We start from the raw sequence: 97,528 nt of genomic DNA on the forward strand, positions 1-97,528 counted from the left end.
CGCACGCCCTGCCGTTGGGCGAGGCGCTCGGCCAGTACGCCGAATTCGGCTTCACGCCCGAGATCGAGCGGCATGTAGTCGATGGTGGCGAGAAACCGCGACCATGCGCCCTCGTCCCAGACATCGGACTTGATGTGCCCGCGCACGTGTTCCTCGCACCACTTGTGATACGCGGCGGCCTCCATCGGCTTGCGGGCAATCGCCAAAATGCGGCCGGTACTCGCACCGGCGCCAGCGTCGGCATCGGCGCCCAATTGCCCCGTGCGGAACGCCCGGAACAGCGCGGGCAGCACCTTGCGCAGTGACAAATCGCCGGTGGCGCCGAACAAGACAAAGGTATAGGGTGAAGGCGTGGTCATAGACAGCGTGGACTCCCGTGCGGCCGAACGCTTCTCCCGGGCTCCGCTCGGCGCGCCAACGGGCGAGCCAGCAAGCGGCGAATGGGCCGCCGGACACGGCAAATGTCCGAATGTCACCGAAGAAGCGCAACTTTGACACTGCATTGTAGTTTAACTACACTTTAAATCAACAAAGTTTCGTTCTTTGACTACATCACCCACGTCGAGCGACCTACAACGTTCCGGACACCCCATGACCCAGTCTTCGCAAAATGTACCGCTGCATCCGGTGGTTGAGCGTGTGACCCAGCGACTGATCGAGCGCAGCCGTTCAAGCCGTCAGGCCTATCTGGAGGGCGTGGCCCGCGCCACGCAGGGGCAGCCCGGTCGCGAGTCGATCGGCTGCGCCAATCTCGCGCACGCGCTGGCCGCCGCCCCCGCCGACGACCGCATCAAGATCCGCACCGAGCGCACGCCGAATATCGGCATCGTCACGGCCTACAACGACATGTTGTCGGCGCACGCCCCGTTCGTTGAGTTCCCCGACGTCATCAAGTCCGCAGCACGGGCGCATGGTGCCAGCGCACAGGTGGCCGGTGGCGTGCCCGCAATGTGCGATGGCGTCACGCAGGGTTATGCGGGCATGGAACTCTCGCTGTTCTCGCGCGATGTGATCGCGATGGCCTCGGTCGTGGCGCTCTCGCACCAGATGTTCGACGCCGCCATGTTCCTCGGCGTGTGTGACAAGATCGTGCCGGGGCTGGTCATCGCCGCCCAGGCGTTCGGCCATCTGCCCGCCGTTTTCACCCCGGCGGGCCCGATGCCCTCCGGGCTGCCCAACGACGAGAAGTCGCGCATCCGGCAGGAGTATGCTGCGGGCCGCGTCACGCGCGCGGCGCTGCTCGACTCCGAACTCGCCGCGTATCACACCGAAGGCACCTGCACGTTCTACGGTACCGCCAACAGCAATCAGATGCTCATGGAATTCATGGGGCTGCACTTGCCCGGCGCGTCATTCGTCAATCCGCATACGCCGCTGCGTCATGCGCTCACGCAGGCGGCCACGGCGCGCGCCGTGGCGCTGGCGAAGACCGGTATCAACACGTCGCATATCCTCGATGAGCGAGCGTTCATCAACGGCGTCGTCGGCCTGCTGTCCACGGGCGGCTCGACCAACCACACGCTGCATCTGGTGGCGATGGCGCATGCGGGCGGCATTCTGCTGGACTGGCAGGACTTCGCCGAGCTGTCGGACGTCACACCGCTGCTCGCTCACGTCTATCCGAACGGCAAGGCGGATGTGAACCAGTTCCATGCGGCGGGTGGCCTGAACTTCCTGATTCGCGAGTTGCTCGACGCCGGATTCCTGCACGATGACGTGACCACCGTCATGGGGCACGGTCTACGCCCATACACGCAGGAAGCCGTGCTGCACGACGACGTGCTCTCCTGGCAGGACGCCCCCAACAACAGTCTCGACGAGGGCATCGTGCGCCCGGCATCGCGCCCGTTTGCGCGCGAAGGCGGCTTGCGCATGCTCGCGGGCAACCTGGGGCGCGCGGTCATCAAGTCATCCGCCGTCAAGCCGGAACATCAGACGGTTCGCGCTCCGGCACGCGTGTTCTCTGATCAGGAGAGCGCGCAAGCGGCGTTCAAGGCGGGAGAACTGACGCGCGATGTCGTCGTCGTGGTGCGTTTCCAGGGCCCGCAGGCCAACGGCATGCCGGAGTTGCACAAGCTCATGCCGATGCTCGGCCTCCTGCAGGACGAAGGCCATCATGTGGCGCTCGTGACTGACGGGCGAATGTCCGGTGCGTCGGGCAAGGTGCCCGCCGCCATTCACCTGTCGCCGGAGGCGGAGCAAGGCGGCCTGCTCGCGCGCGTGCAGGATGGCGACATCATCACGATCGATTGCGAGAAGAACCTGCTGCACTGCGAAGTCGACGACGCCACGCTCGCCGCGCGCGCCCCGGTCCCGGTACCGCAACGGCCGTTCGACCCGTGGCGTAACGTATTCCGCCTATTCCGGCGCAACGTCGGCGCCGCACCGCATGGCGCGTGCGTGCTGTTCGACGACTCGGAGTATCCGAAGCACTCGTGACTGTCCGGCGAACGATGTGCGATTACGCGTGACGTGGTGCGTCGATCGGCGGTGTCCCGTCGTGAAATAGCGTACGCAGTTGCGAACGCAGCTCGGCGGAATCGGTATGTCCGTGAACCGTGATGGCGTGTTGCACGGCCGCTTCCATCAGTTCGTTTTCGGAATCTGCGGATAGCGCCACGGAACAGTTCATTGCGCTCGGGAATTCCCGGCAATCGATGAATTTGCGGGTCATGATGGTCTCCTCACACGAGAGCGTCGTCTTGGCTGGATGACCGCGCCGTATACCACGCGACGCCTGCGGGGCGCGATTTCACCTTCTGCGGATGGCAAACAAAATCATTCTGAAAGTATAGGTTGCGGGTGGCGATTGTCAGGTCACACGACGATGAGATTCATGCGGTCGGTCGAAGCCCCCATGACGGTGGGGCTGCCGCCGCGTCGGGACGGCGTCAAGAAATCTTGACGCCTTTTTTATTCATGCATCCCTAGACTGGCTCCGTCGTCACCCCTGTCGTCAATCGACACGTTGCCATGCCTACCATCGCCCAACGCGCCCGTCTGGAACCTCCCGATGCAAGTGCCGTCTTGGCCGACGCTTTCTCCGCCGCGCGTGAGCGCCATCGGTGCCCCCCACGCGCACGTCTCGATGCAACGCTCGACATCACGCTCAGCCGCGCGGCCGTCTCCACGCTCGCCGTCACGCTGGCGATGAGCCTGCCGCTGCCGTGGCGCGTCGAGACAATTCGCCCGATCCGGCACGATACCGCCGCCGTGGTATCGATTGCGTTGCCGCGCGTCGAAGCCTCGCGGGCCATGCTCGCCGTCATGCAATCGCTGCCAGAAGCTGAATTTGGTGTGCTGCGTCTTCGCCCCGCCGCCTGAGCGTTCAACGTCCCCGGTGTTCCGCCCCCTTCGCCCCGCCAATCCGCCCCCCGCCATGAACCCAGCCATCTTCGAAGGCGTTTGGATTCCCCTCGTCACGCCCATGACAGGCGCGAACGGCGCACAGATCGATCGCAGCGCCTTCGCCCGTCTGGTCAACTTCTACCTTGCTGCCGGGGTCAGCGGTCTTGTCGTGGCCGGCACCACGGGCGAAGGTGCGCTGCTGGCCCCCGACGAACGCCGCTGGCTCGTCGAGACCGCGTGCCATCTCGCCCAAGACCATGCGCCCGTCGTGGCTGGCGTCGGCGCGGCCGACACGTCGGACGCCGCGCATCAGATTGGCAGCCTCGACGATCTGCCGCTCGCCGGTTACCTTGTGCCGCCGCCCTACTATCTGCGACCGTCGCAAGACGGCATCCTCTGGCACTACCGCACGCTGGCAGCCGTGACGCGCAAACCGCTCGTGCTCTATAACGTGCCGCTGCGTACTGGCGTGGCGCTCGGCGTGGAGACGATCCGAGCGTTGGCATCACACAGCGCCTTCGCGGCGATCAAGGAGTGCGACGAGCATTCGCTCACGCACCTGCCGTCGCAGGTCGCCATGCCCGTGCTGTGCGGCGACGATATGCAGTTGCTGCCCGCACTGCACGCCGGTGCGCGCGGATGCATTTCGGCGGCGGCACATGTGCGGCCGGATCTCTATCTGAAGCTGCTTCGCTACGCGCGCGAGGGCGACATGGTGCACGCCACAATGCTCTTCAACGGCATGAAGCCGCTCATCCGACGCCTGTTTTCCGAGCCCAATCCCGTGGCGATCAAAGCCGCGCTCGCGTCATTGGGCCTGTGCCCGGAGACGGTTCGTCGTCCGCTCATGCCGTGCTCGGACGCCCTTCGCAAAGCGATCGACGTCCAGCTCGAAGTGACGATGGCCTTCTGAGTCCGAACGGCGCGGCCTGTCCGCCCTTCCCCACGACACGAGACCCGATATGGACGACATCGAACAGCGTCACCGCACCATCGCCCGTCTGCTGATCAAGCTCTCGGGCACCCCGTTGGCCAGGCTCGCCTACGCGACCGGCATGACCGGCAACACGATTTCACGATGGGTTCACGGCGATCGCTGCGCGCTGGGTCCGCAGGGACGCGACAAGCTGCTCACCGCGCTTGGCGCCCGCAGCGATGGTGTCAACGTAAAACTCGCATTGCGCGCCACCGGCGCCACGCAACCTGTCTTCCAGATCAACGGCCTAGTGCAGGCCGACCGCTTCGCCACGCTCGCGGCTCTGACCTCGACGCAATTCGTTGCGGCGCGCGAGACCTGTCAGGGAAAAACGCTCGTGAGCGTCGTCACCGACATGAGCGGGCAAACGACGGCGCTGCTCGTCGGCACACGGGACGCGCTCGACGAGCTGTATGCAGCACTGGACATCACCGTGTCACCCAAACGCCGTGTGGAGGTCGCGCACGGTCCTTGCGCTTCGACTGACGTCGCAATGCGAATACACTCAAGCTGACCGTAGTTCGCGAGCGCCACACGCGATAACGACGGCGCGCTCGACGTGACGCTGGAACTCGACGATGCGCGCGACGTCTTCGCCCCTCGCAGCCAACATTTCGACCGTCCGTCCGGGACCTGGGTAGATGACTGAGCGTCCCCGGAACCCATGAGGTGAACGCCAGCGGCGATCCTCTCGCCGCTGGCGTGGTGCGTCAGGCCGAGGCGCGTGCGCTCACTGCCACCCGAACCGTCGCGCGAACATGCCTTTCATCATTTGCGTGAGCACAGCGTAGGCGAGCAGGATGGCCGCGAGCATCGGGAAGTACGCGAGCGGCAATGCCTGCATCTTGAACGTGTCCGCGAACGGCGACATCGGCAGCATCACGCCGATCAGCATCACGGCGGCCGTCATCATCAGCAACGGCCATGCCGCGCGGCTCTGCACGAACGGAATGCGACGCGTGCGGATCAAGTGCACGATGAGCGTCTGCGACAGCAGCCCCTCGACGAACCAGGCGGACTGGAACAGCGTTTGATGCTCGGCGCTGTTCGCGCCGAACCAATGCCACATCGCCACGAACGTCAGCACGTCGAAAATCGAACTGATCGGGCCGAAGAACACCATGAAGCGCGACAGATCCGCCGGATTCCAGCGCTGCGGCTTCGTGAGCTGTTCGTCGTCGACGTTGTCGAACGGTATCGTCGTCTGCGACAAATCGTAGAGCAGGTTCTGCGTGAGCAGTTGCAACGGCAGCATCGGCAGGAACGGCAGGAACGCACTCGCGATCAGCACCGAGAAGACATTGCCGAAGTTCGAGCTGGCGGTCATCTTGATGTACTTGAGCATGTTCGCGAACGTGCGACGCCCCTCGATCACGCCCTGCTCCAGCACCATCAGACTCTTTTCCAGCAGGATCAGGTCGGCCGCTTCCTTGGCGATGTCCACCGCCGTGTCCACCGAAATGCCGATGTCGGCCGCGCGCAAGGCCGGTGCATCGTTGATGCCGTCGCCCATGAAGCCAACGACGTGGCCGTTCGCGCGCAACAGGCGCACCAGGCGCTCCTTGTGCGACGGCGTGAGCTTGGCGAATACGTTGGCGCGTTCGACCGTGTGCGCCAGTTCGGCGTCGCTCATCGCCTCGATGTCGTCGCCCAGCACGCAGCCGTTCACCGCCAGCCCCACTTCGCGGCACACCTTCGCCGTCACGAGATCGTTGTCGCCCGTGAGCACCTTGACCTGGACACCCGCCGCTGCGAGCGCCTTGAGCGCCGGCGCCGTCGACTCCTTGGGCGGATCGAGAAACGCGATATACCCGACGAGCACGAGTTCGCTCTCGTCCGCAATGCCATAACTGTCGCGCACCGGTGGCAAGTGGCGCGTTGCCACGGCCACCACGCGCAGACCTTCGGCGTTCAGGTCGGCCGTGACGCGACGCAGGCGGGCCAGCACATCGGGCGTGAGCGGCTCGACGTTCGCACCATGCTGCACGCGATTGCACACGGCCATCACCTCCTCCACCGCCCCCTTGCAGATCAGTTCGTGATGATCGCCGTTCTCGCTGACCACCACCGACATGCGACGGCGCTGGAAGTCGAACGGGATCTCATCGATCTTGCGATACCGGTTCACGATGTCGAGATGCTGGTGCAGCTCCCCATGATCGAGCACTGCCACGTCGAGCAGGTTCTTCAGGCCGGTCTGGTAGAAGCTGTTGAGATAGGCATACTCGAGCACATCTTCCGAGGCGTGGCCCCAGACATCGGTATGACGTTCGAGACAGATCTTGTCCTGCGTGAGCGTGCCGGTCTTGTCGGTGCACAGCACATCCATCGCGCCGAAGTTCTGGATCGCATCGAGCCGCTTGACGATCACCTTCTTGCGCGAGAGCACGACCGCGCCCTTGGCGAGCGTGGCCGTCACGATCATCGGCAGCATTTCGGGCGTAAGGCCCACCGCCACCGACAGCGCGAACAGCGACGCCTCGAGCCAGTCGTGCTTGGTGAAACCGTTGATGAGCAGCACGATGGGCGTCATGACCAGCATGAAGCGGATCAGCACCCACGACACACGATTCACGCCCTGTTGGAACGACGTCACCGTCGGTTGCTGCGCCGTGACGCGCTGCGCGAGCGAGCCGAAGAACGTGCGCGCCCCCGTCGCCACGACGACAGCCGTGGCCGACCCGCTCACGACGTTCGTCCCCATGAACGCGAGGTTGTCGTAGGCGAGCGGATTGCTGCCGCCGGACTCGCAAGCGTGCGCGAATTTCTCGACGGGCAGTGCCTCGCCGGTAAGCGCCGATTGCGAGACGAACAGATCCTTGGCCGCGAGAATGCGCACGTCCGCCGGAATCATGTCGCCCGCCGCGAGCAGCACGATGTCGCCCGGCACGAGTTCGGCCAACGCAATTTCACGGCCCATGCGACCCAGACGGCGCACGTGGTCGGCCTCTACGCCCTCATGGCCGAACACTTCGCGGCGCAGCACCGTCGCCGTGGTGCTCACCATGGCCTTGAGCTTTTCCGCCGCCTTGGAGGAGCGCGCCTCCTGCACGAATCGCAACACCGTGGAAATGATCACCATCGACGCGATGATGATCGTTCCCTCGGTGTCGTCGGTCGCGTACGACACAGCGGCCAGTGCCGAGAGCAGCAGGTTGAATGGATTGCGGTAGCAGTTGAACAGGTGCCGCCACCAGGGCAACGGTTTTTCGTGCTCGACTTCGTTGACGCCAACGTGTGCCCGCACGGTGGCGGCCTCGTCATCCGACAGACCGTCGCGCGTCGTGTGCAGACGGGCGAGCAGATCGGGGCCGGCGTCGCGGGCGGCGTCGAGCAAACCTGGCGGTGCCTCGTGGCCATGCGCTGGCGCATCGAGGGTTTCGAGCATGTCGCGGCGGCGGAAGAAGCGCAGGCCAAGGCGCGCGCCAAGCACCGCAATCAGTCGCTCGCTGAACGTGAGAGCTTGTTGCATCGGATACATCCTGAAAATACGGTTGATATCGCTGGGCACCGGCCAGTCGCCGATGCCTGGGGACCGTTATCGCGCAGGCTCAGCCCGCGCGTCCGGTCGGATCGTTGCGACGCACGAGCGCCAGCAGCCACTGTCCGAGTCGCGCACTCGCGCCCGGGCGCGCCGTGACAGCGGCGTCCTCGGCATGCGGGGCGACGTGATAGTGATGCAGGCACTCGGTGGGCAGCATCAGGGCTTGCGGATTGCCTCCGCGAAGGGTCATGGAGTAACGGAACACGATGATTCTCCCGGCCGCGCGGCAATCGGCCCGGCGCGCACGAGAGACTCGCATTTCATCACCGGCGCCCACGGCAAACGGCCTGAAAACGAACCCCTGCGCGCAACGGGACAGCCCGAACGGCAGACGTAAAGCAAATTAGGGAGCGTGCTACGAAAGACGGACGCTATCGGTATGGCCCAAGAAAACCCTTCGGCGCGGTGGCCAAGGGCATTGGACATTCGATGCGTACATCAGAGGTGCGCGCCAACCCGGCTATGCGAGTTAGCGGCAGGGAAGATCCCGGGGACTAACTCGCGGTGATGGTGTCGACCTGCGCCGACCGGCAACTACCACTAGAACTACTGTCCACGGAAGGACCTCCTGAGAGCTATGACGGCGCGATTTTACCCCCGAGTGCGTCGAAAGAAAAGTGACAATTCACCGTGTTACAAAATGATGACGAATGCAACTTTCCAGCGGGAAGCGGCTCAGTCAGAATCTGTCATGTTTTCGTCACAAACCGCCCACCGGCGGCCGTCGAGGCACCGGCACCGCACGCCGCCCGGTGGCGTACCGGGCAACCGGTCTGGCCTATTTCTGCTTCCCGCTCCCCGAATTTCATGGATTCAATCAACCGCGCCCTGTTCCTGGCCGTCAATGCCTCGCCCAATGTCAGTGAAGGAGAACTGGCCATCGCCGTTCTCCTCGCCAAATACCTGATCCTGCTGCTCCCGGTGGGCCTGACCCTCCTGTGGCTCGCTGGCGGTCGCGACCGCGAGGGGGCCGTGCACGGTCTGCTGGGCGTAGCGCTCGCGCTACTGGTCAACGGTGTGATCGGTCTGGCCTGGTTCGAACCGCGGCCGTTCGTCGTCGGTCTCGGCACGAACCTGCTCCCGCATGCGCCGACGAGTGCCTTCCCCAGCAATCACGCGTCGATCCTGTTCACGTCGGCGTTCGTCCTGATGGGCACGCTCGCGCGCTCGCCTCGCCTGCTCGGCCGGCTCCTGCTGCTATGCGCCGTGCCCGTGTGCTGGGCGCGCGTCTACCTTGGCGTGCACTGGCCGCTCGATATGGTCGGTGCGCTGGCGGTATCGATCGTAGTGGCGCTCATCATGCACACCGCGAGTGCGCGTGAGACGAGTCGTATCGTCGCGGCTATCCTCGAAGCCCTCTATCGCCGCCTGATGGCGTGGCCGATTGCGCGCGGCTGGCTGCGTCGCTGAGCCGGCGGACTTGGGAAACGACGGGAACTGCGGGTTTGCGGACCTGCGGGAAGCGGTGGAAGCTTCAGGAGGGGTTGACGAACAGGCAGGAACGGTAGGAAGACTCGGGAGAACCGAATCTCCCAGTACGGCGTCGGAGACGGGGGATCAGCGGTGGTATTCGCCGGCAGCTTCGGGCTGGTAATCGATGCCGAGCAATGTCAGCGCGATCTGGTGGCCGCCTGGCACTTGCCACTGAATCGACTGACCGACGCGCAAGCCGAGCAGCGCGCTACCCACCGGCGCGAGCACCGAAATGCCGCTCGGCGTGCTCGCCAGATGTTGCGGATACACAAGCGTGACGCGATGTTCCTGCTGCGCGGCGAGATCACGGTAGCGCACCACCGAGTTCATCGTGGCGATGTCGGCCGGCATCTGCTCCGGTTCGACGACGCTCGCCCGGGCAAGCTCTGTTTCGAGTGCCTCCACATACGGCAATGCCGCGCGGGGCGCCTGCGCCATGAGCGCTTCGAGGCGTTCAAGGTCGAGCGTGGAGACAGTGATCGAGGGGCGTTGCGAATGGACGGTGAACATGTCGGCGGGCCTGTTTTTCCTTGACGTTGAGGGAGTGACCTTCAATCTAACAGAAGCCCCGCGCGGCGAGAAGTCCCGGACTTGACCGCCATCCGCTAGAATCGACGCATTAGGCACACAAAGTCGAAGTCATGTCCGAACACACTACCAATGCCGCGCTCTTCGCGCGCGCCCAGCAGACCATCCCCGGCGGCGTGAACTCGCCGGTGCGCGCCTTCCGTTCGGTCGGCGGCACGCCGCGCTTCATCGCCCGCGCCCAAGGCCCTTATATGTGGGACGCCGAAGGCACGCGCTTCATCGACTACATCGGCTCGTGGGGCCCGATGATCGTCGGCCACCTGCATCCGGACGTCGTCGCCGCCGTGCACGCCGCGATGTCGCAAGGCTTCAGCTTCGGGGCGCCCACCGAAGCCGAAGTGGTGATGGCCGAGACCCTCTGCGGCCTCGTGCCGTCCATCGAGCAGGTGCGCCTGGTGTCCTCCGGCACCGAGGCGACGATGAGCGCACTGCGCCTGGCGCGCGGCTTTACCGGCCGCAACAAGATCGTCAAGTTCGAGGGCTGCTATCACGGCCACGCCGACAGCTTGCTCGTGAAGGCCGGCTCCGGCCTGCTCACGTTCGCCGATTCGACGCGCAACGCGCCGTCGTCGGCCGGCGTGCCGCCCGAAGTCACGCGCGACACGCTCGTGCTCGAGTACAACAACGTCGAACAGCTTCGCGAACTGTTCGCCGGCCAAGGCGGCGAGATCGCGGCCGTGATCGTCGAGCCGGTGGCCGGCAACATGAACCTCGTGCGCGGCTCGCGTCACTTCCTGCAGACGCTGCGCGAGCTGTGCACCGCCCATGGCGCCGTGCTTATCTTCGACGAGGTGATGTGCGGGTTCCGCGTCGGGTTGGGCGGTGCGCAAGCGCTGTACGGCATTACGGCCGACCTCACTTGCCTGGGCAAGGTCATCGGCGGCGGCATGCCGGCCGCCGCGTTCGGCGGACGACGCGACATCATGTCGCACCTGGCACCGCTGGGCGGCGTCTACCAGGCCGGCACGCTCTCCGGGAATCCGCTGGCCGTGGCCGCCGGCCTCGCCACGCTCAAACTGATTCAGGCGTCGGGCTTCTACGAGGATCTGGCCAAACGCACATCGAAGCTCGTCACCGGGCTCGTCGAGGCCGCCCAGAGCGCTGGCGTGCCATTCTCGGGCGACAGCGTCGGCGGCATGTTCGGCCTGTACTTCCGTGCCAACGTGCCGCAGAGCTTCGCGGAAGTTACAACGTCCGACGTGGCCCGTTTCAACAAGTTTTTTCATGCGATGCTCGATCGCGGCGTGTATCTCGCGCCGAGCGCCTTCGAAGCGGGCTTCGTCTCGGCAACGCACGACGACACGATCATCGACGCCACGCTCGACGCTGCCCGCGACGCGTTTCGCGCCATTGCGTGATCGTTGCAGGTCACGTGGCTGTCTTCGGCCGGATTTCGCACACCTAGCGAGTCGGCCAGTCTGACCATCACAGGGAGAAACATCATGCAAGTGTCGTTGCCGACAAAGCTTCGCCAATCGTTCGTGCGCTGGTTGGCGCTGGGGGTGCTCACCTCGTTGCTGTCCGCCTGCGGATACAACCAGATTCAGGTCAAGGACGAAGCGGTCAAGGCCGCCTGGAGTGAAGTCGTCAACCAGTACCAGCGACGTGCCGACCTGGTGCCGAATCTGGTGAACACGGTCAAGGGCTACGCCACGCACGAGCAAACGACGCTCACCGAGGTGATCAACGCGCGCGCGAAGGCCACGAGCATCACGGTCACGCCGGAGACGCTCAACGACCCCGAGGCGTTCAAGCGCTTCCAGCAAGCGCAGGGCGAACTGTCCGGCGCACTCTCACGCCTGATGGCCGTCTCGGAGAACTATCCGAACCTGAAGGCCGACGGTCTGTTCCGTGACCTGCAATCGCAGCTCGAAGGCACGGAAAACCGCATCACCGTGGCGCGCAATCGCTACATTCAGGCCGTGCAGGATTACAACGTGTATGTGCGCCAGTTCCCGAACAATCTGACGGCGAAGATGTTCGGCTACGGGCCGAAGCCGAACTTCACGGTCGAGAACGAGAAGGCCATTTCGACCGCGCCGGCCGTCAAATTCTGAGGATCGGATCATGGCTGCCATCTCCGCGGACTACAAGGTGTCGCCAAAGGGCCGTGGAATGCCGACGCGCCGTCCGGTGACGGATGACGCGCGCGGCGGGCACTCGCGCAGTTGGCATTGGGGACCGACGCTTTGGGCGATGCTGGCGCTGGCGTTGGCGTGCCTGGGCTCGCTGGCGTTGCCGGCCAGCGCAGAGGATCTCGTGGCCGTGCCCGCGCTCACCGCGCGGGTAACCGACCTGACCCGCACACTCACGCCCGAGCAGCGCAACGCGCTCGAGACACAGCTCGCACAATACGAGCAACAACGCGGCAGCCAGATTTTCGTTCTGATGGTGCCGAGCACGGCTCCCGAGACGATCGACCAGTACAGCATTCGCGTGGCCGATGCCTGGAAGGCCGGCCGCAAGGGCGTGGACGACGGCGTCATCGTGCTCATCGCGAAGAACAATCCGAACGACCTGCGCAAGATGCGCATTGAAGTCGGACGCGGGGTACAAGGCTCGCTGACCGATGCCATCTCCGGGCGAATCCTGCGCGACGTGATGGCCCCCCATTTCCGCAGCGGTGACTTCTTCGGCGGGTTGGCCGCCGGCGTCGCGGCGGTCGAGGCGGCGATGAACAACGAGGCGCTGCCCGCCCCGAATTTGCCGTCGACGCGCGCGCCGCACTCGGATCTGTCCGATTTCCTGCCGCTGCTCTTCATCGTCTTCATCATCGGGATGGTGGTCCTGATGGAAAGCCGCCGGCGGTTTCAAGGGCCCGGTCTGCCGGGCGTGGGTCCCACCGACCCGCGCTCGCGGGTGCTCACCGGCCAACGCGGGCGCATCGGTGCCGGCGGCTTCGGCGCCGGGCTGGGTGGCGGCCTGGGCGGTCTGGGCGGCTGGGGACGCAACGACGGCGGCGGATTCGATGGCGGCGGCGGAGGTTTCGGCGGCGGCGGTGGCGGATTCGACGGCGGCGGTTCGTCGGGGAACTGGTGATGGCGATGGCAAACGAAGCAATCCCAACGCAACACAAGACGCACGATGTCTCGCGCTGGCTGCGGCATTTGGGCACCTGGCGAGCGCACGCCCGGTGGCTCTTCCCGGACAAGGCGCTCGATGCGCTCGAAGCCGCCATCCGCGATTCCGAAAAGGAGCACCGCTGCGAGATTCGCCTAGTGATCGAAGCTGCCATGCCGCTTGCTGCGGTATGGCACGGGCATACCTGCCGTCAACGCGCCGTTCACTTGTTTCGCCAGCTCGGCGTGGCGCATACGGGCGAGCGCACGGGCATTCTCCTGTACATCAACATCGCCGATCACGATATCGAGCTGATCGCCGACAAGGGCGTCGACGCGCTGGTATCCCCCCGCACGTGGGACACCGTCGTTGCGCAGATGAGCGCCGGCTTTCGTGACGAACGTTATGTCCAGAGCGTGCTCGACGCGCTGAACACCCTGCGCGGCATTGCGCGCGAATTCCTGCCGGCCCATGCCGGCGCGGCGCCGGACAATGCGTTGACCGACCGGCCGCTGATGCTCTGACGCCTCATGTTCTCCGAACAGGATTTCTCTTATATGCGTCGCGCGCTGGCGCTCGCCGAGCGCGCGATGTTCACCACCACGCCGAATCCTCGCGTTGGCTGCGTAATCGTGCAGGACGGACGGATCATCGGCGAAGGCTTCACGCAGCCGGCCGGCCAGGATCACGCCGAAGTGCAGGCCATGAAAGACGCGCGCACGCGGGGCGAGTCGGTGCGTGGCGCCACGGCCTATGTCACGCTCGAACCGTGCAGCCATTACGGCCGCACCCCACCGTGCGCGAAGGGGCTCATCGACGCGGGCGTGAAACGCGTGATCGCCGCGATGGAAGATCCGAACCCGCTCGTGGCCGGGCGCGGCCTGAGCCTGCTGCGCGACGCGGGCATCGAAGTGCGCTGCGGACTGCTGGAGCATGAGGCGCGCGAAATGAACATCGGGTTCGTCGCCCGCATGACGCGCGGCACGCCGTGGGTCCGCATGAAGGTGGCGGCCAGCCTCGACGGCAAGACGGCCCTGCACAACGGCGTGAGCCAATGGCTGACCGGCCCGGCCGCGCGCGCCGACGGCCACGCGTGGCGGGCGCGCGCGTGCGCCATTCTCACCGGCATCGGCACGGTGCGCGAGGACGATCCGTCGCTCACCGTGCGAGAGGTGGAAACGACACGCCAGCCACTGCGCATCGTCGTCGATTCGCGTCTCGAGATTTCCCCGACCGCCAAGGTGCTCGCGAACGGCAACGCGCTCGTAATCTGCGCCAACGGCGATCACGAGCGCGCGTCTCGTCTGCGCGACCTGGGCGTGGAGGTGCTCGACCTGCCCAATACGACCGGCAAGGTCGACCTCTCGGCGCTGCTGCGCACGCTCGGCGAGCGCCAGCTCAACGAACTCCACGTGGAGGCGGGCTACAAGCTCAACGGTTCACTGCTGCGCGAGCGCTGCGTGGACGAACTGCTCACCTACCTCGCGCCGTGCATCGTCGGCGACGCGCAAGGCATGTTCCACCTGCCTGCGCTCACGTCGCTCGACGACAGGCTCGCGCTCAGTTTCACGGACGTGCGCATGATCGAGAGCGATCTGCGGGTGATGGCCCGCGTCAAGCGCGACTGAATCCCCGTCGCCGGGTGCGCCGCGTGCGCTTAAACGTGGAAGCCCACGCGACCGAGCGCCTCCATTTCCACCGACACATACTGGCCCGGCTGGATATATTCGGCGGGTGTCGCACCGCCAGCCATCACGATCCAGCCGGCTTGGAGCGGCTCGCCCGCGGCGGCTGACAGACGCGCCGCTGCGACCAGCGAACGCAGCGGATGGCCGAGCAGCGCCGCCGTCGATCCCACCTGCACGGTGCGGCCGTTGATCGTCATGGCCAATCCCAGATTCGAGAAATCGACATGCGGATCGTGCCAGGCCCCAATCACGAAGCCGCTCGACGACGCGTTGTCGGCAATCACTTCCGGCAACGTGAACTTGAAGTCCTTGTAGCGCGAATCGATGATCTCGATGGCCGGCGCAATCGCTTCGACCGCCGCGAGCGCCTGCGGGCCCGTGACATGGCCTTCCAGCGGTTGCTTCAGGATGAAGGCGATTTCCGGCTCGACGCGTGGATGCACGTACCGCTTGAAGTCGATGGCCGTCCCCTCCTCGATCTGCATGCCGGACGTGAGGCGCCCCCATATCACATCGGAGAGCCCCATCTGCATCATCTTCGCGCGGCTGGTAAAGCCCATCTTCACGCCAACACGCGTCTCGCCGCGTTCGGCGCGGCGGGCGAGCGATGCGGCCTGAATGGCGTACGCGTCGTCGAGCGACAGACGATTGTCGGTATCGAACTGTTCGACCTCGTGCGCGAAATGGGCCGCGTCGTCGAGCAGCGTTGCGTAGTCTTGAATGTGGCTCATCGTGCCGCCTCGCTGGCAGATTCGAACACGGCGCGGACCGAGCCCAGGCCGTTGATACGGGTCTCGAAGATATCGCCCGGGGCCACGGCGACCATCGGGCCAAGCGCGCCCGAAAGCACCAGGTCGCCCGCCTTGAGCGGCGTGCCCACCGCCGCCATCGTGCGGGCTAACCACACCACGGCGTTGATCGGGCTGCCCAGGCAGGCCGCGCCCGCGCCGACGGACACCGGCTCGCCGCGACGCTCCATGACCATGCCGCACAGGCGCACGTCGAATTCGGCGAGCGTCTTCGGCGTATTGCCGATCACGTAGGCCGACGACGATGCGTTATCGGCAATCGTGTCGGTGATGCGGATGTTCCAGTCGGCCACGCGGCTGCCGACGATCTCCAGCGCGGGCAACGCGTACTCGATGGCGTTGATGACGTCGAGTTGGCCCGGGTTGTCGACACTCAAATCCCGGCCGATGACGAAGGCGATCTCGGCCTCGATCTTCGGCTGCGTGAGGATCGAGGCGGGAATCGGCTCGCCGTCGCCATAGCCCATGTCGTCGAACAGCAAGCCGAAATCGGGCTGATCGACGCCAAGCTGCTTCTGCACGGCGACCGACGTCAAGCCGATCTTGCAGCCGACGACGCGGCGCCCGGCCGCCAGATGCCGCTCGGTGTTGATACGCTGAATGGCGTAGGCGTCATCGATGGTGAGCGGCGCGTACGTGTCGCGCAGCGGGGCGATGAAGCGGTGCGAGCGCCCGGCGTCGTGCAGCGCGTCGGCCGCCTGCTGCAGGCGCGCCTGTGTGGCGGCGTCGCGCGGCGAGGTCGCGCTCATCGGGCGTCCGCCCTGGCCGGCGCCGCCGGCTCATCCTTGGTGTGCTCGCCCACCGCCCAGTGCGCGGCCGGTACTTGCGTCGCATACACGCGGATCGATTCGAGCGGTGCGCCGAGTGTCTCGTGGACGGTGCGTGCCACGGCCTTGACGCAGGCCTTCACGGTGGCGTCGTCGCGACCTTCCACCAAATGGATTTGTACGATTGGCATGAGGCTGTCCCCCTGAAAATGCCGAAAAGAAAGCTTTCGGAGGAAGCCATCATGCGCGCGCCGAGAGATACCGTCCAATACCTATTTTCCAGATTCCGATACTATTTCGGTATCACGTTATCCCGCCGGAACGGAGCCGTCCATGGACATCAAGCAAATGCGCTACTTTCTTGCCGTCGCGCAGGAAGGCCATTTCGGGCGGGCGGCACAGCGGCTGAACATGGCGCAGCCACCGCTCACCCGCCACATTCACGCGCTCGAAGCCCAGCTGGGCACACCGCTATTCGTGCGTACCCCCAAGGGCGCCACGCTGACCGCCGCGGGGCAGACGCTGCTTGCCGAAGTGCCGAACATCCTGGCGCTCGCACGCCGCGCCGAGGAGCAGACGCGCCTCGCCGGCGAAGGCTATATCGGACGGCTCGACGTCGGCATCTTCAGCTCGGGCATTCTCAACGCGATTCCGCGCTTGCTGGCGAGCTTTCATACCGAGCGCCCCGAAGTGAAGATCGGCCTGCACAACCTGTCGAAGACCGACCAGATCGCGGCGCTGCGCGAGCGGCGCATCGCCATTGGCTTCAATCGGCTGATTCCGGACGAGCCGGATCTCGTCGTCGACTGGATTCATCGCGAGCCGTTTCTCGTCGCGCTCTACGAAGGTCATCCGCTATGCGAGCGCGCGTTGCTGACCCTGGCGGATCTCGATAACGAGCGAATGATCCTGTATCCGAACGCCCCGGTGCCGGGACTCGCAGAGGAAGTCGCCGCCGCGTTTCGGGCCGAGGGCGTGACGTTGCGCGTGGAGCAGGAAGTGGAGGATGTCGTGACGTCGATCGCGCTCGTCGCGAGCCGCTTCGGCGTTTGCGTGACGACGGAGTCGGCGGCGAACCTGCGGCTACCCGGCGTGGTGTACCGACCGCTGAAATCACGACATCTGCGCGCCATCGAACTGAACTGCATGTACCGGCGCGACGACGATTCCCCGATTCTCAACGCCTTTCTCGCGCTCATCCGGCGCTCGCGCAATCGGCGTCACACCTTGGCGATGTAGCGCGTCGATCGATCCGGCGCTTCCGAGATCGGATGCAAACCGCCTGAATTGGATATCAATGAATGGCGGATTGTATCCAAAATGTCCTGTTCGACAATCCATCCCGTCTTCTCCCTTGCCGCCGACTCGCCCCTCGATTTGTCGATTCATCGCCGATTTTTTTAGATTTCAATCTGCGTAGTACTACGTATCATCGTTGTGACGACTCTTATTTTTTTCTTTTCAACGTCTTGAAACGCTTTATTCATGCGGGTTTTACGGCATCTCTGGATAGCTATTCCAATTTAACGGCGGATTACGCTACTATGGCGCATCGTTTCTGTCGCCTGCGGCAGGAGTGAGCCAATACCGACCGGGTTCCGCCGTCGATCAAGCGCACCGCACGACCGGGTGCTCAAAAAATACAAATCAAGGAGATGTCCACGATGCAGTTCCGTCACAAATCCCTGTTCGTCGCCGCTGCGCTTGCCGTTCTCGGCACGGGCGCCAACGCCGAGACCGTCAAGATCGCCATCGCCGGCCCGTTCAGCGGCTCGGTCGCCCAATATGGCGACATGGTGAAGGCGGGTGCGCTGACCGCCATCGACGAAATCAATGCGGCAGGCGGGGCGAACGGCAACAAGCTGGAAGCCGTGATGATGGACGACGCGTGCGAGCCGAAGCAGGCCGTCGCCGTCGCCAACAAGATCGTCAGCCAGAAGATCAAGTACGTGATCGGTCACGTTTGCTCGGGCTCGACGATCCCGGCATCGGACATCTATGAGAACGAAGGCGTGGTGATGATTACGCCGTCGGCGACTGCACCGCAACTGACCGAAGGCAAGAAGCGTCACTTCATCTTCCGCACCATCGGCCGTGACGACCAGCAAGGTCCGGCGGCCGCGCAGTACATCATCAACAAGGTCAAGCCGAAGAAGGTGGCCGTGCTGCACGACAAGCAGTCGTACGGCCAGGGTATCGCCACGTCGGTGAAGAAGGACCTCGACGCCGCCAAGATCCCGGTTGTGCTGTTCGAAGGCATCAACGCCGGCGACTCCGACTACTCGGCCGTCATCACCAAGCTCAAGGCACAGGGCGTGGACTTCGTGTACTTCGGCGGCTATCACCCGGAAATGGGGCTGCTGCTGCGCCAGGCACGCGAACAAGGTGTGAAGGCCACGTTCATGGGTCCGGAAGGCGTGGGCAACAAGGACGTGACGGCGATCGCCGGCCCGGCCTCGGAAGGCATGCTCGTGACGCTGCCCGCCGACTTCGCGGCCGACCCGGCCAACGCCAAGCTGGTGAAGGCCTTCGCGAGCGCCAAGCGCGATCCGAACGGTCCGTTCCAGATGCCGGCCTACACGGCGGTGCAACTGATCGCCAAGAGCATTGCCGGCGCGAAGAGCACCGACTCGGAGAAGGTGGCCAAGTACCTGCACGCGAACACGTTCGACACGCCGATCGGCAAGGTGGCGTATGACGCGGCAGGCGATCTGAAGTCGTTCAAGTTCGTGGTCTACACCTGGCACAAAGACGCCACCAAGACCGCCGCCAACTGATTTCCTGACGCTTTACCGGCCAGCGAATCCCCCCAGCCGCCCGCCGTTCCCGGCGGGCGGCGTGCATTCGCGCTCGGCCACCGCTCGTCGCGAGGCTTCCCGCATGAACGAATTTTTCCCGCAGTTTGCCCAGCAACTGGTCAACGGCCTGACGCTGGGCGCGATTTACGCGTTGATTGCCATCGGCTACACGATGGTCTACGGCATCATCGGCATGATCAACTTTGCCCACGGCGAGATCTACATGATCGGCGCCTACGTCGGTCTCGTCACACTGACGGCCATCGGCACCGCAGCGGGTTACCCGTTGCCGCTCGTTTTGGGCGCGGCGCTGCTGGTCTCGGTGCTGATCACCGGCCTGTATGGCTTTGCGATCGAGCGGGTGGCGTATCGCCCGCTGCGCGGCGGCCCGCGTCTCGGACCGCTGATCTCCGCCATCGGCATGTCCATCTTCCTGCAAAACTACGTGCAGATCGGCCAGGGAGCGCGCGACGTGTCCGTGCCGATGCTGATCTCCGGCGCCATCGATATCCCGATGGGTGACTTCACGGTGACCATTCCCTACGCGCGCATGCTGATCGTAGGCGTGACCGTCGCGCTGATGATTCTGCTCACGCTGTTCATCGCCAACTCGCGCATGGGCCGCGCCTGCCGTGCCTGCGCCGAGGACATGCGCATGGCCAACCTGCTCGGCATCGATACGAACCGCGTGATCTCGTTCACCTTCGTGCTCGGCGCCATGCTCGCGGCCGTCGGCGGCGTGCTGATCGGCCTGACCATCGGCAAGCTCAATCCGTACATCGGCTTCATCGCCGGTATCAAGGCCTTCACGGCAGCGGTACTGGGCGGCATCGGCAGCGTTCCCGGCGCCATGCTGGGCGGTGTATTGCTGGGGCTGGCGGAAACGCTCGCCTCCGGCTACATGCCTTCCGAGTACAAGGACATCGTGGCGTTCTGCCTGCTGGTGCTGGTGCTGCTGTTCCGCCCCACCGGCCTGCTGGGCAAGCCCGACGTCGAGAAAGTCTGAGGTCGACCATGACACAACCCCTCACGCTCAAGTCCGGCGCCGCCCAACGCGCACCGGCCGGCGACACCCTCAAGGGTGCGGTCATCTCCGCACTCGTGACGATCGTGCTCACCGCCCCCATCCTCGGCCTGCAACTGAAGCTCGACGGCTACCGCGTCGTGATCGAGCAGCACTGGCGTCCGGTCTGGATCGCCGCGGCCGTCGTCTTCGTGTTCCAGATGCTCAAGCCGTTCCTGCTGCGCTCGACGCGTGCCATCACGCTGCCGGCCATCCCCACCCTGGGACGCCGTCAGCAACTGAGCGCCATGTGGGTGCTGCTCGCCATCGGGCTCGCGTGGCCGTTCGTCGGCTCGCGCGGCGCGGTGGATGTGGCGACGCTGGCCCTCATCTACTGCGTGCTCGGCCTGGGCCTGAACATCGTCGTGGGATTCGCCGGTCTGCTCGATCTGGGCTACGTCGGCTTCTACGCGGTCGGCGGCTATACATATGCCCTGCTCAACCAGTACTTCGGCCTGACCTTTTGGGAATGCCTGCCGATTGCCGCACTCATGTCCGCCACCTTCGGGTTCCTGCTCGGCTTCCCGGTGCTGCGCCTGCGGGGCGACTATCTGGCCATCGTGACGCTCGGCTTCGGGGAAATCATCCGCCTGCTGCTGAACAACCTGACGAGCCTGACCGGTGGACCGGACGGTGTCTCGGGCATTCCGAAGCCCAGTGTCTTCGGCATCGAGATGGCGCGATCATCGAGTGTCGATGGCGTGAAGACGTTCCACGAACTGATCGGCTTGCCGTACGACGGCTCGCACATGGTGATCTACCTCTACCTGCTGGCGTTTGCGTTAGTGGGCTTCACGCTGTTTGTCACTAGCCGCCTGATCCGCATGCCGATTGGCCGCGCCTGGGAAGCGTTGCGCGAAGATGAAATCGCGTGCCGCTCGCTCGGCCTGAACCCCACGCGCATCAAGCTCTCCGCGTTCACACTCGGGGCATCGTTCGCCGGGCTCGCCGGTGCATTCTTTGCCGCACGTCAGGGGCTGGTCACGCCCGAATCGTTCACATTCATCGAATCGGCGCTGATCCTCGCCGTGGTCGTGCTCGGTGGCATGGGCTCGCAAATCGGCGTGATTCTCGCGGCGATTCTGCTGACCGTCCTGCCGGAAGTCGCGCGCGACTTTGCCGAATACCGCATGCTGATTTTCGGCCTGGTGATGGTACTGATGATGATGTGGCGTCCGCAGGGCCTGTTGCCCGCCACCCGCCCGCACGTGGAGTTGCCGCAATGAGTGCAGCACTGTTGAAACTCTCCGGCCTGCAGATGCGCTTCGGCGGTCTGCTGGCCGTCGATGGCGTCGATTTCGACGTCCGCCCGCACGAAGTCTTCGCCATCATCGGCCCGAACGGCGCCGGCAAGACGACCGTATTCAATTGCGTTGGCGGCTTCTATCGCCCCACGGGCGGCTCGATCACGCTCGACGGCGACAACATCACCGGCCTGCCGAGCCATAGCGTGGCGCGACGTGGCCTCGTACGCACGTTCCAGAACATCCGCCTGTTCCGCCAGTTGACGGTGGTGGAGAACCTGCTCGTTGCACAGCACATGCGCGTGCATAGCGGCTTTCTGCAAGGGCTGTTCTCGACGAGCGCGTTCCGTCGCGCCGAACGCGCGGCGCTCGAGCGCGCCAAGGCGTGGCTCGACCGGTTGGGCCTGACGGCCGTCGCCAACCGCGAGGCCGGCACGCTGTCGTACGGACACCAGCGACGTCTCGAAATTGCACGCTGCATGATCACGGAACCGCGTCTGCTCATGCTCGACGAACCGGCCGCCGGCCTCAATCCGCAAGAGAAGGTCGAGTTGCAGCAACTCGTCGACAACCTGCGTCACGAGTTCGGGATTTCAGTGCTGCTGATCGAGCACGACATGAGCCTCGTCATGGGCGTGTCGGACCGGATTCTCGTGATGGAACACGGCAAGCCGATCATGACCGGCAAGCCCGACGAGGTGCGGCGCGACCCGCGCGTCATCAAGGCCTACCTCGGGGAGGAATAATGCTCAAGCTGGAACAAATCCATACCCATTACGGGGCTGTCGAGGCGCTCTCGGGCGTGTCGATCGAAGTGAACAAGGGCGAGATCGTCACGCTCATCGGCAGTAACGGCGCGGGCAAGACGACGTTGATGATGACCGTGTGCGGCACGCCGCGCGCATCGAGCGGACGTGTCATGTTCGAAGATCGCGACATCACGGGATGCGCCACGCACGACATCATGCGCATGGGGCTGGCGATTTCACCGGAAGGCCGCCGGGTATTTCCGAGTCTGACGGTCATCGAGAACCTGAAGATGGGCGGCTTTTTCGCCTCCAAGGATCAGATCGACGCCGGGATGGACCACGTGTTCAAACTGTTCCCGCGGCTCGCGCAGCGCGGCAAGCAGCGCGCGGGCACGATGTCGGGCGGCGAACAGCAGATGCTGGCCATCGGGCGGGCGCTGATGAGCCGTCCGCGCCTGCTGTTGCTCGACGAACCGACGCTCGGCCTGGCACCGCTCGTGATCGCGCAGATCTTCGACATCATTCGCGCGATTCGCGAAGAAGGCGTCACCGTGTTTCTGGTGGAGCAAAACGCGAACAAGGCGTTGAACGTGGCCGATCGCGGCTATGTGCTCGAGACCGGTCGCGTCGTGCTCGCCGACTCGGCCGAGAACCTGCTCGCGAACGACGACATCAAACGCGCGTATCTCGGCGCGTGACGTAGCGCGCCGCGGCCCAGCGCACGGACGTTCGGCGTCAAAATGAGACATGGGGACGCACCCTTCGGTGGCGTCCTCATGTTCTCATGCGGCAAGGCGCACCCACGGCCCACGACGTCGCCCGGATTGGCACGTCACGCGGTTCACTGGCCCCACCCGATCCGGATTCGCGCACTTGCGAGATTCGGACGCAGACGGACACCCGCTTGGCGTAGAATAGAGCCTTTCCAAATTCCGCCCCGCGTTGTCCGCTATGCCGTTGGCCACTACAGAAGAAATCATTGCCGAGCTGAAGGCCGGCCGCATGGTTGTCCTCGTCGACGAGGAAGACCGCGAAAACGAAGGCGACCTGGTCATGGCGGCCGAGTTCGCGACGCCTGAAGCCATCAACTTCATGGCCAAATACGGCCGCGGCCTGATTTGCCTCACGCTCACGCAGGCGCGTTGCAAGCAGCTCAACCTGCCGCTGATGACCTACCGCAACGGGACCCAGTACGGCACCGCGTTCACGCTGTCGATCGAAGCGGCCGAAGGCGTCACCACGGGCATCTCGGCAGCGGATCGCGCCCACACGGTGCAGACGGCCATTGGCCGCGACGCGCGTCCGGAGGACATCGTCCAGCCGGGTCATGTGTTCCCGATCATGGCGCAGCCCGGCGGCGTGTTGGTGCGCGCCGGTCACACCGAAGCCGGTTGCGACCTGACGGCCATGGCCGGCCTCACGCCCGCCGCCGTCATCTGCGAAATCATGAACGACGACGGCACGATGGCACGCCTGCCGCAGTTGCTGGAGTTCGCCGAGCAGCACAACATCAAGATCGGTACGATCGTCGATCTGATCCACTACCGCAGCCGCACCGAATCGATGATCGAGACGGTCGCCACGCGCGAAATGCAAACGGCCTGGGGCCCGTTCCAGGCCACGCTTTACCGCGACAAGCCGAGCGGCAATCCGCACCTCGCGCTGGTGCGCGGGGTTCCGAACCCAGCCGACGAAACGCTCGTGCGCGTGCACGAACCGCTCTCGGTGCTCGACCTGCTCGAGACCGGCGTGTCGACCCACTCCTGGACCCTCGCGGGCGCGATGCAAGCGATTGCCGAGGCGGACAAAGGGGTTGTCGTGCTGCTGAACTGCGTGGAGACGCCCGAGCATCTGTTCAATCAGTTCGAAGCGCTCGACGAAACCGAGCAGGCGGCGCGCGCCAAGCGCCGCCCTGTGGACTTCCGCACGCACGGCGTTGGCGCGCAAATCTTGCGCGAGCTGGGCGTCGGTAAAATGCGGGTGCTCTCGAGCCCGCGCAAAATCCCCAACATGGCAGGTTATGGCCTGGAGGTCACCGGCTTCCAGCCGATGCCCGGCGCACCGGGCGCCTGAATAGTCTTGTATCGATGGCCCGCCCGCCAGTGGCAGCGGGGCATCACCTTGCCGAGCCATGCCTGTCTCGGGCATGCCGGCACAACGTTGGCCGCACCGCCTGGACGGTACTTTTTTAGAGGAAGCCCATTATGGACATCGGACAATATCAGCCCGAACTCGACGGTGAAGGCCTGCGCATAGGCATTGTGCAAGCACGATTCAACGACGCCGTTTGCACGGCACTTCGCGCCGCTGCCGTGGCCGAACTCGACCGCCTCGGCGTCGATGGCGACGACGTGCTGCTCGTCACGGTGCCCGGCGCATTGGAAATTCCGCTGGCATTGCAGAAGATGGCCGAATGCGGCCAGTTCGACGCGCTGATCGCGCTCGGCGCAGTCATTCGCGGCGAGACATATCACTTCGAACTGGTCTCGAACGAGAGCGGTGCCGGCATTTCGCGTATTGGCCTCGATTTCGGCATTCCCATCGCCAACGCGGTGCTCACGACCGAGAACGACGAACAGGCTGAAGCGCGCGCCGCCGAAAAGGGCCGCGATGCCGCCCGCGTGGCGGTAGAAATGGCCAATCTGCTCGAAGCGATCGACATGCTCGGTGGCGACGACGGATTGGACGAAGACGAAGACGAAGAAGAGGAAGATCGGTAATGAAGAGTGCTCGCCGCCGCGCGCGCGAATTTGCGCTGCAAGGATTGTATCAATGGCTGCTCTCGCGCGACCACGCGGGTGAGATCGATGCGCACCTGCGCACCACCCCCGGCTACGACAAGGCCGACCGCACGCACCTGGATGCCCTGTTGCACGGCAGCATCCGTGAGGCGGACGCCTTGTCGCAGCAACTCCAGCCCTACCTCGACCGCCCGGCCGCCGAACTGTCGCCGGTCGAGCATGGCGTGCTGGTCATTGGTGCCTACGAACTGATTCACCACCTGGACATTCCGTACCGCGTGGTCATCAACGAGGCGGTCGAACTCGCCAAGACCTTTGGCGGTGTCGAAGGCTTTCGCTACGTGAATGGCGTCCTCGACAAGTTGGCCGCGGAAGTGCGGCCAGACGAAGTCGCCGCGAATCGCAATGGCGGTCGCGGCAAAAGCGCATAGCCCTACGCGAGGGCTGCGCAAGGTATCGCAGGCCGGCCGGCCTGACGATTCCTCCCGCGTCGCGTGCACGCCGAACGGGGCAATCGCCCCGTAGCGTTCGCCCCGCAAGTCCCCCACCCTCTCCTTCCTGTCTCCCCCCCGACATCATGGATCGAACGCCCGACCTCGCCCCCGCCGCACTGAAGCTGGCGCAACGTGTCGACGACATCGCCCCGTTTCACGTCATGGAGCTGGCCAAGCAGGCTGCGCTGCGCGAAAAGGCGGGGCATCGCGTCATTCACATGGGCATCGGCGAGCCGGACTTCACGGCCCCCGAGGCAGTGATCGAGGCGGCGGTGAAGGCTATGCGTGACGGGCGAACCCAATACACGGGGGCGATGGGCATCCCCGCCCTGCGGGAGGCCATCGCCGGTTATTACCGTAGCTTTTACGGCGTGGAGGTCGAACCGTCGCGTATCGTCGTGACGGCCGGTGCATCGGCCGCCCTCGTGTTGGCGTGTGCCGCGCTGGTCGGCGTGGGCGACGAAGTGCTCATGCCGGATCCCTGCTATCCGTGCAACCGACATTTCGTCTCCACCTTCGACGGAAAACCCGTGTTGATCCCCTCGGGCCCCGCGGAGCGATTCCAGCTGACGGCCGAGCGCATCGAATCCCATTGGGGCGCGGCAACGAAAGGGGTGCTCCTCGCCTCGCCGTCGAATCCAACGGGCACGTCCATCGAGACAGCGGAATTGGCCCGCATCGTCAAAGCCGTGCGCGCGCGCGGCGGCTTCACGCTTGTCGACGAGATCTACCAGGGCCTGTCCTACGACAGCCAACCCACCACGGCGCTAACCTTCGGCGACGATGTCCTGGTCGTGAGCAGCTTCTCGAAGTACTTCAATATGACAGGCTGGCGCCTCGGTTGGCTGGTCGTGCCGCCGTCGATGGTGTCGACGTTCGAGAAGCTCGCGCAGAATCTGTTCATCTGCCCCTCCGCCGTGGCGCAACATGCGGCGACGGCCTGCTTCCAACCGGAAACGATGGCGATCTTCGAGGCGCGCAAGAATGCCTTCCGTGAGCGACGCGACTACATCGTGCCGGCGCTCGAGCGCCTTGGCTTCCGGGTTCCCGTGATGCCTGACGGTGCGTTTTACGTCTACGCGGACTGCACCGGCGTATCGCATCCGGACGCCGCCGACAGCGACCGCCTCACGCAGTCTCTCTTGCAACAAGCCGACGTCGTGCTCGTGCCGGGACTCGATTTTGGTTTTTCCGAGCCGCGCCGCTACATTCGCTTGTCGTATGCCACGTCGCTCGGTCAGTTGCACGAGGCGATGGACCGCATCGAACGGGTGTTCGCTGCCGGCTGAGTCGCCGGCCAGCCCCGTACTTGGGACGCAAAAACAAAAAAACCCATCGAATCACTTCGATGGGTTTTTTCTTGGGCCGCGATGGCGCTCTCTATAGAGAACCGTCGCGTGCCGACGGCTCGACGGGAAAAACGATGCACCGGCCCAGGCACACCACGCCGCCGATGGCCGATCAGGCGGCGGTGCTGTCGTCCGCTTCGAGCGACTTGGCGGCCGCCTTGCCCACCGAGGCCGCCGGCGTCGCCACCGAATCCGTCGGTTCGCCCGACTTGCCAGCCGAGACCGGTTTCGCCACAGGCTTGGCCGAGCTGACGATAACCGGCGCTTGCGGCGCGTTCGGCGAGACCTTGTGTCCCATGGCAACGCTACGCAGTCGATCGCGCTCGGCGAGTACCTTGGCACCGTATCCACCGTCGCCTGCGCTGGTCGACCCCACATAGCGGCGCAGACCACCAGCGAGCGAGCCGCCGCTGGCGATACATTCCTTCAGGATCAGCGCACCCACCTTGATGTTGGCAATGGGGTGCAGGGCCGCCTCGGGACCGCCGAAGTACTCAAGCTTGTCACGATGCACCTTCGACATCACCTGCATGAGGCCCTGCGCACCCACGGTACTTTCGGCGTACGGGTTGAAGCCCGACTCGATGGCCATCACAGCCAGCAGCAGCAGCGGATCGAGGCCGACTTCCTTGCCGGTCGAGTACGCCGCGCGCACGAGGTTGCCCGTGACGTCTCCGGCCACGCGATAGCGACGCGCCAGATAGTCGGCGACGGCGATTTGCTCGCGCGAGTCCAGCGGCTTGGTGGCGCGCGCATCGGCGGCCACACGCTGATTCGGAATATAAGCCGCGAGCACGGCGGCCGACGGCACGTGCTGCGCCGCTTGCGCCATCATCGACGCGTCCGACGGCGAGCGCTCAGCGACCACAGCGCCGTTGCCGCCCGGATCGGCCGCATGGGCGGATCCCGTGGCGGCCTCGAGCAGCGGACCGACTTGCGACGCCAGATCGGCGCGCCACGTCGGCTGCGCCCACAGCGCCAGCGTGCCGACCACGGCAACCAGGCCCACCGCGCTGGACGTATAGAGTCCAACACGACCGCCGTGCCATGCGAGGCGACGCCAATCGCGACGAGCCAAGGCTACCGTTGCCGTACCTCGCGCGCCGAGCGCACGAATCACGGCCAGTAGCCAGGGTGATAAACCAGACTTCTTCATACTACGTACTCCGGTTACGCCGTCACCACGGGGTGGCCCCGGGGCGTATGGAAATGAGCCGCGATGCCCGCCAGGCATCCCGTGTAACGCTCATTTACGGCATAGGGAACAAGGCGGGGCATCGTGTGTGTCTTGGACGATGCCACTACCGCCGCAGCACGCCGACCTGTTCAGGTCTCTGGCGCTGACGAGCTATTGCCCGCGCTGCTTCCTAAAACACTGGTTTCCCGACCTCGGTGAGAAAACCAGCGACTGAAAATCCACGTCAATGTTGTAGTTGTCGCTAAGCTTGAGCGGGTCGGCCTACCCGTCTTCAAAGCCGCCTTTTTGGATTCAACGGGCGGATTGTAGCAGCCATATATAAACAGTCAATACTATTATCACGACAGAACATTACCAAAAGTAATTTGTAACAGCTGTTTTGCCGTGACGTCTGGACACCTTGACCGGTAAAATGCCCTGCCTAAACCCCGCGTTTACAAGGGTGTCACTCCGACTTTCCTGGAATTCAAACGGCCGTTTTCACCGGCCGTATGAATTCCGTAAAAATTTTTGGTAACGGTTTGTTTCATGAAATATGTCGATCTTCGTGACTTCACCGCGCAACTGGAGCGATCCGGCCAGCTTCGTCGCATAGACGTGCCGGTATCGCCGGTGCTGGAGATGACGGCGCTCGCCGACCGCGTCCTCAAAGCGGCCGGCCCGGCGCTGTGGTTTGCGCGGCCGACCGGTTACGACATGCCCGTGCTGGCCAACTTGTTTGGCACCCCTGAACGAGTGGCGCTCGGCATGGGCGTCGATAAAGGCGAGAACGCGCTCGGTTCGTTGCGCGATATCGGTCGCCTGCTCTCGACGCTCAAAGAACCCGAACCGCCACGCGGGCTCAAGGATGCGGGCAAGCTGCTGGGCATGGCCAAGGCCGTTTGGGACATGGCGCCCAAGGAAGTCGGCAGCCCGGTGTGTCAGGAGATCGTCTGGGAGGGCGACGATGTCGACCTCGCGCGGCTGCCGATTCAGACCTGTTGGCCCGGCGATGCCGCCCCGCTCATCACGTGGGGCCTGGTCATTACCAAAGGGCCGCATCGCAAACGCCAGAATCTCGGCATCTACCGCCAACAGGTCATCGGACGCAACCAGGTCATCATGCGCTGGCTCGCCCACCGGGGCGGTGCGCTCGACTTCCGCGAGTTCGCCCAGGCGAACCCCGGCAAGCCTTTTCCGATGGCCGTCGCACTGGGCGCCGATCCGGCGACGATGCTCGGCGCCGTCACCCCCGTGCCCGATTCGCTGTCCGAGTATCAGTTTGCGGGCTTGCTGCGCGGCAGCCGCACTGAGCTGGCCAAGTGTTTGACACCGGGATTGGAGTCGCTGCGCGTTCCCGCACGTGCCGAGATCGTGCTCGAAGGCTTCATTTACCCCGCCGCGACACCGCCGCGCGCACCCGATGGCGCACCGCCGCCGCCGTCGCGCGGCGCGACAGCGGGTTACGCCCATGCGCTCGAAGGCCCCTACGGCGATCACACCGGCTACTACAACGAGCAGGAGTGGTTCCCGGCGTTCACGATCGAGCGCATTACCCTGCGCCGTAACGCGGTCTATCACTCCACCTACACGGGCAAACCGCCCGATGAGCCGGCCGTGCTCGGCGTCGCGCTCAACGAAGTCTTCGTGCCGCTGCTGCAGAAGCAATTCCCCGAGATCACGGATTTCTATCTGCCTCCGGAAGGCTGTAGCTACCGAATGGCCATCGTGCAGATGAAGAAGGCGTATCCGGGGCATGCCAAGCGCGTGATGTTCGGCGTCTGGAGTTTCCTGCGGCAATTCATGTATACGAAGTTCATCGTCGTGGTCGACGAGGACGTCGATATCCGGGATTGGAAGGAAGTCATCTGGGCCATCACCACGCGCGTCGATCCGACCCGGGATACGACGCTCGTCGACCAGACCCCCATCGACTATCTCGATTTCGCGTCGCCCACGGCAGGACTGGGCTCGAAGATGGGGATCGACGCGACCAACAAATGGCCCGGCGAAACGTCGCGCGAATGGGGACGCCCCATCGAAATGACCGCCGACATCGATGCGCGTATGGCTACCCTATACGCGGATCTCGGCTTGTAAGCTCGGTCCGGGGGCCGGGGCGCACCGAGCGTCCTACCCCCTCCCCCGGCATCTGACAGCGACATCACACCGCGCCGTGCCCAGTGGCGAATTCGCGCCTCGTTCGGGTCCGATATTCATCTGACCCTTTAATAATCTGTAATAAGGGCTTTCCCGCCCCCTGAGATCCGCATGCTGACTGGCTTGCGCGCATTTCGACCTGATGTCGGCGAACCCGATCCCATCGCGAAAGTGTCACAAAGTCCCACACAACGCCATTCCCTCGGGTAGAATCGCGCTTTTTTTCGCGAATGGGAACTCCGACCCCAATTCGGGGTAGCCGCGCTCGCAAGTACGCCGCGACGTGGAAATCGTTCGATATTCGCGAAACTCAGTAGCAGAAGTCAGAAGTCGCGCCCCGCCAGCGCCGCCCCCGAACCGTCACGCCCGTGCTGACGGCGACCGGCCTGCGGGAAATTTGTCCGCCCTCGCGCAGCGTACCGCCCGCCCTCATCGGGACCGGTGCCTGCCCCCCCCGGGCGTGGAGAAGACATCGAATGGATAACAATCAACCCCTCATGCGTAACATCGGGCCCTTCGCCCTGATGTTGACCGGTCTTGGCTCGATCATCGGCTCCGGCTGGTTGTTCGGTGCCTGGAAGGCCGCCAAGATCGCCGGCCCCGCCGCCCTTTTCGCGTGGCTCATCGGCGCCGTCGTCATCCTGGCCATCGCGCTCACTTACGCCGAACTCGGCGCGATGTTCCCCGAGTCAGGCGGCATGGTCCGCTACTCGCGTTATTCGCACGGCAGCCTCGTCGGCTTCATCGCCGCGTGGGCCAACTGGATTGCCATCGTCTCGGTTATTCCGATCGAGGCCGAAGCATCGATTCAGTATATGAGTACGTGGCCGTACGACTGGACGCACGCCCTGTTTGTCGACGGCACGCTCAGCACGAGCGGCCTCATGCTCTCCGCGCTGCTCGTGATCGGCTACTTCATGCTCAACTACTGGGGCGTGAAACTGTTCGCGCGCGCCAACACGGCCATCACGTTGTTCAAGTTCGCCATTCCGGCATTGACCATTGCCGGCCTGATGATCGCGGGCTTCCACCCGGGCAACTTCAACGTTGCGGAGCACGGCGGTTTCGCGCCGAACGGCATGTCGGCGGTGTTCACCGCCGTCGCCACGTCGGGCATCGTGTTCGCGTTCAATGGCTTCCAAAGTCCGGTGAACCTCGCGGGCGAAGCACGCGACCCGGGGCGCAGCATCCCGTTCGCGGTGGTCGGCTCGATCCTGCTCGCCACCGTCATCTACCTGCTGCTGCAAGTGGCCTACATCGGTGCGCTCTCCCCCGAACAGCTGGCCGGCGGCTGGCACATGGTGAGCTTCAGCTCGCCGTTCGCGGAATTGGCGATCGCACTCGGCCTGAACTGGCTGGCCATCGTGCTGTATTTCGATGCTTTCCTGAGCCCGAGCGGCACCGGCACCACCTATATGGCCACCACGAGCCGCATGATCTACGCGATGGAGCGCAACCGCACATTGCCCGCGATCCTCGGTCACGTGCATCCGCTGTATGGCGTGCCGCGCCCGGCGATGTGGTTTAACCTGGCGATCTCGTTCATCTTCATGTTCTTCTTCCGCGGCTGGGACTCGCTGGCCGCCGTGATCTCGGTCGCGACCGTGATCTCGTACCTGACGGGCCCGATCAGCGTGATGGCGCTGCGTCGCTCGGCCCCCGAGCTGCACCGTCCACTGCGCCTGCGAGGCCTGTCACTGATCGCACCGTTCGCCTTCGTGTGCGCGTCGCTGATTCTTTACTGGGCTCGCTGGCCGCTCACGGGCCAGATCATCGTACTGGTGATCGTGGCGTTGCCCGTCTACTTCTACTATCAGGCGAAGGATCGGTGGCAGGGTTTCGGCCGTGACCTCAAGGCATCGTGGTGGCTGATCGGCTACCTGCCGGCGATGGCGCTGTGCTCGTATATCGGCAGCAAGGAGTTCGGCGGTCTTGGCCTGCTGCCGTATGGCTGGGATATGGTGATTGTGGCCGCCATGTCGCTTGCGTTCTATCACTGGGGCGTGAAGGCCGGCTGGCGTACGCCGTACCTGGCGGGTGAGCGTGAAGAAGACGTCGCCAGCATGGAAGGCATGCCCGCGCTCTCGCACTAAGCGCTCCGAACATCGGCAGCGCCGACGGAAAAGCCCGCCTGCAATGCATTTGCGGCGGGCTTTTTTTACGTCATGTGCGGCATGCCGGGCACGCTCACCGGTGGGCGCGCCTACGCTCGACGAACAGGCTGTTGCCGAGCGCGCGCTTGGCCATCTTCTTGGCGTCGGCGGCCGCGGCCGAGACTTCCACGTGCGAGGGAAAGCTCTCCGGCGTGACCGCCACCACGCCGATCGACAAGCTCGTGATCGGGTGAAAGATGATCATGCCGCGACGATCTTCCGCTTCGAACCCGCCCGCCGCGATCTGATCCGGATGGAAGTATTCCGTCACGGCCTCGCCGAAGCGCCTGAGCGCCTCGCGGCAACGCGCCTCCCAATCGGGGCTGCGAAACACCACCAGAAAGTCGTCGCCACCGATGTGACCAAGGAAGTCGCGCTCAGGGTTGCGCACCGCCATGAGCACGCGCGCGACCAGTTGGATCAGGTCGTCGCCGCGCCGGTAGCCGAACACGTCGTTGAACGGCTTGAAGTTATCGAGATCGACATAGCAGGCGAAGAACGACTGCCGCTCACCGATCATGCGATCCATGTAGTCGTCGATCGGCACGTTGCCCGGCAGCAGCGTGAGCGGGTTGGCGTACCGCGCCGCGTCGAGCTGCATATCGGTGATGTGACGCATCAGCGCGTGGCCCTGCGCCACGCCCAGATATCGCCCTTGATCGGTGACGATCAAACCGCCCGCGATTTGCCGGCTGGCGCCTTCGGCAATCATGCGGCTCAGATCCTCAATGCGCGCGCTCTTGTCGAATGTGAGCGGGCGCGGCTCCATCACGGCCGAGCAAGGCTTGCGTCCGTAGAGTTCACGCGTAAAAGGCCGAGCGAACCGGCCGATCAGCGACGCGCGTCCGATCAATCCCACGGCACGGTCATGCTCGACCACCGGCAGCACGTCGAGCGTCGCATCGCTCTCGAAACGCGCCACGACATCTTCGCTGCGGATCTCCGGTGAGACTGGCTGCACATACGACGCGATTCGCTCCAGCGTCACATTGCCCGCACCGAGTTGACTCGGTTGTTGATGTACATAGGCGCGGCGCTCGTTGACAACCGCCCGCACGTGGGCCGTGATCGCCCGTTGCGGCTTCGCTTCCGGGCGCGCGATGAAATACCCCTGACCGAGGAAGATGCCGAGATCGCGCACGACCTGCAATTCCTCGGCGTGCTCGATGCCCTCCGCGATGACCCGCGTGCCGCTCGCCTCCGCGATCTGGCGCATCGACCGCACGAACTGGAGTTTGACGGTGTCGGTGTCGATGCCGTCGACGAAATGCCGGTCAATCTTGACGTAATCGGGCCGCAGCTCGGACCACAGCCGCAGGCTCGCATAGCCCTCGCCCATATCGTCGAGCGCCACTTCGAAACCCAGCGCGCGATACGCCGTGAGCGAAGCGCGCGTGCTTGCCAGATCCAGCGCAGGCGCATGCTCCGTGAGTTCGAGCACGACACGCTCGGGGGCGAGGCGCAGCGGCTGGAGCATGGCAAACGTTTCGTCGAGACCCAGCGATTCGCTCACGCCGCCGACCGGGTGCGCTCGAGTGACCGGACCGATGTTCAGGAAGAGGCGTTCCGGCAGGTCCTGCTCGACGAAGCCACGCAGCACCGTGCGACGGCAAGCCAGTTCGAGCGGCGCGAGCAGACCGTGGCGACGCGCGGCGGCGAACAGCGCCAGCGGCGAATGGATCGCCGTGCCGGCGGGCCCCCGCACCAGCCCCTCGTAGCCGGCAACGCCCGACGTGCGAAAGTCGAGAATCGGCTGGAACACGCAGGTCAGACCGATACCCTCGCACAGCTCGGCGAGCCATGCGGCCTCGTCGGGTTCCGCATCGGGCACTGACGCCGCGACGGACGTCGATATCGCATCGTGCAGTGTTCCAGGCGCGGCAAAGCGCTCCGGCGGACGTATCGCGACAGGCGGGGGAAGGTTCAACGGGAACTCCGTAGGTCGGTGCGGTGCGCCGCCATCATGCAAATCGCATTGCGTTGTGCGGGCATGTGCCGGGCGCGTCCATACCCATCGAAGGCGCGCTGCGCTTCGATGAAGCGTTTCACCCGTTCCCCGTGCTTCGCTTGCGGTAGCTGCTCTATGGCCCGTATCCGCGTCTGTTGACGGTGCCCGCAGGCACCGTCTTTTACTTGCCCTCAGGCTATCGCCGTTGTTTGACAAATCTGTGACAGTGTCGGATTTGCCACACACGCCGAGACGGCGAAACCCCCACCGTCGAACACCCTGGATATCCATCGCGTGCGCCCGGCATTCCTCCGGCGCGGAGACGAAAAAAAACGGCAACGCCGCAAAGCGTTGCCGTTGCCTCGCGAGGGTGCCGCCGACCGGCGCGCCCTCCCGAACTTACCAGGCGGTGACCACCGAGCCGCCGAACTTCTTCTCGATGAAGGCCTTCACTTCCGGCGAATGGTAAGCCTTGATCAGCTTGGCCACCCAGGGCTTGTTCTTGTCGGCCGTGCGAATGACCAACACGTTGGCGTACGGGCCGTTGGCGTCTTCGATGGCAATCGAATCACGCTTCGGGTTCAGACCGGCTTCCATCGCAAAGTTCGTGTTGATGACGGCCACCGCCACATCGTCGAGCGAGCGCGGCAGTTGTGCGGCGTCCAGCTCGACGAACTTCAGCTTCTTTGGGTTATCGACCACGTCGAGCGGCGTCGCCTTCAGACCGGCGTCGGCACGCAGCTTGAGCAGGCCCTGCTTCTGCAGCAACAGCAGGGCACGGCCGCCGTTGGTCGGGTCGTTCGGCAGCGACACCTTGTCGCCGGCCTTCAGATCGGCCAGCGACTTGATCTTCTTGGAATAGATGCCCATCGGGAAGATCACGGTCTTGGCGATCGACTCAAGCTTGTAGCCACGGTCCTTCACCTGGGCGTCGAGGTACGGCTGGTGCTGGTAGCTGTTCGCGTCCAGGTCGCCCGACGACAGCGCGGCGTTCGGTTGCACATAATCGCTGAACTCGATGACCTTGATATTCAGACCGTCTTTGGCCGCGACCTTCTTCACTTCATCGAAGATCTGCGCGTGCGGGCCGCCCGTGACACCGATCTTCAGATTGACGACATCGGCGGCAACCGCCGACGCGGCGAATTGCGTGGCGAAAACCGTAGCGGCACCGACACCGGCCAGCAGTTTGAAAAGCGTGCGACGTTGCATGGAAAAACCTCGTGTGTGTGATGTGCCGGTGCGCCGGCGACGTTGTTATATGAGATGTTACTTATGGCTCAGGCGACGCACCAGCCAGTCGCCGAACGTCTGTACCAACTGCACGAAGACGATCAGGATCAGCACGACGGTAATCATCACTTCGGGCAGGAAGCGCTGATAGCCGTATCGGATGCCCAGGTCGCCCAGACCGCCGCCGCCGATGGCGCCGGCCATTGCCGAATAGCCGACCAGACTGACGAACGTGATCGTCAGACCGGCCACGATGCCCGGCAAGGCCTCGGGCAGCAACACCTTGGTGACGATCTGGCCGGTGGTCGCGCCCATCGACTGCGCCGCCTCGATCAGGCCACGGTCGACCTCGCGCAGGGCCGTCTCCACCAGGCGCGCGACGAACGGCGCGGCGGCGATGGTGAGCGGCACCACGGCCGCCATCGTGCCGATGGACGAGCCGACAATCAGACGCGTGAACGGGATCACCGCGACGAGCAGGATGATGAACGGTGTCGAGCGCACCGCGTTGACGAGGATGCCGACGACACGATTGGTCGGCAGGTTTTGCAACACGCCGTTGCGATCCGTCAGATAGAGCAGCACGCCAAGCGGCACGCCGACCACGGCACCGATCAGGCCGGAAATCCCGACCATGATGAGCGTCTCCCAGAAGGAGGAGACGAAGAGATCGAACATTTCACTCCACATGGCTCAGCTCCTCAACGACAACACCTTGACTGGCGAGGAACGCCATGGCTTCGGCCACCCGGGCCGGGGTGCCGCCCGCCAGCACGGCGAGCGATCCGAACGCCTGCCCCTGGATCTCGTCGATCTGGCCGTGCAGGATGTTGAAATCGAGTTCGTAGCGACGAATCGCCTCGGAGAGCAGCGGCTGATCGACGCCTGCGCCGGAGAACGCCAGACGATACAGGTGATCGTGACCGTTGCCGATGCGCGACGCGACACGCTCGCGAACGCCCGCGGGCAGCTCCTGCGAAATCACGTCGCCGATAAGCGCACGCGTGACGTCGTGACGCGGGCGCAAGAACACTTCGATGACACGGCCCTGCTCGACCACACGGCCGGCATCGAGCACGGCGACGCGGTCGCACACCTGCTTGATGACTTCCATCTGGTGTGTAATCAGCACAATGGTCAGGCCCAGCTCGCGATTGATGCGCTTGAGCAACTCGAGAATCGAGCGCGTCGTTTCGGGATCGAGCGCCGACGTCGCTTCATCCGAGAGCAGCACCTGCGGCTCGCTCGCCAGCGCGCGGGCAATGCCCACCCGCTGCTTCTGGCCACCGGAAATCTGCGACGGATAACGATCCTTTTGTGCCGTCAGACCGACGAGTTCGAGCAGCGGCAGGATCTTCGCGCGAATCTCCGCCGCCGACAGACCCGCCAACTCCAGCGGCAACGCCACATTCTCGTAGACGGTGCGCGAGTTGAGCAGGTTGAAGTGCTGGAAGATCATGCCGATGCGGCGGCGCGCCTGACGCAGCGCGTCGGACGACAGCGACGTGAGGTCCTGCCCGTCAACGCGCACGCTGCCGTCGCTCGGGCGATTGAGCAGATTGATGACACGCACGAGCGTGCTCTTGCCGGCGCCGCTTCGGCCAATGATGCCGAAGACTTCGCCGCGCTCGATCGACAGGCTGATGTTGGAAAGCGCGTCGATCGGCCCCTTGGGCCCAGCGAAACGCTGGGTAATGTTCTGGAGTTCGATCATGCAAAAAAATAGCAGCCCCACTGCTTAAACCGCCCGCAGTGCCGCCGCCTTGACTCGATATTCAGTGCAAAGACAACATTCTAGCCCATGCATCTAAATAGATGAAAATAATAAAACTTGATCTCCTTATATCGGATTTCGACTGAACCTGAAGGCGATCACGCTTGTCTGCGAGAGGCGAAGTCGTCGAGCACTTCGATCACGCGGTCAAATTCGAGCGATTTGTCGAAGAAGTACTGCACGCCCAGTTGCTGGCAACGCTTGCGGTACGTGGCCAATGCATAGTTCGTGAGCACGATGGCCATCAGTTGGGGCAGCAGTCCCGCGTCGTGCAGGTAGGAGAGCACGTCCATGCCCGAGCCGCGTCGCAGTTGAATATCGACGATCACCGCGTCGAACGAATCTTCCTGGAGTGTGCGGACCGCGTCGTCGGCCGTCTCTGCCACGCCTGTCACCTGGAGCATCCCGGTCGAACCGAGCGCTTCGGACAGGCTCTCGCGGATGACCGCCGAGTCTTCGATCAAGAGCACCTTGAGGGGCAAACCGGACCCCGTATGCGTTGCCGCGTTCCCGGTTGGCATGACAACCTCGCTATCAACTGATCAAGCCGTTCTTGAGCGCGTAGAGCGTCAGGTCGGCATTGGTTTTCAAATGCATCTTTTCCAGCACGCGCGCGCGATACGTGCTGACGGTCTTTACCGACAGATGCAACTCGTCCGCAATTTCGGTGGGCGTGCGGCCCTGCGCGAGCTTGCAGAACACCTGGAACTCGCGCTCCGAGAGTTGCTCGTGGATCGGCTCGTCGCCCGGCTGGTCCAGCTTCTGCGCGAGCAGGTCGGCGGTACCTTCGCTGACATAGCGGTGGCCGCGCGCCACTGTGCGGATAGCCCGGATGATTTCCTCGGGCGCCGCATCCTTCATCAGATATCCGTTCGCGCCGGCGCGCAGCAGGTTGACCGCATACTGCGCTTCAGGATACGTCGACAGGAACAGTACGCCCTGCGCCGGGCGCAGTTGTTTGATCACGCGCAACGTGTCGATACCGTTCTTGTCAGGCATGGCGATATCCAGCAACACGACGTCGAAGGCTGTATCGCGAACCGCACGGATCACTTCGTCGCCGCTCGCCGCTTCGCCCAGCACTTCCATGTCCGACTCGTCGGCAATGAATTGCTTGAAGCCGGTACGGACAATCGCGTGGTCGTCGGCAATCAGGATTTTTATTGTTGTCGGTGACATCTAAGCTCCAGTGACGCTCGGTCGCTCGAATAATGAATCATCTGCCGGTAACTCTCAATGGTGCCGCACGAGATCCTGCGCCTCCACAGCCAGCATGCCGGGCCGCCTGGCGAGCTGCCCGGGCGGCCCCAGACGTCATCTATCGTCGGAACACCCCAAAGAGAAGTGTGACCAGGAAGATCACCAGAAAGATGAAGAACAGGATCTTTGCGATCTCTGCGGCACCGACGGCGATTCCCGTAAAGCCGAACACTGCAGCGATCAACGCGATCACGAAAAAAACGACAGCATAGTGAAGCATCGCAACCTCCTTGTAGGGGAACGGGCCGCGCGCGTCTGCATGACGCGTCACAGTATCGCTTCAGCGCACGGACAAGCCCCGTGCGGCAGCGCTCCGTCTAATCGACGATCTTCTTGGCGACAGTCAGTCCAAGCAGCAGGAAGATCACAAACAGCACCAGGAACAGCACGAACAGAATCTTCGCGATCCCGGCGGCACCCGCGGCGATCCCGGTGAAGCCCAACAGGCCCGCCACGATCGAGATCAGTGCGAACATCAACGCCCACTTCAACATAGCGCTCTCCTCGGTCAATGCATCGTTTCCCGGAGACTTCGTTCGCCTCCGACGGCGCGACACCGGTTTGCGCAACGCGGCGCGAACCCTCGGACGCTGAGTGAATGGTAGAAAAACGGCGCGTAGGCGACTGCCCGGACCCCGCTGGTTTTTGCGTAGGAATTGACTGACAATTCGCGAAACAACGCGATTTTCGACTTATGATCGAAACGCGTTCGATCATCGGTATTCCCTGCACGCCCCTCCTCAACACCTCGCCACAGGCCCTCATGTCTCGATTGCTCACGTCCTGGTTGCGTCGCCGAAGCTGGATCATCGCCATGATCGCGGCGATCGCCATCACCGTTGGCAGCCTGATCGGGCTGGAGTCTGCGCACCGCCGACTGGCGTCCACCTACGAGGCGGCCTTGCAGGCCATGACCGCGGCCAACGAACTCAACGAGATCATGGCGCGCACGTCGACCGTGGTGTCGAGCCAACGCGGCTATTTGCTCACGAACGACCCGATCTATCTCGATCCCTACCTGTCGGCCGTGCGTCGCATTCGTGATCTCGCCGCCCTGATCGTCCGGCATTACGAAGCCACGGGCGACACGCAGGCCACGAAGGACTTTGCCAATGTGATGACGCTGTTCTCGCAGCGCATCACCGCCATGGAAACGGCGCGCGCGGCGGTCAAGCAAGGGGAGATGAATTTCGAAGAGGCGCTCTCGCCTGCCAATCTCGGCATCGGCACGATGGAGCCGGTGCAAGACGGCATCACCGACCTATACAACCGCGAGCTGGCGCGCGCGCGCGCCGCACAGGACGACGGGCGCTTCGATCAGGCGATCTCGGCGATAAGCGCCGGCGCGCTCTCGGTACTCACCATCCTGTTGTTCGTGCTGCTGTTTCGTTCCCTCGGCCGGCAGATGCGGCAGGAGCGACTCGCGCGCGACCGGTTGAGCGAACAGCAAGCGCATCTGGATCGCGTCGTGCGTGAGCGCACCGAGCAACTGGACGAGTTGGCCACCCACTTGCAGAACGTCAGCGAAGACGAGAAGACCCGTCTGTCGCGCGAGCTGCACGACGAACTCGGCGCGATTCTCACCGCCTGCAAGATGGACGTGACCTGGGCGCATCACAAGCTGCGCAACGTCGATCCGGTGATTGCCGAGAAACTCGCTCGCGCGCAACGCAATCTCGACGCCGGCATTCAGACGAAGCGCCGCATCATCGAGAATCTTCGTCCGACGGTGCTGATCAACTTCGGTCTCGTGACGGCGTTGCGCTCGCTCGCCGAGGAAACCGCCGATCAACAGCACTGGCAGCTCGATCTCGACCTGCCCGAAGAGGACTTCGCCCTGCCGGAGTCGACGGCCATCGTGCTGTTCCGCGTTGCCCAGGAAGCGCTCACGAACGCGGGCAAGTACGCGCGTGCCACCACCGTGCGCGTGGCCCTGGCATGCGACGATCAGCGGGTGCGTCTCGAAGTCATCGACAACGGTATCGGTCTCACGCCGGATCAGTTCAACAAGCCCAAGACACACGGCCTGTTCGGCATGCGCCAACGGGTCTCGGCCAAGGGCGGACGCATCGACATTCACTCGCTGCCGCTGCGAATCGGCACCGAGATCCAGGTCGTGCTGCCGCTGTGCAATCCGGCGGACGCGCCCAACATCGCGACCGAAGTCACCGAAAGCACCGCCACACAGACACCTGCCCCCGAGAAGCCCGACGACGGCGCGAGCGCCTCGCCGCAAACGCCTTGATCCCCTGATCCTCAAACTGGCGCCCTGGGTACTGCGTCCTCGATACCGAGCACGTCGGAATGCGCCGACAGCGCAACCCGACGCCACCTACGCCGCGATGCTATCGCGGCTGACATCGCGAACACTTCGCACTCCCTACCATGGAATCTCGTGCCGCATCGAAAGCGCGGCAACGAGGCGCGCCGCTTTGCGTGCCGATGCGATGAAAATTCTCCGAACCGAACCTATCCCAACCCAATATGAAGGAGTTGCTATGAACTCGGATCTGATCAAGGGCAAGTGGAACCAACTCAAGGGCGAAGCGAAGAAGCAGTGGGGCAACCTGACGGATGACGATCTGCTCAAGATCGAAGGCAACCGCGACAAGTTCGTAGGGACGATCCAGGAACGATACGGCAAGGCGAAGGCCGAAGCCGAACGCGAAGTCGACACGTGGAACGACCAACACAAGCTTTGGTAAGCGCTTGCCGCCGTGCCCGCCGGGAGGCGGGCGCCCCGACGCGTCCCTTTCACTTCGCGCGCGTGCCGCGCGTCGCACAACATCCTCTGTCAAAGGAGACATTCAAATGAAACGACTGATCGCCATCGCACTGCTCTCCGGCTTCGCGCTGGGGCTCGCCGGATGCAACACCATCCACGGCGCGGGCAAGGACGTCGAACGAGGGGGCGAAGCCATTCAGGGCGCCGCCGATCGCGCCAAGTAATCCGGCATATCGCCGAATCCACGTTCCCCGCATGTCCCCCCGCCCCCCCGAAACTTGTGATGCATCGGCATTGCGCCTCATGCGCATTCCATTGCCCGCCTGAAGGAGGACCCCGACATGTCACATCGAACTGTCATGAACATTCTGACCTGCGCCAGCCTGAGCGTGGGCACCGCGGGAATGCTGAGCACCGCGGCGGCCCACGCGGCGGACGCGGCGACCAAGGATCGCTACGAGGCGACGCAGAAATCGGCCGAGGCCGACTACAAGGCGTCGGTCGCGCGTTGCAAAGCGCTCAAGGACAACGCGAAGCGTGTCTGTGTCGCGAGTGCAAAGGGCAACGAAGCCATTGCCAAGGCCAATGCGCAAGCCGACTATGAGCAAACACCCAAGGCGCGCTACGAGGCCGCCGTCGCGAAGGCCGACGCCGATTACAGCGTTGCCAAGTTGCGCTGCGACGACAAGAAAGGCAACGACGAGGACGTTTGCGTCAAGGACGCCGAAGCCGCCAAAACCAAGGCCTACGGCGATGCCAAGGTCATGCGCACGAGCCGGGAATCGTCTAAGGACACGATGGCCGCGCGGCAGGACGCCAATGCCGAGGCGGACAAGGCGCAGTACAAGGCCGCGCTCGAACGCTGCGAAGCGCTGGCCGGCAATCCCAAGGACACCTGCGAGGCGGACGCCAAGGCGCGCTTCCACCAGTAAGCGCAGGGATCTCCCAAACCATGCGGATCGCGGCCACGGATCCGTCCCAAAAACAGCAGATCCGGACGCACCGGGCGAACCGGTTAGGCAGGGAGGAGACGGCGGCGTTGCGTGCAGCCCCGCGACGTCGATGGCGGGCGAATGCGGCAAAAGCGGCATTCGCCTGCTGTTTTTGTGCCACAGGCGGCGAGCGTGCGTGTAAATGAATGTAACAAGCGCAGCCCGACCTGACGCTCCCCGACGCGAGCGCGGCAACGCAAGACGCTCACCGAAACGAGCGCAAATCGTTGATTCTGAATAGAATGACGACTTGATCTACACGTTTGGCGGCCGCTTTTCCTCGCCCGGACGTTCCCTGTGCCGTGTCAATGCGCATACTTTGCAACAATTGCGCCACGCCCGCGTTTCGGAACTTCAGTAAAGTTAAGCCAAGGAATCTGACGAACAACGGTGCTTAAGGGCACCCGGCGCGTCGCACGGCATGGTGCCGTCCGGGCGCTGTCATCAGTACGCTGCCAAGTCCGCAGGAGAAATGTCATGAAAACCAAGTTTGCCGCCCTTGCCATCGCGGGGATCGCGCTCGCTGCGGGTGCCGTCGGGACAGCGCAGGCTCACGTCTCGGTCGGTATCGGCATTGGCCTGCCGCTGGTCGTCCCGGCACCGGTCTATGCGCCGGCGCCCGTATACGTCGCGCCCCCGCCGCCGGTCTACTACGCCCCGCCGCCCGTCTATGTCTCGCCCGCGCCGGTGTATTACGGTCCTCCGCCGGCGTATTACGGCCGTCCGTACTACGGGTACGGGCACGGTCGCTGGCGCCGCGACCACTGGCATCGCGATTGAGCGACGGCCGGCCCCACGCGGGCAAACGCATCGGATAACACACCGGTCGCCGAAAAATGAACGCGCCACCGACTGCGAAGTCGGTGGCGCGTTGTCTTTGGCCGCGCCGGTCGGCGCAACGCGGCTACCTGCCGACGCGATAGGCGATGCGAAAGCCGCCCCAATGACGCCCATTCACATAGATCGGCGCCGAGGCATCTTTCATCACCATGAACGCCCCGCCGCCCATATCTCGCCGGTAAGTCTGCAGCAACAGCGGTTGGGTGTTGCGTCCGGCGGCCGCGCCCGTGCGGTCGTTGAACAAACGCCGGTTGCGGCAATTCGCGGCATTCCAGACCGGATCGTTGGTCGGTGCCTGCGAGAACTTGCGGTTATGCGTCGGCAGATAGCCGTTCTCGTCGACGGCGGCGCAAAAGGCGATACGCTCGTTGAGCGCGAGCAACGGCTCCTGGATGGCCGGGAGCGTCTCGTCGGTAAAGCGCGTGAAGCTGGCCATCAACTGCTGCGGGTTCGAACCGGGGATCGGCTCGTAGCGGCGGTCAAACAATGCCTGCTCGGTGATCTTGCCCTTGGCAAGCGCCGCCTCGAAGCTCTCCCCCACCTGCTTGGCCGCGCGGCGTACCGCGCGAATGAACGGTGTGTCCTCCGTCTCGACGTCGCTGCCGGCGATCAGGCCGATCAGATGTTCCGAGACGCCTAGCAAACCGTTGATACGCTCGCGCGCACGCTCAACGTGTTCCGCCGAATGCGAAACGCCGTCGGCCATTTCATCGACGTGGGCGACGAGCGTGGCGCATTCGCTTTCGATGGCTTCGCTGGCCTGCGCGATCTGTCCGGCCTGACGGTCGAACGTGTCGAGCGCAGTCCCGGCCGTCTCGATCACGCTGGCGATGGCGCGGGTGCCTTCGCGGGCGTCGTTGGCGCGCGCGACGTTCGCGTTGCTCTCGCGCATCAGGCGCTCGGTGCGCTCGCCCAGCGTGGCGAGCGTGTGCTCGATCTGCTGCGTCGCCTCGGCCGTCTTGCTCGCGAGCAGTTTGACCTCGGTAGCCACGACCGCGAAGCTGCGCCCAGCCGCGCCGGCGCGCGCGGCTTCGATGGCGGCGTTGAGCGCCAGCAGATTGGTCTGACGCGCGATCACCGAAATACCCTCAGCCACCTTGCCGACGTGATCGAGCGCGTCGCGCAGCCCGGCGATCTCGCCGGCCATGCCGGAGACGCCCTCCACGAGACCGTGGATCGACGCCAGCGACGCGTCGGCCGTGTGGCGCGACGCCGCAATTTCGGCGCTCGCGCGATCGGCCACATCGCGGGCCTCACGCGCGGCGCTGGCGATACGTTGGTTGCCTTCGCTGGTCTCGGTGGCGGTTTGGTGAAGCGCCTGAAACACGTCGGCCTGACGCTTGATGCGAACGGCGATCTCGTCGACGTTACCGGCGATGTCGCACAGTTCAACGCCGAGGGTGCCGGCATTGGCCGCCACCTCCTTCATGATGTTGACGGTTTGCGCCGCTCCCCGGGTGCGCGTGAATAGCCCCATTGTCAGTCTCCTCGCGTCTCTGATCCACTTGTTATGACGAGGGCGCGACAGTCGCCGTACCGCACGGAAATCATCGGGGCAGACGTTCGCGCCACACGCTGGTGTGTCGAAAGAGATAACGGGAGAAAAAACGGTCGACTTGAGGGTTGCCTCACTGGTCGCCGCCCCGCGCTTCCGACTTTATAGGACCACCCTCTCATGCACGGCTTACGCGGGACTTACTGACCCGGCCGTGTCGCGTCGGCACGCAATCATCCGAATAGTGGCTATGATGGCGATCAATCATCACCCTATCCGATGGATTCGACATGACGCCGGACCAATTGCTGACCTTCGCGACCGTGGCCGAACTTGGCAACATCAGTCATGCGGCGCAAGCGCTGCACCTATCGCAACCGGCCGTCTCCGGCCAGTTGCGGCTGTTGCAGGAGTCGTTCGGCGAGCCGTTGTATCGACGCGATGGACGCGGTATCCGGCTGACGGCCGTGGGCGAGCAGGTCGCCGTATATGCCAACAAGCTGCGGCAGGACTATCGCCAGGCCATGGCACTGCGCGATAGCCTGCGCGGCATGGAAACCGGGGCGCTGCGCATCGGGGCGAGTACGACGCCGGCAAGCTACCTGCTGCCCTACGCGATTGCGGAATTCCATCAACGCTACCCTGCGGTCGCACTGCATATCATCGACGGCAACACCAGTGAAATCGTGGCGCAGCTCGATCGGCTCGACGTGGCATTCATCGAAGGCGCCGTGCCGCCGGGTCTGTCGCCGGAGATCGCGGTGCGTCCGTGGCGCGACGACGAAGTCGTTGCCATTGCCCGGGCCGACCATCCCCTCGCGCAGCATCCGCAAGGCGCATCGCTGCAGGCCATCGCCGAGTACCCGTTGATCCTGCGTGAACCGGGGTCGGGGGTACGCGCGCTGGTCGCGCGCGCGTTCTCGGTGGCCGGACTCGCGCCACGCGTGGCGCTGGAATTGGCCGGGGTGGAGAGTATCAAGGAAGCCGTGCGGGCGGGCATGGGCGTGGGCTTCGTGTCCGCGATGTCGATGCGTCACGAAGACGCGGCGCTCGCCTCGGTTCGCATCGATCCCCCGCATGGCCTCAAGCGACTGCTGACGGCGCTTGTGCCGCATGCCGATGCCCTGTCACGTCCGACCGAGCGATTTCTCGCCCAGTGCTTCGCCAGGGCCGCCGACGAACCGGCAACGTTGCGGTAACCGCGCGCGGTTCGTCCGTACGTCGGTACGGGTGCGCCAGCGACGCATGGCGCTTGCCGCATCCCGCTCAGAACGGCATGCGTACCCACTCCTCCACGGCACCCACGACCTTGTCACGCGTTCGCATCAGCAACGAAAACGACAAATCGGCCTGAGCGCTCGACAGCATTGCACCGGTCAGGTCGTCGCTCTGGCCCAGATCGAATGCGCGCATGCGCTCGCTGGCGTCGCGCCCCCCCCGTCACGCTATCCAGTTAGCGCTGTGTCGCATGCATGCGACGCCTCTCGGCCATCAATGACTGTTCCATCGAGACGGGCATCGGCGATCGGCCCCACGCGTGGCCCATATGTAGCAAAGCCCTCACGCGCGTCACACGTGAGGGCTTTGCTGTCTTGCGGCAGCGGCGCCAGGCTGCGTCGGTTCGCGTCAGGCGGCGATTTTCTCAGGCGTTACCGCCTCGTCCTCCACCGAGCTGAGCATCAGATGTTCGAAGGCGCCCAGTGAGGCCTTCGCGCCTTCCCCGACGGCGATCACAATCTGCTTGAACGGCACGGTCGTGACATCGCCCGCGGCGAACACGCCGGGCACCGACGTCGCGCCCTTGGCATCGACTTCGATTTCGCCGTGACGCGTGAGCGACACGCTCCCCTTGAGCCACTCGGTGTTCGGCACGAGACCGATCTGCACGAACACGCCTTCGAGCGCAATCGTGGACGTCTCGCCCGAGGCGCGGTCGCGATACACAAGACCGTCCACCTTCTGCGCGTCGCCACGGATCTCGGTCGTCTGTGCGTTCATTAGCACACGCACATTCGACAGGCTGCGCAGCTTGCGCTGAAGCACGTCGTCCGCGCGCAGTTGCGTGCCGTATTCGATCAGCGTGACTTCCTTGACGATGCCGGCCAGATCAATGGCCGCTTCCACGCCCGAGTTGCCTCCCCCGACCACCGCCACGCGCTTGCCCTTGAAGAGTGGGCCGTCGCAGTGCGGGCAATAGGCCACACCGCGGTTGCGATATTCGCGCTCGCCCGGCACGCCGATTTCACGCCAGCGCGCACCGGTGGCCAGCACGACCGACCGCGCCCTGAGCACCGCGCCGCTGGCCAGATGCACTTCGTGAATCTTGCCGGGAATCAAGGCTTGCGCGCGCTGCGTGTCGATCACGTCGACGTCATACGTCTTCACGTGCTGTTCGAGTGCTGTGGCGAACTTCGGTCCTTCGGTGTGCGTCACCGAGACGAAATTCTCGATGGCCATCGTGTCGAGCACCTGGCCGCCGAAACGCTCGGCGACCACGCCCGTCACAATCCCCTTGCGGGCGGCGTAGATCGCGGCGGCAGCCCCTGCAGGGCCGCCGCCCACGATCAGCATGTCGTAGACAGGCTTGTTCTCGAGCGCCTTCGCGGCGCGCACGCTTGCACCCGTGTCGAGTTTCGCGAGCAATTCCTTCACGCTGGTGCGGCCCTGCGTGAACGATTCGCCGTTGAGGAACACGGTGGGGACCGCCATCACCCGACGCGCCTCGACTTCGCCCTGGAATAACGCGCCGTCGATGGTGACCTGCTGGATGCGCGGATTGATCAACGCCATGACGTTCAACGCCTGCACGACTTCCGGACAGTTCTGGCACGACAGCGAGATGTAGGTCTCGAAGCGGAAATCGCCGTCGAGCGCACGAATCTGCGCGATGGTCTCGTCGTCGAGCTTGACCGGGTGACCGCCCACTTGCAGCAAAGCGAGCACCAGCGACGTGAACTCGTGCCCCATGGGCAGCCCGGCGAAGCGGATGCGCGGGGCTTCCCCCGGCGTGCCGATGGCGAACGACGGACGACGCTCGCCGGCGCTGTCGCCGCCCTCGGCGTGCGCCACGACGGCGATCTGTGGCGAGAGCGGGGCGATCTCGTCGACCAGCGCCTTCATTTCAGCCGACTTCGGACTATCGTCGAGCCACACGGCGATTTCGATCGGACGCGTGACTTTCTGAAGGTACGTTTGCAACTGGGCTTTGAGGTTCGCGTCCAGCATGGCGTTTCTCCGTCTCGATAGGGAGTGATGGGGTGAGCGAGGCCCACCGCGCGGGCCACAGGCAGGCGCAGGTCGGCGTCGGGGTTCGGGGTCAGGGGCCGGCGCGCCAGACTCAAGCGGCTGGCGCGCTGGCGAGGCGCTTGCGGCGGCGATCGTGCGTAGCGCAGGACGCGGCCCGTTAGTGCCCCGTAGCGCTTGGATCTTGCTTAGATCTTGCCGATCAGGTCGAGCGACGGGCTCAGCGTTTGCGCGCCCGGCGTCCACTTGGCGGGGCAGACCTCGCCCGGATGGGCGGCGATGTACTGCGCGGCCTGGACCTTGCGCAGCAATTCCTTGGCGTCGCGGCCGATGCCGTTGTCGTGAATTTCGCACAGCTTGATCTCGCCTTCCGGGTTGATCACGAACGTGCCGCGCAGTGCCAGACCTTCTTCCTCGATCAGCACGTCGAAGTTGCGCGAGATCGCCAACGTCGGGTCGGCAAGCATCGGGTACTGGATCTTCTGGATCGTGTCCGACGTGTCGTGCCAGGCCTTGTGGGTGAAGTGGGTATCCGTCGATACGCTGTAGATCTCGACGCCCAGTTTCTTGAACTCGTCGTAGTGATCGGCCAGGTCGCCCAGCTCGGTCGGGCATACGAAGGTGAAGTCGGCCGGGTAGAACACGACCACCGACCACTTACCCTTCAGGGTCTCGTCGGTCACGGTGATGAAATCGCCATTTTGGTAGGCGTTGGCTTTGAACGGCTTGATCTGGCTGTTGATGATCGGCATGTCGTTGTCTCTCTGACGGGGTGGAAAGTGTTGACAGTATGCCGAAAACTATTTATTTACTAAAATTGATTATTAAAATCTATGCAATTGGCTCAGGCTATCGGCGCCGATAGCCTTCGCGCGCGCTTCCGACATGGCCCGCCATGTCGTCCCTGCCGCGTCAGACCGGCCATTGTCCGACGCTCGGTGGCTCAGCGCTGCGGATAGCGCACCGCGCGAACCTTGCCGCTGCCACCGCCGCCGCAGAAGAACAGATCGGCACCGTTATGCTCCAGGCCGCTCACGCCAATGCCCTGCGGCATCTCCACGTGCATGAGCACTTCACCGCTGGCGGGGTCGACCTGACGCAGTTCGCTCTCGTCGTTCTCCCACGTGCCGTGCCACAGTTCATCGTTCACCCAGGTCACGCCGGTCACGAACCGATCGGACGCGATGCTGCGCAACACCTGCCCGGTGGCAGGATCGATCTGGAGAATGCGGCGATCGCGATATTGCCCGACCCAGAGGCTGCCCTCGGCCCACGTCAGTCCCGAGTTGCTGCCGCTGTCGGGCGCGGGAATCGACGAGACGACCTTGCCGGTCGACGGATCGATCTTGTCGATACGCGATTCGGCGATCTGATAGAGGTGCATGCCGTCGAAGGCCGTGCCGGCGTCGCTCGGGGCGGCGATCGTGCGACGAACTTCGCCCGTGGCGGGATCGAAGGCGATCAGGGTATCGCCCGTTGCGGCCCATACCTGTCGGCCGTCGAACGTAACGCCATGGATTCGCTCGTTGCCCGCGAACGGACCGTACTCACAGGCGATATCGGCCGCCATCACGGCGGCTTGGGGACGCGGACGTTCCGCTCGTTGCAGTTTGCTTGTCATGTCAGGCTCCGGTTGTGACGCCGTCGTCGGCGTGCAAGTCCACTCTAGCCAAACGACCATCCAACAGGGAGTAACAATGTCGTCGTGAATTCGGCGAGGGGCGGCGATGTCCATCGACGAGCCCTTGCGCGGCCCAGCGCGCACACGCGGCCCTCGTGCTCCAGCGCGGACAAGGCGCGCTGCACGGTGCGTTGACTCGCACCGAGTGCAAGGGCCAGGGCGGAAGTCGACCACGCCGCACCGTCCGACAGCAGAGCGACAAGCGACGCGCGATTGCCGTCGATGGGCGGCAGCAGCACCGACACTGCGCGCCCACCTTGCGTGCGCAGCACGAACCCGCGCGGCGTCGCGTCGATGTCGGCGAGTCCCTTGAGCAACGCGCGCAGACGGCCAATCTCCACACGCAGGTGAGCGCGGTGGGTGTCGTCGGGGCGCCGCAGTCGAAACACTTCCGCGATGAGCGTATCGCGGTCGACGTCGCCGGGCCAGGCGCGCGCGAGTTGCAGCGCCAGGGTGAAGAGCGCCGGACGCCGTGCCAGCGGTCGCCAGCTGCTACCGGCGCTATTGCCGGCGCTGATGCCGCGCCGACAGGCATCGACAACGAGCCCATCCGAATGCAGCAGTCGTGCCACTTCGTCGAGGTTCAAGGCGCGCTCGCCGTCGGACTGCGCAAGGCGAGCCGCCGGTCGCGCCAGGGCGGCGTGCACGGTCTCGACTTCGGCGATCAGCGCGGGAATGTTGGCCGCGGACGCGGCCGTTTGGGCATGTGCGAGCATGGCATGCGCTTGTGGAATGCGCAGTGTGCGCAGCGCCAGCTCGGCACAGATCAGCGCATGTCCGGCGACGAGGCGCGCCGGGACGGCGTCTGACGGGGTGTCCTGCAGGGCTTGCGCAGCGGCGTCGACCTTGCCGAGCAGCACGAGGCGGCGGGCAAGCACCAGATGCGCAAGCATGGCATTGGGGATGTCCGCATGCGCAAGCAGCACAGCGGCGGCGGCGTGGAGCGATCGCGTCGACCCGCCAAGGTCGCGCATGGCGAGCGCGACTTCGGCGTCGGCGACTACACATCGAGCGCGTGCCAGGGCCTCATGCGGGCCGAAGCTACGCGCCGCCCGCTTGAACAGCTCTCGCGCGCGGGCAAACTCGCCCAGCTGTGCCATCGCGATGCCGCGCAGCGCGAGTGCTGGCGCATCGTCGCGCAACGCGATCCGACGCAAGGCACCCAGCGAATCGCCGGCAGCGAGCGCGCGCGCGGAAGCAGCAATGAGGGAGTCCATCGCGCGATATTACCGGGGATCACGCATGGCGCGCCGGAATGCAACGCAACCCAGAACACCATCACCGTCGGTCTGCGTGACGTTTTCTAAGCGGGAACGACGCGCCCTGCAAGAGGGCGCGGCAGGCATGCCGTGCGGACGATTCAATGGGACTGAGACGCCGGGTCGCCGCGACAATCGCTCCCGGAACAGGACGACGCCGCTTTGCGCACGTGCGCTCCCGGCCCGGACGACGTGCCCTGACGTCCGAAACCGATCTGCTGAAAAACGCCGCCACCCAGTTCAAAACCGGAGGCGTAGTGATAGGCGGCCACTGTGGAGCCCAGCGCCACCGATAGCAACAACAACGTTCCCGTACGCCAGCGGCGTCGGACCGTGGAAGCCATGTCTCCTCCCTGTCAGAGGTCGGCCCGCTCGAACGGCGCTTGTCACCGACTATCGGCAACGAGCGTTCCGTCATCTCGGCGGGGATCGAGTTCCCGTCACTACTGAGTCTCGTTTTTTCGCGATTCTGCACGCACTGGCCCCCATTTGTCATCCCGGCTATCCCTAAGCCCGCCAAATGTATCGCGATATGATATATTTTTTTGTTTTTGGACTATGCGGCGCTTCTCGCCCGCCCGACTCATGCCTGCGCCTGCCTCGCCCAATCCAACGGTCACCACCGATGCGCTGACCAAGAGCGATTTCGAAGCCCTATCGGAATTCCGCTATCGGCTGCGCCGTTTTCTCAATTTCAGCGAGTCCGCCGCACGCGACGAAGGCATCACGCCGCAGCAGTACCTGTTGCTGCTGCACGTCAAAGGTATCCCGGGGCGCGACTGGGCGTCCATCAGTGAATTGGCCGAGCGCCTGCAAGCCGTGCATCACAGCGTGGTGGCGCTCGTTGCGCGCTGCGAGAAAGCCGGGCTCGTCACGCGCCGCCAAAACGAAAGCGACCGGCGAGTGGTGGAAGTGCACCTCTCAGCGGCGGGCGACGCGTGCCTCATGAATCTCGCCGCCCAGCACCGCAACGAGTTGAGCACCTTTGCGGACATCTTCCACATTCGTGGCGTTCATTTGTAATCACGGCATTGTCATGGCTTCCGTTCCCCATACTCCTTCGCCTCACTCCACCATGGCCGCGCCCGCCCATGCACGGGACTTTTCGCGTGCGCCGGGCCTGCCTCGACTCATTGCGCTGGCCGCCGTCATCGGCTTTTGCGGTGTGCCTGCCGCGTGGTTGCTGCTGCACCTCATCCAGGGCTTCACCAACCTTTTCTTCTATCAAACGCTCTCGTTCGCGCCACGCTCGCCCGCCAATAACACGCTCGGCGCAGCGGTCATCGCTCTACCGGTCATCGGCGGACTGATCGTCGGCGCGATGGCCCGCTTCGGCAGCGACAAGATTCGCGGTCACGGCATTCCCGAAGCCATCGAGGCGATTCTGTTCGGCAAGAGCAAGATGTCGCCGCGCGTCGCCATCCTCAAACCGTTGTCCTCGGGCATTGTGATCGGCAGTGGCGGGCCATTCGGCGCGGAAGGCCCGATCATCATGACGGGCGGCGCCGTCGGCTCGCTCATCGCCCAATACTTTCACCTGAGCGCCGCCGAGCGCAAGACACTGCTCGTGGCCGGCGCCACCGCCGGCATGACGGCCGTATTCGGCACGCCGGTCGCCGCCGTGCTGCTCGCCGTGGAACTGCTGCTTTTCGAATGGCGTCCGCGCAGCCTGCTGCCGGTGATCGCTGCATGCGCGGTCGCCGGTTTCGCACGGCCGCTGATGCTCGACGCAGGTCCGCTCTTTCCGATGGCGGAATCCGTCGTCGCCCCCATCGCCCTGCTGTCGTGCGTGATCGCCGGCGTATGTGCGGGCGTTCTGTCCGCCGGCATGTCGCGCGCCCTCTACGCCATCGAAGACGGCTTTCACAAGCTTCCCGTGCATTGGATGTGGTGGCCGGCCATCGGCGGTGTCGCCATCGGCATTGGCGGCTATCTCCAGCCGCGTGCGCTCGGCGTGGGCTATGACGTCATCGCAGACCTGCTCGCCGGACACTTCACGCTGCATGCCGCGCTGGCGCTGCTGGTGGTCAAGGCGATCATCTGGGCGATTGCCCTGGGATCGTGCACCTCGGGCGGGGTGCTCGCACCGCTGCTCATGATCGGTGCCGGGCTCGGCACGCTCCTCGCACCGGTGCTGCCGGGTGGCGACGTCTCGCTGTGGGCACTGGTGTGCATGGCGGCAACGCTCGCGGGCGTGCTCGGCGCGCCGCTGACGGCCATCGTCTTCGCCCTTGGTCTCACACACAACGTGAACGCGTTGCTGCCGCTACTGCTCACTTGCGGCATCTCCTACGGCATCACGATCTGGATCATGCCGCGCTCGATCATGACGGAGAAGATTGCGCGACGTGGCCGTCACATCCATCGCGAGTATGGCGTCGATCCGCTGGAGCGCCTGCACGTTGGCGAGTTGATGACCCGAGAGCCGGTGTCATTGGCCGCCAACATGCTCATCGACGAAGCCGCGCAGCAAGCCTTCGGCGCGGGCCAGCGCCATCGCGCCTACCCCGTGGTCGACGCCGAGCACAGCGTGCTCGGCATGGTCGACCGGCAAGCACTCACGCGCGCGCAGACACAAGGGTTGCAAACGCTGGGCCAACTGTATGGCGCGAATCCGCCGCTCGTCGCGCTGGCGTCGGAGACGGGGCGTATCGTGTCGGCACGCTTCGCCGCGCATCACCTGGAACGACTGCCGGTCGTGAGCGATGCCGCTTCACGCAAGCTCGTCGGCATCATCAGCCGCAGCGATCTGGTCAAACCGGCTGAGCACTGGCGCTCGGAAGAAGAAGTGCGCGAGCGCATGCTTCATCTCGGACGCCGACGTAGCTGATTCTCGATACGACGACGCGCCGTCAACCAGGGTTGACGGCGCGTCAGAGCGAGAAGCGACGAGACGACCGTTATTGGTCAGTGCATCGGCGCCGAGTTGCGCGCGTCGCGCGACGCAGACGTCGAATTGCCGTGGGCCCGTTCCCAGGCATTCTTCGCTAGCAACGCCAGCATGGCGATCACAGCCGGCATGGCGAGCAGCGAGAACGTCGATGCGAACCCCATGTGACGGCGCATCAGTTCCGCGCCCAGCAACGCCCCCGCAATCCCGCCGAAGCGCCCCACACCGAGCATCCACGCCACGCCCGTGGCGCGGCCGTGCGTCGGATAGAACATTGCAGCCAACGACGGCATCGACGACTGCGCACCGTTCATCGCCGTGCCTGCCAGGAAAATCAGCACGACCAGCGCGCCGATGTTGCCCATCACCTGCCCCACCGCATACACCAGCACGGCCGTGAGCGCGTAGCCTACGGCGACCACTTTCTGCGCGTTGAACTTGTCCATGCACCAGCCCGACAGAATCGTGCCGATGCCGCCGCCCAGCGGGAACAGGGCCGTGATCAGCGCAGCCCGTTCGATGGTGAACCCGGCATCCTTGAACAGCAGCGGCATCCAGCTCGTGAGCAGATAGAAGATGACGAGTCCCATGAAGTAGGTCACCCACAGCATCAGCGAACCGAAGCCATATTGCTTCGAGAGCACGACACCGATGGCGGAACCGGCCCGCTTCGGGGCCGCTTCATTGACCGTAAAGGTGCCGACGTCATCGAGCGACTCGCCCGAAATCCGCGACAGGATGCGGCGCACCCGCTCGATCGGCTTTTGACGCACCACGAGAAACTTGACCGACTCCGGCAGGCAAAGCATCAGCAGCACCGACAGCACCAGCGGCAGCACGCCGCCGAGCACCAGCACGCTATGCCAGCCAAAGTGCGGAATCACCCACGAGGCAACGAATCCCCCCACCGACGCACCCAGCGGGAATCCGCAGAACATGGTGTTGACGATCACCGCGCGACGCGCTTCCGGCGCGTACTCGGAAATCAGCGTCACGGCATTCGGCATGGCCGCGCCGAGCCCCAGCCCTGTCAGAAAGCGCAGCGCCGTGAGCGTTTCGAGATCCTGAGCGAAAGCCGTCGCGAGACTTGCGATGCCGAAGAAGACGACCGAGAGCACCAACAGCGTCTTGCGCCCGAGCTTGTCGGCGAGCGGCCCGGCGAAGATCGCCCCGCCCGCCAGACCGAAGAGCGCCGCAGAGAGCACCGGACCCAGCGAACCTCTGTCGATGTGCCACTGCTGCACCAGCGAAGGCGCAATGTAACCGATGGCCGCGGTATCGAAGCCGTCGATGGCGACGACGAAGAAGCACAGGATCAACGCCACCCACTGATAGCCGGAAAACCGGTGTGCGTTGATATAGGTGGGCACATCCACCGTTCTCGTCTGATGCATGAAACTGTCTCCTCGGGGCGTGGCCGCCCCGGTTGTCGTCCCGTCATTATTTTGGATTTCGCCGCCACCGATGCGCGTCCGGTGCCATGGCGTGGCGCGCTTGTCGGTCGCCTTGATTCGACGGATTTGCGGCGTCGATTTTGTGCCGCTACTGTAAGGCCTTCCAGTGGCCGTCAAAATGATCTTTCGTCAGATCATCCATAACGGCCGGTTATACGCGCGAGCAGGCGAGCACTGGCGCCCGCGCGCCGATGCCCCGCCCTGCGCCTCAGGCAAGCGGCAGCCCCACATAGTTCTCCGCGAGCATGAGCGATGCCGCGCGCGAACTGACAACGTACTCCAGTTCCGAGCGCTGCATCTGTTGCTCGAACGGCGTGGCGTCGTCGAGGCGGTGCATCATGCGCGTCATCCAGTACGAGAAGTGCTCCGCGCGCCAGATCCGCTTGAGCGCCGCCTCCGAATATCCGTGCAAACCGGCTTCATTATCGCGATGGAAGAAATCGTCGAGCGCGCGCGCCAGACGCCACACGTCGGCCACGGCCAGATTCATGCCCTTGGCGCCCGTCGGCGGCACGATATGCGCCGAGTCGCCCGCCAGGAACAAGCGACCGTACTGCATCGGCGTGGCGACGAAGCTTCGCATCGCGATCACGCTCTTCTGGAAGATCGGCCCCTCCTTGAGGCGCCAGCCGTCGTCGCTTTCCGTGCGCATGTGCAGCTCTTGCCAAATACGCTCGTCGCTCCACGTCTCGGCGCGCTCGCTCGGATCGCATTGGAAGTACATGCGCTGCACCGTCGGGGAGCGCGTGCTGATCAACGCGAAGCCGCGCTCGTGTGCCGCGTAGATCAGTTCGTCGGACGACGGCGGCGCCTCCACCAGCACACCGAACCAGCCGAACGGATACACGCGCTGATATTCCTTGCGCACCGAGGCGGGCATGGCCGGGCGGCACACCCCGTGGAAGCCGTCGCAGCCCGCGATAAAGTCGCACGTCAGCCGTCGCACCTGGCCGTCCACCGTGAATTGCACGCTCGGTTTCGTGCTATCGATGTCATGCACCGAGACGTCCGACACGTCGAACAGGATGTCGCCCTGCACCGCTTCGCGCGCTGCGATCAGATCCTTGATGACTTCGTGCTGCGCATAGACCGTAATGGCGCGGCCGGTCAGTTCGGTCAGCGCAATGCGATGACGCTGGCCGCCGAATGCCAGCTCGATACCGTGATGCAGCGCACCTTCGCGACGCATGCGCTCGCCCACGCCCGTCTCGTTGAGAATATCCATCGTGCCCTGCTCCAGCACACCGGCGCGAATGGTCGATTCCACGGCAGCGCGCGTGCGCGATTCGAGCACGATCGATTCGATGCCTTGCAGATGCAGCAGATGGGAAAGCAGCAGTCCGGCCGGACCGGCACCGACGATGACGACGGGGTAATGGGTTCGCATGCGTTGTCTCCTGTAGTGGCATTGCCCGTGCCTGGCACACCCGTGCCGGGGCATCTCGCGACGGGTCGACGGCCTGCATGCGGCTTGCATTTCTCTGCTGCCTTGCGCTTGCTGCACCGAATTGGGACTACGCGTAAACGAGCATCCCTGAACCGATGGACACGCCTTGTCACGAGGGGCGAATGCGTCATATCTTATGGACCGCACGCGTCGAGTTGAATGGATGAATCGACGCCTTTCTTGTACTTTTTCGACAACTTCGACCAAGGGAAAACCAGTATGTCAGGCGCGTCACCCCGGCTGCGCGCGGCGCGCGAGGCGATTCCGGAATTCTCGCTGTATGGTGAATTGACGGGCACCGACAGCGCCGATTTCGTCCATATCGAGTGGATTGAGACGCGCAGCCGCCTCTACGACTGGCATATCGACACGCACCGGCATCTGGGACTGTTCCAGGTGCTGGCGATCTTCGAAGGCGCGGTGGAGGCGAACGTCGACGACGCCACGTGGGAGGTGCAAGGCCCGGCCGTCATCACGGTGCATCCGTCGGCCGTCCATAACTTCCGCTTCTCGCGCGGCGCGCACGGCTTCGTGTTGACGATGGCGCAGAGCGTGCCGTTCGATGCCGCGCTCGGCGCCGATGCCGACATGGCGTCGCTGCTGCGCAAGCCGTGGCTATTCCCGCTGGGCGACGCACCGCAAACGCGCGACCGTCTCCATACGTTGCTCGGTCTCATCATGGACGAGTTTTCACGCCCGCAACTCGGGCATGCGGAAATGGTGGGATGGCTCACGCGCAGCGTGCTGCTGCTGCTCGCGCGCCTGCATGCGCATCACGATTCGGCGACACGGGCCGGACGCACGGAGCTGGATTTGTTCGCGCGCTTTCGCGCCCTTGTCGAGACGCATTACACCGAGGCATGGGCTGTACCGGCCTACGCCGAACGACTGCACGTCACCGAGAGCAAGCTCAATCGGTTGTGCCGTCGCATCGCGGGAAAATCGGCCTTCGATCTGGTGCAGGACCGATTGATGCTCGAAGCGCGCCGCAAGCTGATCTATATTCCCGCGCCGGTCTCGCACGTGGCTTACGAACTCGGATTCCAGGACCCGGCGTATTTCTGTCGCGTCTTCAAACGGCATGTCGGCGTCACACCGTCGGCGTTCCGCCGCAACGCGCAACATGCCCACTTGGGCGACGCCTCATAACCTGATGCCCCGGGGGGCGGGCCTTCCCTGTTGAAGGCCCGCCCCCCGGCGACGCACCGATTCGCAGATTCCCCGATGCGTCGGCGCTCAGTGCTTACGCATTGGCCGGCGTCGGCACGCGCAGGAAGCTCAAGAGCGCCTCAGTCACGGCCGGGGCACACTCGATATTGGAGAGATGCGCGCCCGGCACGACGATCTGCTGCGCGCCAGGAATCCGTTCGAGCATCGCGCTCGACATCGCGGGCGGCGTTGCGAGGTCCCCCGCGCCGGTCACGATCAATGTCGGCGCGGTGATCGACGCGATCTCGTCGAGCTGATTCATATCGCGCACGGCAGCGCAGGCGGCCGCGTAGCCCTGCGGCGACAGCGAGCGGAACATCGCCTTCATGCGCTCGATCAACGCCGGCTCCTGCTCCGCGAATGCGGGCGTAAACCAGCGCGACACCACGGCGTCGGCGACGGCAGCCATACCATCGGCCAGCACCGTGCGAATGCGCGCATTCCAGCCGTCTTCGCCGCCGATGTGCGCCGAAGAGCAAACGATAGCGAGACGCTCGATACGCTGTGGTGCGTGAATTCCCAGCCACATGCCCGTCATGCCGCCCATCGACACCCCCGCCACGCTCGCACGCTCGATATGCAGCGCGTCGAGCAGCCCGATCACGTCACGTCCCAATTGGTCGATGACGTAAGGGCCCGGCGTGACGGACGAGCCGCCATGTCCGCGCGCGTCGTAACGGACCACCCGGAATTCACGGGCGAGCGCCGGCACCTGCGGCGCCCACATCTCGAGCGTCGTGCCCAGCGAATTGGACAGCACCAACGCCGGTGCGCGGTCGTCGCCGTCGATCGCCACGCGCAGCGTAGCGTCGCCCACCTCGATAAGACGTTCCGTCGTCATTCGTTTCGGCTCCTCAGCGTTGTGCGGCGTCGCGCGCACGGGTCGTCGAACCGGGCTCGGCGGCTTCCATCTCCGCGAAGATCGTCTCGGCGTCGTGGATCGCCTGATTGGCGGCAGGCAGGCCGCAATACAGGGCAGCGTGCATGAACAGCTCCTTCATTTCCTCGCGCGTCACGCCGTTGTTGAACGCGGCGCGCACGTGCATGCGAAACTCGTCGCCGCGATTCAAGGCGATGAGCAGCGAGAGCGTCACCATGCTGCGCATATGGCGCGTGAGACCCGGACGCGTCCAGACATCGCCCCAGGCGAAGCGTGTGATGAAGTTCTGGAAGTCGTCGTTGAATTCGTTGCGGCGTGTGAGGGTGCGATCCACGTGCGCGTCACCGAGGACGGCGCGGCGCACCTGCATGCCGTTGTCGTAGCGTTCCTGATCGTTCATGTTGATTTCCTGCCGGGTTGGGAGGGTGTCACGGCGGCGTCGGCAAGCGCGAGAACTCGGCCCACAAACGTCTCGGCAGCACCCAGATAATGTTGCGGGTCCGTCAGTCGCTCGAGCGTTGCAATGCCGAGGCTGCGGGTAATGTCATCGTCTTCGCGCAGGATGTCGAGCAAAGGACGGTGCTGCGCGAGCGCACTGCGGCAATGTGCTTCGACACGCCGATGGGCTTCGAGACGCCCCATCGTTTCGCCCAACGCCATCGTCACGGCCTCGGCCATGATGAGGCCGTGCGTGATGTCGAGGTTTGCCCGCATGCGCGCCGTGTCGACCGTCCAGTCTTGCACGAGCGTGCGCGCGGTGGCCAGCGCACCACCGCACAGCATGAGCAGTTCGGGCAGCGTTTCCCACTCGGCGTGCCACGTGCCCAAACCGCGTTCGTGATCCTGCTGCATCGCAACGAACAACGTGGCGGCCAGTTGCGGCGTGCGGGTGGCCGCCGCGAGCATTGCCGCACAGCCAACCGGATTGCGCTTGTGCGGCATGGTCGACGAACCACCACGCCCGGGACCGGAGGCTTCGGCAATTTCGCCGACTTCGGTTTGCGTCAGCATCGCCGTGTCGCGCGCGAACTTGCCCAGCGAGCCCGTCAGCGACGCCGCCCAACTTCCCACGCGCACGATGCGATCGCGCTGGCCGTGCCACGGCGTGATCGCCTCCGACAGCCCCAGGTGACGCGCCAGCGCTGCGGCGACCACCGGGCCCAGCGTGCCGAGCGACGCCAACGTGCCGGCAGCCCCGCCGAACTGCGCGCACAGCACCTGCCCACGCACGTTCGCGAGATCGGCGCGCGCGCGCAACAAAGCGTCGAGCGTACCCGCAAGCTTGAGGCCGAACGTAATCGGCAAAGCGTGTTGCAGCCACGTGCGGCCGACCATGACGGTCGCACGATGCTGCCGAACTTGCACCGCGAGTTCGGCGATGAGGCCGTCGAGGTCGGCGCCAAGGTCGTCGAGCGCGCCACGCACCTGCAGGATGAGTCCGGTGTCGATGGCATCCTGACTGGTCGCGCCCCAATGCACGAAGCGCGCGGCATCGGCATCGAGCGCTTTTACACGCGCTGTCAGTTGCTTGACCAAGGGAATCGCGAGGTTGCCCGCGCCAGCCGCGGCGTCTCGCAGGGCGGGCCAGTCGAGATCGCCGGCCCGCGCGGCGGCGGCGATCGGGGCGACAGCGGCGGCCGGGATCAGGCCGGCCTCGGCCTCGGCGGCAGCCAGCGCCGCTTCGAAGTCCAGCATGCCCTGCAGCGTGGCGTCGCGCGAGAAACGCGCTGTCACGGCAGCGCCGCGCAGCAAAGAGTCAAGCAGTTCCGTCATCGGAGCGTCGAGAGTGATTAGGGTTGGGTCAGGCCGGGTCGCCCTGTTCCGTTGCAAAAAGGCGGAGACGGCCGCGGGCTGTCAGCACTTTCATGCCGACAGCCCGAAGCCGCGCCAGTGTCAGCCTTGCATGACCAGCATCAAAGGTCGAGGAAAACCGTCTCCTCGTCGCCCTGCATGCGGATGTCGAACCGGTACGACACACGCCCGCCGCTCACCTCGCGGCGTGCGATCAGCGTGTGGCGACGCTCGGCCGGCACTTGTTGCAGCACGGGGTCGAGCGCATTGGTCGCTGCCTCGTCGTCGAAATAGATACGCGTAAACAGATGATTGAGCAAGCCCCGCATCGTCAGAATCACATCGATGCGCGGTGCCTCGCCGGGCGCGGCCGCGCCCGGCTTGATCGTGTCGAAGACAAAACAGTGCTCGGCGTGGGTGCCGGTGCCGCAGCGGCCCGTGCCGGCAAAGCCGGTGCGCTCGATGTCCTCGGCGCTCTGCACGTAGCGCCCAGCGGCATCGGCCTGCACGACCTCGATCAACGCGTCGTTGATCGGTTGACCGGCGCCGTCGAGCACCTGTCCGACCACGCGGATGGCCTCACCTTCGGCACGATCGAGCGCTACCACGGGGGTGAAGGCGCTCTTGAAGTCGTAACGGTACTGCTCCGGCGACAGGCCATAAGCGAAGTACGGGCCGACGGTCTGCGACGGCGTTTGCTGATAATCGGACATGACTCAGGACTCCATCGGCGTTTGGTCGGCACCGCGCAGGACGATGTCGAATTCGTAACCCAGTGCGTACTCGGGCTCGGTGATATCCATCGAGAAGCGCGCAATCAGACGGTCGCGGGCATGCGCCGGGGTGGCCTGAAAAATCGGATCGTAGCCGAGCAGCGGATCGCCCGGGAAGTACATCTGCGTGACCAGCCGGGTCGCGAAATACTCACCGAACACCGAGAAGTGCAGATGCTGCGGACGCCACGCGTTGTGGTGGTTCTTCCACGGGTAAGCGCCTGGCTTGATGGTCAGGAATTTGTAACGGCCCTGCGCGTCGGTCAGCGCGCGGCCGGCACCGAGAAAGTTCGGGTCCAGCGGGGCGTCGTGCTGGTCGACTTTGTGCACGTAGCGGCCGCATGCATTGGCCTGCCACAGCTCGACAAGCGTGTTCGGCACCGGACGACCGCCTTCGTCGAGCACGCGGCCCGTGACGATCATGCGCTCGCCAAGCGGCTCGCCGTTGCGCACTGCATTGCGCGTCAGGTCGCTATCGAGCGCCCCGACGATACCGTGACCGTAGACCGGCGAACGCAGGTTCGCGAGGTTCTGCTTGACGGGCACGAGCAGTTGCTTGGGGCCGCGCAGCGCCGTGGACTTATACCCGCTGTCGATCAGCTTGGGATGCGAATCCCAATCGCGGGGGCGCAGGACGGTCGTCGAATTCGACATGGTCTCACTCCATTTTGTGTTGACGAATCTGGCTTGCCGCCAGCTGGTTTTCGACACTATATCCATAATCAATGGATATATTTATTGACATTTTCTTAGGTTTTTCATAACTTTTCGGCATGGAAAGACATCGACTCGACGGGCGCATCAAGCTGCGCCATCTGCAATGCCTGCTGGCGGTTGCCCAACACGGCAGCCTGCAGCGTGCCGCGGAAGCCCTGTCCATTACGCAACCGGCCGTCAGCAAGACGATTGCCGAACTCGAAGGCCTGCTGGGCGTGCGTCTGTTCGAGCGCGGGCGCAATGGCGCGCGCCCCACCGCACAGGCCGAACTGTTTCTGCGGCATGCGGGCGCAAGCGTGAGCGCACTGCGGCAGGGCATCGACGTGCTCGCTCGCGCCAACGGCCAGACGGGCGGCGTGATCGAGATCGCCGTTTTGCCCACCCTGGCGGCCGCCATGATGCCCAGCGTGCTCGAAACGTTCCGGCGCGAATGGCCGGGCATCGTCGTGCAAGTCCACACCGGCGCCAATCAACAGTTGCTCACGCAGTTGAAGTCCGGACAGGTCACGCTGGCGCTCGGCCGGATGTCGGACCCCGAGGGCATGGCGGGCCTCACCTTCGAGCACCTGTGCGCAACCCCGCTGAGCGTGGTGGTGCGTGCGTCGCATCCGCTCGTTCAGCAGCGTAGCGTGTCGATGGCCGACATTGCGCGCTATCACGTGGTGCTGCCGCCGAACGGCACGATCCTGCGGCATACCGCCGACGGCTTCTTGCGCGCGCATGGCGTGGGCATGCTCGACGACTATTCCGAGCTGCTCTCGATGTCGCTCGCGCGCGCGATGACCTTGCGCGACGATGTCATCTGGATCGCCTCCGAAATCACCGTGCAGGACGACCTTGCCGATGGCGTGCTGTGTGCTTTGCCGTTCGCGACGAAGGGCACCGAGGAGTCCATCGGCATTCTGTGGCGCAACGACACCGTCCCGACGCCGCCGGAACAAACGCTCATCAGCGCCATGCGCGAAGCGGCACGCGTGCGCTACGGCACACCGGGCGTACGCTGACCACAGCACGGCGCGACCGTTCACGCCCGCCGCCCGCCGCCCGTCACGCCGCCGACGCGATGTTCTGCTGCGTGTCCGCAAGCCCGAGCATGCGCACTGCGTTGTCCTTGAGCACAAGCGGTTTGACCTCGTCGCGAAACCCCGCCGTCTCGAAGTCGCGCAACCACCGGTCCGGCGCGATGAGCGGAAAATCCGAGCCGAACAGCATCTTCTCGCGCAGCAGCGAATTCGCGTATTGCATCAGCTCCGGCGAAAAATACTTGGGCGACCACCCCGACAGATCGATGTAGACGTTCGGCTTGTGCAGCGCGATGGACAGGGCTTGCGATTGCCACGGCCACGACGGGTGTGCGATCACGATGTTCATGTCCGGGAAGTCGGTCGCCACGTCGTCGAGATGGATCGGCTCCGAGAACTTGAGCCGCAACCCGCCGCCGCCGGGCATGCCTGAGCCGATACCGGAATGACCGCTATGAAAGACCGCAGTGAGCTGGTATTCGGCAATCAGCTCGTACATCGGGTAGGCCATGCGGTCGTTGGCGAAGAATCCCTGCATGGTGGGATGGAACTTGAAGCCGCGCACGCCGAATTCCTCGACGAGCCGCCTCGCCTCGCGCACGCCCATGCGTCCCTTGTGCGGATCGATGCTCGCAAATGCGATCATGATGTCCGCGTTCTCCTGCGCGAAGCCCGCGATCTCCTCGTTCGGAATACGGCGACGCCCGATGTTCGCCTCGCAATCGACGGTAAACATCACGAAGCCGATATTGCGCGCGCGGTAATGCTCGATGGTCTCGGGAATCGTGGGGCGGCGATTCTGCTTGAGCACCGTGCCGAAATATTTATCGGCCGCGTCGTCGAACGCCTTGCCGAACAGGTCCGGTGGCTGGCAGCACGACACTTCCGCATGCACGTGCGTATCGATGGCGATGAGCTTGTCGAGATTCATTCGGCGGTCTCCGGGTCACGGATTTGCGCAGCGACGATCGCCATCGCACGACGCGTCTCCGGCAGGCTGAACTTCAACCAATAGCGCGCCGCGCGGCGTTTCCCATCGGCGACGGGCCCTTGGACGCGGTGCGCCGCCAGCGCCGCCTGCGCCCAGAGGCCTGCCATCGACAAGCCGTGCACCACGCGCATCACCTCGCCCGCGACACACAATGCCGCGCGGGGCGATGTTCGCGCCAACGCGATGACCGACGGCATCAGCAACGTCCACTCGTCGAGCACCGTCAGCGCGGCGTCGAAGCCATCGCGCGTGTCGACGACGATGCGCGCCTCGCTCACCTGCGCACGCGCCCACGTCAGCCATTGCGACAACGTGGCGCCGTCGTCCTTGACGACCTTGCGCAGCATCAGGTCGATGGCCTGAATTTCATTGGTCCCTTCATAGATCATCGGGATACGCGCGTCGCGCAGAAACTGCGAGATGCCGGTCTCTTCGACATAACCGTAGCCCCCGAAAACCTGTAACGCATCGCTGGCGCCCAGGAACGCCTGCTCGGTGAGCATCGCCTTGACCACCGGGGTGAGCAGCGCCGCCAGCGCATCGGCCTGCACGCGCGCCTGCGGCGTGTCGGCATGGTGAGCCTCATCGATGGCGAGCGCCGCGCGATACAACAACAGTCGCGCGCCCTCGACCGCCACGCGCTGCCCCTCGAGCAAGCGCCACACCGCCGGATGCCCGGCGATGGGCACGCCGGCATCGGCCCCCGGCACGCGCGATTGCACACGCTCAAGGGCATGTCGAACCGACATATCGTAGGCGCTCTGCGCCAGTCCAACGCCGGACGCCCCCACATGCAGCCGCGCCGAGTTCATCATCGCGAACATCGCCTCGAGGCCGCGATGCGGTGCACCGATGAGGTAACCGGTCGCGCCCTCGAACGCCATCGAGCACGTCGCGCTCCCGCGAATCCCCATCTTGTGCTCAATGCCCGTACAACGCACGGCATTGCGCTCGCCATTCGCAAGCACCTTGGGGACAAGAAAGAGTGACAACCCGCCGCTGCCCGGCGGGGCATCCGGTGTACGAGCAAGCACGAGATGAACGATGTTCGGGGTGAGATCCTGCTCGCCGCCCGAAATGAAAATCTTCTCGCCGGTCACGCGCACGGCCTCGTGCTGCCCGTCGATCCATTCGGCACGCGTGCGAATCTGCCCGAGGTCGCTGCCGGCGCCCGGTTCCGTCAACGCCATCGTGGCGAGCCATTCACCGCTGACCAGCGGCCCCAGCCACGCATCGCGCAGTGCGGCGCTGCCGAATCGGTGCACGCATTCATACGCGCCATGCAGGATGCCTGGGTACATCGTCCAGGCGAGATTCGCGCCGGCCGTGAGTTCCTGCACGGCCACCTGCACCACGACAGGCAACCCCTGTCCGCCCAATGACGGATCGCACGGCAGCGACGGCCAACCGGCGTTGCAATACTGGCGATAGGCATCGGCGAAGCCGCTGGGCGTGCGCACCTCGCCGTCGCGCCAGGTGCAACCTTCGCGGTCCCCCACAGCGTTGAGCGGCGCAAGCACTCCACGGGAGAAACGGGCGGCTTCGTCGACGACTTGCACGAGTGTGGCCGTGTCGAATTCACGAAACGGGGCGAGGCGCGTCAACGCGTCGCCCACGCCGAGCGTGTTCAGCACGAACGCGATGTCTTCGGCCGCGCCAAGCGATTGCGGGTACATCATGTCAGCGCCTTGCGGGTGCGAGGATGACGCGCGGGTCGCCCGCCTGCGCGGCATGCAACGCATCGACGGTCACGGCACGTTGGTCCTGCACCGCGCGCTGGTTGATCGATCCCTTGTCGGTGACTTCGCCCCGGTCGAGCGAGGGCGGAGTGTCGAGCAGCATGAGTCGCGCAACATACGTGGCGCTTCCCCCGGCGCTCGCATTCAGTCGTGCGAGCAGTGCCGAGAACGCTTCACGCACGGGACCGCTCGCCAGCACGTCGCTCAGCGGCGCGTGTGACGGCAAACCGCTCAAGCGCCGGCAATCCTCGACGCGCGGGAAGACCATCAATCCGATATCGTCGCGATTGATGCCGGTGACAACCGCGTCCTGCACATAGGGCGCCCCTTCCGAAATCACGCGAGCCCGCAATGGCCCCACGCTCACGAATGTGCCTGAACTGAGCTTGAAATCTTCGGTGATGCGTCCGTCGAATTGCAGACCGACCTCCGGGTGCTGCGCGTCGACAAATGTGGCGGCATCCCCTGTGCAGTAGTAGCCCTCGTCGTCGAACACGGGATCGCCCGACGGGTGACGCCAATAGCCGGCCATGACGTTCGGTCCGCGAAAGCGCACTTCGAGCTTGCCGCCGACCGGGGCGAGCTTCACTTCGCAGCCGGGCGCGGGCAAGCCGATGTAGCCCGCACGCATGATCGGCCCGGTGGTGAACATGCAACTCGGCGACGTCTCGGTCATCCCCAACCCCGACATGATCCGGATACGCTCGCCGCAATGCGCCTCGGTCACGCGTTCAAGCCGGTCCCAGGCCGCCTGGGACAGCCCGGCACCGCCGAAGAAGTAGAGATTCACACGGGCGAAGAAGCGCTCGCGCAGGGCCGCGTCGTTTTCGAGGGCGATGGCGAGATCCTCCCATCCCTTCGGCACATTGAAATACACGGTCGGAGAGATCTCGCGCAGATTGCGCAACGTTTCCTCGAACTTGCCTGCGACCGGCTTGCCGTCGTCGATGTAGAGCGTGCCGCCGTTGTAGAGCGCGATGCCGACGTTGTGACTGCCGCCATACGTATGATTCCAAGGCAACCAGTCGACCAGCACGGGCGGCGCCTCGCCGAAGGTCGGGAACGTTTGCAGCAGCATCTGTTGATTGCTGCACAGCATGCGCTGGGTGGTCGGCACGGCCTTCGGCAGACGGGTTGAGCCGGACGTGAAGAGGATCTTGGCGATGGTGTCGCCGTTGACTTGCGCGTGAATGGCGTCGACGTCGCGCGGCACGGTATCGCGCAGCGCATCGAAGGCCAGCGTGCCCCCGTCGCCGCGCGCGGTGACGCGGACCACATTGTCGTCAAGCACGGCGTCCATGGCGCGACCGTAGGCGCCCGCATCCGTCGCGTACACCAGCCCCGGCTGCAGCAATTCCAGCGTATGACGCAGCTTCCCGAAGTCCGTCGACACGATCGAATACGCCGGCGAGATCGGCGCAAACGGCACCCCGGCGTACATCGCGCCGAGCGCGAGTTCAAAGTGTTCCAGATCGTTGCCGGAGAGGATCGCGATGGGACGTTGCGGCGACATTCCGCGATCGCGCAATGCCTGGCCGATCGCACGCGCACGCTGCAGCATCTGCGCATACGTGATGCCGATCCATTGACCGTCGGGGCCGCGACGCGCTACGAGCCACCGTTCCGGGTGCCGTGCCGCGCCGGAGATGAGCCGGTCCGTGAGACGCGCCGGAAAATCGCCGAGCGGCTCACGCGAGCGCAGATACCAGCATTCGCCATCGCGAATCACGTCGACCCCCGGGTTGCCGATGGCGACCTGGCGATAGCGATGAGCCGCCACGTCGTGCGTGGCGGCGGTGTTGTTGCCTTGATTCAAAACACTGTCTCCTGCTTCGATCCCGCCGCGGCGCTCTCTCGGTAGCGTCCGCGCACGGGCACAGCCTCATCCTGCGAACGATCAGATCGGGTAATGGCGCGGCGTTGTCTGCACGGTGATCCAGCGCAGTTCCGTGAACTCGCCGATCGACGCCTTGCTGCCGAATCGGCCGTAGCCGCTGGACTTCACGCCGCCGAACGGCATCTGCGCTTCGTCGTGCACGGTCGGGCCATTGATGTGGCAAATTCCCGACTCGATGCGCTTGGCCAATTGCAGCGCTCGCGATACGTCCCGGCTGAAGATCGCGGCCGACAAGCCAAACTCGCTGTCGTTGGCCACTCGCACCGCCTCGTCATCGCCGCTTACACGCTGGATCGTCACCACCGGACCAAACGACTCCTCGCGGTACAGGCGCATCGCCGGGCTCACGCCATCGACGATCGTCGCCTGCATGATCGCACCGTCAACCCGGCACCCCAGCGGCAGATGCGCGCCATGCGTGCGAGCGTCCTCGACCAGCGCCGCCACGCGCGACGCCGCCTGCGCGCTCACCATCGCACCGAGCACACTGTCGGGCGACGTCGGCGACCCGGCGCGCAACGTCGCGGCCTTCGCCGTGAGCTTTGCGACGAAGGCGTCCGCGATGCGCGCGTCGACGATCACTCGCTCGGTCGACATGCAGATCTGCCCTTGATTGAAGAACGCGCCGAACGCAATGCCGTCGACGGCGGCGTCCAGATCGGCGTCGTCGAGCACGAGCACCGGGGCCTTGCCGCCCAACTCCAGCAGCGCCGGCTTGAGATGTTCCGCGGCGAGGCGCGCGATGATGCGCCCCACGTGCGTCGAGCCGGTAAAGTTCACGCGCCTGACAGCCGGGTGCGCAATCAGTCGCGCCACGATCTCGCCGGCATCGTGCGGCGCATTCGTCACGACGTTGACCACCCCGTCGCCCAGCCCCGCATCGTGCAGGCAGGCACCGATCAACGCATGCACGCCGGGGCATTGCTCCGACGCCTTGAGCACGACCGTGTTGCCGCACGCGAGCGGCATGGCAAGCGCGCGCGTCGCGAGAATCACCGGGGCATTCCACGGCGCGATGCCGAGAACCACGCCGACCGGCGAGCGCACTGCCATTGCAAGACTGCCAGGCACATCGCTCGGAATCACGCTGCCGTCGATTTGCGTGGTCATGGCCGCCGCTTCGCGCAGCATGTTGGCCGCGAGCATGACGTTGAAGCCATACCAATTGGCCATCGCGCCGGTCTCGGCGGCCCCGATGGCGATGAACTCCGCCGCGCGGGCGTCCATGCGCTCGGCGGCCGCAAGCAAGCGTTGCCGACGCGCCGTCGGCGACAGCGCCGCCCAGGCGGGAAAGGCCGCTTGCGCCGCGTCGACGGCCGCGTCGGCATCCGCCAGCGTCGCGGCCGGTGCCCGTGTGGCAACTTCGCCCGTCACCGGATCGATGCGCTCGAACGTTGCCCCACCCTGCGCGCCACGCCACTGGCCCCCGATCAGCATCTGCACTTCATGCATTGCGCTCTCCCTCTTTCCGGTCACCGATGAACGTTGCGCCTCAGCGCTTGTAAGCCTGCAGGCCCGGCTTGATCGCCTTGTCGTCGAGGAACTGCTTCAAGCCTTGCTCGCGGCCGTGTTCCGGGTCACGCAACTGGGCCTGATCGAGTTTCGCGTACAGATAGTCTTCGCACTGCTCCCACGTCAGCTCACGCGAACGCTTGAAACCATGCTTCGCCGCGCGCAGCACGACCGGATTCTTCTCCAGCAGCTTGGCGGCCAGGGCCAGCGTGGCATCACGCAGTTGGTCGAGCGGCACGCTCTGGTTCACCAGCCCCATGTCCGCCGCTTCCACGCCCGTGAACGTGTCGCCGGTCATGATGTAGTGCAGCGCGCGGCGATGTCCCACCGTGTCGGCCATGGCCTTGCTCACCAGATTGCCCGGCGGAATGCCCCAGTTGATTTCCGACAGACCGAACACTGCCTCGTCGGCAGCGATCGCCAGATCGCACGCCACCAGCGGCGAGAAGCCACCGCCGAAGCACCAGCCGTTGACCATGGCGATGGTCGGTTTGGCGTACATGCGCAGGCGGCGCCATTGCCAATCCGACGCGTCGCGGCGTACGCGCTCCTGCACGACTTCCGGCCCGCCATCGATCTCGCGGAAGTATTCCTTCAGATCCATGCCCGCCGTCCATGCCGCTCCCGCGCCCGTGAGCACGACAACGCGGGCATCGGCATCGAGCTCGAGCGCGTCGAGCACCTGGATCATTTCCGTGTTGAGCGTCGGGCTCATGGCATTGCGTTTTTCCGGGCGATTGAAGGTGACCCAGCCAATGCCCCCCTCCACCTTCACGTCGATCGTCTTCCAGCGTCCTTCGTATGCAGTCATTTTGCGCAATTCCCAAGTGTTCCGGGCAACCTGTGCCGCGCGCCGGGAGTGGCGCGCGGTGTTGCCGACAGACACATTTAATATCAGGCAACCTTACATTGCAAGCATCACGTTTTCAGTGAAAACCCTGATCTCGAAATATCAGAACGTGTGACGCATGCCGAGCATCACACCGGCCTGGCCCTCGCCGGCGGGCGGCGTGGTGCCGCCGCCTCCGCCGCTGACCGAGTACGCTGCGTGGGCGCTGTTGAAGAGGTATGCCGCCTGCGCGTAGACCGCGGTGCGCACCGAGAGCGAGTAAGTGGCGCGCAGCGTGGTCATCGTGCCGCGCGTGTTGTGATCGCTGTTGACGATACGGTAGACCTCGCCGTCCACCAGCCACGTCGGCGTAATGCTGTACGCCGCGCCCAGGTAGAACAGGTTGGTGTGCGTATTGATGGCGGACGTCGACACGCGACGGCCCAGCCAGCCGCCACCGACCTTCAATGCGCCGTACTTGTAGTACGCGCCGAGGGTCGTGCGGGTGTCCTTGTCGCCGCTGCTGGCGAACACCGAGGTGGGTTGTCCGTCGAAGAAGTTGACCGCGGCGTTGGTGCCGCCGCGCAGTTCTTCGTATGATGTGGCGACGCCGAAGTTGTTCGCGTCGTACTTGAGCATTACCGACCAGTCACGGCATTGCACCGACTGCCCCGGCACCTGTCCGGCGCAAGTGCCCTGCCCCGGCGAATTGCCCGTACCCGCCGCGTCGCGGCCGAACGAGTACCCCGCGCCGAAGCTCAGCCCCTGCCAGCCGACCTGATACGTGACCGAGTTATCGGTGCGCGCATTGGGAACGTACGCATCGAACGAGCCCATGCCGTAAATATCGGGGCCAAGGATATCGGAGCCCAGCAGCGCGTAGAACGTCATGGTGTACTGGCGGCCAAACGACAGCGTGCCATACGGGCCCTTCACGCCCACGAAGGCCTGGCGGCCGAACAGGCGACCGCCCTGGCCAAGATCGCCGCCACGCAGGTTGAAGCCGCTCTCCAGTTGGAAGATCGCCGCGAGCCCGCCGCCGAGATCTTCCGTGCCGCGCAGACCCCAGCGCGACGGAAATTCGCCGGTCACACCCGGCATGCGCAACACGGCACCGTTCACACTGGCGTGCGAGACGTACTCGATTCCGGTGTCGACAATGCCGTACAGCGTGATATTCGATTGTGCGCTGGCGATACCGGGCGCCACCAGCGCGGCGGCCACGGTCAATGAAGCGAGCGCATGAGCGCGATGGGGAAATGCCATGGGTGTCTCCAAATAATTGATGTTGTTATCGGTGTAGGCAAACCAGGAACGGCAGACCTGCGCGGCCCTTGCGCAAGAAAATGCGCGACGGCACAGCCCAGTGGCGTCCGTCGCGCACAAGCGAGGCCAACCGGCGTGACGCCGAATCAGTCAGCCGCGCGGGGACGACGAATGAGCATGAGGGCGGCCAGCGCGGCCACGATGGTGACGGGAATGCTCGCGCCGATCACCAGGGCGGCACTGCTGCCCACGGCAAGCAGCATGCCGGCGGCCAGTGGCCCGACCACCGAGCCGATGCGTCCGAACGCCACCGCTGCCCCCACGCCCGTTCCGCGCATGGCGGTCGGGTAGTAGGCGGCGGCGAGCGCGTAGAGCACCGACTGGCCGCCGATGATGAACATGCCTGCGAAGAACGCCGCCGTCGCCAGTACACCGAAGCCCTGGGCCGCCGCGAGCCCGACAAGCGAGGCGATCATGCCCAGGTACATGCCGCCAATCACGAGCGACATGCGCGCGCGATCCATCAGGTAGCCGAGGGCGAGCACGCCCACGGCGCTCCCCACGTTGAAAAGAATCTGCACCCAACCGATATCGCCGCGCGCCAGACCGCGCGCCCCCATGAGCGACGGTAGCCAGTTGAGCAGGAAGTACAGCACGATGAGCGTGCAGAAGTAGGATAGCCAGAGCTGAATCGTCGAGATGCCGCGCCCCTCGGAGAACAGCACCGTCATCATCGGCGCGGGCGTGGCGCGCTGGCCTTGCGAGGTCGCGGCCGCAAACGCGCGAGACTCCGGCAGGCACCAGGCGAGCAACGGCAAGAGCAACAGCGGGCCAATGCCGCCCGCGTAGAAGATATGCCGCCAGTCGGCGTCGCTCACCGCCAGCATGCCAATGGTCGCGGCAATGCCACCGCCGAGCGGAATCCCGCAATACATGATGCTCACGGCCGTGCCGCGCAGGCGGGGCGGCACGGCTTCCGACGACAAGGCAATCAGGTTCGGCATTGCACCGCCCAGGCCGATGCCCGTGAGCACGCGCACGATCACCAACATCCAAAAGTCCGACACGAACGCCGTGGCAATCGACAACACGCCGAAGACCGCGGCCGAGAGCATCAGCACGCGCTTGCGGCCGATGCTGTCGGCCAAACGCCCGCCTACCATCGCCCCGGGCAGCAGGCCAAAAGTGCCCGCCGAAAAGGCGAGCCCCATCTGCGCGACGCTGAGTCCGAACTCCTTGGCCATGCCGCGTGCCGCCACCCCGACCGATTGCAGGTCGAGACCTTCGAGCAACGCCACGGCAAAGCAAAGCGCCAACGTGAGCGCCACCGGACTGGCGAGACTCGCTTGCCTGTCCGGCGCCAACGGCAACGCCTGCGCGTTGCCCTCCTGATTCGATTTCATGGTGTCTCCTGTCATCTTCGTCATGGACTTCGGTCGCCGCCCTGCGAGAGCGGCACCTGATGCGCAGTCAGCCGACGCCGGCGGCGACGCCCATTTAATCAGGTAACCTGATATATAGGGCGGACGTACGGCGGGCGCGACAATGCCGCGCGAGCCGCATATTGCGTTCGCCTTACCGTGCCACTGGAATGCTGTCGCCCGCTTCTCTGCGGCGACGGTCTCCATTTAATATCAAGCTACCTGACAATACAAGTGATCGGCAGGTCGGGACAAACCCGGGGTCAGTCGCGCAGATTGCGCACGAACATTTCGAGATGGCGTTGCACGGCGGCGGCGTCCTCGCGGCTCACATCGGCACGCATGCGCGTGTCGATTTCCTTGGCGACGGCTTCGCATTGCGCGAGCACCCGGCGCCCTTCGTCGGTGAGTTGCAACAGCACGATGCGGCCATGATTGGGGTCGGGCTCACGGGTGATCCACTGGCGCCCAGCCATGAGGCTCACGACCTCATTGGCCGATTGCGGCGTGATGAACGAGCGCTGGGCGAGTTGCGCATTGGAGAGCTTGCCGCGGGCGTCGAGCACCGATAGCGCGGTGAACTGGGCGAGCGTGAGGCCGAGCGGTGCCAGCGCGTCGGACATGTGGCGACGCAGCAGACGGTCGAGGCTGGCGATGACGTAGGTCAGACGCAACTTGGCCCGACGCGGCCGTGCCTCGGCCGAGCCCGCCGCCCCTTCGATCACTTCGGTGTCCGGTGCCCGCACGACATTGTCGTCGGCGCCTGCGGCTGCGGTCAGCTTCTTTTTCTCGGGTGCAACGCTCATGATGAGGAAGCGAGGATGCGCAAACAGCCTGCGTCAGTGCTCGCATAGTGCGGGAAAGTCAGCAGTGTAACGCCGCCGTCGCGCAGTGGCGACGGTCCGGCGGCGAGGCGTCGCGGACCGGCCCCCGCGGCACCGGTTGGCCTGCGATGTCAGCCGGCGAGCCGGCGGAACGTCTCGAGCACGGCGTCGCCCTTGAACGGCTTGACGATCCAGCCCTTCACGCCGGCCGCCTTGCCACGCTCCTTCATGGCCGGGCTGCTCTCGGTGGTGAGCATCACCACGTTGACGCTCTGGTTCGCGAGTTCGCCGCGAATCTTCTCGACCATCGTCAGGCCGTCCATATTCGGCATGTTCACGTCGCTGATGACGAGCTTCACGCCCGGGCTGGCCTTGATCTTGGCGAGACCGTCCTTGCCGTCAACGGCGGTGTCCACGTCCAGGCCGTTCTTGCGCAGAAAGCCGGCGACTTCGTCGCGCACAGTGCTCGAATCATCGACCACGAGAATCTTCGACATGGTGTTGTCCTTGTGTGTAAGAGGGAGTAGAGGTTCGCGTCGGGATCTCAGAACAGCTCCAGCGCCCCGGTTTCGACGGGCTCGGCGCTTGCCTGCGGGGCGTCGCGAAACGCCTCCGGCGACCAGTTGAGGCTAAAGACGAAATGCTGATGCAATGTCACGATCTGGCCGCTGACCGGATCGGTGAGGCGATAGACGAAACACAACTGCGGGTTGTCGGTGCCGAACGAAATGTACTTCTGCTTGTGATTGATGAGCAGCGGCACCTGCACCTGTGTGTGGCCCACTGCCGAGGGATCACCCATGTAGCGGCTCTTGAACGCGCCCCAGATTAGGTTCGTCAGCTCGCCCAGCATGCCGTTGAGTTCGCGAAAGCCCGCCGGCCCCTCGCAGCGGCCGGTATGTTCGAGCAGTTGCATGAACGGAACCTGCTCGGCCTGCATCATCATGTAGCCGCGGCACCAGGCGCTCTCGAGCGGGATCAGGCTGAAGACCTCACCGAAAATGATGCGATCGCGCACCACGCCGGGCGGCTCGCAGTGCACGGCGATGTCGCCGAACAAGCCGCGAAATACACCATCGGTGATATCGACCATGCCGCGCACGAGCGCTTCGGGGTATTCATGCTCGACGCTGTCGTCGAGGATCAGAAACTGGCTGACCGACTCGCGGGGGGTGCTTCGGTTCATTATCGTAATTTCCTAGGGCCTGACAAAACCATTGCCAATTCAAAACAATTCCAGTTCACCGCTGCTGTCTTCCGATTCGCTGACGTCGGCATTGAAGTCGAGCGGGGCGTGCGCGCAAACGCATAGCGTGGCCGCCAGACGCACCGAACCATCAAGCGTGATGTCCCACGAGGACAGCAGATTCGGCTTGAGTTGCGTAAGGTGCGGCACGCAGTGCGCACTCAGTACGTACGGCGTCGACATGCCCAGATCGGGGAAGTAGTTGAGCAACTCTTGATTGATCGCCCCGCAACACAGATTGCCAAGTTCGAGGAACACCTCGCGAAACGGCTTGTCGCGATCGTCGCCCGCGAAGTACGCGGCCGTCGCATCGTCCTCGTCGAAGTGCAGCACCAGCAGCATGCGAAAGCCGATGGACGAGATGGTGAACACCACCACGTTGGCATGCCGGGCGGCCAGATCGACCCCGACGTCCAGCGGCGGCGCGTCGTGCTGGCGCACTGAGAGCGGCACAATCTCGCACGCGCCGCTCACCGAGCGTGCGAGCCGGGTGCGTGCGGCTTTATGGAGAATGCGTTCGAAACTGTCGCGGGCGTGAGCGCTGATCACAACGAAACCTGCTGGCTTAGTGAAGACGGGAATGCAACTGCTGCGCGAGGGCTTCAACGCTCGAGAGGGAGGCCGCGATCATCTTGCCGCCCGCCTGAATGTCCTGGAACGTTGCCGTCGTCGTCACGTCGTTGCGAAGCAGGCTGTCGCGATAGCTCTTCGAGAGTTCTTCGGAGCGTGTGGCGAGCGAACGCACTTCGCTCGCGACGATGCCAAAGCCGCGCCCGGCCGGACCCGCGCGGGCCGCTTCGATGGACGCGTTGAGCGACACGATCAGAACGTGCCGAACGATCGACGCCAGTTCGTGGTTCTTCGCGTGCATGTCCTGGTTCTGCGTCATGAGGGAGATCATCTGCTCGTGCCAGCGCTCGAAGGTCGCCGCCAGTCCGCGCAGACGCCCCGCCTCGCCCGCAATGCGCTCGGCCTCGGCTTGCCAGTGACCTTTTGCTTCCAGCACGGCAGCCTCGGACTTGCGCGCCACTTGCAAATCGACTTCGGCCTGCGTCAAACGTGCCTGTTGTGCGGTGAGCGCCTCATCGTGCGCCTGTCCCTGTTCTTCGAGGCAGACGATCGCCAGACGCTCGCGTTCGAGCACCTGCGCCAGTGCCTCGTCATGCGCCTGGGTCAGTGCGCGCCAGTGTGCCGTGGCCAGCGCCATGCGCCACCGGTGCGCAACGAACGCCACAACGCCTGCGCTGATCACGCCCGCCATTCCACCCGCCAGCAACCATTGCACCGAGTTCATACTCGAATCGTCTCCGAGCGCGGCACGTCGACATCCAGCGCAGGTCTGTCGACGGCATCGGCCGCCACGCTGTTCAGGTCGAAACCGTCGACCACGAGGTTGTCCGGCAGACACACCACCGTCTGGAACTGGCGGAACTCAGCCCCCTTGTGCTCGTCGGTGAAGCGCAGCTCGATGCGGCCATGCTCGCGCCGCACGAAGTCCTGCACCGCATCCATGCCCACACCGCGCCCGGACACCTCGGTGACCTGCGCCGCCGTCGAGAAGCCCGGGCGGAAGATGAACTGGGCGATCTGCTCGTCCGTCACGTAGGTTTCGGCCGTAATCCAGCCGCGCTGCACGGCGATGTTGCGAATGCGGTGCAGCGCCAGGCCGCGTCCGTCGTCGCAGAGCGTGACTTGCAGCATGTTGTGATCGAGGCCGACTTCGATGTCGATGGTGCCGGCCTCCGGCTTGCCCTTCGCACGACGCTCGTCCGCGCTCTCCAGCCCGTGATCCATGGAGTTGCGCAGCAGGTGCATGAACACATCGCGCAGAATTCGCACGGCGGGCGAACGCAGGCGATAGCCGTTGTCGTCGACGCGCACCGCCGGCGCCGGCTTGCCGAGTTCGCTCGCCAGCGACGGCAGCGAATCGAGCACCCCGCCCAACGCTTCGCCCACGCCCTCGGTGCCCAGCAGGCGCAGGGTCTGATGCACGGCGTCGCGCATTGCGACGAGTTGATGCGGATCGTTCGGATCGGCCGCTTCGAGCATGCGCAGGCTCGCGCGGATGTGGGCACGGTCCACCACCATCGATTCCTCGTCGGCCGTCCTGCCCGGGCCTTTTCGACCGAGGCTCATCTCATTGATATGCGCATAGGTATCGACGGCATCGCGCACGCGCTCCAGTTCGCGCATCAGGCCATCCTGATCCCACAGGCGCGCGACGTCCGGCTGGCGCAGCTCGTGATAGCGCTGCTCGGTCTCGTGCACGACGTTCGTCAGGTACTGCAGGTTGTACGTGCGCGCGTTGCCCTTGATGGTGTGCATATTGCGGAACAACTCGGCAATGGCCGCGCTGTCGGCCTGCGAGTGCTTGCGTATGATGCGTTCATTCTCACGAATGAAGCCGGTCGAGCTTTCGATGAAGTGATGGAACTTCTCCTGGCTCACCGACAGAATCTCGCCGATCATCTCCAGCCGCTGCTTCTGCTCGCTGGCCTCGGCCGCGAGTTCGCGCAGCTCGGTCACGTCGCGTACACACAGCATGAGCCGCAGGATCGTGTCGCTCTCGTCGGTGATCGCCGACCAGGTCAGATCGAGTTGCTTGATGCGCCCGTCCGACATGCGCTTGCCGATCTCGCCCACCAGCAAGTGTTCGTTGAAGACAAAGTTGATGGCATCCTGCCCGATGCAGGCCTCGACGGCGGCTTCGACCTGCGAGAGCGCATCCGCGCCCAGATCGCTGTCGCCGAACACCAGTTCCATGACGGGACGCCCGGCGATGTCCTGCGTCTCGAAGATCGCTTCGAGATAGGCCGAGTATTCGCCATGCACGCGCGCGCCGTCGACCACCGTCAGAATGCCCTGCTGCATGTTCTGCAGCATCGCCTGAATGTCGGCCGTCTTTTGCTTAAGTTGCGCCGAGCGTTCCTGAATCTTCTCGATCATGCCGTTGAATGCCACGATCGAGTGCCCGATTTCATCCATCCGACCGACCGGCACGCGACGGGTGAAATCCTGGCTTTTGGCGATCTCGCTCATCATCGCCTGCATGCGCGAGAGCGGACGCGTGATCTGGCGGTACAGCAACGCGCCGATGGCCGTGAGCAGCACGATCGCGAGTCCGGTCACGATGCCGATGGCCGTCGTGGTGGTCGAGAGCGTGTCATTGAGCGTTGCAATGGCCGAGTCCTGCTGGCGCGTCTTCTCGACGCGCAGCGTGTTGACCACCCCTTCGAGTTCGTCGCGATACTGCGCGACCATCGCGAAGAGGAACGCCTGCGCCATGTCCGTCTTGCCCGCCTGCTTGAGCTTGGCGGTGTCGTTGATGGCATTGAAGTAATTCTCGACGCTCTCGCGGGCCTGGGTCACCAATCCCTTCTGCGCATCGCTCGCCGCGCCTTCGGCCTGACGGGTCAGCGACCGGTCAATGTCGCCGCGCAGCTTCTTGAGGGTGTTGAGCGCCTGTTCGACGACAGTGTCGTCCTGCGCGTAGACCAGCGTCATCGTGGCAATCTGCACCGCCTTGACTTGCGAGACGAGATCGGCGGAAGCGAGTGCGCTCGGCACCACGCCTTCCGTCACCTGCCGAACCTTGTGAGCGCTGGCGCGGGTCTGGTAGACCGCGTAGCCACCGATGATCGAGAGCGCGATAAACGTCAGGATCACCAATAGCGTAATTCGATGACGGATCGTCATGGCGTCGTTTCCCCGGGTCGCACCGGCCCCCGGTGCCACGCGCGATTCGACGCAGTAGATCGGTTGCCGAATTAGTTGGTATAGGCTTCGTGCGACGTGATTATTGCCGGTGAACTGTGACGATTCGATGAATCAACAGAATCTTAATGTGTTCTGTACGCCGTAACGCCGTGTAGGAATCCGAGATGAGTGAGCGCACGCCAACATCACCTCTGGACACGACTTGACATGCGCAGCGCCGCCCCATAAGAAAACAGCGCCGGTGGCGCGGTGCGATGCACACCGCGCCACCGGCGCTGCGGGACCAACCGCTGGCTCAGTAGCCGGCGGCGAGACCGTCGCGACGACTGTCGCTCGCGGCGACGTAGCCTCGATCCGGATCGTTGCGATCCAGGCGCCAAATGTACTGACCCGAGCCGAAGTCCATGTACGGGTCGTCGATGGACTTCAGGGAGTGCCCCATCGCCACCAGTCCGGCCACCGTCTCGCGGTCAAGCGTCGATTCGATATCGACGGTAAAGTCGCGATTGACCTTCCAGCGCGGTGCGTCGCATGCCGCCTGGGGTTGCTGGCCGTAGTCGATCATCCGCACGATCGATTGCAGATGGCCCTGCGGCTGCATATCGCCGCCCATCACCCCGAAGCTCATCACGGCCTCGTGCTTGCCGTCGACCTTTTGCGTGAGGAACGCCGGAATGATGGTGTGGAACGGTCGTTTACCGCCTTCGACCACGTTGGCCGACTTCGGATCCATGGAGAACCCGCAGCCTCGGTTTTGCAGCGCGATGCCCAGATCGGGCACCACCACGCCGGAACCGAAGCCCATGTAGTTCGACTGGATGAAGCTCACCATCATGCCCTGCTCGTCGGCGGCCGACAGATAGATCGTGCCGCCGGCCTTCGGCATGCCGAAGTCGAAATGCGACGCCCGCTCGGGGTCGATCAGCTTCGCACGCGCGGTGAGGTAGGCGTCGTCGAGCATCTGCTCAGGCGTCACCTCCATCGAGCGGGGATCGGCGACGTATCGGTAGAGATCGGCAAAGGCGAGCTTCATCGCCTCGATCTGCAAGTGTTGCGAATGCACGCGATCGACCGCCAGACGAGACACATCGAACTTCTCCAGAATGCCCAACGCCATGAGCGCGGCAATGCCCTGCCCGTTCGGCGGAATCTCGTGCACCGTATAACCGCGATAATCCTTCTCGATCGGCTTGACCCAATCGGCGCGGTAATTGCGCAGATCGTCGGTCGTCATCGCCCCGCCATGCTCTGCCGACCAGGCGGCGATGCGCTGTGCAATCTCGCCTTCGTAGTACGCGCGCGGCCCCTCCTTCGCGAGCAGGCGCAGCGTGCGCGCATGGCCGGGCATACGGATCATCTCGCTGGTCATCGGCGCACGGCCATGCGGCATGAACGTCTGCGCGTAACCAGGAAGGTCCTTCAGCTCAGGCACCGCCGCCGCCCATTTGCGTGCGACGATATGCGCCACGGCATGTCCGCGCTCGGCGATCTCGATCGCCGGCGCCATCAGATCCGCGAACGGCAGCTTGCCGAACTTCGCATGCAACGCCTCCCAGCCCGCGATCACGCCGGGCACGGTCACGGTGTCGAGACCGCGCGTCGGCTGCTTGGCGATGCCATGCTGCTCACCATATTTCTTGCGGAAGTAATCGATGTTCCACGCGGCCGGCGCCACGCCCGAGGCGTTCAGGCCGTGGAGTTCCTTGCCGTCCCAGACCAGCGCGAAGCAATCGCCGCCCAGGCCGTTGGAGACCGGTTCGACGATTGTCATGCACGCGGCAGCGGCAATCGCGGCGTCGACGGCGTTGCCGCCCTGCCACAGCATGCGCAGCCCGGCCTGGGCGGCCAGCGGATGCGACGTCGACACAATGTTGCGGGCGAACACCGGCAGGCGCGGCGTCGGGTACGGATTCTGCCAATTGAAGTGCGTCATGGGACTGGCTGATGACCTTGGTAACGAATCGTGAAAGTGGCCCACCGGGCGGCGCGGCTGAAGAATCTCGTGCCGCGCTATTGTTCGCGCGGATCGAGCGCGTCGCGCAAACCGTCGCCCAGCAGGTTGAAACCGAGTACCGTCAGGAAAATGGCGATACCGGGGAAAATCGACATCCAGGGCGCCTGCTCGACGAAGTCCTTGGCCGTGTTGAGCATCGAGCCCCACGACGGCGAGGGCGGCAACTGTCCAAGCCCCAGAAACGACAGGCTTGCCTCCGCGATGATCGCGGTCGCCACGGTCAGGCTCGCCTGCACAATGATCGGCGGCAGCACGTTGGGCAGGATATAGCGCACGATGATGCGCGCATCCGTCAGGCCGATGGCGCGCGCGCCTTCCACATACTCCTCCGCCTTGACGGTCAACGCCTGCGCGCGGGCAAGCCGGACGAAACGCGGCATGGCCGACACGCCGATGGCAATCATCGCGTTCGTAAGGCTCGCGCCGAGGAACGCGGCCATCGCAATCGCGAGAATCAGGAACGGGATCGAGAGCAGCGCATCGGCCAGACGCGAGACAATCGCGTCGACCCACCGGCCGAAGTACCCTGCGAGCAAACCCAGCGGCACGCCGACGATCACCGCGATGCCCACCGACACCACCCCCGCCGCGAGCGAGGCGCGCGCACCGAAGACCATGCGGGCGAGCACGTCGCGACCCAGCTCGTCCGTGCCGAACCAGTGCAGCGCGCTCGGCGCCTGCCGCACCGTCATGAAGCTCGTGGCGATCGGATCGTACGGCGACAACCACGGGGCGAACAGCGCGACGATCACGGCGAACGCCACGATGATGGCCCCCACGACCGCCGCCCGGTTACGTGCGAACTTGCGCAGCCCGCGATGGCGGCGGCGCGGCAACCGTTCGGGGCTGGCAACGGCCGCGGCGGGTCGGCCCCCTTCGGCGCTCTGCGATGCAGTGGAAGTCGTAGGCAATGCGGCCATGTTCGAAGAGGTCTCAGGCGCGACGCAGGCGCGGGTTGAGCAAGACGTAAAGCACGTCGGCCAGGAGGTTGAGTGCGATGAAGCTCACGGCGGTCACCAGGACCACGCCTTGTACCACGGCATAGTCACGATTGAACACGGCATCGACGACCAGCTTTCCGAATCCCGGAATCGTGAAGACCTGTTCCGTGAGCACCGCGCCCGCGAGCAGTTCGCCAAAGAGCAGCGCGAGCACCGTCACGATAGGAATCAGCGCATTGCGCAGCGCATGCTTGAGCACCACGGTGCCACGCAACAGACCCTTGGCGCGCGCCGTGCGAATGTAGTCGGTGCGCAGCACGCCAAGCATGGCGCTGCGCGTGTGGCGCATCAACTGAGCCCCCAGCGCCGCGCCGAGCACGAACGCCGGCATGACCATCGTCTTGAAGCTCATCCACAGGTCTTCGGCAGGCGATACGTAACCCGACGACGGCAGCAGGTGCCAACGCACCGAGACCAGAAAGATCAGCAGAATACCGAGCCAGAAGTTGGGGATCGACATGCCGGACAAGGCCAGCACGTTCGCGCCGTAATCGATGGCCTTGCCGCGGTTGGCCGCCGACAGGATGCCCAGTGGGATACCGATCCCGATGGCAATCAGCAATCCGAACATCGCCAGTTGCAGTGTCACGGGCAGCTTCTGCGCGATCAGTGTCGTGACCGGCTCGCCTGTGCGCAGCGAGTTGCCGAGGTCGCCGCGCAGCACGTCGCCGATCCAGAGCGCGTACTGCGTGGGCAGCGGCTTGTCGAGGTGGTACTTCTCGCGCAGCGCGGCGATGACCTGCGGGTTCTGATCCTCGCCGGCCATCGCGAGCACGGGATCGCCGGGCAACATCTTCTGCAGCCCGAAGATCATCATCGACACGATGATGAGCGTGGGTATCGCGACCAGCGCACGATGGAGGACGAGGCGAAGCATGACGGCTCCTGTTTCCCTGGTAATGCCGGGCGGTCCCGGATTATCCCTTGAGGCTCACGCCACGCAGACGAATCAGTCCGTCCGGATAGGCAACGAATCCCTGCACCTTTTTGGTAAGCACATACGGCCACGGCTGCACGTACAGATAAAGGATGGGATTGTCTTCGGACAGGATCTTGTCGGCGGCGTCATAGAGCGGCTTGCGCTCCGCCACGCTGGATTTCACGCGCGCCTCGTTGAGCAGCTTGTCGACATCGGCATTGCAGTACTGCCCGTAGTTCAGGTTGCCCTTGCACGTGACGAACTGATGCAGGTTACCGTCCGGATCCACGCGTCCCGACCAGCCGTTGTAGAGCACGTCGAAGTCGCCGCGATGGGCGGCGTCGAGCGCCGCCGCGTAATCCATCGGCCGCAATTTCAGTTGAATGCCCGCCTCGGCGAGCATCGCCTGCAGCATCTGCGCCATCTGATTGGAGACCGTGTTGTTGCCGAAGCTCAGCGTCACGTCGACCTTCTCGAAGCCCGCCGCTTTCAGCAACGCTTTTGCCTTGGCAACGTCGCGCTTGGTCGTCTTGATCGACGCGTCGTAGTACTGTCCCGAGCGCGGCAATGCCTGATTGGCCGGGGTGAAGATACCGCCGCCGATCACCTTGTTGATGGCGTCGCGATCGATGGCCAGATCGAACGCCTGACGCACGCGCTTGTCGCGCAATGCCTTGGGCGCGTTCGCCGCCACATTGAACGTCAGGCCGTAGTAACCCAACCCGTCGATGGAGACGAACTTCAGGTTGGCATCGCGCTTGACCGAGGCCACATCCGACGGCGCGAGGCGTTCAAGCATGTCGAGCGATCCCGAGCGCACGTTGGCCAGGCGCACCGTGGTGTCGGGAATCGGCAGGAAAACGACCTTCTGGATCGGATACTTGTCCGCTTCCCAGTAGCCCGGGAATTTCTCCAGCACCACACGATCGTTCTGTACACGCTGCACGAACTTGTACGGACCGGAGCACACGGGGTGGGACTGCACGGCGGCATCGTCGCTCAGGGTCTTGGGCGCGAGCATCATGCCCGCGCGATCGGACAGCGTGGCGAGCAGCGCGGAATCCGGCGCTTTGAGCACGATGTTGACGGTGCTGTCGTCCACGGCGTCGACATGATCGATCGACGACAGCTCGCTCTTGCGATTGCTCGCGGGCAGGCTACGCGCGCGGTCCAGATTCGCCTTGACGGCGCGGGCGTTGAACGGCTCGTCGTCGTGGAACTTCACGCCCTGGCGCAGCTTGAATGTCCACGTCTTGCCGTCGGCACTCACACTCCACGAGGTGGCGAGCATCGGCACGAACTTCAGATCGGTACTGATATCGACCAGCGAGCTGCACAGCGAGCGCAGCACCATGCGGTCGACGACCTGCGAACTGCGCGCGGGATCGAGCGAGCCGATGTCCTCCTGCAAGCCGATGCGAAGCGTCGATTGCGCCATCGCGGCGGCTGCGCCGGTCGTCAACGACGCCGCCAGTACAAGATCGAGCAGAACTTTACGCATGCGTGAGATCCCTTGTGGATGTGAGTGGGGAGAAAGTGTTGTTATCTGCCGACGGCCGCATCGGCCTGGGCTTGGCGCGCACGATACAGCGCAAGTCGCGCGCTCAGCGCATCGCTCGGCGCCGCGGCGCGCGCCGGACTGGCCCCAGCGTTCTGAATTTCGCGCCAGAAATGACAGGCGACTTGCCGACCGTCGGGCAACACTTCGTCGACCGGCTTGTGCTCGCGGCACGCGGCGCGCGCATGCGGGCAACGCGGATGGAAGCGGCACCCGGGCGGCGGCGCGGTCGGGCTGGGCAATTCGCCGCCGAGCGGCGCGCGTTCGCGCCGCAAGTGCGGATCGCTCGCGGGGATTGCTTGCAGAAGGGCCTGCGTGTAAGGGTGCAGCGGCGTGTCGAAGAGCGCGTCCGCGCTGGCCAGCTCGACAATCTCCCCGAGGTACATCACCGCCACACGATCACTCATGTGGCGAATCACCGCCAGATCGTGGGCGACCATGATGAGCGTCAGTCCGAAGTCGTGCTTGAGGCGTTCGAGCAGATTGATGACCTGGGCTTGCACGGAAACGTCGAGCGCCGAGACCGGCTCGTCGCCAACGATCACCCGAGGCTCCCCCGCCAAGGCTCGCGCAATGCCGATGCGCTGTCGCTGACCGCCGGAGAACTCATGCGGAAAGCGTTGTGCGTAATCGGGATGCAGGCCGACGGTGCGCAGCAGTTCGGCCACGCGTTCGTCCCGGGCACGCCCACGGGCGAGGCCGTGCAACGCGATCGGTTCGCCGATCAGTCCCCCCACGGTCATGCTCGGATTGAGCGACGCGAACGGGTCCTGGAAGATGATCTGAAGTTCGCGCCGAAGACGCCGCATGGCGCTCGCACCCAACGTCATGATGTCCTCGCCCTGATAGCGCACTTCGCCGCGCGTGGCATCGAGCAAGCGCAACAACAGCCGCCCCAGCGTGGATTTTCCGCAACCGGATTCGCCCACGATTGCGAACGTCTCTCCGGCCTGCACGGAAAATGACACGCCGTTGACCGCATACACCGTGGGCGCACGAGAGAAGCCGACGCGATGACCGCCGAAGTGCTTGGTCAGGTCGCGCACGTCCAACAGCGGGTGCACAGGGGCGGGGGCGTTCATACGGCAACCTCTTCCATCGGGAATGCGGGCGGTGTCAGGGCCTCCACCGGTGCCAGCCAGCAGGCCACGCGATGCTTGCCGGACAACGTACGCTCGACAGGGGCTTCCTGCGTGCAGCGGGCTTCGGCAAACGGACAGCGCGGCGCAAAACGGCAACCGGCAGGCATGCGTTCCGGTGAAGGCACCGCGCCACGGATGGTCGCGAGCGTGCCCTCGCGTTTGCCAATCGACGGAATCGCCCCCATCAGACCGATGGTGTAGGGATGCTGCGGATCATCGAAGATCTCGTTCACCGAGCCGTATTCGACGATGCGCCCCGCGTACATCACCGCGACATCGTCGGCGACTTCGGCGACCACGCCCAGGTCGTGCGTGATGAGCACGACGGCGGTGCCGGTTTCGCGCTGCAAGGTTTGAATGAGCGTGAGTACCTGCGCCTGAATCGTCACGTCGAGCGCGGTGGTCGGTTCGTCGGCAATCAGCAGCGCGGGTCGGTTGGCAAGCGCCATCGCAATCATTACGCGCTGACGCATGCCGCCGGACAGTTCGTGCGGGTAGTTGTCGAGCCGTGTCTCCGGTGCGGGGATGCGCACCCGCTTGAGCATTTCGAGCGCCTCGGCGCGCGCGGCGCGGCGATCCAGACCGCGATGGCGCCGAATGCCCTCCTCGATCTGATGACCGATGGTGAACGACGGGTTCAGCGAGGTCATCGGCTCCTGGAAGATCATCGCGAGACGATTGCCGCGCAGGTCGGCAAAGTCGCGCTCCCCCAACGTCAGCAGATCCCGACCTTCGAACATCGCGCGCCCCGCCACGACATTGGCGGGCGGACTCGGCAACAACCCCATGAGGGCGAGCGACGTCACGCTCTTGCCGCATCCCGATTCGCCGACGATGCACAGCGTCTTGCCGGGATACACGGCAAACGAGACGCCATCGATCAGATTCGGCGCGTCGGGCGCTTTCGAGAACTTCAGCGACAGTCCGGTGACATCAAGCACCGGCCCAGCGTCTGCGGGCATGGTCATGGGCGCGTTGTAGGGGTTATCAATCGTCTTGCCCCGGTTCCGGAAAGCCGGTCGCGAGGGATGTGCGTGACACGATTATGTCTTCCACGCACGCAAAAGAAATATTAATATTTCTTTTTCAAACGTAAATTATTCTTAACCTCTCGATGCTTACGTTGCGCATGTTGAAGACGTTCCGGCTGGTGGCACAAACCGGCTCGTTTGCGGCGGCCGCCGAGCGTGCCGCGCTGACGCAAGCGGCCGTCAGCCTGCAAATGCGCGGTCTCGAAGATGCCGTCGGTCAGCGGCTGTTCGATCGGCGCGGCCGGCAGATCACGCTCACGCGTCAGGGACGTGACTTGTTTCCGCGCGTCGAGCAGATCCTGGCGCTCACCGCCGAGCTGAGCGCCACCTCCGCCGGCACCATGCAGGGCCCGGTCACCATCGGCGCCGTGGTGTCGGTCATTGGCGCACTGTCGATGGCTGTCGCGGAACTCAAGACCGCGCACCCACGGCTCGATGTGCGGCTCACGTCGGCGCGCTCGGACGAACTGACCGATCTCGTCGAGCAGGGCGAGGTCGACATCGCCGCCGTGGTCGCGCGCGCCGACGATGCGCGCGTCGACGGCCTGGTGTGGACGCCCCTCTATACCGAGCCGATGGTCATGGTCGTGAATCGCGACGTCACCGAACCCGCCCCGCAGCGCATTCTGGACGAGCACGCGTTTTTGCGCTTCGACCGGCGCGTTCGCACCGGCATGGTGGTGGAGCAGGCGTTACGCGCGGCGAAGCTCGGCGTGACCGAATACCTGGAGCTGAACTCCATCGAGACGATCGTCGCGCTCGTGCGCAAGAACGTCGGCGTATCGGTGCTGCCGCAACTGCATCGCGGCGATTGGCAGTCCGACCCGTTGTTGCGCATCGTGCCGATTGCCGAGCCGCCCTTGCTGCGCACGGTCGGCATGATTCATCGTGAGCATGACTCACGCACGCACGACATCACGGCCGCCATCGCCGGCATGTTGCACGACGTGTGAGTGGATGCTGCGACGAGGGAAAAACGGCGCGAACACTGTCGCGCCGTGACCGAAAATGAGAAGCCGGTTGCCGCGCATGCGATCAATCGCGCGTCTCGAAGGCCTTGTTGATGCGCAGTGCCAGCAGCGTGCAGACAGTACCGGAGAGCAGATAGGCGCTCACTGCGATCAGCCCGAACTCGGACGACAATCCCAGTGCCACGAGCGGTGCGAAGGCCGCGCCGAACAGCCACGCGAAGTCGGTCGTCAGCGCCGCCCCGGTGTAACGGAAGCGTTGCTCGAAGTTCGACGTCACCGTGCCCGCCGCCTGCCCGTACGACAATCCGAGCAGGGCGAAGCCGACCAGGATGAAAATGTCTTGCTGCGTCGAGCCGCCGCCCATCAGGAACGGCGCGAAGAGTGCGAATATGCCGATAAAGATGGCGAAGAGGCCCAGCGTGGTGCGTCGGCCGATGCGGTCGGCAATGCGCCCGGAAATGACCGTGCACACGATGGCGATCGCCGCGCCGCACAGTTGCACGATCAGCACATTGTTCAGATCCTGGCTGTTTTTCAGCGCGATCCACGACAGCGGGAACACCGTCACCAGGTGAAAGAGCGCATAGCTCGCGAGTGCGGCGAAGGCGCCGAGAAAGATGTTGTAGCCCTGCGAGCGCACCATTTCGCGCGTGCTGATCGGCTCCAGTTGGCCCTCTTCAAGCATCTCCGTATATTCGTGCGTCACCACCAGACGCAGCCGGGCAAACAGCGCGACCACGTTCACGGCGAACGCCACATAGAACGGATAACGCCACCCCCACGTGAGGAAGTCGTCGGACTCGAGGCTCGAGTGCAGGAACAGGAACAGCGAGGCCGCGATGATGAAGCCGATCGGCGCGCCCAGTTGCCCCATCATCGAATACCAGCCGCGCCGCTGCGGTGGGGCATTCATCGCGAGCAGCGACGGCAGCCCATCCCACGAACCGCCGAAGCCGATGCCCTGCACGAGCCGGAAGAACGCGAGCAGCCAGATGGCGCGGTCCCCCAGTACCGCATAGCCCGGCAGGAACGCCATGCCGGCTGTCGCCGTGCCGAGCACGAACAGCGCGGCGGTGAGCTTGACGCTGCGCCCCCAGCGGCGCTGCGCGTTCATGAACAGCGCGGTACCGAACGGGCGCGAAATAAACGCGAGGGAGAAGATCGCGAACGCGTACAACAAGCCATGCAGGCTGTCAGCGAACGGGAAGAAAACATGGGGGAAGACGAGGACGGCGGCAATGCCGAACACGAAGAAGTCGAAGTACTCGGAGGTGCGTCCGACCACCACGCCGACCGCGATTTCCTCGGGCGCAATGCGCGACTTGCTCCCGTGATCGTGCGCTGTCGATGCGGCAGTCACGCCGGGCGGCGTCGGCGATTGATGAGCACTGCTTGACATTATCGGACCCCCTTGCGGATCGGGATGACCATGACACTCGTGCCAGAAGAGCATCGCAGGTATCGCGAATCGACGCCATAGGGTTTACCCTAAATTGCCGCATCATGGAGGGCAGTCCATGATGAACCCGGTCTACGGCTACGGTTCCATCGATCGCAGCATGACTTCCCCCAAGTGCCTTCGCGGGGTATTTTTGCTCCCCGCCACCGCGTTGCTGTCCGGTTGCAATACCGTATTGATGTCGCCCTCGGGCGATCTTGCGGTAAGGCAGCGGGACATCATCATCATTTCCACTGTCCTGATGTTGCTGATCATCGTTCCGGTGATCGTGCTGACACTGGTCTTCGCATGGCGTTACCGAGCGTCGAACAAGCGTGCCATTTACACGCCCGAATGGGATCACTCGACGCTGCTCGAACTGCTGATCTGGGCCGCGCCGCTGCTGATCATCATCGCGTTGGGCGCGCTCACCTGGGTCAGCACGCACAAGCTGGACCCCTACCGGCCGCTTGAGCGCATCGACGCCAAACGCGAGATCCCCCCCGACACGCGCCCCCTCACGGTGCAAGTGGTCGCCATGGACTGGAAGTGGTTGTTCTTCTATCCCGATCTGGGCATTGCGACCGTCAACGAACTGGCCGCCCCCGTCGATCGGCCGATCCGATTCGAAATCACATCGACGACGATGATGAATTCGTTCTTCGTGCCCGCCCTGGCCGGACAGATCTACGCGATGCCGGGCATGGAAACGAAGCTGCATGCGGTCATCAACAAGCCCGGGATCTATGACGGCTTCTCCGCGAACTTCAGCGGCGCGGGCTTCTCGGGCATGCGCTTCAAATTTCACGGACTGTCGGCAGACGGTTTCGACGCGTGGGTCAAACAGGTCAAGGCGCGCGGCGACAACCTCACGCGCGACAAGTACGAGGCCCTCGCCCAGCCGAGCGAATGGGTGCCCGTCCACTACTACGGCGACGTGGCGCCCAATCTTTATGACGCGATTCTGAACCGCTGCGTGCAACCCGGGCAGACCTGTCTGAAGGACATGATGGATCAGCCCAATCATCCGCGCGCCAGCCGGGCGCGCACAGGCACGTCCGAGTCGTTGCTCGCCGACGCGATGTGCACGGCGCAAAACACCGTGCAGTTCGCGTCCGACACTCGGCACGCCCCCGGCGAGAGACTTACGCAGTGACGCATACCGCGCCCAACCGTCGACAATGATGCGCCTTGTGCGCGATTGATCCCAGGCTCGAGCTTATGGACATCGTCAAGTTGATCTTCGGCCGCCTCACGCTCGAGGCGATCCCGTACCACGAACCGATTCTCGTTGCGACCTTTGCCGGGGTAGCGTTCGGAGGCATCGTCGTACTGGGCGCCATCACCTACTTCAAGTTGTGGGGATACTTGTGGCGCGAGTGGTTCACGAGCATCGATCACAAGAAGATCGGCATCATGTATGTGATCCTGAGCATCGTCATGCTGTTGCGCGGCTTTGCCGACGCCGCGATGATGCGCATGCAGCAGGCGATCTCGTTTGGCGACAACATGGGGTATCTGCCGCCGCACCACTACGATCAGATCTTCACCGCGCACGGCGTGATCATGATCTTCTTCGTGGCAATGCCGCTGGTGACTGGCCTCATGAACTTCGTGGTGCCGCTGCAGATCGGCGCGCGCGACGTGGCGTTCCCGTTCCTCAACAACTTCAGCTTCTGGATGACGACCAGCGGGGCCATGCTCGTAATGCTCTCGCTCTTCGTCGGCGAATTCGCAGGCACTGGGTGGCTGGCTTACCCGCCGTTATCGGGCATCCTGCAGAGCCCTAACGTCGGGGTCGATTACTACATCTGGGCACTGCAGATCGCCGGGATCGGCACCCTGCTCTCGGGGATCAATCTGCTCGTGACCATCGTGAAGATGCGCGCCCCCGGCATGACGATGATGCGCATGCCGGTCTTCACATGGACCTCGCTGTGCACGAATGTGCTGATCGTGGCTGCCTTCCCGGTGCTGACTGCCGTGCTCGCCCTGCTGGCGCTGGATCGCTACGCCGGCACCAACTTCTTCACGAACGATCTCGGCGGCAACGCCATGATGTACGTGAACCTGATCTGGATCTGGGGCCACCCCGAGGTCTACATTCTCGTGCTGCCCGTGTTCGGCGTGTTCTCCGAGGTGGTCGCCACCTTCTCCGGCAAGCGCTTGTTCGGCTATGCGTCGATGGTCTATGCGACGGTCGTGATTACGGTGCTGTCGTACCTCGTGTGGCTGCACCATTTCTTCACGATGGGCTCCGGCGCGAGTGTGAACTCGTTTTTCGGCATCACGACGATGATCATCTCGATACCGACCGGCGCGAAGATTTTCAACTGGCTGTTCACCATGTATCGCGGGCGCATCCACTTCGAAGTGCCGATGCTGTGGACCGTCGGTTTCATGGTGACGTTCGTCATCGGCGGCATGACCGGCGTGTTGCTCGCCGTACCGCCGGCCGACTTCTCGCTGCATAACGGCCTGTTCCTGATCGCTCACTTCCACAACGTGATCATCGGCGGCGTGATCTTCGGGGTCATGGCGGCAATCACCTACTGGTTCCCCAAGGCCTTCGGCTACCGGCTCGATCCGTTCTGGGGCAAGTGCTCGTTCTGGTTCTGGTTCATCGGCTTCTACGTCGCCTTCATGCCGCTGTACCTGCTGGGCCTGATGGGCGTGACCCGTCGCGTGAGCCACTTCGACGACATGTCGCTGCAAATCTGGTTCCAGATCGCCGCCGTGGGGGCACTGCTCATCGCCATCGGCATTGGATGCTTCATCGTCCAGCTCGTCGTGAGCTTCATCCGCCGCGAGCAACTGCGCGACGACACGGGCGACCCGTGGAATGGCCGCACACTGGAATGGTCGACGTCGTCCCCCCCGCCGGCCTACAACTTCGCCTTCACGCCGATCATTCACGACAACGACGCCTGGTGGCAGATGAAGCAGCACGGCTTCAAGCGTCCGGAGCACGACTTCATTCCGATCCACATGCCGAAGAACACGGGCGCGGGCATCATCCTCGCGGGGCTTGCGACGGTATGCGGCTTCGGGCTCATCTGGCACATGTGGCTGGTGGTGATCGTGGCGTTCGTGGCGCTGCTGGCGACCGCCATCGGCCACACGTTCAACTACCACCGCGAGTACTACATCCCGGCCGATCAGGTCGAACAAACGGAGGCAGCGCGCACGCGCCTGCTCGCGCAGCATGTCTGATACGACGGCACCCTTCCCGGCCGGTGGCGCCCCGCTCGGGGCCCACACGCCCAGCGCGCCGCACGACGGCGAGTTGAAGTTCATGATGACGAGCGACTACCACCCGCCCAACGGGACGCTGCTCGGCTTCTGGGTCTACCTGATGAGCGACTGTCTCGTCTTCGCCTGCCTGTTTGCGGCGTATGGCGTACTCGGGCGCAACTACGCAGGCGGGCCGACCGGTGCGGAGTTGTTCGAACTGCCGCTCGTGGCGTTGAATACGACCTTCCTGCTGCTCTCGTCGATCACCTATGGCTTTGCGATGATCGAGATGCAGCGGCGACGCCAGGGCGCGGTGCTAGGCTGGCTCGCGGTCACCGGCGTTCTCGGTGCGGCGTTTCTCTCGCTGGAACTCTACGAGTTCGCGAACCTCATTCACGAGGGGGCGGGGCCCTGGCGCAGCGCGTTCCTGTCTTCGTTCTTCACGCTGGTGAGCACCCACGGGCTGCACGTCACGTTCGGCATCGTCTGGCTCATCACCTTGATGGTGCAGGTCGGCAAGCATGGCCTCACCGCGCCCAACCGCCGCCGGCTCATGTGCCTGTCAATGTTCTGGCACTTTCTCGACGTGGTGTGGATCGGCGTCTTCACGTTTGTCTATCTGATGGGAGTGCTGCCGTGAGCACCCACGACTCGACCCTGCACAATGCCGACGGGCACGGCCACGATCACGATCACGACCATGGCGACGAAGGACCGCACAGCACCCTGCGCGGGTATGCGACCGGCTTCATCCTGTCGGTCATTCTCACCGCCATTCCCTTCTGGTTCGTGATGGGCGGTGTATTCGAGAAATCGAGTACCACCGCGATCATGATCCTGTTCCTGGGCGCCATTCAGATCGTCGTGCATATGATCTACTTCCTGCACATGAACGGGCGCTCCGAAGGCGGCTGGAACCTGTTGTCGTTGATTTTCACGATCGTGCTGGTCGTGATCACGCTGTCGGGTTCGCTATGGGTGATGTATCACCTGAACCAGAACATGATGGCGGGTATGATGCAGGATACGAAAAACCTCCCTTGAACGGCACTTCCCTTGAGCAGCAATCGACTTCATGACTCGGGGGGCGCACAGCGTCCCCCGCGCACTTCCGGCGCGCCCGCCCGCCCGTCTCCCCTTCGACTGATCATCCTTGGCGTTATCACGTTGGTGCTGGTCAGCGTCTTCGTCTCGCTCGGGACCTGGCAGCTTCATCGCCGCGCCTGGAAGCTCGATCTGATCGAGCGTGTGAATTCGCGCGTGCATGCGCCGCCCACCCCGGCGCCCTTGCGTGGCCAGTGGGCCTCGGTCAACGCGGCCGCGGATGAGTATCGCCACGTCTCGCTCAGCGGCACGTACCAGTTCGACAAGGACACGCTCGTGCAAGCCGTCACCGATCTGGGCGGCGGGTTCTGGGTGCTCACGCCGTTGCGCACAGCAGATGGCGGCGAAGTGCTGATCAACCGCGGCTTTGTTCCGCCGGGCTGGAAGGAATCCGTGCCGGCCGTCCCGGCGGGTGAGGTCACCGTCACCGGTCTGCTGCGCATGCCCGAGCCGGGCGGCGGATTCCTTCGCAAGAATGCGCCGTCGGAGAACCTCTGGTACTCGCGCGACGTCGCGGCCATTGCGACCGCGCGCGGACTAACGAGCGCCGACGTGGCGCCCTTCTTCGTCGATGCCGACGGCAAGCCGGGCGCAGATGCAAGCCGCGCGCTCGTCAGCGGCGATGCTGAAGCCGTCACCGGCCGGGCACCGGCACTCGACTACCCCGTGGGCGGGCTCACCGTGGTGCAGTTCCCGAACAACCATATGAGCTATCTGCTGACGTGGTACGCGCTGGCGATCATGTCGGCCGTGGCCGGCGGGTTCGTCATCCGACTCGAACTCCGTAAGGGCGGCTAGTCGAAGGCCCTGCGGCCGCGACGCGGTCTCGTGTCGCATCCTTCCGAAATCGCGTTCACGACAACGTGGTGACAGCGCAACAGCTGCCTGGCGGAACCTCATCGTTTCAACCGGTTCCGCCTGCCGATCTGCCTCGATTCCCGCAGCGACCGCCCATCCACATCTGACCCCATATAGCAACAAGCGCTTGTCGGCAATGACAAGCGGGCACTTCCGCGGAATGTCCAGAGCCACTCGATCTCGCAATGTGGCCCGTCACGCGGACGTGTGAGACATCATTCCCTAATTAGCCGATATGCGTTAACGTTCCATGGTCGACGGAACTGTTACGCATGCCGAAACAGAGGCAGCACAGACGTCGCCCCGCAACCGTGCCAGCCTCAGGTGCGCCGCGCGGGCGAGCTGCTGGTCGTGCGTCCGTCGCCAGCGAAGTTGAAATTTCCCCCTATCTCGCTCAAACAAGAACATTTAAAGACGATGAAAAATCCAACCTTATCCAAAGCGTTTTTGGCGACAGCGCTGAGCTGTGCGTTGTTCAACGTTCACGCGGCCTCGCAGGCACCGGTCGGTGCCGAGAACGGCATGGTGGTCACCGCCCAGCACCTGGCGTCGAAAGTCGGCGTGGACGTGCTCAAGGCCGGTGGCAATGCCGTCGACGCGGCCGTGGCCGTGGGATATGCGCTCGCCGTGGTATATCCGGCAGCCGGGAATCTCGGCGGCGGCGGTTTCATGACGATCCAGCTTGCGGACGGCCGCAAGACCTTCCTCGATTTCCGCGAGAAGGCCCCGCTGGCCGCGACGGCTAACATGTATCTCGACAAAGACGGCAACGTCATCAAGGGTGCCTCGACCACGGGCTATCAGGCAGTGGGCGTACCCGGCTCCGTGTCGGGCATGGAATACGCCCGTGAAAAGTATGGCACCAAGACTCGTGCGCAACTGATCGCGCCCGCCGTCACGCTGGCGGAAAAGGGCTTCGTGCTCGATCAGGGCGACGTCGACATGCTTTGGACGGCGACCAAGAATTTCGAGAGCGACCGCGCCAATTCGGGCGCCATCTTCCTGAACAAGGGCCAGCCGTTCCAGCCAGGCGAACGCCTTGTGCAGAAGGATCTTGCACGTACGTTGAAGCTGATCAGCGCGAAGGGTACCGACGGTTTCTACAAGGGAGAGGTCGCCAACAAGCTGGTGGCGTCGATGAAGGCGGGGGGCGGCATCATCACCCAGGCCGATCTCGATCAGTACAAGACGCGCGAACTGGCGCCGGTCGAGTGCGACTATCGCGGCTATCACGTGGTCTCTGCCCCGCCGCCCAGCTCGGGCGGCGTGGTGATCTGCGAGATCATGAATATCCTCGAAGGCTACCCGATGACCGAGCTGGGGTATCACTCGGCGCAGGGGGTGCATTACACCATCGAGGCGATGCGCCACGCGTACGTCGACCGCAACAGCTATCTGGGCGATCCCGATTTCGTGAAGAACCCGATTGCCCACCTGCTCGACAAGCAATACGCGGCCAAGATTCGCGCGGCCATCAACCCGCAGAAGGCGGGTATCTCACAGGAGATCAAGCCGGGGGTGGCGCCGCATGAAGGCAGCAACACCACGCACTACTCGATCATCGACCGCGACGGCAATGCCGTGTCGGTCACCTACACGCTCAACGACTGGTTTGGCGCAAAGGTGATGGCCAATGGCACGGGCGTCATGCTCAACGATGAAATGGACGACTTTACCGCCAAGGTGGGCGTGCCGAATCTCTATGGGCTGATCCAGGGTGAAGCGAACGCCATCGGCCCGGGTCGTCGTCCGCTGTCGTCGATGAGCCCGACCATCGTCACGAAGGATGGCAAGCCGGTCATGGTCGTTGGCACGCCGGGCGGTAGCCGCATCATCACGGCCACCCTGCTCACGATGCTCAACGTCATCGACTACGGCATGAATCTGCAAGAAGCCGTGGACGCCCCGCGCTTCCACCAGCAGTGGATGCCGGAGGCGACCAACATCGAGCGGTTCGCCCTGAGCCCCGACACGCAGAAAATCCTCGAAAGTTGGGGTCAGAAGTTTGCCGGCCCGCAACCGGCGAACCACGTCGCCGCCATTCTCGTGGGCGCGCCGTCGCTGGGCGGCAAACCGATCGGGAAGAACCGCTACTATGGCGCGAACGATCCGCGTCGCAACACGGGACTCGCGCTCGGTTATTGATTGAGGGCGTGTGATCCAAACGACATTGGGATCGAAGGAATTGATGGGGCCGCGCGAGCGGCCCCATTTTTTATGGATGCCGTCTGCGAACGTGTGTGTCGCAGCGCCTTCGTACCCCGAGAGTTAGACATCTGTAACATTTTGTAATGCGTCGTTTGAACGCTCAGGAACTCCTCGCGCGCGTAACGTCCAACAGGTTTCCCGTGTATTTCGCCTGCATCGCGTGCGGTGGCTGCTGCCGCGAGTTGCCTTGTTGTGTGCACATGTCGACCGTATCTTCTGACTATGGAACCGCGTGAAGATGTCTGCCCTGTGGTACCCATTGTTTAGCTCGTCGTTGCCTCGTCTTCGTCGCCTCCCTCGCCGCCCTCGTCTCTCCCGGTTCCCTCGTCTGACGCCACGCATCGTCGCGCTCGCTCGCCTGGCGCTCTTTGGCTTGACGCTGCTCGTTGCCGGGATGCCAGTCAGCGATGCGCTCGCGGTGACCAGCCATCATTCGGGTCATGGCAAGCGCCACCTCCAACCGGCGAAGCACAAAAAGATGGCAGCAAAGACGACGTCGAAGCCCGCGCGTCGGAAAGCAACGGCTGCGCGTGCGCCGCACCATCGATCGGCACATCATCGGGCAAAGACCCATGCAGGCCGTAAAGCGGCGAAACCTGCGCGTCGGGCGCAGACGACGGTGAAGCATCGGGCTAATGCTACGCGGCAGCATGCGACGCCGAAAGTGTCGAGAGCAGCGGGAGCGGTGCGCACTGCTGGCGCGGTAACGAACGCGACCGCGCGCGTGCACACTGCTGCCAAACCACGCCTGCTCGCACGGTGCGGCTTCACGCCGGCATCACGCAAGCGGCTTTTCTCGCGCGCCGTTTATATTGTCGACGAGAATACCAAAACGCCGCTCTTCTCCCTCAACGCCAATCAAGTGCGCCCGATCGCCTCGCTGTCGAAGCTGATGACGGCAGTCGTCTGGCTCGATAGTGGACCGGCCATGCGTGCCCCCCTCACGGTCACGAATGCGGATCTCGATACGCTCAAGTTCAGCCATTCACGTCTGGCGGTAGGCTCGACGCTTTCGCGCGCCGACATGCTCCACATCTCGTTGATGGCGTCGGAAAACCGTGCTGCTGCCGCATTGAGCCGCGACTATCCGGGTGGACGTCCAGCCTTCATCTCCGCCATGAATCGCAAGGCACGCGCCTTGAACATGCCCAACACGCGTTTCGCGAACTCGACCGGGCTATCACCGAACAATGTATCGACGGCGCGCGAACTGGCGCGTCTGGTACGGGCGTCGAACGCGTATCCGCTGATCCGTCGCTATTCGATTGATCATCAGCAACGGGTGAATACGGGCAAGGGACAGTTGCAGTACGTCAATACGAACCGTCTGGTGCGCTACGGGAAAGTGGATGCAAGCGTCCAGAAGACCGGCTTCATTAACGAATCGGGGCATAACATGGTGATGCGCGTGCTTGTGCACAAACGGCGTCCCGTAATCGTGACGATGCTTGGCAGCGACACGCCGGAAGGCTCCCGCCTCGATGGCGTGCGCATCGCCCATTGGTTGTCGTGCTCGTTGCGATGACGCGCGGCACGGGGCGTGTGAAGGCGCACGCTTCAACGGCGCACGTATCGCTCATTGGTTGTCGTACTCGTTGCGACGACGCGCGGCACGCGCGTGTGAAGGCGCCCCGCCTCAACGACGTCACTGTCTATCGGTTGTCATGCTCGTTGCGAGGACGCGCGTGTGATGACTGGCGCGGTTGGCATATCTAAGTGAGACGGCACCTTTGACCTGTCCGGGAAATTTCGTACCAAAGGAATCTAGAGATAATGGCTCCTCAGCTCAGACGA

At 64.3% G+C, this 97,528-nt stretch carries 90 protein-coding genes and 1 pseudogene (1 of these 91 running past the window's edge); 40 read left to right on the top strand and 51 right to left on the bottom strand.

Translation table 11 applies throughout. The annotated features are described in order from the left end of the window. On the bottom strand, positions 1–359 hold the start of the coding sequence (gene zwf, locus BGP02_RS16640) for a glucose-6-phosphate dehydrogenase (RefSeq protein ID WP_268567363.1). The gene continues 1,129 nt to the left of window position 1, outside the view; only the first 359 of its 1,488 coding nucleotides appear in the window; it begins with the start codon at positions 357–359; the stop codon falls past the left edge of the window. 232 nt (positions 360–591) lie between these two features. Here zwf and edd point away from each other — a divergent pair, with 232 nt between their 5' ends. Further along, entirely contained in the window at positions 592–2,439 is a 1,848-nt protein-coding gene (gene edd / locus BGP02_RS16645) for a phosphogluconate dehydratase (protein ID WP_286798868.1), read from the top strand. A gap of 22 nt (positions 2,440–2,461) precedes the next feature. On the opposite strand, the gene BGP02_RS16650 is transcribed toward edd, so the two are convergent. After that, entirely contained in the window at positions 2,462–2,674 is a 213-nt protein-coding gene (locus BGP02_RS16650; RefSeq protein WP_026132227.1) for a DUF1059 domain-containing protein, read from the bottom strand. 299 nt (positions 2,675–2,973) lie between these two features. On the opposite strand from BGP02_RS16650, the gene BGP02_RS16655 reads away from it, so the two are divergent. Genes BGP02_RS16655 through BGP02_RS16665 form a run of 3 tightly spaced genes read left to right on the top strand, consistent with a single transcriptional unit; the run spans position 2,974 to position 4,838 of the window. Next, positions 2,974–3,324: a hypothetical protein gene (locus BGP02_RS16655; protein WP_017235307.1), complete on the top strand. Its 351-nt coding sequence runs from the start codon at positions 2,974–2,976 to the stop codon at positions 3,322–3,324. 55 nt (positions 3,325–3,379) lie between these two features. Further along, a complete protein-coding gene (gene dapA / locus BGP02_RS16660) occupies positions 3,380–4,261 on the top strand; it encodes a 4-hydroxy-tetrahydrodipicolinate synthase (protein ID WP_026132226.1) in 882 nt (293 codons plus the stop codon). 49 nt (positions 4,262–4,310) lie between these two features. Then, positions 4,311–4,838: a hypothetical protein gene (locus tag BGP02_RS16665; protein ID WP_286798869.1), complete on the top strand. Its 528-nt coding sequence runs from the start codon at positions 4,311–4,313 to the stop codon at positions 4,836–4,838. A 216-nt stretch (positions 4,839–5,054) separates the two neighbouring features. Here the strand turns inward: BGP02_RS16665 and mgtA are convergent, their stop codons facing one another. Together mgtA and BGP02_RS16675 are read right to left on the bottom strand one after the other, a co-directional pair. Further along, positions 5,055–7,796: a magnesium-translocating P-type ATPase gene (gene mgtA / locus BGP02_RS16670; RefSeq protein WP_017235304.1), complete on the bottom strand. Its 2,742-nt coding sequence runs from the start codon at positions 7,794–7,796 to the stop codon at positions 5,055–5,057. A gap of 79 nt (positions 7,797–7,875) precedes the next feature. Beyond that, positions 7,876–8,073 (bottom strand): hypothetical protein, encoded by a 198-nt coding sequence (locus BGP02_RS16675; RefSeq protein ID WP_157211540.1) that lies wholly within the window; start codon positions 8,071–8,073, stop codon positions 7,876–7,878. A gap of 602 nt (positions 8,074–8,675) precedes the next feature. Here BGP02_RS16675 and BGP02_RS16680 point away from each other — a divergent pair. Beyond that, positions 8,676–9,278 (top strand): phosphatase PAP2 family protein, encoded by a 603-nt coding sequence (locus BGP02_RS16680; RefSeq protein WP_017235302.1) that lies wholly within the window; start codon positions 8,676–8,678, stop codon positions 9,276–9,278. Positions 9,279–9,425: 147 nt separating this feature from the next. Here the strand turns inward: BGP02_RS16680 and rnk are convergent, their stop codons facing one another. Further along, the gene (gene rnk / locus BGP02_RS16685; protein WP_017235301.1) at positions 9,426–9,851 is read right to left on the bottom strand and encodes a nucleoside diphosphate kinase regulator; all 426 of its coding nucleotides are present in this window, start codon (positions 9,849–9,851) and stop codon (positions 9,426–9,428) included. A gap of 131 nt (positions 9,852–9,982) precedes the next feature. Here rnk and hemL point away from each other — a divergent pair, with 131 nt between their 5' ends. The 5 genes from hemL (at position 9,983) to ribD (ending at position 14,617) form a co-directional block, all read left to right on the top strand. Next, complete coding sequence (hemL, locus tag BGP02_RS16690; RefSeq protein ID WP_286798870.1) at positions 9,983–11,287, top strand: glutamate-1-semialdehyde 2,1-aminomutase; 1,305 nt, start codon at positions 9,983–9,985, stop codon at positions 11,285–11,287. Positions 11,288–11,371: 84 nt separating this feature from the next. Then, positions 11,372–11,986: a LemA family protein gene (locus BGP02_RS16695; RefSeq protein WP_017235299.1), complete on the top strand. Its 615-nt coding sequence runs from the start codon at positions 11,372–11,374 to the stop codon at positions 11,984–11,986. 139 nt (positions 11,987–12,125) lie between these two features. Continuing rightward, a complete protein-coding gene (locus tag BGP02_RS16700; RefSeq protein ID WP_286798893.1) occupies positions 12,126–12,968 on the top strand; it encodes a TPM domain-containing protein in 843 nt (280 codons plus the stop codon). A 5-nt stretch (positions 12,969–12,973) separates the two neighbouring features. Continuing rightward, on the top strand, positions 12,974–13,513 hold the full coding sequence (locus BGP02_RS16705; RefSeq protein WP_157211539.1) for a TPM domain-containing protein: 540 nt from the start codon (positions 12,974–12,976) through the stop codon (positions 13,511–13,513). A 6-nt stretch (positions 13,514–13,519) separates the two neighbouring features. Continuing rightward, positions 13,520–14,617, top strand: coding sequence for a bifunctional diaminohydroxyphosphoribosylaminopyrimidine deaminase/5-amino-6-(5-phosphoribosylamino)uracil reductase RibD (gene ribD, locus BGP02_RS16710; protein WP_026132223.1), 1,098 nt, complete (start codon positions 13,520–13,522; stop codon positions 14,615–14,617). Positions 14,618–14,646: 29 nt separating this feature from the next. Here ribD and BGP02_RS16715 read toward each other — a convergent pair whose 3' ends face one another. From BGP02_RS16715 to BGP02_RS16725, 3 genes are read right to left on the bottom strand one after another with little or no spacing between them, the layout of a single operon-like run. Then, entirely contained in the window at positions 14,647–15,408 is a 762-nt protein-coding gene (locus tag BGP02_RS16715) for a 2-keto-4-pentenoate hydratase (RefSeq protein ID WP_017235295.1), read from the bottom strand. Continuing rightward, positions 15,405–16,235, bottom strand: coding sequence for a 2-keto-4-pentenoate hydratase (gene mhpD / locus BGP02_RS16720; protein ID WP_261939135.1), 831 nt, complete (start codon positions 16,233–16,235; stop codon positions 15,405–15,407). Before mhpD ends, BGP02_RS16715 begins: the two co-directional genes overlap by 4 nt. Next, entirely contained in the window at positions 16,232–16,444 is a 213-nt protein-coding gene (locus BGP02_RS16725; protein WP_017235294.1) for a tautomerase family protein, read from the bottom strand. The genes mhpD and BGP02_RS16725 overlap by 4 nt, the downstream gene beginning before the upstream one ends. A gap of 142 nt (positions 16,445–16,586) precedes the next feature. Here BGP02_RS16725 and BGP02_RS16730 point away from each other — a divergent pair, with 142 nt between their 5' ends. The 10 genes from BGP02_RS16730 (at position 16,587) to BGP02_RS16775 (ending at position 26,631) form a co-directional block, all read left to right on the top strand. Next, positions 16,587–17,492, top strand: coding sequence for a LysR family transcriptional regulator (locus tag BGP02_RS16730; protein ID WP_017235293.1), 906 nt, complete (start codon positions 16,587–16,589; stop codon positions 17,490–17,492). Positions 17,493–17,917: 425 nt separating this feature from the next. Next, positions 17,918–19,030 (top strand): branched-chain amino acid ABC transporter substrate-binding protein, encoded by a 1,113-nt coding sequence (locus BGP02_RS16735; RefSeq protein WP_017235292.1) that lies wholly within the window; start codon positions 17,918–17,920, stop codon positions 19,028–19,030. Between the two features lie 103 nt (positions 19,031–19,133). Then, a complete protein-coding gene (gene livH, locus BGP02_RS16740) occupies positions 19,134–20,057 on the top strand; it encodes a high-affinity branched-chain amino acid ABC transporter permease LivH (protein ID WP_017235291.1) in 924 nt (307 codons plus the stop codon). Between the two features lie 8 nt (positions 20,058–20,065). Next, positions 20,066–21,340, top strand: a complete 1,275-nt coding sequence (locus tag BGP02_RS16745) for a high-affinity branched-chain amino acid ABC transporter permease LivM (RefSeq protein WP_017235290.1) — start codon at positions 20,066–20,068, stop codon at positions 21,338–21,340. Continuing rightward, positions 21,337–22,104: a high-affinity branched-chain amino acid ABC transporter ATP-binding protein LivG gene (livG, locus tag BGP02_RS16750; RefSeq protein ID WP_261939137.1), complete on the top strand. Its 768-nt coding sequence runs from the start codon at positions 21,337–21,339 to the stop codon at positions 22,102–22,104. The genes BGP02_RS16745 and livG overlap by 4 nt, the downstream gene beginning before the upstream one ends. Further along, positions 22,104–22,805: an ABC transporter ATP-binding protein gene (locus tag BGP02_RS16755; RefSeq protein ID WP_017235288.1), complete on the top strand. Its 702-nt coding sequence runs from the start codon at positions 22,104–22,106 to the stop codon at positions 22,803–22,805. The genes livG and BGP02_RS16755 overlap by 1 nt, the downstream gene beginning before the upstream one ends. A gap of 253 nt (positions 22,806–23,058) precedes the next feature. After that, positions 23,059–24,180 (top strand): bifunctional 3,4-dihydroxy-2-butanone-4-phosphate synthase/GTP cyclohydrolase II, encoded by a 1,122-nt coding sequence (ribBA, locus tag BGP02_RS16760; protein ID WP_017235287.1) that lies wholly within the window; start codon positions 23,059–23,061, stop codon positions 24,178–24,180. Between the two features lie 131 nt (positions 24,181–24,311). Next, complete coding sequence (ribH, locus tag BGP02_RS16765; protein WP_130025116.1) at positions 24,312–24,827, top strand: 6,7-dimethyl-8-ribityllumazine synthase; 516 nt, start codon at positions 24,312–24,314, stop codon at positions 24,825–24,827. Next, entirely contained in the window at positions 24,827–25,279 is a 453-nt protein-coding gene (gene nusB / locus BGP02_RS16770; RefSeq protein ID WP_017235285.1) for a transcription antitermination factor NusB, read from the top strand. The genes ribH and nusB overlap by 1 nt, the downstream gene beginning before the upstream one ends. Before the next feature lie 146 nt (positions 25,280–25,425). Further along, complete coding sequence (locus BGP02_RS16775; protein ID WP_150563196.1) at positions 25,426–26,631, top strand: pyridoxal phosphate-dependent aminotransferase; 1,206 nt, start codon at positions 25,426–25,428, stop codon at positions 26,629–26,631. Between the two features lie 172 nt (positions 26,632–26,803). Here the strand turns inward: BGP02_RS16775 and BGP02_RS16780 are convergent, their stop codons facing one another. Continuing rightward, the gene (locus BGP02_RS16780) at positions 26,804–27,847 is read right to left on the bottom strand and encodes a lytic transglycosylase domain-containing protein (protein WP_051060320.1); all 1,044 of its coding nucleotides are present in this window, start codon (positions 27,845–27,847) and stop codon (positions 26,804–26,806) included. A gap of 570 nt (positions 27,848–28,417) precedes the next feature. On the opposite strand from BGP02_RS16780, the gene BGP02_RS16785 reads away from it, so the two are divergent. After that, positions 28,418–29,968: a UbiD family decarboxylase gene (locus BGP02_RS16785; RefSeq protein ID WP_286798871.1), complete on the top strand. Its 1,551-nt coding sequence runs from the start codon at positions 28,418–28,420 to the stop codon at positions 29,966–29,968. A 536-nt stretch (positions 29,969–30,504) separates the two neighbouring features. Beyond that, entirely contained in the window at positions 30,505–32,121 is a 1,617-nt protein-coding gene (locus BGP02_RS16790; protein WP_017235281.1) for an APC family permease, read from the top strand. Positions 32,122–32,215: 94 nt separating this feature from the next. On the opposite strand, the gene BGP02_RS16795 is transcribed toward BGP02_RS16790, so the two are convergent. The 8 genes from BGP02_RS16795 to BGP02_RS16830 form a co-directional block, all read right to left on the bottom strand. Next, complete coding sequence (locus BGP02_RS16795; protein WP_261939140.1) at positions 32,216–34,108, bottom strand: EAL domain-containing protein; 1,893 nt, start codon at positions 34,106–34,108, stop codon at positions 32,216–32,218. Between the two features lie 420 nt (positions 34,109–34,528). Next, complete coding sequence (locus BGP02_RS16800) at positions 34,529–35,341, bottom strand: MetQ/NlpA family ABC transporter substrate-binding protein (protein ID WP_017235279.1); 813 nt, start codon at positions 35,339–35,341, stop codon at positions 34,529–34,531. Positions 35,342–35,398: 57 nt separating this feature from the next. After that, positions 35,399–36,052 carry a methionine ABC transporter permease gene (locus tag BGP02_RS16805; RefSeq protein ID WP_017235278.1) on the bottom strand — a complete coding sequence of 218 codons (654 nt, stop codon included), beginning with the start codon at positions 36,050–36,052 and terminating at the stop codon, positions 35,399–35,401. Beyond that, on the bottom strand, positions 36,042–37,076 hold the full coding sequence (locus BGP02_RS16810) for a methionine ABC transporter ATP-binding protein (RefSeq protein WP_026132220.1): 1,035 nt from the start codon (positions 37,074–37,076) through the stop codon (positions 36,042–36,044). Before BGP02_RS16810 ends, BGP02_RS16805 begins: the two co-directional genes overlap by 11 nt. A 158-nt stretch (positions 37,077–37,234) precedes the next feature. Next, on the bottom strand, positions 37,235–37,657 hold the full coding sequence (locus BGP02_RS16815) for a response regulator (protein WP_017235276.1): 423 nt from the start codon (positions 37,655–37,657) through the stop codon (positions 37,235–37,237). A gap of 13 nt (positions 37,658–37,670) precedes the next feature. After that, the gene (locus BGP02_RS16820; RefSeq protein ID WP_017235275.1) at positions 37,671–38,315 is read right to left on the bottom strand and encodes a response regulator; all 645 of its coding nucleotides are present in this window, start codon (positions 38,313–38,315) and stop codon (positions 37,671–37,673) included. Positions 38,316–38,454: 139 nt separating this feature from the next. Next, positions 38,455–38,616: a DUF1328 domain-containing protein gene (locus BGP02_RS16825; protein ID WP_017235274.1), complete on the bottom strand. Its 162-nt coding sequence runs from the start codon at positions 38,614–38,616 to the stop codon at positions 38,455–38,457. A 97-nt stretch (positions 38,617–38,713) separates the two neighbouring features. Then, on the bottom strand, positions 38,714–38,890 hold the full coding sequence (locus BGP02_RS16830) for a DUF1328 family protein (RefSeq protein ID WP_017235273.1): 177 nt from the start codon (positions 38,888–38,890) through the stop codon (positions 38,714–38,716). Positions 38,891–39,090: 200 nt separating this feature from the next. Here BGP02_RS16830 and BGP02_RS16835 point away from each other — a divergent pair, with 200 nt between their 5' ends. From BGP02_RS16835 to BGP02_RS16855, 5 genes are all read left to right on the top strand, one after another. Beyond that, positions 39,091–40,641: a sensor histidine kinase gene (locus tag BGP02_RS16835; protein ID WP_286798872.1), complete on the top strand. Its 1,551-nt coding sequence runs from the start codon at positions 39,091–39,093 to the stop codon at positions 40,639–40,641. A gap of 253 nt (positions 40,642–40,894) precedes the next feature. After that, complete coding sequence (locus BGP02_RS16840) at positions 40,895–41,101, top strand: CsbD family protein (RefSeq protein ID WP_017235271.1); 207 nt, start codon at positions 40,895–40,897, stop codon at positions 41,099–41,101. Between the two features lie 106 nt (positions 41,102–41,207). Next, a complete protein-coding gene (locus tag BGP02_RS16845) occupies positions 41,208–41,345 on the top strand; it encodes an entericidin A/B family lipoprotein (RefSeq protein ID WP_017235270.1) in 138 nt (45 codons plus the stop codon). A 117-nt stretch (positions 41,346–41,462) separates the two neighbouring features. Continuing rightward, positions 41,463–42,053 carry a hypothetical protein gene (locus tag BGP02_RS16850; RefSeq protein ID WP_232424699.1) on the top strand — a complete coding sequence of 197 codons (591 nt, stop codon included), beginning with the start codon at positions 41,463–41,465 and terminating at the stop codon, positions 42,051–42,053. Positions 42,054–42,590: 537 nt separating this feature from the next. Then, positions 42,591–42,893, top strand: coding sequence for a hypothetical protein (locus tag BGP02_RS16855; RefSeq protein WP_017235268.1), 303 nt, complete (start codon positions 42,591–42,593; stop codon positions 42,891–42,893). Between the two features lie 124 nt (positions 42,894–43,017). On the opposite strand, the gene BGP02_RS16860 is transcribed toward BGP02_RS16855, so the two are convergent. Further along, positions 43,018–44,430: a methyl-accepting chemotaxis protein gene (locus BGP02_RS16860; RefSeq protein WP_017235267.1), complete on the bottom strand. Its 1,413-nt coding sequence runs from the start codon at positions 44,428–44,430 to the stop codon at positions 43,018–43,020. A gap of 308 nt (positions 44,431–44,738) precedes the next feature. Here BGP02_RS16860 and BGP02_RS16865 point away from each other — a divergent pair, with 308 nt between their 5' ends. Then, on the top strand, positions 44,739–45,647 hold the full coding sequence (locus BGP02_RS16865; RefSeq protein ID WP_017235266.1) for a LysR family transcriptional regulator: 909 nt from the start codon (positions 44,739–44,741) through the stop codon (positions 45,645–45,647). Positions 45,648–45,714: 67 nt separating this feature from the next. Here the strand turns inward: BGP02_RS16865 and fliE are convergent. The 6 genes and pseudogenes from fliE to BGP02_RS16895 form a co-directional block, all read right to left on the bottom strand. After that, positions 45,715–45,864, bottom strand: a pseudogene (gene fliE / locus BGP02_RS16870) (flagellar hook-basal body complex protein FliE); the annotation flags it as partial. Between the two features lie 210 nt (positions 45,865–46,074). Continuing rightward, on the bottom strand, positions 46,075–47,673 hold the full coding sequence (gene ahpF, locus BGP02_RS16875) for an alkyl hydroperoxide reductase subunit F (RefSeq protein ID WP_268567357.1): 1,599 nt from the start codon (positions 47,671–47,673) through the stop codon (positions 46,075–46,077). A 206-nt stretch (positions 47,674–47,879) separates the two neighbouring features. Next, positions 47,880–48,443, bottom strand: coding sequence for an alkyl hydroperoxide reductase subunit C (gene ahpC / locus BGP02_RS16880; protein ID WP_017235263.1), 564 nt, complete (start codon positions 48,441–48,443; stop codon positions 47,880–47,882). A 191-nt stretch (positions 48,444–48,634) separates the two neighbouring features. Beyond that, complete coding sequence (locus BGP02_RS16885) at positions 48,635–49,312, bottom strand: Vgb family protein (RefSeq protein ID WP_286798873.1); 678 nt, start codon at positions 49,310–49,312, stop codon at positions 48,635–48,637. Between the two features lie 44 nt (positions 49,313–49,356). After that, complete coding sequence (locus tag BGP02_RS16890; RefSeq protein WP_017235261.1) at positions 49,357–50,589, bottom strand: hypothetical protein; 1,233 nt, start codon at positions 50,587–50,589, stop codon at positions 49,357–49,359. A 143-nt stretch (positions 50,590–50,732) separates the two neighbouring features. Beyond that, positions 50,733–50,975, bottom strand: a complete 243-nt coding sequence (locus BGP02_RS16895; protein WP_150563235.1) for a hypothetical protein — start codon at positions 50,973–50,975, stop codon at positions 50,733–50,735. A 241-nt stretch (positions 50,976–51,216) separates the two neighbouring features. On the opposite strand from BGP02_RS16895, the gene BGP02_RS16900 reads away from it, so the two are divergent. Together BGP02_RS16900 and BGP02_RS16905 are read left to right on the top strand one after the other, a co-directional pair. Beyond that, complete coding sequence (locus tag BGP02_RS16900; protein WP_051060326.1) at positions 51,217–51,654, top strand: MarR family winged helix-turn-helix transcriptional regulator; 438 nt, start codon at positions 51,217–51,219, stop codon at positions 51,652–51,654. Positions 51,655–51,706: 52 nt separating this feature from the next. Further along, positions 51,707–53,461, top strand: a complete 1,755-nt coding sequence (locus tag BGP02_RS16905) for a chloride channel protein (protein WP_017235259.1) — start codon at positions 51,707–51,709, stop codon at positions 53,459–53,461. Positions 53,462–53,538: 77 nt separating this feature from the next. On the opposite strand, the gene BGP02_RS16910 is transcribed toward BGP02_RS16905, so the two are convergent. Continuing rightward, on the bottom strand, positions 53,539–54,915 hold the full coding sequence (locus tag BGP02_RS16910; protein WP_286798874.1) for an MFS transporter: 1,377 nt from the start codon (positions 54,913–54,915) through the stop codon (positions 53,539–53,541). 268 nt (positions 54,916–55,183) lie between these two features. Further along, positions 55,184–56,362 carry a 4-hydroxybenzoate 3-monooxygenase gene (gene pobA, locus BGP02_RS16915; RefSeq protein ID WP_017235257.1) on the bottom strand — a complete coding sequence of 393 codons (1,179 nt, stop codon included), beginning with the start codon at positions 56,360–56,362 and terminating at the stop codon, positions 55,184–55,186. Positions 56,363–56,641: 279 nt separating this feature from the next. Between pobA and BGP02_RS16920 the strand changes: the two genes are divergently transcribed. After that, positions 56,642–57,571 (top strand): helix-turn-helix domain-containing protein, encoded by a 930-nt coding sequence (locus BGP02_RS16920; RefSeq protein ID WP_051060325.1) that lies wholly within the window; start codon positions 56,642–56,644, stop codon positions 57,569–57,571. Between the two features lie 94 nt (positions 57,572–57,665). Here BGP02_RS16920 and pcaD read toward each other — a convergent pair whose 3' ends face one another. From pcaD to pcaH, 5 genes are all read right to left on the bottom strand, one after another. Next, complete coding sequence (gene pcaD / locus BGP02_RS16925; protein WP_017235255.1) at positions 57,666–58,472, bottom strand: 3-oxoadipate enol-lactonase; 807 nt, start codon at positions 58,470–58,472, stop codon at positions 57,666–57,668. A 13-nt stretch (positions 58,473–58,485) separates the two neighbouring features. Continuing rightward, positions 58,486–58,911 carry a 4-carboxymuconolactone decarboxylase gene (gene pcaC / locus BGP02_RS16930; protein WP_017235254.1) on the bottom strand — a complete coding sequence of 142 codons (426 nt, stop codon included), beginning with the start codon at positions 58,909–58,911 and terminating at the stop codon, positions 58,486–58,488. Next, a complete protein-coding gene (locus BGP02_RS16935) occupies positions 58,908–60,284 on the bottom strand; it encodes a 3-carboxy-cis,cis-muconate cycloisomerase (RefSeq protein ID WP_268567354.1) in 1,377 nt (458 codons plus the stop codon). Before BGP02_RS16935 ends, pcaC begins: the two co-directional genes overlap by 4 nt. Positions 60,285–60,424: 140 nt before the next feature. Then, on the bottom strand, positions 60,425–61,015 hold the full coding sequence (gene pcaG, locus BGP02_RS16940; RefSeq protein WP_286798875.1) for a protocatechuate 3,4-dioxygenase subunit alpha: 591 nt from the start codon (positions 61,013–61,015) through the stop codon (positions 60,425–60,427). Between the two features lie 3 nt (positions 61,016–61,018). Beyond that, entirely contained in the window at positions 61,019–61,729 is a 711-nt protein-coding gene (gene pcaH, locus BGP02_RS16945; protein ID WP_017233227.1) for a protocatechuate 3,4-dioxygenase subunit beta, read from the bottom strand. A gap of 119 nt (positions 61,730–61,848) precedes the next feature. Between pcaH and pcaQ the strand changes: the two genes are divergently transcribed. After that, on the top strand, positions 61,849–62,796 hold the full coding sequence (gene pcaQ / locus BGP02_RS16950) for a pca operon transcription factor PcaQ (RefSeq protein ID WP_017233226.1): 948 nt from the start codon (positions 61,849–61,851) through the stop codon (positions 62,794–62,796). Between the two features lie 43 nt (positions 62,797–62,839). Here pcaQ and BGP02_RS16955 read toward each other — a convergent pair whose 3' ends face one another. The 19 genes from BGP02_RS16955 to BGP02_RS17045 all read right to left on the bottom strand — a co-directional run bounded on the left by BGP02_RS16955 (position 62,840) and on the right by BGP02_RS17045 (position 85,852). Further along, entirely contained in the window at positions 62,840–63,745 is a 906-nt protein-coding gene (locus tag BGP02_RS16955; protein ID WP_286798876.1) for an amidohydrolase family protein, read from the bottom strand. After that, entirely contained in the window at positions 63,742–65,484 is a 1,743-nt protein-coding gene (locus BGP02_RS16960; protein WP_286798877.1) for an acyl-CoA dehydrogenase family protein, read from the bottom strand. Before BGP02_RS16960 ends, BGP02_RS16955 begins: the two co-directional genes overlap by 4 nt. Before the next feature lies 1 nt (position 65,485). Continuing rightward, entirely contained in the window at positions 65,486–67,360 is a 1,875-nt protein-coding gene (locus BGP02_RS16965) for a feruloyl-CoA synthase (RefSeq protein ID WP_286798879.1), read from the bottom strand. A gap of 81 nt (positions 67,361–67,441) precedes the next feature. Beyond that, positions 67,442–68,893, bottom strand: a complete 1,452-nt coding sequence (locus BGP02_RS16970) for an aldehyde dehydrogenase (protein WP_286798881.1) — start codon at positions 68,891–68,893, stop codon at positions 67,442–67,444. Positions 68,894–68,933: 40 nt separating this feature from the next. Further along, the gene (locus BGP02_RS16975; protein WP_017233221.1) at positions 68,934–69,764 is read right to left on the bottom strand and encodes a p-hydroxycinnamoyl CoA hydratase/lyase; all 831 of its coding nucleotides are present in this window, start codon (positions 69,762–69,764) and stop codon (positions 68,934–68,936) included. A gap of 141 nt (positions 69,765–69,905) precedes the next feature. Next, positions 69,906–71,048 carry a porin gene (locus BGP02_RS16980; protein WP_286798883.1) on the bottom strand — a complete coding sequence of 381 codons (1,143 nt, stop codon included), beginning with the start codon at positions 71,046–71,048 and terminating at the stop codon, positions 69,906–69,908. Between the two features lie 146 nt (positions 71,049–71,194). Then, on the bottom strand, positions 71,195–72,451 hold the full coding sequence (mhpT, locus tag BGP02_RS16985) for a 3-(3-hydroxy-phenyl)propionate transporter MhpT (RefSeq protein WP_017233219.1): 1,257 nt from the start codon (positions 72,449–72,451) through the stop codon (positions 71,195–71,197). A gap of 281 nt (positions 72,452–72,732) precedes the next feature. Further along, complete coding sequence (locus BGP02_RS16990; RefSeq protein ID WP_286798885.1) at positions 72,733–73,275, bottom strand: MarR family winged helix-turn-helix transcriptional regulator; 543 nt, start codon at positions 73,273–73,275, stop codon at positions 72,733–72,735. Positions 73,276–73,424: 149 nt separating this feature from the next. Beyond that, positions 73,425–73,790: a response regulator gene (locus BGP02_RS16995; protein WP_017233217.1), complete on the bottom strand. Its 366-nt coding sequence runs from the start codon at positions 73,788–73,790 to the stop codon at positions 73,425–73,427. 47 nt (positions 73,791–73,837) lie between these two features. After that, positions 73,838–74,479 (bottom strand): chemotaxis protein CheX, encoded by a 642-nt coding sequence (locus BGP02_RS17000; protein ID WP_286798886.1) that lies wholly within the window; start codon positions 74,477–74,479, stop codon positions 73,838–73,840. Positions 74,480–74,518: 39 nt separating this feature from the next. Next, positions 74,519–75,088 (bottom strand): hypothetical protein, encoded by a 570-nt coding sequence (locus BGP02_RS17005; protein ID WP_150563246.1) that lies wholly within the window; start codon positions 75,086–75,088, stop codon positions 74,519–74,521. A 16-nt stretch (positions 75,089–75,104) separates the two neighbouring features. Then, positions 75,105–75,833, bottom strand: coding sequence for a methyl-accepting chemotaxis protein (locus tag BGP02_RS17010; protein WP_268567348.1), 729 nt, complete (start codon positions 75,831–75,833; stop codon positions 75,105–75,107). After that, entirely contained in the window at positions 75,830–78,235 is a 2,406-nt protein-coding gene (locus BGP02_RS17015) for an MCP four helix bundle domain-containing protein (protein ID WP_150563248.1), read from the bottom strand. Before BGP02_RS17015 ends, BGP02_RS17010 begins: the two co-directional genes overlap by 4 nt. A 316-nt stretch (positions 78,236–78,551) precedes the next feature. Then, positions 78,552–80,189 carry a gamma-glutamyltransferase family protein gene (locus tag BGP02_RS17020; protein ID WP_261939161.1) on the bottom strand — a complete coding sequence of 546 codons (1,638 nt, stop codon included), beginning with the start codon at positions 80,187–80,189 and terminating at the stop codon, positions 78,552–78,554. A 77-nt stretch (positions 80,190–80,266) separates the two neighbouring features. Next, the gene (locus BGP02_RS17025) at positions 80,267–81,190 is read right to left on the bottom strand and encodes an ABC transporter permease (RefSeq protein WP_286798887.1); all 924 of its coding nucleotides are present in this window, start codon (positions 81,188–81,190) and stop codon (positions 80,267–80,269) included. A 13-nt stretch (positions 81,191–81,203) separates the two neighbouring features. Next, on the bottom strand, positions 81,204–82,148 hold the full coding sequence (locus BGP02_RS17030; protein WP_017233210.1) for an ABC transporter permease: 945 nt from the start codon (positions 82,146–82,148) through the stop codon (positions 81,204–81,206). 40 nt (positions 82,149–82,188) lie between these two features. Then, positions 82,189–83,691: an ABC transporter substrate-binding protein gene (locus BGP02_RS17035; protein ID WP_150563250.1), complete on the bottom strand. Its 1,503-nt coding sequence runs from the start codon at positions 83,689–83,691 to the stop codon at positions 82,189–82,191. A 41-nt stretch (positions 83,692–83,732) separates the two neighbouring features. Beyond that, on the bottom strand, positions 83,733–84,830 hold the full coding sequence (locus BGP02_RS17040; protein ID WP_286798888.1) for an ABC transporter ATP-binding protein: 1,098 nt from the start codon (positions 84,828–84,830) through the stop codon (positions 83,733–83,735). Then, positions 84,827–85,852: an ABC transporter ATP-binding protein gene (locus tag BGP02_RS17045; RefSeq protein WP_425494730.1), complete on the bottom strand. Its 1,026-nt coding sequence runs from the start codon at positions 85,850–85,852 to the stop codon at positions 84,827–84,829. The genes BGP02_RS17040 and BGP02_RS17045 overlap by 4 nt, the downstream gene beginning before the upstream one ends. Before the next feature lie 152 nt (positions 85,853–86,004). Here BGP02_RS17045 and BGP02_RS17050 point away from each other — a divergent pair, with 152 nt between their 5' ends. Further along, entirely contained in the window at positions 86,005–86,874 is an 870-nt protein-coding gene (locus BGP02_RS17050) for a LysR family transcriptional regulator (protein ID WP_286798889.1), read from the top strand. A gap of 82 nt (positions 86,875–86,956) precedes the next feature. Here the strand turns inward: BGP02_RS17050 and BGP02_RS17055 are convergent, their stop codons facing one another. Next, on the bottom strand, positions 86,957–88,291 hold the full coding sequence (locus tag BGP02_RS17055; protein ID WP_026131810.1) for an MFS transporter: 1,335 nt from the start codon (positions 88,289–88,291) through the stop codon (positions 86,957–86,959). Between the two features lie 160 nt (positions 88,292–88,451). Between BGP02_RS17055 and cyoA the strand changes: the two genes are divergently transcribed. The 7 genes from cyoA (at position 88,452) to BGP02_RS17090 (ending at position 97,259) form a co-directional block, all read left to right on the top strand. Further along, a complete protein-coding gene (cyoA, locus tag BGP02_RS17060) occupies positions 88,452–89,486 on the top strand; it encodes a ubiquinol oxidase subunit II (protein ID WP_286798894.1) in 1,035 nt (344 codons plus the stop codon). A gap of 65 nt (positions 89,487–89,551) precedes the next feature. Beyond that, positions 89,552–91,543 carry a cytochrome o ubiquinol oxidase subunit I gene (gene cyoB / locus BGP02_RS17065; protein ID WP_286798890.1) on the top strand — a complete coding sequence of 664 codons (1,992 nt, stop codon included), beginning with the start codon at positions 89,552–89,554 and terminating at the stop codon, positions 91,541–91,543. Beyond that, entirely contained in the window at positions 91,536–92,204 is a 669-nt protein-coding gene (gene cyoC, locus BGP02_RS17070; protein WP_261939165.1) for a cytochrome o ubiquinol oxidase subunit III, read from the top strand. Before cyoB ends, cyoC begins: the two co-directional genes overlap by 8 nt. Next, on the top strand, positions 92,201–92,608 hold the full coding sequence (gene cyoD, locus BGP02_RS17075; protein ID WP_017233201.1) for a cytochrome o ubiquinol oxidase subunit IV: 408 nt from the start codon (positions 92,201–92,203) through the stop codon (positions 92,606–92,608). Before cyoC ends, cyoD begins: the two co-directional genes overlap by 4 nt. A gap of 126 nt (positions 92,609–92,734) precedes the next feature. Then, positions 92,735–93,466 carry an SURF1 family protein gene (locus BGP02_RS17080; protein ID WP_353744113.1) on the top strand — a complete coding sequence of 244 codons (732 nt, stop codon included), beginning with the start codon at positions 92,735–92,737 and terminating at the stop codon, positions 93,464–93,466. 582 nt (positions 93,467–94,048) lie between these two features. Continuing rightward, positions 94,049–95,671 carry a gamma-glutamyltransferase gene (gene ggt, locus BGP02_RS17085; RefSeq protein ID WP_232424580.1) on the top strand — a complete coding sequence of 541 codons (1,623 nt, stop codon included), beginning with the start codon at positions 94,049–94,051 and terminating at the stop codon, positions 95,669–95,671. A gap of 787 nt (positions 95,672–96,458) precedes the next feature. Continuing rightward, positions 96,459–97,259, top strand: coding sequence for a serine hydrolase (locus BGP02_RS17090; protein WP_315973449.1), 801 nt, complete (start codon positions 96,459–96,461; stop codon positions 97,257–97,259). The last annotated feature ends 269 nt before the right edge of the window (positions 97,260–97,528 follow it).

Origin of the sequence: Pandoraea sp. 64-18 (assembly GCF_001899225.1) — a bacterium.
Taxonomy (GTDB): domain Bacteria; phylum Pseudomonadota; class Gammaproteobacteria; order Burkholderiales; family Burkholderiaceae; genus Pandoraea; species Pandoraea cepalis.

Bases quoted from the DNA above. Each gene is read 5' to 3' on its own strand.
- edd (WP_286798868.1), top strand. From the start codon at position 592: ATGACCCAGTCTTCGCAAAATGTACCGCTGCATCCGGTGGTTGAGCGT.
- BGP02_RS16650 (WP_026132227.1), bottom strand. From the start codon at position 2,674: ATGACCCGCAAATTCATCGATTGCCGGGAATTCCCGAGCGCAATGAAC.
- BGP02_RS16655 (WP_017235307.1), top strand. From the start codon at position 2,974: ATGCCTACCATCGCCCAACGCGCCCGTCTGGAACCTCCCGATGCAAGT.
- dapA (WP_026132226.1), top strand. From the start codon at position 3,380: ATGAACCCAGCCATCTTCGAAGGCGTTTGGATTCCCCTCGTCACGCCC.
- BGP02_RS16665 (WP_286798869.1), top strand. From the start codon at position 4,311: ATGGACGACATCGAACAGCGTCACCGCACCATCGCCCGTCTGCTGATC.
- mgtA (WP_017235304.1), bottom strand. From the start codon at position 7,796: ATGCAACAAGCTCTCACGTTCAGCGAGCGACTGATTGCGGTGCTTGGC.
- BGP02_RS16680 (WP_017235302.1), top strand. From the start codon at position 8,676: ATGGATTCAATCAACCGCGCCCTGTTCCTGGCCGTCAATGCCTCGCCC.
- rnk (WP_017235301.1), bottom strand. From the start codon at position 9,851: ATGTTCACCGTCCATTCGCAACGCCCCTCGATCACTGTCTCCACGCTC.
- hemL (WP_286798870.1), top strand. From the start codon at position 9,983: ATGTCCGAACACACTACCAATGCCGCGCTCTTCGCGCGCGCCCAGCAG.
- BGP02_RS16695 (WP_017235299.1), top strand. From the start codon at position 11,372: ATGCAAGTGTCGTTGCCGACAAAGCTTCGCCAATCGTTCGTGCGCTGG.
- BGP02_RS16700 (WP_286798893.1), top strand. From the start codon at position 12,126: ATGCTGGCGCTGGCGTTGGCGTGCCTGGGCTCGCTGGCGTTGCCGGCC.
- BGP02_RS16705 (WP_157211539.1), top strand. From the start codon at position 12,974: ATGGCAAACGAAGCAATCCCAACGCAACACAAGACGCACGATGTCTCG.
- ribD (WP_026132223.1), top strand. From the start codon at position 13,520: ATGTTCTCCGAACAGGATTTCTCTTATATGCGTCGCGCGCTGGCGCTC.
- BGP02_RS16715 (WP_017235295.1), bottom strand. From the start codon at position 15,408: ATGAGCCACATTCAAGACTACGCAACGCTGCTCGACGACGCGGCCCAT.
- mhpD (WP_261939135.1), bottom strand. From the start codon at position 16,235: ATGAGCGCGACCTCGCCGCGCGACGCCGCCACACAGGCGCGCCTGCAG.
- BGP02_RS16725 (WP_017235294.1), bottom strand. From the start codon at position 16,444: ATGCCAATCGTACAAATCCATTTGGTGGAAGGTCGCGACGACGCCACC.
- BGP02_RS16730 (WP_017235293.1), top strand. From the start codon at position 16,587: ATGGACATCAAGCAAATGCGCTACTTTCTTGCCGTCGCGCAGGAAGGC.
- BGP02_RS16735 (WP_017235292.1), top strand. From the start codon at position 17,918: ATGCAGTTCCGTCACAAATCCCTGTTCGTCGCCGCTGCGCTTGCCGTT.
- livH (WP_017235291.1), top strand. From the start codon at position 19,134: ATGAACGAATTTTTCCCGCAGTTTGCCCAGCAACTGGTCAACGGCCTG.
- BGP02_RS16745 (WP_017235290.1), top strand. From the start codon at position 20,066: ATGACACAACCCCTCACGCTCAAGTCCGGCGCCGCCCAACGCGCACCG.
- livG (WP_261939137.1), top strand. From the start codon at position 21,337: ATGAGTGCAGCACTGTTGAAACTCTCCGGCCTGCAGATGCGCTTCGGC.
- BGP02_RS16755 (WP_017235288.1), top strand. From the start codon at position 22,104: ATGCTCAAGCTGGAACAAATCCATACCCATTACGGGGCTGTCGAGGCG.
- ribBA (WP_017235287.1), top strand. From the start codon at position 23,059: ATGCCGTTGGCCACTACAGAAGAAATCATTGCCGAGCTGAAGGCCGGC.
- ribH (WP_130025116.1), top strand. From the start codon at position 24,312: ATGGACATCGGACAATATCAGCCCGAACTCGACGGTGAAGGCCTGCGC.
- nusB (WP_017235285.1), top strand. From the start codon at position 24,827: ATGAAGAGTGCTCGCCGCCGCGCGCGCGAATTTGCGCTGCAAGGATTG.
- BGP02_RS16775 (WP_150563196.1), top strand. From the start codon at position 25,426: ATGGATCGAACGCCCGACCTCGCCCCCGCCGCACTGAAGCTGGCGCAA.
- BGP02_RS16780 (WP_051060320.1), bottom strand. From the start codon at position 27,847: ATGAAGAAGTCTGGTTTATCACCCTGGCTACTGGCCGTGATTCGTGCG.
- BGP02_RS16785 (WP_286798871.1), top strand. From the start codon at position 28,418: ATGAAATATGTCGATCTTCGTGACTTCACCGCGCAACTGGAGCGATCC.
- BGP02_RS16790 (WP_017235281.1), top strand. From the start codon at position 30,505: ATGGATAACAATCAACCCCTCATGCGTAACATCGGGCCCTTCGCCCTG.
- BGP02_RS16800 (WP_017235279.1), bottom strand. From the start codon at position 35,341: ATGCAACGTCGCACGCTTTTCAAACTGCTGGCCGGTGTCGGTGCCGCT.
- BGP02_RS16805 (WP_017235278.1), bottom strand. From the start codon at position 36,052: ATGTGGAGTGAAATGTTCGATCTCTTCGTCTCCTCCTTCTGGGAGACG.
- BGP02_RS16810 (WP_026132220.1), bottom strand. From the start codon at position 37,076: ATGATCGAACTCCAGAACATTACCCAGCGTTTCGCTGGGCCCAAGGGG.
- BGP02_RS16815 (WP_017235276.1), bottom strand. From the start codon at position 37,657: ATGCCAACCGGGAACGCGGCAACGCATACGGGGTCCGGTTTGCCCCTC.
- BGP02_RS16820 (WP_017235275.1), bottom strand. From the start codon at position 38,315: ATGTCACCGACAACAATAAAAATCCTGATTGCCGACGACCACGCGATT.
- BGP02_RS16825 (WP_017235274.1), bottom strand. From the start codon at position 38,616: ATGCTTCACTATGCTGTCGTTTTTTTCGTGATCGCGTTGATCGCTGCA.
- BGP02_RS16830 (WP_017235273.1), bottom strand. From the start codon at position 38,890: ATGTTGAAGTGGGCGTTGATGTTCGCACTGATCTCGATCGTGGCGGGC.
- BGP02_RS16835 (WP_286798872.1), top strand. From the start codon at position 39,091: ATGATCGAAACGCGTTCGATCATCGGTATTCCCTGCACGCCCCTCCTC.
- BGP02_RS16840 (WP_017235271.1), top strand. From the start codon at position 40,895: ATGAACTCGGATCTGATCAAGGGCAAGTGGAACCAACTCAAGGGCGAA.
- BGP02_RS16845 (WP_017235270.1), top strand. From the start codon at position 41,208: ATGAAACGACTGATCGCCATCGCACTGCTCTCCGGCTTCGCGCTGGGG.
- BGP02_RS16850 (WP_232424699.1), top strand. From the start codon at position 41,463: ATGTCACATCGAACTGTCATGAACATTCTGACCTGCGCCAGCCTGAGC.
- BGP02_RS16855 (WP_017235268.1), top strand. From the start codon at position 42,591: ATGAAAACCAAGTTTGCCGCCCTTGCCATCGCGGGGATCGCGCTCGCT.
- BGP02_RS16860 (WP_017235267.1), bottom strand. From the start codon at position 44,430: ATGGGGCTATTCACGCGCACCCGGGGAGCGGCGCAAACCGTCAACATC.
- BGP02_RS16865 (WP_017235266.1), top strand. From the start codon at position 44,739: ATGACGCCGGACCAATTGCTGACCTTCGCGACCGTGGCCGAACTTGGC.
- ahpF (WP_268567357.1), bottom strand. From the start codon at position 47,673: ATGCTGGACGCGAACCTCAAAGCCCAGTTGCAAACGTACCTTCAGAAA.
- ahpC (WP_017235263.1), bottom strand. From the start codon at position 48,443: ATGCCGATCATCAACAGCCAGATCAAGCCGTTCAAAGCCAACGCCTAC.
- BGP02_RS16885 (WP_286798873.1), bottom strand. From the start codon at position 49,312: ATGACAAGCAAACTGCAACGAGCGGAACGTCCGCGTCCCCAAGCCGCC.
- BGP02_RS16890 (WP_017235261.1), bottom strand. From the start codon at position 50,589: ATGGACTCCCTCATTGCTGCTTCCGCGCGCGCGCTCGCTGCCGGCGAT.
- BGP02_RS16895 (WP_150563235.1), bottom strand. From the start codon at position 50,975: ATGGCTTCCACGGTCCGACGCCGCTGGCGTACGGGAACGTTGTTGTTG.
- BGP02_RS16900 (WP_051060326.1), top strand. From the start codon at position 51,217: ATGCCTGCGCCTGCCTCGCCCAATCCAACGGTCACCACCGATGCGCTG.
- BGP02_RS16905 (WP_017235259.1), top strand. From the start codon at position 51,707: ATGGCCGCGCCCGCCCATGCACGGGACTTTTCGCGTGCGCCGGGCCTG.
- BGP02_RS16910 (WP_286798874.1), bottom strand. From the start codon at position 54,915: ATGCATCAGACGAGAACGGTGGATGTGCCCACCTATATCAACGCACAC.
- pobA (WP_017235257.1), bottom strand. From the start codon at position 56,362: ATGCGAACCCATTACCCCGTCGTCATCGTCGGTGCCGGTCCGGCCGGA.
- BGP02_RS16920 (WP_051060325.1), top strand. From the start codon at position 56,642: ATGTCAGGCGCGTCACCCCGGCTGCGCGCGGCGCGCGAGGCGATTCCG.
- pcaD (WP_017235255.1), bottom strand. From the start codon at position 58,472: ATGACGACGGAACGTCTTATCGAGGTGGGCGACGCTACGCTGCGCGTG.
- pcaC (WP_017235254.1), bottom strand. From the start codon at position 58,911: ATGAACGATCAGGAACGCTACGACAACGGCATGCAGGTGCGCCGCGCC.
- BGP02_RS16935 (WP_268567354.1), bottom strand. From the start codon at position 60,284: ATGACGGAACTGCTTGACTCTTTGCTGCGCGGCGCTGCCGTGACAGCG.
- pcaG (WP_286798875.1), bottom strand. From the start codon at position 61,015: ATGTCCGATTATCAGCAAACGCCGTCGCAGACCGTCGGCCCGTACTTC.
- pcaH (WP_017233227.1), bottom strand. From the start codon at position 61,729: ATGTCGAATTCGACGACCGTCCTGCGCCCCCGCGATTGGGATTCGCAT.
- pcaQ (WP_017233226.1), top strand. From the start codon at position 61,849: ATGGAAAGACATCGACTCGACGGGCGCATCAAGCTGCGCCATCTGCAA.
- BGP02_RS16955 (WP_286798876.1), bottom strand. From the start codon at position 63,745: ATGAATCTCGACAAGCTCATCGCCATCGATACGCACGTGCATGCGGAA.
- BGP02_RS16960 (WP_286798877.1), bottom strand. From the start codon at position 65,484: ATGATGTACCCGCAATCGCTTGGCGCGGCCGAAGACATCGCGTTCGTG.
- BGP02_RS16970 (WP_286798881.1), bottom strand. From the start codon at position 68,893: ATGCATGAAGTGCAGATGCTGATCGGGGGCCAGTGGCGTGGCGCGCAG.
- BGP02_RS16975 (WP_017233221.1), bottom strand. From the start codon at position 69,764: ATGACTGCATACGAAGGACGCTGGAAGACGATCGACGTGAAGGTGGAG.
- BGP02_RS16980 (WP_286798883.1), bottom strand. From the start codon at position 71,048: ATGGCATTTCCCCATCGCGCTCATGCGCTCGCTTCATTGACCGTGGCC.
- mhpT (WP_017233219.1), bottom strand. From the start codon at position 72,451: ATGAAATCGAATCAGGAGGGCAACGCGCAGGCGTTGCCGTTGGCGCCG.
- BGP02_RS16990 (WP_286798885.1), bottom strand. From the start codon at position 73,275: ATGAGCGTTGCACCCGAGAAAAAGAAGCTGACCGCAGCCGCAGGCGCC.
- BGP02_RS16995 (WP_017233217.1), bottom strand. From the start codon at position 73,790: ATGTCGAAGATTCTCGTGGTCGATGATTCGAGCACTGTGCGCGACGAA.
- BGP02_RS17000 (WP_286798886.1), bottom strand. From the start codon at position 74,479: ATGAACCGAAGCACCCCCCGCGAGTCGGTCAGCCAGTTTCTGATCCTC.
- BGP02_RS17010 (WP_268567348.1), bottom strand. From the start codon at position 75,833: ATGAACTCGGTGCAATGGTTGCTGGCGGGTGGAATGGCGGGCGTGATC.
- BGP02_RS17015 (WP_150563248.1), bottom strand. From the start codon at position 78,235: ATGACGATCCGTCATCGAATTACGCTATTGGTGATCCTGACGTTTATC.
- BGP02_RS17020 (WP_261939161.1), bottom strand. From the start codon at position 80,189: ATGACGCACTTCAATTGGCAGAATCCGTACCCGACGCCGCGCCTGCCG.
- BGP02_RS17025 (WP_286798887.1), bottom strand. From the start codon at position 81,190: ATGGCCGCATTGCCTACGACTTCCACTGCATCGCAGAGCGCCGAAGGG.
- BGP02_RS17030 (WP_017233210.1), bottom strand. From the start codon at position 82,148: ATGCTTCGCCTCGTCCTCCATCGTGCGCTGGTCGCGATACCCACGCTC.
- BGP02_RS17035 (WP_150563250.1), bottom strand. From the start codon at position 83,691: ATGCGTAAAGTTCTGCTCGATCTTGTACTGGCGGCGTCGTTGACGACC.
- BGP02_RS17040 (WP_286798888.1), bottom strand. From the start codon at position 84,830: ATGAACGCCCCCGCCCCTGTGCACCCGCTGTTGGACGTGCGCGACCTG.
- BGP02_RS17045 (WP_425494730.1), bottom strand. From the start codon at position 85,852: ATGCCCGCAGACGCTGGGCCGGTGCTTGATGTCACCGGACTGTCGCTG.
- BGP02_RS17050 (WP_286798889.1), top strand. From the start codon at position 86,005: ATGCTTACGTTGCGCATGTTGAAGACGTTCCGGCTGGTGGCACAAACC.
- BGP02_RS17055 (WP_026131810.1), bottom strand. From the start codon at position 88,291: ATGTCAAGCAGTGCTCATCAATCGCCGACGCCGCCCGGCGTGACTGCC.
- cyoA (WP_286798894.1), top strand. From the start codon at position 88,452: ATGACTTCCCCCAAGTGCCTTCGCGGGGTATTTTTGCTCCCCGCCACC.
- cyoB (WP_286798890.1), top strand. From the start codon at position 89,552: ATGGACATCGTCAAGTTGATCTTCGGCCGCCTCACGCTCGAGGCGATC.
- cyoC (WP_261939165.1), top strand. From the start codon at position 91,536: ATGTCTGATACGACGGCACCCTTCCCGGCCGGTGGCGCCCCGCTCGGG.
- ggt (WP_232424580.1), top strand. From the start codon at position 94,049: ATGGTGGTCACCGCCCAGCACCTGGCGTCGAAAGTCGGCGTGGACGTG.